Source organism: Eikenella corrodens, assembly GCF_900187105.1.
Taxonomy (GTDB): Bacteria; Pseudomonadota; Gammaproteobacteria; order Burkholderiales; family Neisseriaceae; genus Eikenella; species Eikenella corrodens.
The window spans coordinates 1,012,208-1,124,316 of record NZ_LT906482.1 but is presented as its reverse complement, the minus strand read 5'-3'; the positions used below and the strand labels follow the sequence as shown (position 1 = coordinate 1,124,316).

Below are 112,109 nucleotides of genomic sequence, written 5' to 3'. Positions count from 1 at the left end.
TCTGCTTTTGGCTTGGCCGAGTCCCTGCCTCTAGCAACAAACCCGGCTACAGCTTTCAGGCACTTTACTTTATCGCATTGCGGATCACGCCCATGATGCTACGGGTGATGCTGCGGGTGATCTGCTTGTTCACCTGGCTGCCGAGCGAATCGGCCAAATCGTAGCCCAAGCCTTGGTTGGCACGTTTGCGGCTGCCGAATAGGCCGCCGAGGAAACCGTCCAGCACGCCGCCTTTGTTGCTTTCGGCTTTTTGGGCAGACGCGGTAGCGGCATTTTGTGCTTTGGCTTCGGCTTCTGCCTGAGCGGCGGCAGCCTGTTCCTGCTCCAGCTGCTGCAAGGCTTCGTAGGCGGAGAAGTTGTCCACCGCATCTTTGTAGTGGCGGTAAAGGATGTCGTTTTGGAAACGGCTGTCGCGTTCTGCGGCGGAAAGCGGGGCAAGCTGGGATTGCGGCGGCAAGATGAAGGCGCGCTCCACGATGCCGGGCATGCCTTTTTCATCAAGGAAAGACACCAGCGCCTCGCCCACGCCCAATTCGGTAATCGCCTGCGCCACATCCAAATTCGGATTGCTGCGGAAGGTTTCGGCGGCAGCACGCACGGCTTTTTGATCGCGCGGGGTAAAGGCGCGCAGGGCGTGCTGCACGCGGTTGCCGAGCTGGCCGAGCACGGAGTCGGGCAAATCGAGCGGGTTTTGGGTAACGAAATAAACGCCCACGCCTTTGGAACGGATCAGGCGCACCACTTGCTCGACTTGCTTGAGCAGGGTGTCGGCTGCGTTGTCGAACAGCAAATGAGCCTCGTCGAAGAACATAACGAATTTGGGTTTGTCCAAATCGCCGGCTTCGGGCAGGGTTTCAAACAGTTCGGCCAAAAACCACAGCAAGAACGCACTATAGAGGCGCGGCGAGCGCATCAGTTTTTCGGCATTCAGGATATTGATTACGCCCTGCCCGCCTTCGGTTTGCAGCCAGTCTTGCAGATTAAGCTCCGGCTCGCCAAAAAACACATCGCCGCCCTCGCTTTCCAACTGCAACAGCTGGCGCTGAATGGCGCCGACACTGGCGGCGGAAACATTGCCGTATTGAGTGCGGTATTCCTTGGCGTGCTCAGCCACGTATTGCAGCATGCCGCGCAGGTCTTTCAAATCGATCAGATGCCAGCCTTTGTCGTCGGCGGCTTTGAATACCAGGTTGAGCAGGCCTTCCTGCGTGTCGTTCAGCCCCATCAGGCGGGAGAGCAGCAGGGGACCCATTTCGGAAATGGTTACGCGCACGGGAATGCCGGTTTCGCCGTATACATCCCAAAAACGCACCGGGCAGCCTTTCAGGTAGCCTTCCGCATCCAGCCCGAATTGAGCCATGCGCTCGCCCACCTTGCCCTGCCCGTCGCCCGGGTTGGCGATGCCGGAGAGATCGCCCTTCACATCGCTCATAAACACGGGAATGCCTTGCGCGCTGAAGCCTTCGGCCATTTTACGCAGAGTAACGGTTTTGCCCGTGCCGGTGGCGCCGGCAATCAGGCCGTGGCGGTTGGCCATTTGGCCGAGCAAGCATAAATCGCGGCCTTCGGCCACGGTTTTGGCAATGTGGAATTCAGCCATTGCGCCTCTCCAACTGAAAATTGATAACGGGCGATATTGTAACGGAATTGCGGCGTTTGACGGCAAATTTGTTTGGCTGCGGAGAGAGCATGTTTTCAGGTAGCCTAATTGCCGATTTGAAAGAGGCCACCTGAAAATATAAGGCATCTCCAATACAGCCGCTGCCATCAACACCGTTTTCAGGTAGCCTCTTCCCGGCAAACAGCGCATAATACGCCCGTTTGCCAACCCGCCCGGAGCCACCCATGCCCAACCCACTCTACGGCCAGCACCTCATCTCCATTCCTGACCTGAGCAACGAACAGCTCGAATGCCTGCTGGATACCGCCCTGCGCCTCAAGCGCGAACCGCGCCGCAACTTACTTGAAGGCCGGCTCATCGGCTCCTGCTTCTTCGAGCCCTCCACCCGCACCCGCCTCTCCTTCGAAACCGCCGTACAGCGGCTCGGTGGTAAAGTTATCGGTTTTTCCGACGGCGCCAACACCAGCGCCAAAAAAGGTGAAACCTTGGCCGATACCGCCCGCATCATCTCCAGCTACACCGACGCCATCATCATCCGCCACCCCAAAGACGGCGCCGCCCGCGTGCTGGCCGAATTCTCCGCCGTGCCCGTCATCAACGCCGGCGACGGCACCAACCAGCACCCCAGCCAAACCCTGCTCGACCTCGTTACCATCCAAGAAACCCAAGGCCGGCTGGACAAGCTCGTTATCGCCATGGCCGGCGACCTCAAATACGGCCGCACCGTCCATTCCCTCGCCCAAGCCATGAAACGGCACCAAGCCGAATTCATCTTCGTCTCACCGCCCAGCCTCGCCATGCCCGACTACATCACCGAAGAGCTCGACGCAGCCGGCTGCCGCTACCAAATCCTGCCCAGCCTCGAAGAAGCCGCCCGCCACGCCGACATCCTCTACATGACCCGCGTGCAGCGCGAACGCTTCGACGAACAAGAATTCGCCAAAATCCAAGGTAAATTCAACCTCGAAGCCACCACCCTCGCCCAAGCCAAACCCAACCTGCGCGTACTGCACCCCCTGCCCCGCGTCGACGAAATCCATCCCAACGTGGATGGCACGGTTTATGCTTACTACTTTGAACAAGCAAAAAACGGTGTATTCGCACGCATGGCCATGCTGTCATTAGTGTTAAACGAAAGCGTATAACGTCAATATTTGTAACAGGCTACCTGAAAATGTCAGTTTTAATGTAGCCCAAGCAATTGTTCCCGCCTGCCGTGCATACACACTAATCTGCCCATTTGGGGAAGTTCCTACTTCCCCACTTCATCAGATTTTTCTAACAAAGGGATTGATCATGTATGCCAAAAAAGCTTTAGCCCTAGCATGTATAGCCGTGCTGGTGAGCGGTTGCAAAGAAGACGAAAAAAACCGCAATTATTCGATCGGTTTTGCCAACGGCGGCTACTCTCGGGATGCGAATATATCCGTTCCCAACGGACCACAGTCTGAAGCACAGCCTCAACCGCAGCCGCAACCTCAACCTCAGCCGCAACCCCAACCTCAGCCGCAACCCCAACCTCAGCCGCAACCCCAACCTCAGCCGCAACCCCAACCTCAGCCGCAACCCCAACCTCAGCCGCAACCCCAACCTCAGCCGCAACCGCCAATCACTGGCTGTCCGTCGGCCACGGATGCGTCAGGCAAATGGACCAGCGTCAAATGCTATGAGTTTAACAACGGTGAAACATCCGATATGGCGGCTAGACTCATACCCAATCACTTAGATAGCCACCTTTCCTACCTCCCAGGCAACATCGCGCTGGTGGAAAATAAATACATTCAAATCACCACCCGCCGACATTGCGTGGCTCGCCAAGGTGACCCGCTTACCGATCAAAACTTCACCACAGGCCCCTGCCCAGCCAACAAAGTTGCCCAATATTCAAGCGGCCGTTTGGAGTCTGGTCAAATTGTGGATGGTGGGAAACCGTTCCGTGCCGAAATCCGAGCCAAAATTAACTGGAACGGCTCAAGGGGCATGCGCACGGCACTATGGCTGCGCAATAGCGAAACCTTGCAAAATTGCGGCAGCAACCCTGCTGCCAACGACCCCTACGGTGAGCTCGATATTCTCGAGTGGTATTCCTCTGCACGGGCATATGCTTGGTCCTCAACACACGCCAGCTGTTTCTATAGTCACAAAAGAGGCACTTGGCGCACGCGCGTTTTCGCACACCGTTTGGAGCAACACATCAATCGGCAAGCTACCCCGCTAGATGGCGATTGGCATGTATGGGCAATCGAGTTTGACGGCCAGAAAGTGCGCTACTATCTAGACGGTAAGCTCATCCCCGTGTCCCACTACACAGTGGACGACAACACCACGGTGGACGTGATCGACCGCAACCGTACCGACGAATCAGGCGGCTACCCTTCCACCATGCCGGATGAAGACTTTGCAAAACTCAACGTTAACCGCCAAATGCTGGATCAGGTATTCAGAGCTAAAGGCCCTTGGTATTTCATTCTAAATGACTACGCGGAATGGGAAGACAAGCTAGATCCACCCCGCCCCACCGACCCATTCCCAGTTCAAACCACCTTGATCGACTACGTACGGCTGTATCAGAAAAACTAATCCAGCTCTTGCAGGCTACCTGAAATTTCAGGTAGCCTGTATTTCATCCCACCCTATCCGGAAACCCAAATGGACAACAAAAGACTCAGCGTTGAAGCCATCGAAAACGGCACCGTTATCGACCACATCCCAGCCGGCCTCGCCCTCACCATCCTGCGCCAATTCAAGCTACTGCACGAAGGCTGTGCTGTAACCGTCGGCTTCAACCTGCCCAGCAAACGGCACGGCCGCAAAGATATTATCAAAATCAACGGCATCAAACTCAATGAAGCCGCCGCCAACCGTCTCGCCCTGTTCGCCCCCGAAGCCACGGTAAATCTCATTGCCAACTTCAAAGTCGAACAAAAAATGCTGCTCAGGCTGCCCGAAACCATCAGCGAAGTCTTCCGATGCCCCAACCCCAACTGCGCCAGCCACAGCGAACCCGTTGCCAGCCGCTTCTACGTACGCCGCCTAGGCAACCAAACCCGACTCAAATGCCACTACTGCGAAAAAACCTACGACCGCCGCCTCGTAACCGAAGCCTGAAATGACAAACACAACAAAAGCTACCTGAATTTTTCAGGTAGCCCCCTATAGTAAACACCCTCATTCCCAGATATAATTTAACTAATTTATATACTTAACCTAACAAGGAGAACTGCCATGAGTTCTGACGAACGCTACCTCCCCCCGCAAAGTGAAGACCTTGGCTCACGTACCAGCCAAGCAGCCCCTGCCTTGTGGAACCCGAACGCAGCTGCCTGCTGGTCACTGCTGTTTTCCCCTATTTTCGGCGCTGCGCTGCATATGTTCAACGCCCGCGCCATGGGCGATGCCGAACTGGAAAAGCTGAATAAGGGCTTTATGTGGGGCACGCTGGCCGTACTGGTGATCGCGATCCTCCTCGCTATTTTCTCCGGAATAAAGGCCAACTTTGTCGGCATTGCTGCACTCGGTGCCTGGTATGGCGCAGTAGGGCGCAAGCAAGTGGCCTTAGTGAAAGAACGATATGGCTCAAACTATCCACGTCGTTCATGGGGCAAGCCCATATTATTCGGTGTCCTCGGCATCGTCGCATTGTATGTTTGTATCTTTATCTTGCTTTTTATTGTCTCTTAACGAGACCTAAATCAAACCATCCCCCCTTTCAGGTAGCCTTAGGCTACCTGAAATTTTGCACTTAACCACCGGAAAATCTTTTATGCCCCCATCCCTCACTTGGCACACCTTCCCCACTCCCGCTGCCCAAGCTGCCGCACTGGCCGAAGCCGTAGCCAACTGCCTGCGTGATTGCCTGCACACACAAGGCCATGCCGTGCTGGCCGTATCCGGCGGCCGCTCGCCCATAGCGTTTTTTGAAGCCCTGGAGCAACAAAAACTGGATTGGCCGCACATCACCATCACCCTGGTGGACGAGCGGCTCGTGCCGCCACAGCACGCCGACAGCAACGCCGCGCTGGTGCGTCGCCATCTGCTGCAACACACCGCCGCAGCCGCCCGATTCCTGCCGCTGGTGAGCGAACAAACCGATGTGTCCGACCCTGCCGCCGCCCTGGCCGAAGCCGAGGCTGCCTTTCCCACGCCCGACATCGCCGTGCTCGGCATGGGTGCCGACGGCCACACCGCCTCGCTGTTCCCGCAAGCCCCGCAGCTGGCCGCGACCGTGTCGCCCGAATGCTGCAGCAAACTGGTGCACACCAGCCCGATTACCGCCGCACACGAACGCATCGGCATGAGCCTGAACGCACTCGCCGCCGTGCCGCAGCTATTTTTATCGATTCAGGGCGCAGACAAACGCTCCGTGCTGGAACAGGCCGCTGTCACGCCCTCGAGCGAACGCCCCATCAGCCTGCTGCTGCATCGGGCGAATGTGCATTGCCAAGTGTATTACGCCGACTGAAACAGTAGACCTGGTAACAAGCCTTCCTACTCGGCTGTAGCATATTAAAAGGCTACCTGAAAGTTTTGCAGGTAGCCTTTTGATTGGCGATCCTATGGTTGCAAGCCATACAAAGCAGAAAGCCGGTAGCCGATCTCAACCCAACCCTTTGCCATACCAAGCATCACCCAAATACAGTACCAAAATAGTTAAAACACCATAACTATCAAACATTACAGTCACTCTGCCGTTTTTCAGATAGCCTCTGCTCTTTGTAAAAAACAATCAATAGCCTTTGACAATTTTTAACTGCTATCCTAATATTTGCTCGAGGCCTGTTGGCGGACAACAGGCCTGCATTTAATTGTTTCTTTATTTTCCATAGGGATAAAGCCATGATAGAAGTGAACAGCTACTACACCCTGATTGCAGCCACCATGGTGCTGCTATTGGGTAAACTGATGGTTAGCAAAATCAAGTTTTTGCGGGATTTCAACATTCCCGAGCCGGTGGCGGGCGGCCTAGTGGCGGCTATCTGCCTATTTAGCCTGCATGCGGCCACGGGCATCGGCTTCCAGTTTCAGAAACCGCTGCAAGACGCATTTATGCTGATTTTCTTTACCTCCATCGGCCTGAGCGCGGATTTCTCCCGTCTGAAAGCCGGCGGTATTCCGCTGGTGGTGTTCACCGCCATCGTGGGCGCATTTATCTTTGTGCAAAACATTATCGGCGTGGGCTTGGCCAGCGTGTTCGGTCTGCACCCGATGACCGGCCTGATTACCGGCTCCATCACCCTCACCGGCGGCCACGGTACGGCAGCCGGCTGGGCGCCCGACTTAATCAAATACGGCGTGCCTGCTGCAGCTGAATTGGGCATGGCCTCAGCCACCTTCGGCCTGGTGGCCGGCGGCATCATCGGCGGCCCGGTGGCTCGCCGCCTCATCAACAAAATGGGGCGCAAACCCTTGGATTCCGCAACCGTTGAAGCCGACCACCTGCGCTCTGCCGACGACGATCCGGATTACAGCACCGACGATATGTTTGAGCGTGCTGAGCAAACCCGCCTGATTACCGCCACTTCGGCCATCGAAACCCTGGCCATGTTTGCCGCCTGCCTATCATTTGCCGAAATTATGGACGGTATCGACAAACAATACCTGTTCGACCTGCCCAAATTCGTATGGGCGCTGTTTGGCGGCGTGGTGTTGCGCAACGTATTGGTGAGTGCGTTTAAATTCAATATGTTCGACCGCGCTATCGACGTGTTCGGCAACGCCTCGCTCTCACTCTTCCTGGCCATGGCTCTGCTGAACCTTCAACTGTGGCAGCTGACCGGTTTGGCAGGCCAAGTGACCGTCATCCTGCTGGTTCAAACCGTGGTGATGATTCTGTATGCCACCTACGTTACCTATGTGTTTATGAACCGCGACTACGACGCTGCCGTGCTGGCCGCCGGTCACTGCGGTTTCGGCCTCGGTGCCACCCCCACCGCCGTAGCCAATATGCAGTCCATCACCGAGCGCTTCGGCCCTTCGCACAAGGCCTTCCTGATTGTGCCGCTGGTGGGCGCGTTCTTCGTGGACATCATCAACGCGCTGATTTTGTCCGGCTTCGTGAACTTCCTGAAATAGCCCGCCCCGGCATGAGCAAACGGCATCCGATTGGCGATGCCGTTTTTGTTCGCCAATTATCAGAGAACGCCAAAAAGGCTACCTGAAAATGTAGAGCCCAAACCAATTTTCAGGTAGCCTTACAGCCAACCCATTCCCTAACCACAAGGATACCTGCCATGACCACACTCCCCACCATTCCCGCCAGCCAAACCGTATTCGCCATGTCGCCCGACAACGCCCCCGTGCTGCGCGCCGCATCCGGCAGCCGCGTGCGTTTTGAAACCTGCGACTGCTTCACCGACCAAATCCAAACCCCCGCCGACACCTTCGACAATCTCGACTGGAACCGCATCAATCCCGCCACCGGCCCCCTGTTTGTGGAAGGCGCCGAGCCGGGCGACACCCTGTGCGTACACATCCGCCGCATCGAATTGGGCAAACAGGCCGTGCTCGCCACCCTACCCGGCGCAGGCGTAGCCGGCAACCGGCTGGAACGCAGGCGCATTGACATCGTGCCGGTGGAAGACAACCATGTTGTCTTGTTCGGCAAAGTGCGCCTGCCGCTCAACCCAATGATCGGCGTGATCGGCACCGCACCCGCCGAAGGCGCCATCAGCTGCGGCACGCCCGATGCACACGGCGGCAATATGGACACCAAAATCATCGCCGAAGGCACCACGCTGCTCCTGCCGGTAAACGTGCCCGGCGCGCTGCTGGCCATGGGCGATTTGCACGCCGGCATGGGCGACGGCGAGGTAGGCATTTCCGGCCTGGAAATCAAAGGCGCGGTGGAAGTGGACGTGAGCGTCATCAAAGGCCGCCCCTATCCCCTGCCGCTGGCCGTAACTGCCGACTGCTGCTACACCATCGCCTCCAGTCCCGATCTAGACCAAGCCGCGGAAACCGCCACCCTGATGGCCACAGACCTGCTCACCGCCCACGTGTGGGGAGGTGGTTATTTTTGCACTGGGATGACCGGAGGCAAAAAACGGCGGAGAACTTTATCAGGTGCGGATTTGAGCGAAGCTGGTGCGAGAAAAAACTTGCACCAGCTTTTGCTTTAGTTTGATAAAAAATGCGTTATCTTTTGCACCAGAATGAGCGGGGATTAAGCACCTTTTAAAAGGGTTTTAAAAGGTTTTAAACCTGACGGCCGAACCACTCCACGCGGCCAACAATCTCGACATCGGCATCCGGCTCGGCTACATCCAGCTCGAAAGGCTCATATATCTCATTGGCAGATTTGAGCAGGAGCTTGCTGCCGGGCATGATTTGCGTATATTTAACGACCAGCTCGCCGCCGATGCGGACAACAAACAAACCATTGCCGGGCTTACGCTTGGCGTGATTAACCAAGATATTGTCGTTGTTGCACAGCACTGGCTCCATCGAATCGCCACGCACTTTGATTACCGATAAGTCTTTGGGGTCGGCATTTAAATAGTGTTCAATCCAAAAACGGCGGAAGGCCATCGGGAACAAAGGCTCCTCATTGCCCACCGGGAAGCCGTTGCCGGCAGAAGCCCGGACGTTGTAGCGGGGAATAAAGACGAATTCGCTCAAATCCACGGGATTACCGAGCGTATCCCGCACCCCCGGGGCAGTCTGGATACTTTGGGCGATCCATTTTGCATTATAGCCCGCGACAGGCTCGTGCAACTCTTGGTTACCGCCTGCCGCCGCTTCTTTGGGGAATGGTACACCTTCCCCTGTCATCAACCAATTCCAATCGCACCCTTTCAATTTTTGAATTGAAACAAGGGTTTCAGCTTTTGGAATGGTGTCTTTTTCAAAAATCCTTAATACGCCGCTAATAGACCAATTTAAATCTCTTGCGATTTGTGCTGGCTTGGCATCGCCCCATAGGAATTGGAGGCGCTCTTTAAAGCTACTCATAGCAAATCCAACTCTTTTGTTTAGCTATCCACCGACTAAACAAAAGACTAAACAAATAAAGTAGTTTTTTGTTTAGTAAATTTTCAAATATTTATCAAACGATTAGTAAAATAACTGAACAAACGTAGAAAAAATACAAAACAAACGATTGCAAACGCCGCATTTGTTTAGTAATATGCCAGCACGTTAAACGAAAGCGCATAACATTTAAGCTAAACGAATGGAGTGAATAGCAATGCAAAAAAATACAGCAGACTGGCATCGCGCGGATGTGGTTGCTGCGCTCAAAAAGGCAGGATGGTCAGTGCGAGCCTTATCAGTAGCCAGTGGGTTGGGGCCTGACACTTTACGAAACGCTCTTTACTGCCCGTTTTACCCGAAGGGCGAAAAAATCATCGCAGACGCTTTGGGTATGAAACCGGAAGATATTTGGCCACAACGGCATGCGGCTCGAAACTTCCGACCAACGCTACGAAAAGTAGCGAATGCCTGAATTGTAGGTTAATTAAGCAAAAAAATCACGCATTTAAATTCCCACGCAGCAAATTTTTACCATGAGAACCATCAGACGACAGGCGAAAGCCACTTCACTAGACCATGCGATTGAGCTGGCCAAGCGCCATGCCAAGGAGCGGCGGCTGCCCTCCAAAGTAATGGCTGACTTGATGGGGGTGGAGCTTAAAACCTATTACCGCTGGTTGTTGGATGACGGGTGCGGCCTACAAATCGCTGCTGCCCTATATCCGGCGCGACTGGCAGGCGCTGCGGCCGAATGATGTGTGGATCGGCGACGGCCACAGCTTTAAAGCCAAGGTGCAGCACCCGATTCACGGCCAGCCGTTTAAACCCGAAGTAACCGTGATTATCGACGGCTGCACACGCATGGTGGTGGGGTTTAGCTTTTCCCTCGCCGAGAGCTGTGTGGCGGTGGCAGATGCGCTGCGTATCGGCATCAAGCACAACGGCGTGCCGTTGATGTACTACTCCGACAACGGCGGCGGCCAAACCGGCAAAACCATCGATCATGAAATCACCGGCTTAACCGCGCGGCTGGGTATCCACCACGAAACCGGCCTGCCGGGCAACCCGCAGGGGCGCGGCATCATCGAAAGATGGTGGCAAGACAACCTGATCCGGCTGGCCGCGCAATACGAAACCTTTACCGGCTCCAGCATGGATCGGAGCACGCAAAACCTGCTCTACCGCAAGATGGACAGCGCGTTTAACGCATGGCGGCAGGGCAAGGAATTGACACCCGAACAGCAGCGCTACAAGGCCAAGCTACCGAGCTGGCAGCAGTTTATGGCGGATGTGATGCAGTGTATTGCCGATTACAACAACCGGCCGCACAGCGAGCTGCCGAAAAACGCCGAAGGTGTGCATTACACCCCGCTGCAATACCGCGACTTGCGGATGCAGCAGGAAAACCTCGCCCCCGACCTGCTGGCCGAAGCGGAGCTGGACGTGCTGTTTAGGCCGCAGGAAGTGCGCAAGGCGGCACGCGGGCAGATTGAGCTGTTTGGCAATGTGTATTTTTCGACCGAATTGGCCGAGCTGCACGGCGAAGACGTGCGGGTGGCTTTCCGCTCCGAAAAATGCCGATGAGGCCAGGCGGCAGCTGGCGGAAGAGGTGGCGGGCTGGCTCTACGGCCTGCCAGACTTTGAGGCGCTGCTGTTTGACCTGTTGGATGCGCTCGGCCACGGCTTCGCCGCGGTGGAAATCAGCTGGCAGCAGGTGGACGGCTTATGGCTGCCGGCCAAGTTTACCCACCGCCCGCAGGGTTGGTTTGGTGCTGGTTTTGCCGTCTGCCTGCGTGGTCAGCGTGCCGCCCAAGATGATTTTGGATTGGGTGCGCTCGCACCAGTCCACCATGCTCATAAAGGTGTCGCCGCTGCCGCTGGCCGCGTCCAACAGTTCCAGCATCATGGTTTCCGGGATGATGCCGGCCGCATTGTGGCCGATGCCCACCAGCGCGTTAAGCAGGGTGGTTTTTTCTTTGTCCGATGCGCCGGCCGGGTATTTCCCGATCCGCACCGGCAGGCCGTAAATTTCCAAAAACTCGGCCAAGTCGCGCACCGAATAATTTTTAAACAGATACGGCCACGCCAGCGAGCGCATCAGCCCGCCGCGCGCCAAGAAGCCGCTGCGCGCCTGATGGCGGTGCACAATCCAGCCCAGCGGCCACAAGTCCTGCGGCTCCTGCCCGTTCACGCCCAGCAGTTTGAGCTGGTTGTGTTTCAGGGTAACGCGCTGGGGCAAATCCACAATGAAGTGCGGCACGACTTGCTGGCGTCTGACGCCAAGCAGCTGGCGGCCACGCTGACCCGGCAGCTGATTGCGCCGCTGCTGTATCTCAATAAGGGCATCACCGACCCGGCCAACATCCCTTATTTTGAGTTTGACACCCGCCAACCGGAAGACATGAAGCTGTATGCCGAGGCGCTGCCCGAATTGGTGCAGCTCGGCATGAAAATCCCGCTGGAATGGGCGCATGAAAAGCTGGCCATCCCGCAGGCGGCCGACGACCAAGACATATTGGCCGTGCGTGGTGCCCAGCCGGAACTACGGCAGGCGCAGGCCAGCCGCTACCGGCAGGTAGCCTTGTCGCGGCAGGGCGAAATCATCTATCCCGACCAGCTGGCGTTGGACGACGGTATTGCAGGCTACCTGAAAAATACCGAGCTGCCTGCATTGCTCGAGCCGCTGATTAAGCAACTCGGCCAAGCCATCGCCGAAGGCGGCAGCTATGAAGAGGCGGCCGAGCGCCTGCTGGCCGCCTACCCGCAATTGGACACGGCACAGCTGCAAGAGGCGCTGGGGCGTGTGCTGTTTGTGGCGGACTTGTGGGGGCAGATCGGTGGGCGCTAATCAAGTGGATTTGGCCTATGCCTTCGGCCTGCCGCCGGAGCGTGCCATCCGTTATTTTGAGACTTTGGGCTACACGGTGCCGACCGATTGGCCGCAGCGGATGCAACAAGCAGCGGCCAAGGCGCAGACCATCGCCGGTATCTACCGGCAGGATGTGGTGGCCGACATCCACCGTGCGCTGGGCGAATCGGCGGCCAAGGGCACGCCGTTTGCCAAATTTAAGGATGCGGTGGAGCGGCAGCTGACGGCCAAGGGGCTGCATCTGGATCAGGCAGGCGATATGGTGGACGCCACCACCGGCGAGTTGCTGGGCAAGGGCATCACGCCGCAGCGCTTGGAGGTGATTTACCGCACCAATATGCAAAATGCGTATATGGCCGGGCGCTGGCAGGAGCTGCAAGACAACCGTGCCGCCATGCCTTATCTGCAATACACCGCCGTTATGGACAACCGCACCCGCCCGCTGCACCGTGAGCTGCACGGGCAGGTGTATCACATCGACGACCCGTTTTGGGATACCTATTATCCGCCCAACGGCTTTAATTGCCGCTGCACGGTAACCGCCTACAGCGCGGCCGATTTGACCCGGCGCGGGCTGGAGGTTTCTGACAGCGAGGGGCGGCTGGAGGAGGTGTACCGCGTGGTGAATAAAGCGGGCGACACCGAACCGACCCGCGCCATCCGTTTGGCCGACGGCCGCTCCTTTATGGCCGACCGCGGCTTTGACGGCAACGTGGGCAAGCGGCACTTGGCGCAGCTGGGGCAGTTGCAGATGCAACGGGCGGTGGATTTACCGCCTCGGTTGGCGAGTATGGCGGTGGGGGAGGCGCTGAAACAGCCGGCCTTTTTTAAGGCGCTGTCGGATGAGTTTATCCGGCGCTTTGATTTTTTGGCCGCCGGCGGCCACGGCAGCAACCGCATAATGCACGTGGGCGTATTGCACACCGAGCTGCTGGATGCGCTGGCCGCCCACAACATCATGCCTCAGTCGGCCGTTATCAGTATGGGGGATGCGGACATTACCCATGCCTTGCGCGACAGCAAGGCGGCAAGCGGTCAGGCTTTGGATGCAGCCATTATCCGGCGTGTGCCGGAGCTGCTGCTGAAGCCGGACTCGGTGTATGTGCAAACCAATGCCAAAAATCCGACATTATGGTTTATTTATGAGACCGAGCAGGGCAAATTGGTATTGTTGGTGGATAAGCCGGAGAAGAAGAGCAAAGAGATGATGAATATCGTGCGAACCGGCGGCAGAATCACGAATTGGAAAGAAGCATTGAACCAGCATACACTGGTTTGGGGAAAAGCCCCGGCAGGAATGAAGTAAAACAGGCAGGGGCGTCGGGATTCGAACCCGCATAATATGGGGAAACCATAACCTTTACCAGTTGGAAACTACCCCTGCCTATTTGTGAATTACAGTATAGCTATGATCGAAATCGAAATCAAGACGTTAGAGTTGCAGCAAAACATCAGCCGCGCAGCGCAGGGCTTGGAGCAGCGCGGCAGCCTGATGCGCCTGATTGCCGGCAGGCTGCATCAGGCGGTGGATGAAAACTTTAACAGCCAAGGCCGCCCGGCTTGGGCGGGGCTGAAGCTAGGCAGCCAGCTCTCCCGTGCCGGGGCGCTGACGAAACGCGGGCAGGTATCGCAGGCGCGGTTTGACAAGCATGTGCGCAACCACAAAATCCTGCAAAACACCGGCCGCCTGCGCAACAGCATCACCGAGGCCAGCGACAACGATAGTGCGCGGGTAGGCACCAATGTGGCCTATGCCGCCATCCACAACTTCGGCGGGCAAACCGCCGCGCACATGATTTACCCGCGCCACAAAAAGGCGCTGGCATGGGCCACCGGGGCGTATCCGGTAAAAAGTGTGAAGCAGCCATTACATGGGGTTAATTAACGGGCAGCCCGTGGCACATGTTGCCTTCAGCCCGCGCCCCGGTTTAGTGGAAGCGCGCGCCTGCCGGCTGGTGGTGCTGCCGGAATGGCAGGGTGCCGGAGTCGGTACGCGCTTTCTAAACGGCTGTGCCGAAATGTGGCTGCGTGGAGAAAACCGCTATCGCCGCCCGCTGCGCACTCTAATCAACACCTCTCATCCCGGCTTGGCCGCCGCCCTGCGCCGCAATCCACAATGGACGCAGGTATCGGCTGCCCTATACGGTGCCGACAAACTGCGCTGCCGCGACAGTCTGCGCCGCTCCGCCTTAAAACACGGGAAGGATACCGGTAAAGCCCGCAGTGCCACCGGCTACGGCGGTCATTTCCGCGCCGTGCAAGGCTTCCGCTATTTAGGCAACGGGCAGGAGGAATAGCGTAGCCCGGCCGCCATTGGACATAGCATGAAAATCCCCGTTTAACAGACCATTAAACGGGGATAAATTTGTGCAAAAGCTGATACAATTTGCTACGCTGCGGCGGTGCAAAAGCTAATGCCAATTCAGGCAAAAGCTGCCGCCGCCTTACACACGGCGGGCTCGACACCAACCAAGCCATCGCCCTACAAAGCATCGCCGGCGATTTGCAGGTGTGCCAAGTGGTCGATCCCAACAAAACCTGCCGCTTCGCCCTACCGCGCAGGGTAACGAAACAATTAGGGATTGAGTTGCCGTAATGCGTTTGGCCTAGAATAGAAACGGCAAAAGGCTACCTGAAAGCCCAGCTTCACCAAAATGAAAACGCCATAGAGCGAAATTTCTGTGAAACCAAACTTTCAGGTAGCCTTATTGATGCACAACGCAATTGGAGCAGCTTAATCTTACTCCTCTTCATCCCCGTAATACTTCACCCCGATTTTAATCGGCGGCCGCCCTTGTGATTTACGGTGGGCGTTAGAATCGCGCAGGGAATAGGCACAGCCGCAGTATTCCTGCTGGTAGAAGTGCTCACGCTTGCTGATTTCGATCATGCGTGCGCTGCCGCCGCCTTTGCGCCAGTTGAAATCCCAATACACCAAGCCGGGATACTGTTCAGCGGCACGGCGGCCGCAATCGTTAATCTGATTCATGTTTTTCCAGCGGGAAATACCGAGGCTGCTGGTGAACACGGGAAAGCCGTTTTCGTGGGCGTATTGGGCGGCTTTTTCAAAACGCATGTCGAAGCACATGGTGCAGCGAATGCCGCGCTCAGGCTCAAACTCCATGCCTTTGGCTTTCTCAAACCATTCTTTGCGGTCGTTTTCGTAATCATCATCTTTATCGATGAAAGGAATGCCGAATTTGCCGGCAAAGCGCATATTTTCTTCTTTGCGCAGCAGATATTCTTTGAGCGGGTGGATGTTGGGATTGTAGAAATAGATGGTGTAGTCGATGCCGGAAGCAAGCAGGGCTTCCATCACTTCGCCGCTGCACGGAGCGCAGCAGGAGTGGAGTAAGACTTTGTTTTGCCCGCCCGGCGGAACAAGCACGGGGCGGCTGATGGGGCTGACTTCAAGAGTGTGGTTCATGGTTTTTCCGTGATTTAGTTTGGGCGGAATTTTAACACCAAACGCAGCAGGGCTGCGGGGCTAGGGGTTAAAAACGTTTTCAGGTAGCCTCTTCATGTTTTGCAAGAGCTACCTGAAAATATTGCAACCAATAGTAGCAAGGCATGGTCTCTGTGCTCAGCATGTCAATCGCTGCATATAGAAAACCGCTTGAAAGGGCATGCCTTTTCAAGCGGTTTGGTTTGGCTAAAGCCGGAATCAGCAGCAGCGGCCGCCGTTGGCTCCGCAGCGGCGTTTGCGGCAGTAGTCTGCAAACTGCTGCTCGGTCATTACCGGTGCGTTGGGGTTATAGCGCCGTTGGCGTGCCACGTAGTTGGCGTAATCCGGCACGCCCACCATCAGGTTGGCAGTCAGCTTGGCTGTTTTCCAAGCCTGATGGAGACGCTGTTTCAGCTTATGCTTCATTCACGGCCTCGGAGCTTGCACCAGCGGTTTCGTTGCGGAATACCGGCGGGATTTCCTGAGCGGTCGGCCAGCCAACCTTACGAGCCTTCATGGCTACCTGGAAGCCGTAAACAGCCACAACTACCACCACAGCCAAGAACAGCACGGTCAGGCCGGAGTTTACATAGTCGTTGAAGGCGATGCGGCTCATCTCTTCGGCGGTTTTAGCCGGAGCCAAGATTTCACCGCGAGCCAAGGCTTCTTTGTATTTGGCAGCGTGGGCCATAAAGCTTACGCGCGGGTTGGAATCGAACACTTTTTGCCAGCCGGCATAGCAAGTTACCAACAATACGCCGAGCGCCGGAACCAAAGTAACCCAGATGTAGCGGTCGCGTTTCATCTTAATCAGAACCACGGTACACAGGATCAGAGCCACACCTGCAAGCATCTGGTTGGCGATACCAAACAGCGGCCACAGGGAGTTGATGCCGCCCAGCGGGTCGGTTACACCGGTGTAGAGGAAGTAACCCCACAGTGCAACGGCCATAAAGGTGGCAATCAAGTTAGCCGGTAGGCTGTCGGTGTTGCCGAAGGGTTTGTAGAAGATACTGCCCAAGTCCTGGATCATGAAGCGGGCCACACGGGTACCGGCGTCCACAGCAGTGAGGATGAACAGGGCTTCAAACAGCAACGCGAAGTGATACCAGAATGCCATCATGCTTTCGCCCGGGATCAGCTGGCTCATGATGTGAGCCATACCCACGGCCAGAGTCGGCGCACCGCCTGCACGAGACAGAATGGTGTGTTCGCCCACTTCTTTGGCCACGTGCAGCAGGGTAGCTTCGCTTACCGGGAAGCCCAGCTGGGTGGTGATCACGTGTGCGGCATTGGCAGCGTCGGTGCCGATCAGGGCAGCCGGGCTGTTCATGGCGAAGTACACACCAGGATCAAGCGAAGAAGCGGCAGCCAGCGCCATAATGGCCACAAAGCTTTCCATAATCATGCCGCCGTAGCCGATCATGCGTACGTGCTCTTCGTTTTCCACCATTTTCGGCGTGGTACCTGAAGAAATCAGGGCATGGAAGCCGGATACCGCACCGCAAGCGATGGTAATGAACAGGAAGGGGAAGAGATGGCCTGAGAATACCGGGCCGGTACCGTCGATAAAGCGGGTAACGGCGTGCATTTGCAGCGGCGGGCTAACAATGACAATGCCCAAAGCCAATGCAATGATGGTACCGATTTTCAGGAAGGTGGAGAGGTAGTCACGCGGGGTGAGCAGCAGCCACACTGGCAGCACGGAAGCGATGAAACCGTAGATCATCACCGCCCAAGCGATAGACAGACCTTCCAGGTCGAAGATATGCCCAAAGGAGCTTTCGGCCACGTTTTTACCGTACACAATCGCCAACACCAGCAGGATAAAGCCGACGATGGAAATCTCGCCGATTTTGCCCGGACGGATATAGCGGGTGTAGATACCCATAAACAGAGCGATCGGGATGGTAGTGGCGATGGTGAAGGTACCCCACGGGCTGTGGATCAATGCTTTCACCACAATCAGCGCCAACACGGCCATGATGATCACCATAATCATCAGAATACCGATGGAGGCAATCACGCCGGCTACAGTGCCCAGCTCTTGTTTCACGATGTCGCCCAAGGATTTACCGTCACGGCGCATGGACACGAACAACACCATCGCGTCCTGAACCGCACCGGCAAACACCACGCCGAAGATAATCCACAGCGTGCCGGGCAGGTAACCCATCTGCGCGGCCAATACCGGACCTACTAACGGGCCGGCGCCAGCGATGGCGGCAAAATGGTGGCCGAACAGCACGCCTTTGTGCGTCGGCACATAGTCCAAGCCATCGTTATGGCGCTCGGCCGGCGTGAGCCGGTTGGGATCGAGCTGCATTACGTTTTTGGCAATGTAGAGACTATAAAAGCGGTAGGCAATGGCATATACGGAGACGGCAGCAATCACCATCCACACCGCACTTACCTGCTCACCGCGATGGATAGCCAAAGTGGTAAAGGCGGCCAAGCCAGCCAACACCACAACGCCCCATATCAGGAAGCTTTTGAGTTTGTTCATGATAACAACACTCCGATTCAACAAACATAAAACGGCTGCTTGGCCAGGCCATACTGCCCACCTTCGGCAGCCCCCTATCCAGCAATCAAACGCTATGCTAAAGACACAAACGTCTTAACTACCAAACGGCATAAGCTTAACATATTCGTGGGAATAATTACGTTAAATTTTCAAGCGAACGAGGCTGTTTTTGCCACGTTTTAGACGGAAAAGCCTAGATTCAGTACAAAAATATACTGGATCAAGAATAATTTGATTTAGGTCAACAAATCACCGATCGGATAACACCATTGTTGGTTTTTACAAAAAACTTGGCAGGCGAAGGTAAAGTTTGTTTGTCGGGCTTGAGCTGTATTGACGCTTTTCAGGTAGCCTCTTGAGCCTTGGCAATCGCCAAGATAGCAGCAAAAGGCTACCTGAAAATGTGGGGAGCAGACAGAGCAAAATGTCAGAGCGGCAATACCAACCTAACCATCAAGATTCAGGTAGCCTCCCGCTAGGTAATGGCTGCATTGGCTGTTTGCTGCTGGTATGACCAAAGGCTACCTGAAAACAACCAAACCGGACGGCTGTATGCCCGCCCGGCTTGGTTGTTCCATAGATAAATCAGGCGCCAAACTACTGCGCTGGCTGCGCCGTTGGGGCAGAAGCTTTCCGGTAACGGCCGGCCATGGCTTTATACACCATGCTTTCGTAGCGCAGGGTCTGGTAGCGGGCTTCGAGCAGGCTTTGCGCGCCGGAATATTCGGTATTCAGCGCGGAGAGCCAGTCTTTGAGCTCGTTGCGGCCGTGTTGGTAGCGCACGCGGTAGTAGCGGCTGTTTTCAACGTCGAGCCGGTGGCGGCGGCGCTGGTTCTCCAGGGTTTGGCGGCTGGCGCGGTATTGGCGGTAGTTGGTGTCGACTTCGTTGAGCGCGGTGGTGAGGGCTTTTTCGAAGGCGAGTTTGGCATTTTCAAAGTCGGCTTCGGCGCTGCGGTCTTTCCAGTTCATGGTGCGCCAGTTGAGGAAGGGCAGGTTGAGGCTGACGCTGCCGCCCAATATCGGCACGTTGAACAGGTTTTTGCTGTGTTCGGACGAGGTACTCAGCGCGGCGTTCAGCGTGATGCTGGGATACCAGCTGCGGTATTGCGCCTGCTGGCTTTTGAGGGCGGACTGCAATCGGTAGTCGGCGGCGATGAGATCGGGGCGGGCGGCGAGGGTGGAGATGGGCACATTCAAATCGAGCTTGCCGCCTTCGGGCAGTCGGAAGGATTCGGGCTGCACGGCCATTGCCTGGCCGGGGCGCAGGTTGAGCAGGTTGCGCAGGGTGGCTTCGGTGTTGCTGCGGCTCTGTTGCAGGGAAAGCAGGCTGTTTTCGGCGGCGAGCAAGGATTGCTCGGCCTGGGTAACCTCAATCGAGGCCACGCGGCCGTGGCGGTATTTGCTGCGGGCGATTTGTAGGATTTGTTTGTATTGCTCGATGGTTTTTTCGGTGAGCTTGATGGCTTCGTTGAGATAGGCTACCTGAAAATAGGCATCGACCACATTGTTGATTACGGTGAGGCGGGTGGCGGCCAAATCTTGCTCGGTGGCTCGCTGCTCCCACGCTTGGGCAGAGGCGGTGGCGTTGAGTTTGCGCCATAAATCGAGCTCGTAGCTTAAGCCGAGCTGGCTGCTGTAGCTGTGGCTGTTTTGGCGGGTATCGAGGTTACGGTTGGCATTGGCGCCGAGCGAAGCGTTGAATTCAGGCACGAGATTGGCACCGAGAATGTTGGCCTGATACAGGGCTTTGTTCACGCTAACGGCGGCCTGTTTCAAATCCACATTGTTGGCCAAGGCCTGCTCCACCAGGGCGTTGAGCCCGCTGTCGCCGAAGCTTTGCCACCAGTTGCCTTCGGTTTGGTAGGCGCAGCCGGCGGGATCGGGGCAGTGGCCGCTTTCGCCGGTGGCGGTTTGCACGCTGCCTTCGCGCTGAGCTTGGGCGAGGCCGATTTGGGTGTTGGGGGTTTGGTCGATGGTGCAGCCGGCGAGCAGAAGCAGCGCCAGCGCGGCAGCACGGATGGGCGGGTGGGTTGTTTGGTTCATAAACCCTCGTTTCTTGGTTGGGTGTCGGGTGGGTTTCAGGTAGCCTGGATTACCGGTTGGAGGCTACCTGAAAAATCGTTCACTTTAGCTTGCAATCCTGTTTACCCTGTTTTCAGGTAGCCTCTACCTACTCCTTGCAGGCTACCTGAAAATATCGGGCGGTTTTGGCTTGATGGCTGCTCACGCTTGCAGCCCGCCGCTAATCGCGCGACAGGGCGGCAATCGGGTTGAGCTTGGAGGCGTTTTTGGCGGGCATGAAGCCGAACAGTACGCCGATGAAGGTGGAGCAGCACACCGCGCTCACAATCGACCAGGTGGAGAACGACATAGCAAACTCGCTGGTCAGCGCATTGAAGCCCAAGCCGATTAAGTAGGAAAGCAGGATGCCGGCCGCGCCGCCGATGAGGCAGATGAGCACGGCTTCAATCAGAAACTGCTGCAAAATATTGCCCTGCCGCGCACCGATGGCCATGCGCACGCCGATTTCCTTGGTGCGCTCGGTTACCGACACCAGCATGATATTCATTACGCCAATGCCGCCCACCACCAGTGAAATCAGGGCAATACAGGAAATCAGCAGGGTCATCGCGCCGGTGGTTTTTTCGATGGTTTGCTTGATGCTGTCGCTGTTGCTGGTGAAGAAATCTTCCTGGCCGTGCCGCGCCAGTAGCAGCTCTTTAATGCCCTGCTCGGCTACGGAGGTGCTCACGTCGTCGCGGATTTTCACAGTTACCGCGCTGATGTAGCGCTCGCCTGAAATACGGTTCATCACCGTGGTGTAGGGCGCCCACATTTGCAGGCTGTCGCCGCCGCCCCAGCCGTTTTGGTCTTCCGCACTGATGCCGATCACGCGCAGCGGGCGTTTGCCAAACAGAATGGTTTGGCCGATGGGGTTGGTACCTTCTGGGAACAACTGTTTGCGGGTGTTCGGATCGATAACCACCACTTGCGCGGCAGTGTCTACGTCGTCTTGGTTAAACAGCCGGCCTTGGTCAAGCTTGATGCCGCGCACATTGAAATACTGCTCGCCCGCGCCGTAGAGCTGGGCGGTAACGTTGGTGTTGCGGTAGGTAACGGTGGCGCTGGAAGTGGTCATCGGGGTCACGCTATCCACATAGCTTTGTTTGCCGATGGCTTCGGCATCGGCAATGGTGAGCGTGCGGATGCGGCCCCGGTGGCGGTCGCCGAAGCTTTTGCCGGGATACACGCCGATGGTGTTGGTGCCGATGGAGCTAATGTCGGAGAGGATTTTCTCCTGCGTGCCGCGCCCCAGCGCCACCACGGATACCACCGACGCAATGCCGATAATAATGCCGAGCATGGTGAGCAGGGAGCGCATTTTGTGCGACATGATGGCCTGCACCGACATTTTGAAGGCTTCCACAAACTGGTCTTTATAAAACAGCCAAGATGCCTTTTCGGCGCGGCTTTCCACGCTGCTGGGCGGGATTTCGGCGTTTTTGCTGGTATCGGCGATGATTTCGCCGTCTTTGATTTCAATCACACGGTTGGCAAAGGCGGCGATTTTCTGGTCGTGGGTTACCAAAATAATGGTGTGGCCTTTGGCGTGCAGCCCGCGGATGATTTCCATCACCATCTCGCCGCTGCCGGAGTCGAGTGCGCCGGTGGGCTCGTCGGCCAAGATGATTTCGCCGCCGTTCATCAGGGCGCGGGCAATAGACACGCGCTGCTGCTGGCCGCCGGAGAGCTGGTTGGGGCGGTTGTCTTCCTTGCCTTCCAAGCCCAAGTCGGCCAGAAGCTGAGTTGCGCGTTCATTCCGCTCTTTTTGATCCATGCCGGCATACACGGCGGGCAGCGCAACATTTTCGCGCGCGCTTAATGCGCCCAATAGGTTGTAGCGCTGAAAAATAAAACCGAATTTGCGCCGGCGCAACGCGGCCAGCTCGTCGCCGCTCATCTGCGAAGTTTCCACGCCGTCGATTTGATACGAGCCGGAAGTGGCGCTATCGAGGCAGCCAATGATATTCATCAACGTGGATTTTCCGGAGCCGGATTGGCCGATGATGGCAATGAAATCGCCTTTTTGGATGGTGAGGCTGATGTCTTTCAAAACGTGGACGCGGTTGGCGTCTTCGCCGAAATAGCGGTTGATGTTGCGGCATTCGATTAGGTTCATATGCATACGGCTTTCGTTGCGGCGGGGAGGCTACCTGAAACAATAGAAGCAGGCTTTAAAGCAGAGGTTTCAGGTAGCCTTTGGGTTTTCAGGTAGCCTGATATCGCAAAGTGGGAGCCAGCTTATACTGGCGGGCCGCCCTGCCACTCTTTCACCGTGCCGTCGCTCTCCGACACAATCACTTTCTCGCCCTCTTTCACGCCCGATTTCACTTCGGTGCGCGTGCCGTCGCTGATGCCCACGGTAATCGTACGCTCTTCCACTTGGTTGTCGGCTTTCAGCACGCGCACATAGCGTTCGCGGCCGCGCTGCTTCACCGCAGTGGCGGGAACGGTGAGCACGTTTTTGGCCTCACCGATCACGATATTGTTTTGCGTGGTCATGCCGATGGCGAGCTTGCCGTCTTCGTTCGGCACGAGCGAGCGGGCGTAGTAATAGATGGCGGTGCTGGTGGTGTCGGTGCTGGTGGTGTAGCTGCCTTGTGACAGGGTGGTTAAGCCCGGGTCGACACTATCCAGCTTGGCTTCCCGTTCGCTGTCGGGGTCGGCCAAGGTGGTGAACAGCAGGGTTTGGCCGGCTTTCACGCGGGTTACGTCGCCCTCGGCAATCTGCATCTTGTTCAGCATATGGCTCAAATCGGCCACTTGGCCGATGGCGGGCGTGGTTTGCACCGCGTTCACGGTTTGCCCTTCTTCCACTTTCACCGAAACCATCGTGCCGGAAATCGGCGCAGTGATGCGGGTGTAGCCCAAGTCGGCTTCAGCCGTATTGATGGCGATACGGGTTTGGCGAATAGAAGATTGCAGCTCGCCCACCTGCGCCTTGGCGGCGGCATACGAGCCCTGTGCGCTTTCCAGCTCTTCTTTGGAGGTGGCGTTTTCCGCCCACAAGGCCTGCTCGCGGCGGTATTTTCGTTCGGCGTTTTGCAGCGCCACGCGGGCAGACACGAGCTGCGCCTGATAAGTTTCCAGCTTGGCCTTATTCGTGTTCAGTGCGTTGAGCTGGGTGGTGGAATCGATTTCGGCGATGAGGTCGCCTTTTTCCACGTGCTGCCCGAGCTTCACATACAGGTGTTTGATTTGGCCGGAAGCCTGGGCGCCCACGTCCACCAGTTGCGCGGCGGAAATCTCGCCGGTGGCGGATACGGTTTGGCGCACATCGGCACGCTTCACTTCTTCGGTGAGATAGGTGGTTTGCGGCTTGCTCGGCTTCAAAAAGGCATAACCCGCCGCGCCCACGGCCAGCGCCGCCACTGCCCACAATGTCCATTTCAACGGTTTTTTCATCTTGTTCCGCCTGCCCTTTCCGGCAGCTATTAAGAAATATGGCTATTCTAGAAAACTGCTGCCGCCTGCGCTATCTGATTAACCTATCCTTACCCCGCCGAGGCTTTGTTGGCAGGGCTTTACGGAAATTAGGGGTTGCAGAAAAGGCTACCTGAAAGTTTCAGGTAGCCTTTTGTTTGATCACGCTTGGTTCAAGCAAGCGGATTGTGCCTAACGCCTTCTGCCGTTGCTGCGGCGGACGGCGGGTTTGCCGGATTGAGGCATGCCGACCACGGTGGTGTGCAGGCCGGTTACGCGGCGCTGCCAGGCGGCTTTCACTTCTTCGGCGCTTAAACGGGAAACGGCTGCCGGGTAGCGGCTGAGGTAGTCGTCGGGCAGGTTGTAGAGGCCGATGAGTTTCAGGTAGCCCAACAGTTCGGCGTTGGTGTCGAAGCGCAGGGGGAAGCTGCCCACGAGGCTGGCCTTGGCCTGCGCCAGTTCGGCTTCGGTGGGGCCGTTGGCGGCGAACTCCTGCAACACTTTCTGCGTGTCGGCCAGGGCAGCGGCGGCACGGGATTTCTCGGTGGCGAAGGAGATGGTGAGCGGGCCTTGGGCGCGCAGGGGGGTGAGGCGAGAAGAGGCGCCGTAGGTGTAGCCGTGTTGGTCGCGCAATACTTTCATCAGCCGGCTGTCGAAACTGCCGCCGCCGAGAATGTAGTTGCCCACGGCCAAGGCATAGTAGTCGGGGTCATTTGGCGTGATGATGGGCATGCCCAATACGATGTGCGCCTGGGTGCCGCTATGAGGCAGGGTTTGGGTTTGCACCGTGCCATGGGTGGCTTCGGGCAGGGGCGGCAAGACTTGGCCGGTGGGCAAGTCGCCAGTGAGTTTGCTCACGATTGCTTCGGCCTGGCTGCGGCTGACATCGCCCACAATCGCCACCACGGCATTGCGGCGGGTGAAATATTGCTGGTGGAAGCGGTGCAGGTCGGCTGGGGTGATGCGGCGGATGGTTTGCTCGCTGGTGCGGGCCGGATAGCCGTAGGGATGGGCGGGATACACCTGCCGGGTGTTGGCTACAGAGGCGAGGAAATCGGGCTGGGTGCGGTTTTGCTTGAGGGTTTCCACCGCACGGTCTTGCTCGCGTTTGAGCACGGCCGGATCGAAGCGGGGCTCAACCAACACATCGCGCATCAGGCCGAGGGCAGGGTTGAGGATATCCGGCTTGGAGAGGCTGCGCAGACGCACGCCGGAAGTGTCGGTGGTGTTGTAGCTGGAAAGGCTCACGGCCAAATCGCCCACGCGCTGGAGCAGGGCTTCTTCGCCCAGGCTTTTGGTGCCGGTATCGGCCAGGCCGGCGGCGAAATCGGCCACGCCGATTTTGTTGGCGCTGTCGCGGCTGCTGCCGGCATCGAAGGCTACGTCGATATCGACAATTGGGTTTTCATGCCGCTCCACCAGCAGCACTTTGGTGCCCTCGGCGGTTTGCCAGCGCTGAATCGGAATATTCTCGGCCAGCGCGGCGGCGGGCAGCAGGCAGGCCAGCAGCAAGGTGCGGAACAGGGGTTTCATGGGGATTCACTCCTAAATTGGGATACGGTTTGGGCTGCGCTGAAGCGGGTGCTTTCAGGTAGCCTTAAATGGGAACCGGAAGGCTATCTGAAACATATTCCTCCATGTTTCAGGTAGCCTTTGCCGCTTATTTGGACTCGGGATACAGCACCACAGTGGTGTGTTTCTGCGCCAGGAGCCAGCGGGCGGCCTCGCGCACTTCTTCGGCGCTCACGGCCAAGCGGCGGCGGAGAATTTCGTCTTCATCCGTGTAAGAGAAGCCGGCCGACTCCAGCGAGCCGATGTTGGTGGCTTGGGTTTCCATCGAATCTTTGCCAAACTCGCGCGCGGCCAGGCTGCGGTTGCGCACACGCGCCAATTCCTCTTCGCTCACGCCGTGCTCGGCAATCTGGCGTACTTCGTTCAAAAACGCTGCCGTGAGCTGCTCGGGCTTCACATTCGGCGCGGGCGTGCCGCTAAACAGCAGCACATCTGGCGAGCGGGTGAGCATATCGTAGCCCATCGAGGCTTCCACGGCGACCTTGCGGCCGCGCACCAGATTGCGCTCGATGCGGGCAGACATGCTGCCGTCGAGCACGTCGGCCAGCATATTCAGCGCATAGGGCAGCTTGTCGTCCACTTTGCGCAGGGCGGGCACCTGAATAGCCAAACCCACCACCGGCGAGCTTACCGGCGCGGTAGAGCGGGCGGAGCGGTTGGCCGTTTGCGGCGGCTCGGTTAAATCGTTGCGCGCGGGCAGCGGGTGGTCGGGCAGGCTGCCGAACAGTTTTTCCGCGTTATCCAGCACTTCGCCCGCCTTCACGTCGCCCACAACCACCAGCGTGGCGTTGTGCGGCGCATACCAGGCGCGGTACCACTGGCGCAAATCTTCCGGCTTGAGCGTGTGCAAATCCGTCTCATAGCCGATAACCGGCGCACGGTTTTCCGGCTTGGCATAGGCATTCAGATTAATCTGCTCCCACATTTTGCCGTCGGGGTCGTTATCGGTGGTGAGGCGGCGCTCTTCGCGGATTACCTTCATTTCGTTTCCAAAATCGGCATCGCTGAAATTCAGGTTCACCATGCGGTCGGCCTCCAGCTCCAGCACCTGCGGCAGGCTGCCCACGGCAAATTCTTGGTGATACACGGTTTCGTTGCGCGAAGTGAAGGCGTTGTCGCTGCCGCCCAGCGCGGAAATGCGTCGGCTGAATTCGCCTGCAGGCACGGTGGGCGTACCTTTAAACATCATGTGCTCCAAGGCGTGGCTCAGGCCGGTTTTGCCTGCGTGCTCGTCGGCACTGCCCACCTTAAACCACAACTGCGTAACCGCCACCGGCGCACGGTGGTCTTCGCGCACAATTACTTTCATACCATTGGCCAGCACGCGCGACTGGGTTTCTGCCGCCGCCGGCACCACAGAAGCCGCCAATACGGCGGCCACAAGCAATGAACGGAACATAAGTTTTCCTAAAAACGGGAAGAGGCTGCATGATACCGAAATTTTCGGCAAAGGGCACTTGGGGCGGTCTGAATAAAGATAAAGGCTACCTGAAACTTTCAGGTAGCCTCTGCCGTGATTGCGCCAGATTACCGCGCGGCCGGGGCAGCAGGAGCAGCGTGTGCAGTGCTCTGCAGCTGGCCGATAAAGTTGATGAAGCGCAGCGGCCGGCGACCGGTGTTTTTCAGCGAGTGCGACTGGCCGGGGCGGGCGATGGTCACGTCTCCGGCAGACACCGGTACTTCCTTGCCGTCTGAGCCCACAAATATGCCGCGGCCTTCCACAATCAGGTATACGTCTTCATTGATGGTGTGCCCGTGCAGGCCGATAGACGCACCCGGCGGCAGCGTGAGCCAGCCGATTTCGCGGATCGCATCCTGCTCGCCGGTTTGGTGGCGGGTGTAGGCGAAACGCCCCAGCAGCTTGCCCTCGCCGCCGGCGGCTTTTTCACGGTCCCACTGCTGGAAGTCGGCTGCTTTATACACCTGAATGCTGCGGTCTACCGGCGTTTTACTCGGCTCATTCGCCGCCGGCGTACCATGCGCCCAAGCGCCGGCGCTCGCCAGCAAAGCAGCAGTGGCAACGGATAGAATCACTTTTTTCATCGGGTATCTCCTGTGGTTGAAATCAAGGGGAAACAAAAGAATCGGGCGCAGAATAACAGCAACGGGGCAACAGTCAAACCTGCAGGCAGGCTTATCTGCCGCTTATTTGATGTATGCCAAATATGATGTTTAAGGCTACCTGAAAACTTTCAGGTAGCCTTTGCCATTCATCCCAACGTATTCATACCCGATGCAGCAACACCTGCAACACAAACTTGCTACCCACATAGGCCAGCATCAGGCACACAAAGCCTGCCACACACCACAGCGCCGCCGTGCGGCCGCGCCAGCGGCGGGTGCGGTGCAGCAGCAGGATGCCGGCATACACCAGCCACGAAAGCACGCCGAACACGCTTTTGTGCGTGAGCGCGAGCGGCTTGCCGAAAATCTCCAGCGGAAACAGCAAGGCACCACCCACGGAAATGCTCAGCAGCACAAAACCCGCCAACATGCTTTGAAACATCAGCTTTTCCAAACTCAACAGCGGCGGCAGAAACGATATCAGCGGCGAAATGCGGTGATTGCGCAGGCAGCGGTTTAGCAGCAACACCAATAACGCCAACAGCGCGGCAATGCCAAACAAGCTATACGACAACACCGATGCGCCCACGTGTAGCGCGAAAGGCATATTGTCCACTGCATAATCAGCGCCCGGTGCCGGCCACTGCGCGGCAGCCAGCATGGAAAGCGCGGCAAAGGGATAAAGCAGCAGCTGCAAGCCCTTCAGCGGATAAAAGAAACTGCCGCACCAATACAACAGCAGCATCAGCCAGGTAATCAGGCACAGGGCATAGCCGATGCCGTTGGGGAAACGGCTGAGCAGCAGCGGCTGCCACACCGCCGCCGCGTGCGCGGGCAGCAGCGCCGCCAGCAACAGCAGCTCGCCCTTGAGCGGATATGGCCGCCGGGCATTTTGCCGCCCGAACCACCAGGCAAACACGCCCAGGCCGCCATAGAGCAGCCCGAGCAAAACAAACAATACAGCCATGCTTTTTCCGTGTGTTGCGCGCCCGCTTTTCCATCAGGAAAGCCGCAAAGGCTGCGCGTAATAGTGTAAAATGCCGCGATTTTAGCAAACTTTGCCGCCTGCTAGGGACTACCTGAAAGCAAAGCTTCAGCGCAATTAAAACGCCGCGCAGCGAAGTTTCTGCCAAACTAAGCCCTGCTTCGGCAAAGTTAACCAATCTGCTATCTGATCCCGAATCAAACCCATTTATCGGCTGGGCGAAACCGCCGGCAATAAAATGAGCCAATACAGCATATTGGCGGTTTCCCAGCATTTTAAGGAAAGCTATGTTAGACAACCTATCCGGCCGCCTCAGCCAGTGGGCCAAAAAAATGCGCGGCCAGGCGCGACTCTCCGAAGACAACATCAAAGAAGCCCTGCGCGAAGTGCGCATGGCGCTGTTGGAAGCTGACGTGGCGCTGCCGGTGGTGAAAGACTTTATGGCCAGCGTGAAAGAGCGTGCCGTTGGCCACGAAGTAATCGGCAGCCTCACGCCCGGCCAGGCCTTTATCGGCGTGGTCAACCAAGCGCTCACCGAGCTGATGGGCACGCAAAACAGCAGCCTCAATCTGGCCGCCGTGCCGCCTGCCGTGGTGCTGATGACCGGCCTGCAGGGCGCGGGTAAAACCACCACCGCCGGCAAGCTCGCCCGACTGCTCAAAGAAGAGCAGCGCAAGAAAGTGCTGCTGGTGTCAGCCGACGTATACCGCCCCGCCGCCATCGAGCAGCTGCGCCTATTGGCCGAGCAAGTGGGCGCAGATTTCTTCCCCTCCGATGTTTCCCAGCAGCCCGTGGCCATCGCCCAGGCCGCGCTTGATTACGCCAAAAAGCATTTCTACGACGTGCTGATGGTCGATACCGCCGGCCGATTGGCGGTGGACGAAGTCATGATGGCCGAAATCAAGGCACTGCATGAAGCCGTGAATCCGGTGGAAACCCTGTTTGTGGTGGATGCCATGCTCGGCCAAGATGCTGTAAACACCGCCCAGGCCTTCAACGAGGCCCTACCGCTCACCGGCGTTATCCTCACCAAAATGGACGGCGACGCGCGCGGCGGCGCGGCACTTTCCGTGCGCCACGTTACCGGCAAACCGATTAAATTCATCGGCACCGGCGAAAAAATCGGCGGCCTCGAGCCCTTCCACCCCGACCGCATCGCCGGCCGCATTCTCGGCATGGGCGACGTGCTTTCCCTGATTGAAGACGTGCAAAAAGGCATCGATCAGGAAGTGGCCGAACGCATGGCCAAAAAGCTGCACAAAGGCAAAGGCTTCGACCTGAACGATTTTAAAGCCCAAATCCAGCAGATGCGCAATATGGGCGGCATCGAATCTCTCATGTCCAAACTGCCCGGCGAAATGGGGCAGCTTTCCGCACAAATCCCCGAAGGCACGGCGGAAAAAGCCATGAGCAAAGTGGAAGCCATCATCAATTCCATGACCCCGAAAGAGCGTGCCAATCCGGCCCTGCTCAAAGCCAGCCGCAAACGCCGCATCGCCGCCGGCGCCGGTACCACCGTGCAGGAAGTGAACAAAATGCTCAAGCAGTTCGAACAGTCGCAAAAAATGATGAAAATGTTCGGCGGCAAAGGCATGGGCAAACTCATGCGCATGGCGCAAGGCATGAAAGGCATGTTCCCCGGGCGTTAAACCCTCTGAATGAAATATCAGAAGGCTACCTGAAAATGGTTTTTCAGGTAGCCTTTTCCGTATCCGAACAGCTTTGTCGATTAAATAAAAATATAGCCGTAACCCCGCCTGCGATACTTTCAGGTAGCCTCTTTCCCGCCAGAGGCTACCTAAAAATTCCCGTCAAACCATGTAACCGCACGCCCCCAATATAAAACTTAAGGCTATAATGCCGCCCCAAAGCCGCTGATTCGCAGCGCACCTTCCCTTTTTCAGCAAAGGAACCACAAATGACCAGTCTCACCCTCCGCCTCAGCACTGCCGCCGCCCTGTGCGCCGCCGCACTGGCCGCGCCCACTGCCGCTGCCGAAACCGCCTTTCCCAAAAACGCCGAGCTGCACTACATCGGTCCCTATGGCGTGCCCGCTGTGATGACCTTCAACCAAAACGGCGGCCGCTACAACGTAAACGCCGACATCAACGTGCCTCTCTACAAAATGCGCTTTTCCTCCAGCGGCAGCATCAGCGGCAACCGACTGCAGCCCGCCCGCTACAGCGACACCCGCAAAGGCCGCGCCTATGCCGGCGCCACTTTCGACTACGGTGCCAAAACCATCACCTACGGCAAAGCCGGCCACACCGAAAGCCAGCCGCTTGCCGGCCCCACTTTCGACCTCTTCACCCTGGCCTGGCAGCTTGCGCTCAATAATGGCCAACTGCCTGCCAACCTGCACATTACCAACGGCAAACGCGTTTACCCCGTGCGCGGCATGACCCGCCTGCCTTCCGCCCGCTACAACATCAACGGCGCCAGCATTGCGGTAAACCGCTTCCGTGTACAGCGCGGCGACGACACCATCGAATATTCCTTCGCCCCCGATTTTGCCAACATCCCCGCCCTCATCAAATACACCGACGACGGCAAAACCTACGAGCTCAAACTGCGTAGCGGCAAAATCGACGGCACACCATTGCAGCCACCCAAGTAAGCAGCAACACAGGCTACCTGAAATCCAAACCAAACAGACAAGCCGCCCCGCAGCCTGTCTGTTTCTTATAGTGGATTAAATTTAAATCAGGACAAGGCGGCGAGCCGCAGACAGTACAAGTAGTACGGCAAGGCGAGCCAACGTTGTACTGGTTTAAATTTAATTCACTATATCTGCCCATTTTCAGGTAGCCTTCCCCCTTCCCAGGCTACCTGAAACCACTACGCCCAAATGACCCCTGCCCAACTCCTCCACACCTCCACCCTGCTCGGCCAAGTGCTCAGCTTCGAGCAGCCCGCCGATGCCCTCGTTTCCGCCTATTTCCGCAGCCACAAAAAACTCGGCCGCCAAGACCGGCACGAAATCGCCGAAACCGTGTTTGCCGCCCTGCGCCATTTGCAGAAAATCCAAAGCGTGCTGCCCGAGCCCGTGCGCCAATCCCGCCGCGCCGCGCTGGCTGCCCTAGTATTGGGTCGCGGCATCAGCATTTCCGCCCTAGCCGATTGCACCAATGCCGAAGAGACTGAGTTTCTAGGCTACCTGAAAGCCAAAAAAACCGAGTTTGCCGGGCAGTTGAACACCGCCGCCGAACTGCCAGAGTGGCTCATCGCCCAACTGCGCGCCCAAGGCTGGAACGACGAACACATCCTCGCCTTCGGCCGCAGCACCGCCACCCCCGCCCCGCTCGATTTGCGCGTGAACACCCTTCAAGCCAAGCGCGACAAAGTGCTTGCCCAGCTGCAAAGCGAAGGCATCCGCTGCGAAGCCACGCCGTATTCGCCGTGGGGCATCCGCCTGTACGACAAATCCGCCCTCATGTGCCACCCGCTGTTTTTAGAAGGCACCATCGAAGTGCAAGACGAGGGCAGCCAGCTGCTCGCCCGCCTCACCGGCGCGCGGCGCGGCGAAATCATCGTCGATTTCTGCGCCGGCGCGGGCGGCAAAACCCTCGCCCTGGGCGCCGCCATGAATAATAGCGGCCGCCTCTACGCCTTCGATGTGGCCGAAAAGCGCCTGGCCAAACTCAAACCTCGCATGGTGCGTGCCGGCCTCACCAACATCAGCCCCCAGCGCATCGGCAGCGAAACCGACCCGCGCCTCGAACGCCTCATCGGCAAAGCCGACCGCGTGCTGGTGGACGCACCCTGCTCCGGGTTGGGTACCCTGCGCCGCAACCCCGATTTGAAATACCGCCAATCGCCCGAACGCATCACCGAATTGGCAAAACAACAGGCTGCCATCCTCGAAGCCGCCGCCCGCCTGGTGCACCCCGGCGGCCGTTTGGTGTATGCCACCTGTAGCGTGCTCGCAACTGAAAACGAACAGCAGGCCGAACGCTTCAGCGCCGCCCACCCCGATTGGCAGCTGGCAAACGCCGCCGAACTGCTGCCCGACTGCCCGGAATTATTTTCAGGTAGCCCCTATCTGCAACTCTCCACCGCAGAACACCGCACAGACGGCTTCTTCGCCGCCGTGTGGACGCGCCCGGCATAGTCGGCAAATCGGCTATGGCACATTCATTTCGCTGCCGCTTCCGGTATCGAAAGCAAATGTAATCCGCTATAATGGCCGCCGTTTTGCACCCGAATTTTTATCCATATTTAATCCATAAAAGGAAACACCATGAGCATCCAAGAAGAAATCAAACAATTCGTAAACAGCAATCGCATTGTGCTGTTTATGAAAGGCACCAAACAATTCCCGCAATGCGGTTTCTCTTCCCGCGCCGTGCAAATCCTGCAGGCCGCCGGCTGCAATGATTTCGTTACGGTAAACGTATTGGAAAACCCTGAAATCCGCCAAGGCATCAAAGAATACGCCAACTGGCCCACCATCCCGCAACTGTATGTAAACGGCGAATTTGTGGGCGGATCAGATATTCTGATGGAAATGTATGAAGCCGGCGAATTGCAAGATTTACTGAAAGCTGAAGCCTGATTTTCAATAAAGAAACTGAGCCGGTTTGGCACATATTCGTGCCAAACCGGCAATTTATTTGTAGCGTAATAAATCGAAATGCCCTTATAATCAGGCCAGAAATAAATTTTAACAACCTCCACAAAGGAAACATCATGGCAGCACGTGAAACTTTAGACCAACTCTTGGAACAGAAGAAATCCTTAGAAGACCGTATCCAGCGCCGTTTGGCTTCCGAGCGTAAGAAGAAGGTCAATCAGATTCTGGCCATCATGCGAGACTTTGAAATCAGCGTTGCCGATATCGAAGCAGGTCTGAAAGAAAAACAAAGCCGCCCGCAATACCGCAATCCGAAAACCGGCGCAACTTGGGGCGGCGTGGGCAAACGGCCGAAATGGATTGTAGAAGCCCAAGAAAAAGGCATCGACATCAAAAAATTCTTGGTATAACTAGTTGCCCATACAATATAGAAGGCTACCTGAAAGTTTTCAGGTAGCCTTTTTCATGTTATGCCTTAATCCGCATTCATATTGATGGTGTCTTTAAATTGTGCATTGGGCACTTGCACGATCAATGGGTCAACCGGGCCGATGGCTTTAAGATCGCGGTCGGGGTAGTCGAGGGCATGCAGGAAGAAGCGGATACAGTTGAGGCGGGCGCGTTTTTTGTCATCGGACTTGATGATGGTCCACGGCGCATCCCCAGTGTGGGTGTGGAAGAACATGGTGTTCTTGGCTTCGGTATAGGCGTCCCAACGGTCGAGCGACTCGATGTCCACGGGCGAGAGTTTCCAGTGTTTTAAAGGGTCGTCGCGGCGGGAGATAAAGCGGCGCAGCTGTTCTTCGCGTGATACGGAAAACCAGAATTTAAACAGGTGCATACCGCTGTTTACCAACATGCGTTCTAATTCGGGCGCTTGGCGCATGAATTGCAGGTATTCATGCGGTTCGCAAAAGCCCATTACGCGTTCTACGCCGGCACGGTTGTACCAAGATCGGTCGAAAAACACCATTTCGCCGGCAGTGGGCAGATGATTGATATAGCGCTGGAAATACCATTGGCCGCGCTCACGGTCGCTGGGTTTCTCCAAGGCAACCACGCGGGCGCCGCGTGGATTGAGGTGTTCCATATAGCGTTTGATGGTACCGCCTTTACCGGCAGCATCACGGCCTTCAAATATGGCGGCGATGCGGCTGCCGCTCTCTTTCACCCAGCTTTGTACTTTGAGCAGCTCAATTTGCAGCTTTTTCTTTTCTTTTTCGTACACATTGCGGCTGATGCGGGTGCGGTAAGGATAGCTTTCGGGCAGCGGTGCAACGGATGAATCTTCACTACTGCGGTTACCACTGTATTGCAGCACTTGTTCCTCAAATACTTGCAGGCGGTCTTTGCGCTCCGCCAGATCAATTTCTTCAAATGGTTTGAGTTGATGATCAGTCATGGTGTGCCCCTTATGGCGTGTTAGAAAATCAAATTTATCCTTTTAACTATTAAGGCTATTTTACATTAGGGCAGGCTACCTGAAAAGTGAATTTTCCCTTTATCATTCATGCTAATCTAATTATTTCAAACAGGCATAAAGTGTGGTGGGAAACTATATGGTTAGGGGAGTAAACATTGTATTATTTCTATTGGAACGACTATATGGTTGAAGCGTTTATTTTCTCACGCAAGGAGAGTTAGCACGATATAAGAAAATAAGTATTTAGCTACCCCCTCCAAGAACAAAACAGCCCGAATCTTGCAGATTCGGGCTGTTGTCATTTTTGCTATATCTTAGGATTTGACGGCACCATTGATTTTCCGATTAATCAGCCACTGCTGTCCCATACTCAAGAGGTTGTTCACCACATAGTAAAGTACTAGGCCGGCAGGGAAGAAGAAGAACATCACAGAGAAGGCCAGCGGCATGATTTTCATCATTTTAGCCTGCATCGGGTCACTCGGCGGCGGGCTGAGTTTGGTTTGGATATACATTGTCAGCGCCATCAAAATCGGCAGGATGTAGAGCGGGTCGGGCCGGGCCAAGTCAGCCACCCAGCCCCACGAAGCCTGGCGCAGCTCAACCGAGGCGAGCAGCACCCAATACAAGCCGATAAATACGGGGAACTGCAACAGCATGGGCAGACAGCCGCCCAGTGGGTTGATTTTCTCGTCTTTATACATCTTCATCATGGCCTGTTGTAGCGCCATACGATCATCGCCGTGCTGTTTTTTCAGCATTTCCAGCTTAGGCGCAACGGCACGCATTTTGGCCATGGAGCGGTAAGAGGCGTTAGTAAGCGGCAGCAGCAGGGTTTTGACGATGATGGTCAGCAAAACGATGGACCAGCCCCAGTTGCCGATGAGACTGTGCAACCAATTGAGCAGGCCGAACAGCGGCGCGGCCACCACATGGGTACGGCCATAGTCTTTCACCAGCTCCAAGCGGTCAGCCACTTTGCTGATCACGGCGTATTCCTGCGGGCCGGCATACAATTCGGCAGGCACGCTCAGTTTCTGGCCAGCAGCAATCGCGGGCAGCGGTACGCGCACGCCGGCGGAGTAAAGGTTGTCGCTGCGGCGTTTGATATCGAGCAGGCAGTTGCCGTTTTGGCAGATGCTGTTGCCATCTTTGGGCTGTAACACCCACACGGTGGTGAAGTAGTGTTGAGTGAAGCCAACCCAGCCGCTGGTAGCAGTGCGCTGGTAGTCGGCGCGATCACGTTTGCTCTCGAAATCGTCGTCCAAGTCTTTAAACGGCACTTTTTGGAAGTTGCCATCGGGCGTATAGGCCACTGGACCAACGTAGGTTTGGTTGAAATAGCCGCTGCCCTCGGGCGTGCTGCTGTCGCGCAATACTCGGTACACGCCATCCAGCTTCAACGGAGCATCAGTATGGTTGGCGATGTCGAAGCGTACATCGATGAGGTAGCTACCTTTGCGGAAGGTGTACACTTTGTCCACCTGAACGCCATTGGTTTCCGGCGCGCTCAGTCGTACTTCCAGTGTATCGCCGTTGAGGGTGTAGCTGTTTTGCGGGGCTTTGAAGCTGCTGTCTTGTAGCAGGTAGTTGCCTTTTTGGTCGATCAACAGCGATTGCACCAAATATTTGTGCTCGTTGTTGTCGGAGAGCAAAGTGAAGGTTTTGCTGGCATCGCCGGCAGAGTTATGTTTGAGCAAATCCAACCCGCGCAAATCGCCACTGTTTTCGTCGATCACGGCTTTGAGCGTATCGGTGCTTACGGTAATCGGTTTGGTGGGCGGCAAATCGCTCCCAGCAACGGGGGCGGCAGCTTGCTGTTCCGTCTGCACAGCGGCCTGCTCAGGCTGCTGCGGCTGGGGGTTGAAATAATTCCAAACCATCAGGGTCAGGATGGCGATAATGGCGAAAACCGCCGTCCGCTTCAATTCGTTGTTGGATTCCATAATCGGGTTCCGTTTGAAAACAGGAGAAAACGGCAGTCTGCATTCCAATGCAGGCTACCTGAAAATTCTGCCGCCATGCTGCATAGATGCAGCAGGCAGACTTAAGGCACAGGGTCGTAGCCGCTGCCGCCCCACGGATGGCAACGGCCGATGCGCTTGGCTGCAAGCCAGCCGCCTTTAAGCGCCCCGTACTTGCGCACCGCCTCGATGGCGTATTGCGAACAGGTGGGCTGATAACGGCAGCGCGGCGGCAGCATCGGGCTGATTGCGTATTGGTAAAACCGGATCAGCCCCAGCAGGATTTTGGCTAGCATAGTTTTTTCGGCACAATCTGTTCCAACTGCGCCAACACCTGCTGCCGTCCAGCCTTACCAAACGGGCGGCGCACGCGAACCACCAAATCGCTGCTGTCCAAACGGTGCCGATTAAGGCGGAACCATTCGCGCAGCGTGCGTTTCATATAGTTGCGGCGGTTGGCACGGCGGGCGGTTTTCTTGGCCACCACCAAACCTAGCCGGGGATGCCCCAGCCCGTTTGGCTTGTGCCACAGTTGGATATCCGGCCGCGATTTCAGCCGGCGTAAAGCAAAAACGGATGAGAAATCATCCGTTTTCAGTAAGCGGTATGGTTTGCCGAAACAGTGATCCACTGTTATACGGCCAAACGTTTACGGCCTTTGGCGCGACGAGCAGCCAACACGGCACGGCCGCCGCGTGTTTTGGAGCGAACCAAGAAACCATGGGTGCGTTTGCGGCGGATAACGGAGGGTTGATAAGTGCGTTTCATGATGTTTCCCGTGGAAATAATCTAAAATCAGAAAGCGGCGTATTACACCTGATTTTGCTGAAATTGTCAAACTATTCGTGCTGCATGCCGCTTTTCCTCCCGCCTTGGTTCGCCTCCTGAATTTTGGGTATAATCCACCGTTCGCACCTGCTCGGATACGGCGGTGCACCACGCACCCTTCGCCGACTCCCCCCTGTATTTCTTTCAGAACCGCCACCATGACGCTCGACCAATTCTGGCCACAATGCCTGCATCATTTGCGCCACACTCTACCTGCCAAACAGTATCAAAGCTGGATTGAGCCTTTGAGCGTGGGCGAAGGTGCGAGCGGAGAATGGGTGGTGTATGCGCCTAGCCGCTTTGTGTTGAACATGTTGCGCACCCGCTATGCTACCGAAATCAGCAAATTGCTGGCAGAAAGGCTACCTGAAAACACTCCGACACTGCGGTTCGAACAAGGCAAAGGCAAACACTATGCACCAGCTGACAAGCCGGCACCGGTGCGTACCGCCAAAGCTGCTGCACCAGTTGAACAAACCGGCAAACCAGCTGCCACGCAACATGTCGACAAACGCAGTGCCTTAGAAATCGTGCAATCCCGTTTGGAAAGTTTGGGCATCAATCCACAAGCCGAACCAAGCGGGCAATCCACTCCGGCCAAACCGGCAGCCAAACCTGCCCAAGCCAAATCTACCGCTAAACGCGAAGAACGCCAGCAGCAGCGCTATGCGCAAACCAATTTGTCGCCGGAATACACTTTCGACACCTTGGTAGAAGGCAAAGGCAACCGCTTGGCTGTGGCCGCTGCCCGTTCTATTGCCGAAAACCCGGGCAAAAACTACAACCCCTTCTTTTTATACGGCAGCACCGGCCTGGGCAAAACCCATCTAGCGCAGGCCGTGGGCAATGAGTTGTTGCGCCTCAAACCCGAAGCCAAGGTTTACTATATGCATGCCGAAGACTTTGTGCGCGGTATGATTCAGGCCTTCCGCAACCACGCCCACGACGCCTTCCGCCAGCAATACAAGCCCTACGATTTCCTCATTATCGACGACATCCAGTTCATCAAAGGCAAAGACCGCAGCATGGAAGAGTTTTTCCACCTGTATAACCATTGCCACCACCATAAAAAACAGATTATCCTTACCTGCGACGTGCTGCCCACCAAAATCGATGACATGGACGACCGCCTGAAATCCCGTTTTTCATGGGGTTTGACGCTGGAGTTGGAGCCGCCGGAATTGGAAATGCGGGTGGAGATTTTGCAGAAAAAAGCCGATTCCGTGGGTGTGGAATTAAAAGAAGAAGCCGCCTTTTTCATCGCCACCCACATCCGTTCCAACGTGCGCGAGCTGGAAGGCGCGTTTAAACGGGTGGAAGCGCGCAGCCGCTTCGAACACAAACCGATTGATGTGGAGCTGGCCACCGAAGCCCTGCAAGATATTGTGGCCGGCAACTTCAAGCCGATTAACCTGCCGTTGATTATGGATGCGGTGGCCAAATATTACGGCATCCGCACTGCCGACCTTATTGGCAAAAAACGCGCGCAAAGCATCGTCCGCCCACGTCATCTGGCCATCAAACTTGCCCGTGAGCTGACCACCCACAGCTACGAAGACATCGGCAAAGCCTTCGGTGGGCGCGACCACAGCACGGTGCTCAATTCCGTGAAAAAGGCCGATGAATTGCGGCAGGAAGATGCCGAGATTGCCCAAGATTACGAAAAGCTATTGATTATAATCAAAAATTAAACCTAAGGAATCTGTATGTTGATTTTAGAAGCCGAGCGCGATACCCTGCTCAAACCGCTGCAAGCCGTTACCGGTATTGTGGAGCGCAAGCACACCTTGCCGATTCTCTCCAACGTGCTGATTGAGCGCACCGGCGGGCAAACCAATATCTTGGCCACCGACTTGGAAATCCAAATCCACACCCATGGCCCGCACACCGATGCCGAAGACTTCCGCATCACCACCAATGCCAAAAAACTGCAAGACATCCTGCGCGCCCTGCCTGAAGGCGCAATTGTGGCGCTGGATTGGGCGCAAAACCGCCTCACCCTCAAGACCGGCAAATCCCGCTTCGCCCTGCAAACCCTGCCGGCCGAAGATTTCCCGCTGATGAGCATCGGCGAAGAAGTGGTTTCTGCCTTCACCCTGCCGCAAGAAACCTTCCGCAATATGCTCTCGCAGGTGCAATACGCCATGGCCGTGCAAGATATTCGCTACTATCTCAACGGCTTGCTGATGCAGGTGGAAGGCAGCAATCTGCGCTTGGTGGCCACGGACGGTCACCGCCTGGCCTACTCCGCCGCCGTGATTGATGCCGACTTGCCCAAAGCCGAAGTGATCCTGCCGCGTAAAACCGTGCTCGAGCTGTTCAAACTGCTCAACCGCCCGGAAGAACCCGTTACCGTGGAGCTCTTGAACAATCAAGTGCGCTTCCGCTGCAACGACACCGTGGTGGTGAGCAAAGTAGTGGACGGCAAATTCCCCGATTTCAACCGCGTGATTCCACAGGATAACGACAAAATCTTCCTGCTCGGCCGCCAGCCGTTCTTGGGTGCACTGGAACGCGCTGCCATTTTGGCCAACGAAAAATTCCGCGGCGTGCGCCTCCAGCTGCGCCCCGGCCTGCTGAGCGTGTTGTGTAGCAACAGCGAGCAGGAAGAAGCGCGTGAAGAGCTGGAAATCGCCTATCAGGGCGCCGAGCTGGAAGTTGGCTTCAACATCAATTATCTGATGGACGTATTGCGCAACGTACACGCCGAAGACATCCAACTGGCCTTCGGCGATGCCAACCGCTCCACCCTGTTTACCATTCCCGACAACGCCGATTTCAAATACATCGTGATGCCGATGCGCATCTAAGGCTGTATCGCCATACGCCAACAGGCTACCTGAAAATGACAAAGTAAAAGTTTTCAGGTAGCCTGAAAAATATGTGGCAGACAAGCATACTTGCGCTATAAACTTTGTCCTTTACAGTTTCAGGTAGCCTTTTGCCGCCGCACGTCTAATTCTAAGGAACCACCATGTCTTCACGGCATTCCCGTATCCGCGCCCTCGCTCTCGCCACCCTACTGCTGCCGTTGGCGGCCCAAGCCGCGCCTGCACCGCGCAAACCCGGTTCGCAAACCCCGCTTACCCACCGCCAAATCATCGATCGCGCCAACAATCTGATGACGGCCTTCTCCTCCGAGATTGCCCTCCAGCAAGGCAAAGGCAGTGACGCCCTCGCTGCCTATATGCGCCTGTTCCGTCGCACCAACGACCCGGCCGTGGCCGAGCGCGCCGTAGACATCGCCCTGGCCACCGATGTCCGCCTGGCCGAGCAAGTGCTTGAACACTGGCAGGCAGTTGAGCCCAAACCTTCCATCGAGCAAAAACGTATGCGCTGGGTTGTGGCTACGGCCAAAGGCGATATCGCCACGGTGCGTGCCGGCCTGCCCGAAATCCTCGCCCAAACCGACCGCCAGCGTATGCGCACCGTCTTCCTGCGCATGTCCCAGCTCGCCCTCTACCACCCTGAAGCTGCCGATGTGCAAACCGCCCGCCTCGTGCACCAAGCCGCCGGCCGCTTCCCCGGCCTGGCCGAAGCCGCCATTACTGATGCCATTTATTCCGCCCACGCCAACCGCACGGCTGATGCCAACGCCGCCCTGCGCCGCCTCTCCCGCCTCGACAGCGACATCCGCCCCATCACCAGCATCACCCTGCGCCTGATTGCCCAGCGCCAACCCGAAGTGCTCGAATACTTCTTCCGCCATGCCGATAGCCGCCACCTTTCCCCCATGTGGCAAAACCTGCAAGTAGAAACCCTCATCGCCGCCAAACGCGAAGAAGAAGCCTACCGCCTACTGCAAAATATGCTGGCCAAAACCCCAGATGCCGACCTCTACATCCAAGCCGGCATCCTCTCCGTGCGCCGCAAAGAGCCCGTGGCCACCACCGTAAACTACTTCGATAAAGCCTACCTGCACGGCACCCAACAGCAGAAAAGTCGCGCCTCCCTGCTCGCCGCCATGCGCCTGATTGAAGACAACAACATAGCCGAAAGCCGCAACTGGCTCAACCGCGCCAGCGCCCCCGAAGCCCAGTTCGACAAACACATCCTAGAAGCGCGCATTGCCGAGACCGAGAAAAACTGGCCGGCGGCCGAAGATGCCCTGCTGCGTGCCGAATCCATCGTATCGGCCGGCCGCAGCAATGCCATCTTCAATGCCGACGACCTCCTCGTTGCCCACCTGCGCATCGCCCGCGAGCAGCCGCCTGCCGAAGCCCTCAACAGCATCCGTAGCCTCTATCGCCGCTACAGCGACAATTCAGCCCCGCCCGCCATGATCGCCATCATCCTCGAGCAGCGCGCCATCCTGTATGCCGACCGCCTGCAACAGCCCGAGAAAGCCGTAGCCGACCTCAAACAGGCACAAGAACTCGTGCCCAAAAACCCCGACATCCTCAATTCCCTCGGCTACACCATGCTTTCCCTGCCCAACCCCGACCTGGCCCAGGCACGCCGCTATATTGAACAAGCCCTGCAACGCCGCCCCAATTCGCCTGAAATTCAAGACAGCATGGGCTGGGTGTTGTTCAAACAAGGCCAACCTCAAGCCGCCCTACCGTATTTGCAGCGCGCCCACGCCAAACTGCCCGAAGCCGATATAGCCGCCCACCTCGGCGAAGTGCTGTGGACACTCGGCCGCAAAAACGAAGCCATCGTTATCTGGCAAGCCGCCCAGCGCAAAGGCGGCGACAAACCCATATTGCAGGAAACCCTGCAACGCCTCAACGTAACCCTCCCGTCCTCCGGTGGAAAAGCCAGTAGCGAAAGCAACAGCAGCCAATAAACCAAAGGCTACCTGAAAACAGGTTCTCCCGTTTTCAGGTAGCCTTTGGCGTGTATTGAAATAGATATTCCATGTTGTGCTGCCGCCAATCCTGCCCACCACTACCCACTCACTCCGTGAAAGCCCATGATCCGACACTGCCTCCTCCCAATCTCCGCCGCCCTCCTGCTCGCCGCCTGCACCAGCCTTGGCACGCAAATGTCTGCCGAAAGCTGGCGCGACGATGCTGCCACTCCCGAGTTTGAAGCCTCCGGCCGCATGGGCGTGAAGGAAAACGAACGCGGCAGCTATGCCAATTTCGATTGGCTGCGCACTGCCGCCGTGCAGCTGTTTGAAGTGAAAACCCCGCTGGGCAACAGTGTGGGCCGATTGTGCCAAGACAGCGGCGGAGTGCAGGCGGTGGCGTCCGACGGCCAGGTTTACCGCGCCGCCACCACCACCGAACTCAGCCGCCAGCTGCTCGGTTACGACCTGCCCGTGGTCTATATCGACCGCTGGGCCAACGGCCTGCGCGTGCCCGGCGAGCCCTACAGCGTGCTGCCCGACGGCCGTTTGCAGCAAATGGGCTGGAAAATCCAACGCAATTTGGGCGAAGGCGGCCAAGTGCGCATGCTGCTGCTGGAACGCACCGGCCTGAGCCTGCGCCTAGTGTTCGACCGCTTCGGCCAGCCAGAACAGCACCCCGGCAGCTGCGCGGATCATGCCGGACAGGCCGTATGATGCAGCCGCACCCCGCCGCCCGAGCCTTCCCCGCCCCGGCCAAGCTCAATCTCGACCTGCGCATCATCGGCCGTCGTGCCGACGGCTACCACCTGCTCGAAAGCATTTTCTGCCTGATTGATTTGTGCGATACGGTGTGGCTGCTGCCACGCGAAGACGGGCAAATCATCCTGCACAATCCCGCCGGCGGTATTCCGCCCGAACAAGATTTGAGCCACCGCGCCGCCCGCCTGCTGCAACAGTTTTCAGGTAGCCCCAACGGCGTGGAAATCTGGCTGGACAAACATATCCCCAGCGGCGGTGGGCTGGGCGGCGGCAGCTCGGATGCCGCTACCGTGCTGTTTGCCCTCAACCATTTGTGGCACACCGCCGTGCCGCCCGAAACGCTGCGGGCACTCGGCCTGAAGCTGGGTGCGGATGTGCCGTTTTTCCTGTTCGGCCAAAGCGCTTTTGTGCAAGGCATCGGCGAAATCCTGAGCCCGCTGGCCGTGCCGGAACAGTGGTATGTGGTGGTGCGCCCCGATGCGCATGTGGCCACGCCGAAAATCTTCACCCACCCTAATCTCACCCGCAACAGCCCGCCCTGCGCGCAACCCAGTTTCACGCAACTGCAACCTTTCCGCAACGATATGCAGGCCGTGGTGCTGGCTGAATATCCGCCCGTAGCCGCCGCCTTCCGCCTGTTGCAAGATTACGGCACGCCACAGCTGACCGGCTCCGGCGCCTGCCTGTTTATCGCTTGCACCACACAAGGTGAAGCCGAGTATATCTATAGCAGACTACCTGAAAATCTGGCTGCCTGGTGCGTACCCGGTTTGGATCGGCATCCCTTGCAAGCCATCTTGGGAAATAACAAAAATATCAGGCACGCTTGACAACGTGCCGAAAAAAACGCATAATTCTCTCCTTTCCTGAATCGCCTGCCGCAACAGCAGGTTTGTACTGGGGATTCGCCAAGTTGGTTAAGGCATCGGATTCTGAATCCGACATACGTAGGTTCGAATCCTACATCCCCAGCCAGATTCGTAAACAATATAATTGGGGATTCGCCAAGCTGGTTAAGGCACCGGATTTTGATTCCGGCATGCGTAGGTTCGAATCCTACATCCCCAGCCACCTTACAAAAGCATGTACCTGTACATGCTTTTATTTTTGTTGCCGCATTCATTGTGCAGCAACAGGCTACCTGAAAACGAGCATAGCGAGTTTCGCCAAAACAAAATCAGCATGGAAACTAGAGCGACGGGAATTTTCTTGCTATAGAAACGCGTTTATTCAATTTTGATTGCTCGATTAGGAGCTGGGGCAAACCAAACACAGGTATTTGTTGCCTAACCCTAATATCAAGCCGACAAAATTGGTGGATATTCCACACAAACAGCACTTTGGTTTTGCCCGCGCTCGGCGTATAATCTGCCATTTGCAAGCCAGTCAAACCCAAATGCAAGGGAGCGGCAATGTTTCCCACAGTCGGCGGCGAGACCGCAAACAACACAGGTAATGAAGAAATGGCATATGAAAGTTTAATGGTATTCGCCGGCAACGCCAGTGTCGGCTTGGCTGAGAACGTGGTCAAACACCTTGGCATTTCCTTGGGGCGCGCCTCCGTAGGCAAATTTTCCGACGGCGAAATCGCCGTGGAGCTCTTGGAAAACGTGCGCGGCCGCGACGTGTTTATTTTGCAGTCCACCTGCGCCCCCACCAATGATAACCTGATGGAATTGCTTACTGTGGCCGACGCGCTTAAACGCGCTTCCGCCGGCCGCATTACCGCAGCTATCCCCTATTTCGGCTATGCCCGCCAAGACCGCCGCCCGCGTTCCGTGCGCGTGCCGATTTCCGCCAAGCTGGTGGCCAATATGCTCGCCACCGCCGGCATTGACCGCGTGCTGACCGTGGATTTGCATGCCGACCAAATCCAAGGCTTTTTCGATATTCCGGTGGACAACATCTATGCCACCCCGATTTTGGTGCACGATATCCTTCAACAGCGCATCGAAAACCTCACTGTAGTCAGCCCCGACATCGGCGGTGTGGTGCGTGCTCGTGCCGTGGCCAAGGTGCTGAACACCGACTTGGCGATTATCGACAAACGCCGCCCCAAAGCCAACGTGGCCGAAGTGATGAACATCATCGGCGATGTCCAAGGCCGTACTTGTCTGATTGTGGACGACATGATTGACACCGCCAACACCCTGTGCAAAGCCGCTTCTGCTCTGAAAGAGCGCGGTGCGGAACGCGTATTGGCCTATGCCACCCACCCCGTGTTCTCCGGCGAAGCCGTGAACCGCATTGCATCGTCTGATATCGACCAAGTGGTGATCACCGACACCATCGCCCTGTCTGATGCCGCCCGCAACTGCGACCGTATCCGCCAAGTTACGATTGCCGGTTTACTGGCTGAAACCATGCGCCGCATCAGCAACGAAGAATCTGTCTCATACCTCTTCAACGAGGATGTGGCATCCCCGGGAGCATTGTTCCTCCCGTAATCCCGCCGTCAGGGTTGGTCGCAGCCCGGCAGACGGTTTTTTTAACTTAAATGGAGTTTTACCATGTCTTTCAAAATTGAAGCCCAAGTGCGCGAAGAGCAAGGTACTGGTGCGAGCCGCCGCCTGCGCCGCGAAGGCCGTGTGCCTGCCGTAGTTTACGGCGCCGGCTCTGACGCCACTGCTGTTTCCGTTGACCACAAAACCGTATTCTTCGCCCTGCAGAAAGAAGAGTTCCACACCGCCATCATCAAACTGGCGCTGAACGGCAAAGAGCACGACGTGATTGTGCGCGACTTCCAGATGCACCCTGTTCGCCGCGAAGTGCGCCATATCGACTTCCAAATCGTAGAAGCCGGCAAACCGATCAAAATCCGCCTGCCGCTGCACGTGGTTAATGCCGAGAAATCTCAGGCTGTTAAGCTGCAAAACAGCCGCGTGGCTCTGCTGAGCACCAGCGTGGAAGTGCTGCTGGATCCGAAACACATCCCGTCTGAACTGGTTTTGGATTGCGAAAAAGTTGTGGCCGGCGACGTATTGCACCTGTCCGACATCCAATATCCGGAAGGCGTGGAAAGCACCTCCCTGCGCCGTGGCGCCAACTTGGCCGTAGCCACTGTAACCGCCGCAGGCAAATAAGCCGAACGGCTTTGATGACAAACCCCGCTGCAAAGCGGGGTTTTGTTTGGCCAGTATTTATGGCTGCGTAAAGGCTACCTGAAACTCCAGCTTCACAGAAACTCTGCGGTGCTTTGCTTTCAGGTAGCCTTTACTTCAACCGGATTGCCGAACCGTTTTATTTGGTCAGGATTTCCGCTTCTTTGTCGCCATATACCGGGCGCAGGGTTTTTTCGTAGGCGGCGTGCAGGCGGCCGTCTTGTTTGATGGCGGCGATTTCTTGGTTCACCCAGTTGAGCAGAGATTGGTCGCCTTTGCGCACGGCGGGGGCGATGTGCTCGGCCGGGCCGATGTTGCCGATGACCACTTCAAAGTTGGGGTTTTCTTTGGCCCATGCCCACAGCAGCGCGTTGTCGTGCGCCAATGCCACGCCGCGGCCGTCTTTCAGCGCATCGAAGGTTTCGGTGTTTTGGTCGAATTTCAACAGGTTGATGTTGGGATGGTTTTTGGTGAAGTAGGCATCGGCGGTGGTGCCTTTGTTCACCAGCAGGGTTTTGCCTTCCAGCTGGGAAAGGTCGGTAATCGGCGCGCCTTTGGGGGAAACCACACCCAAAGCCACGTTCATATAGGGGCTGGCGAAATCCACCACTTCGGCGCGTTCGGGCGTTTGGGTGAAGTTGGCGAGGATTAAATCCACTTTGCCTGAACGCACGTATTCCACGCGGTTGGCGGCTTCGGTAAGCACGAATTCCACTTTGTCGGGGCTGCCGAGTAGGTCGTTGGCCAGATATTTGGCGATTTCCACGTCAAAGCCTTGGCTTTTGCCGTTGGCGTCCACATAGCCGAAGGGGGGCTTGTCACCGAACACGCCGATGCGGATTACGCCGCGCTCTTTGATTTTGGCCAGTGCGTCATCGCTGGCGGCGCCGGAAGCGGCGGAGGCGTTGGCTGCGCTGCTGCCGGAAGCAGGTTGGTCGCTGCTGCCCTGCGAGCCGCCGCCACCGCAGGCGGCCAGGCCGAAGCCGAGCACAACGGTGGCCAATAAGGTTTTGAAAGATTGGTGTAATTGCATGATGTTTCCTTTTCTGTTAGAGGTAGGGTGAAACCGCCGTACAGGCTACCTGAAAATACGGCAGTGGTTTTAAAACGGGTTAAATCGAATAGTCCATGCCGCTGAGAAACTGCTGGGCGCGGCCGCTTTCGGGTTTGGTGAAGAATTTATCGGGCGTGCTCTCTTCGATGATGTGCCCTTGATCCATAAAGATAATCCGGTCGGCCACCTTAGCGGCAAATTCCATTTCGTGGGTAACGATGAGCATGCTCATGCCCTCGCGCGCCAGCTCCAGCACCACATCCAGCACCTCGCGCACCATTTCCGGGTCGAGCGCGGCGGTGATTTCATCCAGCAGGATCACTTCCGGGTTCATGCACAGCGCGCGCACGATGGCGATGCGCTGCTTCTGCCCGCCGGAAAGCTCGCGCGGGAAGGCAGTTTTGCGGTTGAGCAAGCCCACGCGGGCCAGCAGCTTATCGGCCTGTGCCTCCACTTCTTCGCGGCGGCGGCCCTGTGCCTTCAGCGGGCCGAGCAGGATGTTGTCGATCACATTCATGTGGGCAAACAATTCATAGCTCTGAAACACCATGCCCACTTTCTGGCGGGCAGTTTCCCACGGCACGTCTTTGCCAAATTCGCCCACGCCTTCCATTTCAATGCTGCCGCCCTGGTGCGGCTCCAAACCGTTGATGCAGCGCAGCAGGGAGCTTTTGCCGCTGCCAGACGGGCCCAAAATCACCACCACTTCGCCCTTCTCCAGGCTCAAATCCAAATCCTGCAGCACCACGGTATCGCCGTAGCCCTTGCGCAGGTGGCGCACGTTTAGCAAAGCCATATCAGCTCTCCCATTTCTTTTCCAAATAGCCCGCCAGCAGCGACAGCGGCCAGCAGCACAAGAAATAAAGTATGAAAATCAGGCCGTACACCCAAAACGAAGCGTTCGGCATGGTGAGCAGCGAATTCTCGATAATCTGCTGCCCCACCTTCACCACTTCCACCACGCCGATCAAGGCGGCCAGCGAGCTGGTTTTCACCATACGCGTGAATAAGTTAATCGCCCCCGGCAGCGCCCGCTGTACACTCTGCGGCAGCTCGATATACCAAAACACCTGCCGCCGGTTCAGCCCCAGCGCCTTGGCCGATTCCACCTGATGCTTTTCAATCGATTCCAGCGCACCGCGCACCAAATCGCCCATCTCACCGGTGCCCCAAACCACAAACACCCAAATGCACACCCACACGCCGCTCAAATGGATGTCGGTCCAAGCCGAAAGCCCGAAATACAGCACAAACAGCCACACCAGAATCGGCACAATCCGCACCATTTCCAAATATAGCGCGCACACAAAGCGCACCAGCGGATGGCGCACCCGCATCAGCAGCCCGAACAGCGTGCCCAACACGCAGGAAAGCGCCACCGAAATCAACGAAATCTTCGCCGTGAGCCACAAGCCCTGTGCCAAACGCGCCGCATTCTGGCCGGCAAACAGCCATTCAAGCACCATATTTCGCCTCCCGCAGCCTTCTTTCCGCCCAACGCGCCAGCAGCGACACCGGCAGCAGAATAATCAGGTAGCTGATAAACAACAGCAGCAGCGCCTCATTGGTTTTATAGTCCATACCGATGATGTCTTTGGTAACAAACATCAATTCCGCAACCGCCACCGCGCTCACCACCGAAGTTTCCTTAATCAAAAACAGCACATTCGCCCCAACCGCCGGCACCGATACCGCCCAAGCCTGCGGCAGCACCACAAAGCGGAACACCTGCCAGCGCGACAAACCAATCGCCTTAGCCGCCTCCACCTGCCCCTTGGGCACCGAAAGCAAACCCGCCCTCAGCGCCTCCGACATATAGCTCGCGCCCAAAAACACCAGCGCCAGGATGCCGCAGGTAAAGCCGTCCCACTTAATGCCCACCTTCGGCAGGCCGTAATACAGGAAAAACAGCTGAATCAGCAAAGGCGTATTGCGCGAAAGCTCGATATACGCCCGCGCCGGCCAATACAGCGGCCGCACGCGGTAGGCCGTTATCACTGCCACCGCCAACCCCAGCAGGAGCGACAGCGCAATGCTGTAGGCCGACAGCTTCAACGTAATCAGCGCGGCATCGGCAAACTTCGGCGCCACACGCCAAAAATAAGACCAGTTCATAATCAGGCAAAATTGAAAACAGGCGGCCATTATAGAAACCGCCGCGCAGCTTGAGAAAGAAGCATTGGCAATATGCTTAGAGGGAAAAGGCATAAGAGGCTACCTGAAAGCGCAACCACCTTGCTTTTCTTAGCTCTCGAAGAGAAGAAGATAAGGCTTCCGAAGGAAGCCGATTTCCCACACTGTCAAAAGGCAGTGCCAGCTTGTATGTGACAAGACAAAATGAAGAATCAATGATGAAAGGCTACCTGAAAACCCGCTAAACACTGTTGCTAAAAGTGGGCGCAAACAAATACAAAATATCAGTGAGGCAATGCCAACCCACGGCGCATACGCACCGTTAGTTGGCATTGCCTCACTAACTTCCTGTTCACGTTTTCAGGTAGCCTTTAAATGCTTAAGGCTATCTGAAAACTAATCATCCGAACTACTATCCCGCCATTTTTTTACTTTCTATTTCTGCTCAAACCCCTCGTCATGAAATTTTTCCGGCAGCCCAATATTTCTGACTTGGTGTATTGCTTGCAGCCGGTGCAGGGCAGATATGTCGTTCAGGCTGCGGGCATAGCTGATGTCGATTGTTTCCAAGGCGGTGAGGTTTTCGATGCCGTTTAATGTGCACACGGAGGGGCGCACCAGCAATAAATCTTTCAGCCGCGTCAGGTTTTGGAATTCAGTTAAGTCTTTGCCTTTGTAAGACCATAGGTATAAACGCTCCAAGCGGGTGCATTGCCCGATATTTCGGATTTTTTTGTTGTAGTCCATCCTTAAATCTTTGAGGGCGAGCAGTTGGGAGAGGTCGATGTCGATTGGCTGTTCGATGACCAGGGTTTCCAATTGCTCGAAGCGGTATAGGGCATCCGTATTGATGAATTCGGGCGATTCAAGATCGTGTTCGATTTGGAGATGCGGCAGTTCGGGATAGGCGGCCAAATCGGCAAAATCCACCACAGCGTGTTTCGGTGCGGGTGTCGGGTTGATGGCAACCGTCGGCCGGCTCAAAATCCGAATGCCGCAACGGTAACGCTTGGCCTGCCGCATGGCGGTGCGGATAAATGCGGGCTGGACTTCGATGAGGTTGATGTTTTTATTGTAGAAATACGTTTCCATGGATGTGTTCTGATGCGGGGGAGTAGGCATGTTGGCAAGCGTGGGTTTCAGGTAGCCTTGGAGAGTTTTGAGGCCGTCTGAAAGAGTGGATACGGCAGTGCCAACGGCGGGCTTTAAGCCCGCTTTGCTTCATTCATGTTGCAGCTTCGTGGCAAACCATGTTTTCAGGTAGCCTTTCAGACGGCCTCAAGGCTACCTGAAACTTATCTGCCTAAAATCGCGTCCAAAGCCTCGCGGCTGGTGGGGCTGAATACGTTGAGCGCGCCGGAGAGGAGCGGCGTGCCGGGAGCGGGGTCGTCGCTGCCGGGGGGCGGGGTGCGGCAGGTGAGGGTGCAGTCGAACACGCCCATATTGGTGGCGTTGTCTTGCCAGGACAGGTTGATTTGCACATCGAGCACGATGCCGACGGGGATTTCAGGTAGCCCAAAGGTGAGCTTGCGGGTACCGAGCAGGAAGCCGAGCTGCACGGGGCGGCCGGCGTCCAGCGCATGCGCGCCCGCCCATGCGCCCACGCCTTGCGCCATGATTTCCATGCCGAGCCAGCCGGGCAGGGCATTTGCGCCGTCGGGGAGCAGGATGCAGTCGGGCCAGATGGTGCAGACGGCGTGCAGGCTGTTGTTGTCATAGGATAAAACTTCGTCCAGCAGCACCATGCGGCCGCTGTGCGGCAGGAGGGCGGCGGGTTGTTTAATCGGACATTGGGGCATGTTCTTCTCCGATGATGAGGACGCTGTTGTTGCCGCCGAAGGCAAACGACGAACTTGCGCCGATGCGCCGCCCCTGTGGCCACTGGCTACCTGAAACGGTGAGCGCGATTGAGGGCAGTTCGGGGTCGGTTTGGCCGTCCCACAGTTGGGGCGGCAGGTTGCCTTCCGGGTTGTCGCGGCGGCTTGCGATGCCCCATACGAAGGCGGCTTCGAGCGCGCCGGCCGCGCCGAGGGTGTGGCCGGTGAGCGGTTTGGTGGAAGTGGCGGCGGTTTGGCTGCCGAATACTTCGGCCACGGCACGGCTTTCCATGCCGTCGTTGAGCAGCGTGCCGGTGCCGTGCAGATTAATCCAACCGATGCTTTCGGGCGGCAATTCGGCGTGGTTTAAGGCTACCTGAAAAGCCTGTGCCGCACCGAGGCCGTCGGGGCGGGGGGAAGACATATGGTGCGCGTCGCTGCTGGCGCCGTAGCCCAAGAGCGGCAGGGCGTCGCCGTTATCTTCGCGGGTCATCACGAACACGGCGGCGGCTTCGCCGATGTTGATGCCGTTGCGGTTGCGCGAAAACGGGTTGGCAATGCCGTCGGACAGCACTTCGAGCGAGGCGAAACCGTTGATGGTGAGCGGCGAGAGCGTGTCCACACCGCCGCACAACACCGCGTCGCACACACCCAGCCGCAGCAGCCGCGCCGCGCTGATGAGCGCCCGCGCGCCGGAGGTGCAGGCGGTGGACACGCCGTAGCACGCGCCCCGCAAGCCGTACGCTGCCGCGGCAAAATCGGCGGGCGAGGAAAGCAGTTGCGCCTGCTGTTTGAACGGAATGTCCGCCCAGCCGCCGCCGTTGGCAACGTGTTGGAACAGCGGGATATTTTCGTCCGCCCCACCCACCGACGTGCCGATGACCACGCCGATTCTGTCCGCGCCGTAGCGGCTGAGGGCTGCCTGAATCTGCAGCTCGATTTGCGCCAAAGCGTCCCACAGCAATTGATTGTTGCGGCTGCGGTGTTCGGCGGGCAGATTGTCGGGAAACGGGCGCAACGGCCGGTTTACCGCGCCGAAAGCACGGTTTTTGCCCTTCACCCATTCGGTGGAAAACGTGAGCGGGCTGTTTTCAGACGGCCTCAACAGGCCATCCAAATGCTCCGCCAAACTGCTGCCCAAAGCCGACACCAAACCCGGCCGGCCGAGGTATGCCCGTGCCTTATTCATCGTTTTCTCCCAAAGGCGTCAGCCGCCATTTCGCCCCGCCGCCTTCCAACTCGCGCGGCCGGCCGTCTGAAAAACCGTTTTCCAACAGCGGGAACATCGCCGTGAACACCGCCTGCGCGGCATGGTTCGGCGGCACAAAACCGTCGCGCCGCCAGCCGCTCTGTGTGGCCAGCAAGCGCGCCAGCGGCGCACCGAACGCATCGGTCTGAATCCAGCGCGACTGCCCGCCCGCCTCGCCCTGCACCACCAACAGCGACACCTGCTCCGCCGTGCCGGTTTCATCCAGCCGCTCCAGCTTGAAACGGCGGCTCTCGCCCGCTGCCAAATGCGGCAAATCCTGCGGCGCGAAAGTGGCACCGCAGGCGGCAAGCAGCAGCGCGGCAACGATGGGGACGAGAAGCTTGGGGAAGGTCATTTCAGGTAGCCTTTGCGGAATGGGGATGGGGTGGGATTATAGACGAAGCGGGGCGGGAGTGGCGGCTGCTGTCTGCCTACGGCTTAACACCTTCAAGCGAAATTCAATTAAATTCGCTATCAATACCGGATTTACGCTATTTCAGGTAGCCTGCAAATGGGGGAATGTTGCGCAAAGGCTACCTGAAAATCTTAAAACACGCAGATAGCCTATCAACATGGCAACGCCCATCGATCACACAAAAAAAGCTGCCGGGCATACCGGCAGCTTGTGCATTGCAATCAGGCAAAGTAATTAAATTAATACATGCCTTCGCGCTCTTCGCGGGTGCTGATGTAGATGTTTTTCACCTGGGTATAGGCTTCGAGCATCATTTTGTGGGTTTCGCGGCCGATGCCGGAAGTTTTGTAGCCGCCGAAGGGGGCACCGGCAGGCAGGCGGTTGTAGCAGTTCACCCATACGCGGCCGGTTTCCAGAGCGCGGGATACGCGCAGGGCGCGGTTGATGTCGCGCGTCCACACGCCGCCGCCGAGGCCGTATTCGCTGTCGTTGGCCAGCTGGATAACTTCTTCTTCGGTTTTGAATTTAATCACGGTAGCCACCGGGCCGAAGATTTCTTCTTGGGCGATGCGGCTGTTGTTGCTGTCGGCAGCAATCAGGGTGGGCTCAACAAATTCGCCTTTGCCCAATGCGCCTTCCACTTTTTTACCGCCGGTGATGATGCGGCAGCCTTCTTGTTCGCCAATTTGCACATACTTCAGAATGGTGTTGAGCTGACCGGCGTTCACTTGTGCGCCCATCTGGGTATCGTCTTCCCAAGGCAAGCCGACTTTCACTTTCTTAAACTCTTCAGACAGTGCGGCTACGAATTTGTCGTAAATGCCTTCCTGCACGAAAATGCGCGAACCGGCACAGCACACTTGGCCTTGGTTGAACAAAATACCTTTTTGCGCGCCTTCCAAGGCTTTGTCGAAAGGCATGTCGTCGAAGAAGATGTTGGCAGATTTGCCGCCCAATTCCAGAGTGGAAGGAATCAGCAGCTCGGCAGCAGCGATGCCCACGCGGCGGCCCACTTCGGTAGAGCCGGTGAAAGCAAGTTTGTTGAAGCCTTTGTGGTGCAGCATGTATTCGCCGGATTTGCTGCCTTTACCGGTAATCACGTTGAGCACGCCTTTGGGCAGCAGGTGGTTCACTTTTTGGGCAAAGGAGAGCAAGCTCAGAGAGGTGCTGGAAGAGGGGTGGATAACGATGGTGCAGCCAGCGGCCAGTGCAGGAGCAATTTTCCAAGCGGCCATGAGGAAGGGGAAGTTCCACGGAATGATTTGGCCAACCACGCCGATGGGCTCGCGCAATACGATGGAGAGGTCTTCTTCGTCCAGTTGGTTGGCCGTGCCTTCCTCGCCGCGGATCACGCTGGCGAAATAGCGGAAGTGGTCGGAGGCCAACGGAATATCGGCAGCGCGGGTTTCGCGGATGGGTTTGCCGTTGTCGAGCGTTTCCTGCAGGGCGAAGAGTTCGGCATTCTCATCAATCACATCGGCAATTTTGTTCAGAAGGGCGGCGCGCTCGGCAGCGGTGGTTTTGCGCCAGGTTTTAAATGCAGCCTGTGCAGCGGCCACGGCGGCATCTACGTCGGCGTCGGTGGCATCGGTGAATTTAGCCAAGAGCTCGCCGTTGGCGGGGTTGTGCGATTCCAGCAGATTGCCGGGCTTTGTCCACTCGCCGTTGATGAGCAGACCGTATTCGCGGTCGAAAACGTTCAGATTTTTAGCCATTTCGTTGGTTCTCCTAAGAATTGTGCGGGGGCTGGCGGCCCACTTCCAATAACATAAACAGCATTCGATCGATGCTGTGGGCGCAGCATATTCTTTTTTGCCAACTCTTTCAAGGATGCATATTACCAAACCGGGCTTGTTTATAGATTAAAGGCTACCTGAAAACAAAGCTTCAACGCAGCTAATATGCCGCGCAGGCGGCTTCGCAGCGCCGCTATTTCCATAGGGCTTGCATGCTCTGCCGTTTAGGATGAAAATGACAATATAACAATGAATAATCAGCCTGCCTCCACTGCAGCGGGCAGGCAAAACACATCAGGCCGGATCCGGTTTTTTGTTGCCGCAGAAGCGGAGGAGGATAAGCAATGCAAACGATTAAAAAAATTGATGCCGCAGCCCTACGCGCGTTTACCGAAGCTGCCTTCAAGGCATACGGCTTCGTGCCGGACGAAGCGGCGCAGATTACCGACGTGTTGATGGCTGCCGACCTCTGCGGCGTCGACACGCACGGCTCGCAGCGGCTGGAAATGTACCGCCAGCACATCAACGGCGGCTTCGTGCGCATCGGCGCCCAACCGGAAACCGTGTTTGAAACGCCCGTATCAGCCGTGGTGGACGGCCACGCAGCCATGGGGCAGCTCGTTGCCCGCTACGCCATGCAGATTGCCATCGACAAGGCCAAACAAAGCGGCATCGGTATGGTGTCGGTGCGCAATTCCAACCACTACGGCATCGCCGCCTACTACAGCAGCATGGCCGCCAGCCAAGGCCTGGTGGGCATTTCCATGACCAACTCCTTCCCCATCGTGGTGCCCACCTACGGCCGCACCCCGATGATGGGCACCAACCCCATCGCCGTGGCCATTCCCGCCAGCCCGACCGATTTCAGCCTCGATGCCGCCACCTCTGTGGTTGCCTTCGGCAAGCCCGAGGTATATCTCAAAAAAGGCCTAACCGCCCCGCTGGGCTGGGCAATTAACAGCCAGGGCGTGGACGAAACCGACCCGCAGATTATTGTGGAATGCGTGCGTCAAGGCTTGGGCGGCGGCATGTATCCCTTGGGCGGCAGCAGCGAGCTGTTCGGCAGCCACAAAGGCTACGGCTACGCCGTGCTGGTGGAATTCTTCTCCGCCTGCCTCTCGCAAGGCACCACGTCCAACCACACCATGAAAAACGGCCATGCCGGCATCTGCCATCATTTCGCCGCCTTCAACCCGGAAATCTTCGGCGATGCCCAAGCCATTCGCAGCCATTTCAGCGCCTACCTGCAAGAGCTGCGCGAATCGGCGAAAGCCGCCGGCCAAGAGCGGATTTACATCCACGGCGAAAAAGAAGCCGAATGCTGTCGCGAACGCAAACAAAGCGGCATCCCCATCCTGCCCAAAACGCTGGACGAAATGCGCCGCTTGGCCGAGGAGCTCGGGCTGCCGTTTGAGTGGTAGGGCTTGAATACGGCAGTGAAAGGCTACCTGAAAATGTGGAAAACAATTTTCAGGTACCGGCCGCGAAATTTCCACCTCGCGCGGTGTATCGCCATTTATCACGAAATGCATCCGCTGCGGCGCGCCCTTGTCGGTGAAGGAAGTGGAAGCTGCCTACCGTCGGCTGGAAAAGCAGGAAAAGGCTACCTGAAAAACTTTCAGGTAGCCTTTTAGCATTTGCTGGGCTACGGCCGGCAGGCCAAATCTTTTTCAATCTTACCCAGCAGCGCAGAGCAGCAGGCGGTGAGGATACGGCGGGTTTCGTTGAAATTGCCGGTGTACCACGGGTCGGGAACGTGACTGTAGCCGCTATCGGGCAGAAGGTCGGTTATCTTGAAGATTTTGCCGGGGTGGCGGCCGAAGCGTTGTTCCAGTTCGACCAGGTTGTCGTCGTCCATGGCCAGCAGGTAGTCGAAATCGGCCAAATCCTGCGCGCGCACGCGGCGGCTCACAAAGCCGCTGCTGTCGATGCCTTCGTCGGAGAGGACTTCCAGGCTGCCGCAATGCATGCCTTCGCCGTCGTGCCAGCCGGATGTGCCCGCGCTGGCGGTGTGCACCGGCAGGCCGCGGGCGGCCGCCATGTTGCGGCAGAGGTATTCGGCCATCGGCGAGCGGCAGATATTGCCCAGGCAAACGAACAAAACCTTAACGGGGTGTCCCATGAGGCTACCTGAAAATCAAATGGCGGCAATAAACAAAGCCACGATGCACAGCAGGTTCACACCGAACATGGCCGAACGCAGCGTGGCTTTATCGCTGATGTAACAATAGATAAAGCCGATGCGGCTGGCCACGAAGAGCAGCGCCCAGAAATTGATGGTGAACTGGGCGGCATTGCCGGTGACGTGGGCGATGATCACGGCGGCAGCAAACGGCGGGAAGATTTCGTAGCTGTTTTGCTGTGCCGCATCGGCGCGCGCGGCCTTGCCTTGGGCGCGGGCCAGGAAGGCGCGCGGATTGTGGTTGTCGGCCGGTGAAAAGCCGGCGCGGTATTTGGCATAGGCGGCGCAGAAAATGGGCAGGAAAATGGCGAAGAAGATGCACCAGTAGGCTAAGGTCATGATGTGTTTGCTCCTATAGGGCTAAAGCGCTTATTTTCTCCCGCCGGCACTACTACCCGGCAGGAGGAACATTGCTTCAGCCGTAATGGGTTGGAAAGATTGGTTTTGTGCGAAGCGTGATTATACACGGGTGCAAAACAGATGGGCTGTTTCCGGCAGCAGGCGGAATGGGATAACGCAATGCTGGCAGGCTACCTGAAACTTGAGCGGCGCTGCGTTTCAGGTAGCCTCTTTTACATCGGGGAACACCAGCCGCGCTTCCACGCCGTTTTCTCGGTTGGCGAGCATCAGGCGGCCGTGGTGCAGGCGCATGATTTCGGTGGTGAAGCTCAATCCCAGCCCGCTGCTGCGGCTGCCGTCGGCGCGGGGGAGCGAATAGAAGCGTTGGGGGATTTTGGCCAGCGCGTAATCGGGAACAAGGCTGCCTTGGTTGTAAACCGCCAGTTCAGTGCGGTTTCGGCTGCGGGTGAGGCTGAGGCGGATTTCGCTGCCGGGTTCGGCAAAGTCGATGGCGTTGTAAAGCAGGTTGTCGATGGCTTGGCGCAGCAGCAGCGGGTCGCCTTGGACGGCACGGGGCGGGCAGTTGAGGGCGATGTGCAGCTGTTTGGCTTGCAGGGCGGCGCGGCTTTCTTGGGCGGCTTGGACGGCTAGATTGGCCAAATCAACGGTTTGCGTGCTTTGCAGGCTGTCGCGGTTTTCCAGACGGGCCAGTTCGAGCAGACGGGCGATGAGTTGCTTTTGTTTTTGGGTATTGCGGCGGATGCGGTCGAGCAGCTGCTGCTGGTCAGGGCTGAGGAGGCTGTCTTGCAGCAGTTCGAGGGCGGCCTGCTGGGCGGTGAGTGGGGTTTTGAGTTCGTGGGTGAGGCCTAAGACATAATTCTCAATGTGTTGGCGGTGGTCGAGTTCGTCGCGCAGGTGGGCGACGGCGTGGACGAGGCGGTAGAGGTAGCTATCGCCGAATTGGGGTTGTGCGGCAGGGCGGTTGGCGGCCATGGCTTCGGCATAACGGCGGATGCGGCTGATGCTGCGGGCGAGCCACCAGGCAAGCGCGCCGAGCACGAGCAGGCTGGCAGTGAGCAGGAGCAAGACGTGCTGCTTGGCATAGACCAGCGACCAGGCGGTGAGCAGGAGCAGGATGCCGAGCAAAACGAAGAAAAGGCGGATGCTGAGGTGTTTGAAATATTTAAGCATGGGTTGGCTGAATGGATATGGTTGCGCGGCCTGATATTAAGCCGGGTGGTGTTTCAATTTCGTTGCGTTTCGCTTTCAGGTAGCCTGACAAAGCGTATGTGATTAAGTCGGGCTGGTGTTCGTACTTGGAGGCCGTCTGAAAAGGCGGTTAGCGATAACTGATGACTATCCTCGTACCGCCGTCTTTATTGTGGTAATACGCGCCCACATTGCCCCAGGCAAATCGGCGGCATTTGCCTGCTGCCGATGTTTTAATGGCACAAGGGGCATCGCCCAGCTGTTTATCCAGCCATCGATCAAACTGTTTTCTGCGTTGCAATTCACGCGCTTCCGACCATGCTGCCCAGCTATTGTCCTCGCCTATCGGGCAGAAGAATATGGATAAGCTCACCAGCCGTTGCTGCTCGAACTGGGCGGTAAGGGTGTATTGCTCGGACTGCTCGGTAAATGATAAACCGAAAAATGTTATTCCCGTTTGCGGATGATCCGGGCTGGATTTAGGGAAGCATGCAATCCAGTCATCAAGCGTGGTGCGTGCGCTGATAACGTTGCCGTCCGGCAGGATGACGCTGCCGCTTTCAGGGTTTATCTTCATCGGTTTGAATTTCCAAATACTGCTTTCAGACGGCCTGAAAACAAGCGGTGGGCGGGCAACGGATACCCGTCCTTGAGCCTGCCTAGTTTTCAGGTAGCCTCAATGGGGTGAAAGCATGCAGGCGGGAGTGCCTGCCCTACTTTTGCCCAAATGCCTGCACCGCCGCCCAAACCATTTCAGGCTGTTCTTTAATGGCTTCGTGCGCGGCAAACGGCACATTCATCAGATGAACTTCGGGCAATTCGGTTTTCAATGCCGCCCAATCATTAAAGGCGAGCAGGAAATCGGCTTCGCCACGTATCGCCAGCACGGGGGCTTGGATTTGGCGGATGTTTTCGTTGGGATAACCACTTGCGCCCTCGTCCAGCCACATACCTTTCAATGCCGCTGCCCATTTTTCCGCATCAGGCTCGGGGTTGGCTGCCTGATAGGCGGCGAGCTGTTCGGGCAAGTTTTCTTTTACGAAATCGAGATTGATTGTTTCAAACATGGGTCGCACGCCGTCCAAGTGCTTTTTGTGCCATTCCGCGCCCACGGTGATGATTTTCTCGATATTTTTGTCTGCCGCGCCCAATCGGTAGGCGGTTGTGCCGCCATCGCTGAACCCGAACAGGCTGTATTTTTCCACGCCTTCATGCCGCAGGATTTGGCGCGCATCTTCGGCGGCTTGAGCGTAGGTCAGCGCGGCTGTGCCGAGCGTGGAGCGTCCGTGTCCGCGCGTGTCTATCGCAATCACGCGGTAGTGTTGCTGCAAACGCGGCAACAGCGGGGCAAAGTCGGCAATCGAACCAAAGCCGCCGTGCAGCAGCACGATAACGGGAGCGGTTTCCGTGCCGCCGATTTGGTAGTGCAGCGTTGCACCTTGATGTTTGATGAATTTGGATTGCATAGAAGTTTCCTTGTCCGGTTTGTTGAAAGAATGGCGGCTGCCGTTGCCCGGCCTATCGCAGGCGGAAACCGCCAATATTGCTGCGGCTAGTTTGAGTAGGTTTCTGCGTGAAAGATTCATGGCTTTCAGGTAGCCTTTTCAGATGTTGAGGCCGTCTGAAAAAGCAAATGCGGCGGCTGTTTCAAGCAGGTTTGCGGAAGGTAATGCAGTAAAAGCGGTTGTTCCACAGCAGCCGCGTTTTCTTTTCCTGTACGGTTTCGGGAATGCAGTTTTCGATTTGTGTCAGGTCGAAATCGGTGTCTTGGAAATAGCTCCGCGTGAATAGGCTTTTTTTGTATTGTTGTTGGATGAAGTCGGTGGTTTCGTCTGCAATCATGATTTTGGTGCCGGGCTTGGCGACGCGCAGCATTTCGTTGATGGCTTTTTGTTTGTCGCTGAAAAAATTGATGCCGCCCACATGGAATACGACGTCGAACATATTGTCGGCAAAGGGTAAATCTTCAGCGTTGCAGTGTACCAAGTCCAAGCCTGCCGCTTTTTTCTGCCACACGTCGCGGCAGCGTTCCAACATGCCGAGCGACAGGTCGGCGCCGGTCAAATCCAGCGCGGCGGGGTCGATGTCGGTGGGCAGGTGGTTTAAATCGGTACCTGTGCCGATAGAGACGTAGAGCGCGGTGCAGTCCTGCCGTCACTCCAGTTCGCCCATCAGGCTGCGCCGTGTCTCGTTGATGCTGTTGCCGTATCTGAGGCGCGCTATCCAGCGTTCGCCGAAATCGTACCAACGGGCGAGGCGGTTGTACATTTTCATGTATTTGGCGTTGTCGCCCGTTACGTTGTCGGAATCGAGGCACAGCAGGATGCCGTCTTGTTCCGGCGGAAGCGGGTTTTGCAGGGCGGGTTTGAGTTTTTGGATGAGCTTGGCGGAAGGCATGGCGTTACTCCTGTGGATGGTTGCGACAGCTTGAAAGACCGTCTGAAAACCGTGCTTCAGGTTTCGTTAAAACTGTACCCCAGCCCGTGATGGGTGCGGATGTGTTCGTCGGCAATGCCGGCTGCGCGCAGTTTGTGGCGCAGGGCGCGGATGTGGGTGTTGATGGTGTGCGGGTCGGAGGGGCGGTTGCCGCCGAACATGGCGGTGAGCAGTTCTTCGCGGCTGAACACGCGGCCGGGGCGGTGCAGCAGGGTGCGCAGCAGGCGGTATTCGCCCTGCGTGAGCGGCAGTTCGCGCCCTTGGTGGCGGATGCAGCAGGCGGGCACGTCGTCGTGCCATACCGGTACGGATTCGGTTTTGGCGGCGGGCCGGGTTTGTGTGCGCCGCAGCACGGCTTTGACGCGGGCGACGAGTTCGCGCGGGCTGAAGGGTTTGCCGATGTAGTCGTCTGCGCCGAGTTCGAGGCCGAGGATGCGGTCGGTTTCTTCGTCTTGGGCGGTGAGCATGATGACGGGCTGGGGATGTTGCGGACGCAGGGTTTTAAGCAGTTCGAAACCGTCGGTGTCGGGCAGGCCGACGTCGAGCAGGAGCAGGTCGAAGTGTTCGCGCGCGAGCAGTTGCCGCGCCTGCTCTGCGGTGGGGGCGATGCGTGCGGTGAAATGGGCGCGGGCGAGGGAGAGTTCGACCAGTTCGGCGATTTCGCGTTCGTCTTCGATGATGAGGATATGCGGGTTCATGGGATAGGGATTAACAAGCTTTGGATACTAGGCGGCGAGCCGAGGCCGCAGCGGAAGTGAAGCTACCGCTCATTCTACGCAAACACGCTGGGTTACACACGCTTAGGCGCGGCAATCTTCATAAAATCTTCATTATTGTTCCACAAAAAATTGATGCGGGCCGGGCATACTGTGTGCCGTTGGCAGGCTTGTGCCTTGGCCGCATTCAATTCTTTGATGGAGTAAAAAATGAACCAGAAAATATGGAGCGTGATTGGGTTGTGTATCGTGTTTGCCGTGGTACTGTTTTCGATTTACAGCCTGGCGGAGCAACGGGAGTATTACCAATCCAGCATGTTGCTGAGCAAGGAAGACTACCGCATGATTATCCGCAGCGTGAAATACGGCATGGTATTGGTGGTGCTAGTGTTTGCCTCGTTCTTTTTGAGCGAGGTGCTGCAAGAATGGCGTATCCACCCGATGCAGTATTTGCTGGTGGGCGCGGCTTTATCGATATTTTATCTGTTGCTGCTCTCGCTAGCGGAACACATCGGCTTTACTGCCGCTTATGCCGTCGGCGCATTTGCCTGTATCAGCTTGCTGTTTTGGTATCTGCATTTCGTGCTGGCCACCACGCGCGGGGTGTATATGATGACGGCGCTGCTCATGGCGGCCTACGGCACGATGTTTGTGCTGGTGAAAATGCAGCAATACAACCTCTTGGCCGGTTCCTGCCTGCTGTTTGCCGCGCTGTTTACGGTGATGTATTACACGCGGGAGATTGATTGGTATGCGCTGGGCAAACCAGCAGGGAAGGAGTAGTAGGGTTTAACTGCGTTGAAACCTCGCTTTCAGGTAGCCTTTGGATTTGAGCGGAGGCTACCTGAAAAACAGCAAATGGTCGGGCCTAATACCCGGCCGTTTGTGCTTAGGCGGCACAGAAAACTTAAAGGCTACCTGAAAACCGCATCAGCAGTTTTCAGGTAGCCTTTATGCCGCAACCGGCTTAGCGGGCGATGTCGCCGCGCATCACCACACGGGCATGGAAAGTGCCCACTTCGCAGTCGTACTGCCCGCCGCGCAGCACTTGGCGGTTGTAGTAGCTGTGGAAGTTGCTCACGCGGCTGCCGCCACGGGCTTGAGCGGTTTCCTGGAATTTATGGGCGGCGTTGATAAAGGCGCGTTCGCAGGCGGCTTCGTCGGATTGGTTGGAAGCATTGGCTGCCTGACGGGTGGACAAATTGTCCTGAATCACACGGCCGCCACCACCGAAGCTCACCGGCACGCCGGGGTTGAGCAGTCGCTTGGCTTCGTCGGAAGCCAGCACGGCACGACCGTTGCAGCGATACACTACTTTGCGGCCGCCGCGGTTGGGGTCGTCGTCGCGCAGCAGGCGGCATACGCGGCCGGTGGTTTGACTGGTGGCATGGGCGCTGTTGCGGCCGCTATCGCGGCGGGCTTCGGTGCGGCTGCCTTGATTGCCGGAGTTGTCCGGCGCACGGTTGTTTTGGCAGCCGGCGAGGCCGAAAGCGGCTACAATCGCAGCCGCCAGCATGATTTGGCGAGATTTCATATTTGCTCCCTTATTAAGCTGGGTTGGAAACCAAAAATTCACGGCCAGTCAGCCGCGATTTCACAGAGTTTAAAGTATATTAAAAAACCTTGCCTATGCCTACCCGCCTGCTGCCGCAACACACCATCTGCCTCTATCTGGCCGCGCCCGACTGCGCCACGCACTACCACGCCGGGCTGCTGGATGCGGCCGACCGCATCCACCTTGTGCGCCACCCTGCCCGTGCGGCGCAAACCGGCTGGCAGGTGAGCCGCTTTCTCAAGCAGCAGGCAGCGGCAGACGGGTTTTCAGGTAGTCCGAATTTTTCAGGTAGCCTCAGCCACAGCGGCGGCCATGCCGTGCTGTCGGTGCCGTCTGCCGATTTTCCCGTGGGCGTGGATTTGGAACGGCTGCGCCCACGCCGTTTCGATGCCTGGCCGGATTGGGTGCTGCATGCAGACGAAGCGCGCTGGCTACAACAGCATGCCGAATTGGCCGATTATTATGCGTTGTGGACGCTAAAAGAAGCCTTGCTCAAGACCACCGGGCAGGGGCTGGCGGAGATGCCGCAAACCGGATTGCGACCAAACGAGGACGGCTGGCGGCTCTACGCGGCCGGCCGGTTTTGGCAGGGCGCAGTGTTTCTGTTGGACGGGGCTTGGCTGTGCGGTGTGGTGTGGCCGCAGGAAGTGGCGGCGGAATGGGCTTGGCACGGCTTCGGTAAGTGGCAGGTGGTGGAAAAGCAGCTGCTTTATCGTTTTGTTTAGGCGCTTTAACTATACTTTCAGGTAGCCTCAAATTCTCGGCAAACAAGACAAAAACTTCAAGAATGAAGGCTACCTGAAACTTTTCTTTTCGCAGAAACGCCGCCCACATTTTGCCGCCCGCCGGCCAGATGCCCGAGTGCTGCATTCTTGTTATAATGCGCCACCTTAAGCGCTCTTAACAGGCCGCCTGTTTTTAAAAAGCTACCTGAAAGCGAAGCTTCAGCGCAGTTAAAACGCAGCCTCAACGAAGTTAAACCATGACCGCCGATTTCCGCCTCCGCTTTTCCATCCAAAGCTGGCACGCCGCCTCCACCCGCCTGCACACGGGCGAAGACTGGTCCGCGTGGGCATCCGGCCGCTTAAACGCCGCCGATTTGCCCGACACGCCGCCGAAGGTGGATTTTCTGCCCGCCATGCAGCGGCGGCGGCTCGGCCTCTCGGCGCGGCTGCTGTTTGCGGCAGCACATCCGCTCTTGGCGGAAAGCGAACCCTGCCCGCTGGTGCTCGCTTCGCACGACGGCGAAATCAACCGCAGCTTCGGCTTGTGGACCACGCTGTTGCGCGACAACGAAGTTTCCCCCACTTCCTTCGGCCTGTCGGTACACAACGCCCTGGCCGGGCAGTGGTCGATGCTGCGCGGCGACATGAGCGAATACACCGCGCTTTCGGTGCGGCAGAGCGGTTTGGAAAGCGCCGTGCTCGAGGCCGCCGGCCTGCTGGCCGATGGGGCAGAGCGCGTGTTGGCGGTGGTGGTGGACGAACCCTTACAGGCGCAATACCCCGCCGCACCGGCCGAACGCGCGCCCTTTGCCCATGCGCTGGCGCTGCTGCTCACGGCCGGCGAAGAATGGGAACTCTCCCCCGCCGCACCCGATACCGGCGGCACGGCAAACTGCGGCTATTGGGGCGCGATCGAATGGCTGCGGCAACAACATTCTGGCAGCCGCAGGTGGATAAACCATTATGCAGACAAGGTTTGGCAATGGCAGCGGCTTACCCCTTGAGCGCCCGCTTAAACCGCCTGTGGCGGTTGCTGGCCACCGGGCTGGGCTTCGTGTTTTTCGGCGTGTTCGGCGTGCTGCTGCAAATCGTGCTGCTGCCCTGGCTGCTGCACCGCTCGCCCGATTTGGCACAGCAAAAGCAGGCGCGCCGCGTGGTGACGCGCACTTGGCTGTGGTTTAGCTATTATTTGATGCGCTCGGGCATTTTGAGCGCGGAATTTGAAGGCTTCGAGCGACTCGGCCGCCCCGGCCAGCTGATTTTGGCCAACCATCCCTCACTGCTGGATGTGGTGTTCCTGCTCGGCCGCGTGCCCGAAGCCAACTGCATCGTGAAAGCAGATTTGCAGCGCAACCCGGCCATGGCCGGGCAAATCCGCGCCTGCGGCTACCTGCCCAATCAGGAAGATTTGGATTTTGTGGAAGCCGTGCACGAAGTTTTACAGCAGCAATGCCTGTTGGTATTCCCCGAAGGTACGCGCACCGGCTGGGACGGCGCGGTGAAATTTCATCGCGGCGCAGTGTCCATCGGCCTCAGAAGTGCGCAGGTCATCACCCCTGTGGTGATTAAAATGCAGCCGCCGAACTTCAAAAAAGGCCAGCCGTGGTACAAAATCCCGCTGCAAAAACCGGCCTACCGCTTTATCGTCGGCGATGACATCAACCCGCAGGATTGGTTAAACAAGCACCCCCTGCCCATTGCCGCCCGCCGCCTCAACGACCACCTACAACAATACTTCAACGAAAGAAGCCAAAAACATGACTGACTTGAAACAAGAAATCAAACAACTGATTATCGACAGCCTCGGCCTGGAAGACCTCACGCCCGCCGACATCGGCGACGAAGAAGCCCTGTTCGGCGACAGCGGCCTCGGCCTCGATTCCGTAGACGCACTCGAACTCGGCCTGGCCGTGCAAAAACACTTCGGCTTCCAGCTCGACGGCGAAAGCCAGGAATTGCGCGACAGCTTCGCCAATGTGTCCACACTGGCCGCTTTCGTGCAAAAACAACGCGGCTAGCCAAAGCAGTTTGATTAAGGCTACCTGAAAGCAAAGTCTTGGCGAAGCCAAGGCTAAGTTGCTGCGAAGTGAAAAGCAGCAGGCTACCTGAAACATAGGTTGGGCATTCCTGCCCGACCGCCCCCATGATTTAAGGAACATCCATGACCGAAACCGAAATCCGCGCCTTCCTGTTCGACATCCTGGAAAACATGTTTGAAATCGACACCAGCAACGTAACCGGCAGCACCAACCTCTACGAAGACCTCGAAATCGACAGCATCGACGCCATCGACCTGCTCGACCAAATCAAACGCCAAACCGGCTACAAACTCCAAGCCGACGATTTCCGCAACGTCCGCACCATCGACGACGTAGTCGCCGCCGTGTCCAAGCTCTACCAAGACGCCAAGCCCGAAGCGTGAAAACCGCCGCCAAAATCCTGCTCGGCATCTTGAGCGTACTCTACCCCCTGCTCTGGTATTACGGCCGCGAGCAGGGCTGGTTTTATCCGCTGGCCGGTTTCATGCTCCTGCTTTGGCTCGCCCGCGCCGCCATGCAGCGTGATCCCGGCCAGCGGCGCGTTTCCTTGCTGGTGGCTGCTTTCTTCGCCGCCATCCTTCTTTTGAAGCGGCCAGGCAGCATGTATTGGTATCCCGTATGGGTAAACGGCCTGCTGCTGCTGCTGTTCGGCCTCAGCCTCACGCAAAAACAAAGCATCATCGAACGCCTCGCCCGCCTGCAACACCCCGACCTCCCGCCAGAAGGCGTGGCCTACACCCGCCGCGTTACCCAAATCTGGTGTGGCTTTTTCGCCCTCAACGGCAGCCTCGCCGCCCTGCTCGTGCTGCTCGAACAATACCGCTGGTGGGCAGTCTACACCGGCATCATCGCCTACATCCTGATGGGCATCCTGATGGGCGGCGAATTTGCCTACCGCAAGTGGGTGTTGAAGTTGTAATGAACAAAGGCTACCTGAAAAATATTTCAGGCAGCCCTCTCTCAACCGTGAAAACCCTATCAGAAAATCTAATGAATCTTCGTATTACTATACTGCTAATAGTTACCTTTCTCCCCGGTTTAGCCAATACCGCCCCCGTACCACAGGCTACAAAACAACAATGTCTGAATTATATGAATGACATGTCGTTGCTTAATAGTGCCTATCAGTATGGAATAACGTGTGTCAGCAGAGGGGTGTGGCCGGAAGGGCGGGAACGTTATTCCCTAGCTGTAAGCAACATCGGTCAAGAAATGCGAACAGCTGGATGTAATCAGAGCAACATGGTCAGTGAAGAAGAAACCCTAGCTATTTTAAAAAGGCATCCGCTTGACCCAGACAGGCAATATTGCCTGTCCACCAAAAACGAAGTAGAGCGCAAATTGACTCGTTATGGTGCGGAAGCTCCCCCTCCCGCATCCCAGCAGCAATGCCATAGCTATATGCGTGATACTGCTGATTTGGCAGTTTATATATCTCGTTGTCTTAGCCCTCAACAACAACGGCAAGTTGAAGCGCAACTTGAAATGATTGCCTATCGAATCGATCAAACCTATATGGAGCGAAACTGTCCAAACGTGGTTGATGAAAAGGCCATGCTGTCGCTTGCTGAAGAAGCACGAAACCGGCCTGTCTCTCGGCAGTATTGCGCTGCCGCCAGAAGTAATATCGAACGTATCCTGCGATACTACGGCACACCAGCCAATAAATAATCACTGGGAGGCTACCTGAAAATCTATCCATGAAGCTTGGGCATGTGTTGCCCATGCAGAATCTCACACCAAAAAGGCTACCTGAAACCTTCAGGTAGCCTTTTTCTATTCCTTTACCACACTGCACATTAGCCCGCCGCACGTTTTTCCAGCACGGCCACGCCGGGCAGTTGTTTGCCTTCTAGGAACTCCAAGAACGCGCCGCCTCCGGTGGAGATGTAGCTGATTTTGTCGGCGATGCCGAATTTGGCGATAGCGGCCAGGGTGTCGCCGCCGCCGGCGATAGAGAAGGCGCGGCTTTCGGCGATGGCTTCGGCCATCACGCGCGTGCCTTCGGCGAAACGGTCAAACTCGAACACGCCTACCGGGCCGTTCCACACAATCGTGCCGGCTTCGCGCAGCAGAGCGGCAAGCGAGGCGGCGGATTGCGGGCCGATGTCGAGAATCATATCGTCTGCGGCCACCTCGGCCACGGCTTTGGTTTCGGCTACGGCATCGGCGGCAAAGGCTTTGGCGCACACCACGTCTTGCGGCAGCGGCACGGCGCCGCCTTTGGCTGCCATTTTTTCGGCCACGGCGCGGGCTTCGGCGGCCAAGTCGGCTTCGGCCAAGGAGTTGCCGATGGGCTGCCCGGCGGCGAGCAGGAAGGTGTTGGCGATGCCTCCGCCCACGATCAGCTGGTCTACTTTATCAGCCAGGCTGTTGAGAATGGTGAGTTTGGTGGACACTTTGCTGCCGGCCACAATCGCCACCAGCGGGCGGGCGGGGTTTTTCAGCGCCTTACCCAGCGCGTCCAATTCGGCGGCCAGCAAAATGCCGGCGCAGGCAACAGGTGCGGCTTCGGCCACGGCCACCAGCGAGGCTTCGGCGCGGTGCGCGGTGCCGAAGGCATCGTTCACATAAATATCGCACAGCGCGGCATAGGCCTGGCCGAGCTCGGCGTTGTTTTTCTTCTCGCCTTTGTTCACGCGCACGTTTTGCAACATAACCACTTCACCAGGCTGCGGGCGCGGCGGATTTTGCTGCCAATCGCTGCTCACGGGCACGCTAAGGCCGAGCAGGCTGCCCAAATGCGCGGCCACGGGCGCGAGGTCGTCTTCGGGCTTGAACTCGCCCTCGGAGGGGCGGCCGAGGTGGCTCATCAGGATAACGGCCGCGCCGTTTTCCAGGCAGTAGCGTACGGAGGCGAGCGAAGCGCGGATGCGGGTGTCGTCGCCGATTTTGCCGTCTTTAATCGGCACGTTCAGGTCGGCACGGATCAGCACGGTTTTGCCGCGCACGTTTTGTTCGGTGAGCTTGAGGAAGGACATGGTTATCTCTTTTGGTTTCAGTTATTTGGTTGGAAAAATCGGGCGGCTTTGCCAGCCGCGCAAAACGCCGCCATTATCTTATAAACGGTTGGGCGGTGCAAACGGAGGAAATGGGCTGTGCTGCAGTTTACGCTTTCAGCTAGCCTTCGAGGATAATCGCCTCCATGCAGTACAGGCATATAGTTTGGTTTCTTTTTGATACATCGCCAGCCAGCTGGAACTACTCAGAGGCTACCTGAAAGCGTGAGCTTCAACGCAGTTAAAATGAGCAAAGCGAATTTCTGCGCAGCTAAAGCATCAGTTTCAACCCAGCTACAAACAGCAAACTCTTTTTCAGGTAGCCTCTAGCTTCTGCCAGCTGGCAAATAAATTGAAATTCGCGCTGCTGCCCTAATCTGCCGCCTATTCCCAACTGTTTCAAAAAAGGAAGCACCATGCAGCAATTCGACGGCACCACCATCGTTTCCGTACGCCGGGGCGGCCAAGTCGCCATTGGCGGCGACGGCCAGGTCAGCCTAGGCAACACCATCATCAAAGCCACCGCGCGCAAGGTGCGCAAATTGTATAACAACACCGTTTTGGCCGGATTTGCCGGCGGCACAGCCGATGCGTTTACGCTGATTGAGCTTTTTGAAGCCAAATTGCAGAAACACCAAGGCCGGCTTACCGTATCCGCCATCGAGCTGGCCAAAGAGTGGCGCACCGACCGCGCCCTGCGCCGCCTCGAAGCCATGCTGATTGTGGCCGATAAAGACAACACCCTCATCATCACCGGCAACGGCGACGTGCTCGAACCGGAAGGCGGCATCGCCGCCATCGGCAGCGGCGGGGCTTTTGCCCAAGCTGCCGCCCGTGCGCTGATGGAAAATACTGAGCTGCCGCCCGAAACCGTGGTGAAAAAAGCGCTGGAAATCGCTGGCAGCATCTGCATCTACACCAACGACCAGCACACGGTGGAAACGCTGTAACCGATTGCGAAATAGAAAAAAGGCTACCTGAAAACTTCATGTTTTCAGGTAGCCTTTATCTTGCTTTAGCAGCTTGCCTTATTCGATTCCGGCCAGGTGGGCGGTATCTTGAGCAATCATCAATTCTTCGTTGGTGGGGATCACCATGGCCAGCGGAGTATGGCCGGCTTGGCTGATGATGCCGCCTTCGCCGAATCGAGCAGCAAGGTTGGCTTTTTCATCTACGGTGAGGCCAAGGAAGCCCAGATAACCGATGGTTTTGCTGCGGATGGTGTCGGAGTTTTCGCCAATGCCGCCGGTAAACACCAGCGCATCCAAGCCGCCTGCGGCCACGCTCATGGAGGCAACGTATTTGGCCAAGCGGTAGGCGAATACTTCCAGCGCAAGCTTGGCGCCTTCATGGCCTTTGCCGGCAGCTTCTTCGATTTCACGGCAGTCGTTGGAAAGCTCGGAAATGCCGAGCAGGCCGCTTTGTTTGTGCAGCAGGTCGGTGATTTGCTCGATATTCAGGCCGGCGTTGTTGTGCAGGAAGGGGAACACGTTGGCGTCAATGTCGCCGCTGCGGGTGCCCATTACCAAGCCTTCAAGCGGGGTGAGACCCATGCTGGTATCACGGCATTTGCCGCTATTGGAGGCGGCAATGGAAGCGCCGTTGCCGAGGTGGGCAATCACGAGGCGCAAACCTTCTTCGCTGCGGCCGAGCAAGCGGGCGGCTTCGGCAGCCACAAAGCGGTAGCTGGTACCGTGAGCGCCATAGCGGCGCAGGCCGTATTTGCGGTAGAGCTCGCGCGGCACGGCATAGGTGTAGGCGTGCTCGGGCATGGATTGGTGGAAAGCGGTGTCGAACACCACGGCGTGCGGCACGTGGCTGAAAATGCTCATGGCGGCGCGGATGCCGAGCAAATGAGCAGGGTTGTGCAGCGGAGCGAGCATGATGCACTCTTCGATGCCTTTAATCACTTCATCGTCGATCAGGCAAGATTCTTTGAAGCGTTCGCCACCATGTACCACGCGGTGGCCGACTGCGCCGATGCGTTTGTCGAGCTTGCGTGCTTCGAGTTCGGCCATCAGGGCTTCCACGGCGCCGGTGTGGTTTGGCTTCTCAGCCAGGCTCACGGTGTGTTTTTCGCCGTTTACTTTGAAGATGATACGTGCATCGGGCAAATTAAGTTTTTCAGCCAGGCAGCTCAGCAAAACGTCACCGTTGGTGCTGTCTAATACGGCGCCTTTAACGGAGGAGCTGCCGCAGTTTAATACCAGAATCAGTTTGTCTGACATGATGTCCCTTTATATATTTGTATTGTGGATTACATAAAACGGCGGCTGCCCGCCGGCTATTTATTTTTCTTGCGGATACAATGAACTTGCTAAGAAAATTGGCGGCTATTGTAACAAAACTGCTTTATCTTCTCTATGCCTACGGCTAATCTTAACGCAAGTAGGATAGGTAATAGGATGGAATACCAGATAAACGAATAACCGCAAACAGTATCAGCAAGCATCATGCTGTTATGAAGAACGAGATGCTTTAGCTATAAACAAAGGCTACCTGAAAATTTTCAGGTAGCCTTCATTACGCTAAACGGCTGATGCTTATTTGTCGTCTTTCACTTCTTCAAATTCGGCATCCACCACATCGTCGCCTTTTTTCGGCTGCTCGCTGTCGGTAGACTGGCCGGCTTGGGCTTCCTGAGCCTGTTTCTGGGCATCGGCGTACAGCATTTCGCCTAGTTTCTGGCTGGCTTTGCCCAGCTCTTCGGCTTTGGCATCGATAGCGGCTTTGTCGTCGCCTTTCACGACTTCTTCGGCTTCTTTCAGCGCGGCTTCGATTTTTTCTTTCTCGGCTGCGTCGAGTTTGTCGCCATAGTCGGCCAGTGATTTTTTCACAGAGTGAATCAAGGCTTCGGCCTGGTTGCGGCTCTGCACCAGTTCGTGCAATTTTTTATCTTCTTCGGCGTTGGCTTCGGCGTCTTTCACCATGCGTTCGATTTCTTCCTCGCTCAAGCCGGAAGAGCCTTGGATAGTGATGTTGGCGGCTTTGCCGGTGCCTTTGTCTTTGGCAGACACGTGCAGGATACCGTTGGCGTCGATGTCGAAGGTTACTTCAATCTGCGGCATGCCGCGCGGGGCGGGGGCAATGTCGCCGAGGTTGAATTGGCCGAGCGATTTGTTGGCGGAAGCGCGTTCGCGTTCGCCCTGCAACACGTGGATGGTTACGGCGCTCTGGTTGTCTTCGGCGGTGGAGAACACTTGCGAAGCCTTGGTGGGGATGGTGGTGTTTTTGTTGATGAGCTTGGTCATCACACCGCCCATGGTTTCGATGCCCAAAGACAACGGGGTAACATCGAGCAGCAATACATCGCTGCGGCCGCCGCCCAACACTTCGCCCTGAATGGCGGCACCCAAGGCTACGGCTTCGTCGGGGTTCACGTCTTTGCGCGGTTCTTTGCCGAAGAATTCTTTCACGGTTTCCTGAACTTTGGGCATACGACTCTGGCCACCCACCAAAATCACGTCGTCGATGTCGTTCACGCTCAGGCCGGCATCTTTGATGGCGGTGCGGCAGGGCACGATAGAACGTTCGATCAGGTCTTCCACCAGGCTTTCAAACTTGGCGCGGGTAATCTTCATGGCCAAGTGTTTGGGGCCGGTGGCGTCCATGGTGATGTAGGGCAGGTTCACTTCGGTCTGCTGGCCGCTGGAAAGCTCGATTTTGGCTTTTTCGGCGGCTTCTTTCAGGCGCTGCAAGGCCATCACGTCGGTTTTCAGGTCGATGCCTTGGTCTTTTTTGAACTCGGAAATGATGTAGTCGATCAAGCGTTGGTCGAAGTCTTCACCGCCGAGGAAGGTGTCGCCGTTGGTAGAGAGCACTTCAAACTGTTTTTCGCCGTCCAAATCGGCAATTTCGATGATGGAAATATCGAAGGTGCCGCCGCCCAAGTCGTATACGGCGATTTTGCGGTCGCCTTTGGCGCCTTTGTCCATACCGAAAGCCAGTGCAGCTGCGGTGGGCTCGTTGATGATGCGTTTCACATCCAAACCGGCGATGCGGCCTGCGTCTTTAGTGGCTTGGCGTTGGCTGTCGTTGAAATAGGCAGGCACGGTAATCACTGCTTCGGTTACTTTTTCGCCCAAATAGGCTTCGGCGGCTTCTTTCATTTTGCGCAGCACTTCGGCGGAAATTTGCGGCGGAGAAAGCTCTTTGCCTTGTGCTTCCACCCAAGCGTCGCCGTTTTTGGCTTTCACGATTTTGAAAGGCATCAGGTCGATGTCTTTCTGCACTTCTTTATCTTCAAATTTGTGGCCGATCAGGCGTTTTACCGCGTAGATGGTATTTTTCGCGTTGGTAACGGCCTGGCGTTTGGCCGGTGCGCCCACAAGGATTTCCCCGCCGTCCAGATAAGCGATAACGGAGGGAGTGGTGCGTGCGCCTTCGGCGTTTTCGATTACTTTAGTCTGGCCGTTTTCGGAAATGGCCAGGCAGGAATTGGTGGTACCCAAATCGATACCGATAACTTTTGCCATAATAGATTGCTCCTTAGAGATTAGTAGAATTCAGACAGCGCCTTGCTGGCGCTTTAACTTGCCCAGTAAATGGGTTTGGCCGTTTTTTTTTCAAGGGAAAAGGCTATTTTCATTTTAATATATTGATTTTTATTAGATAAAATAGTTTCAGGTAGCCTTGAGCAACAAATTTCTGCCTAGCCTATTGAATTTCTGCCGCCAGCCCTAATAAAAACAAATGTTGTTTCCCGTATATACGCACCGACAAGGTGCACGCGAGCTATTTATAGATCAAAGCAATTCATATTATTTGAACTATAAATTATACAAATCGCCTGGCGGCGGCTAGAATGCCGCCCTGTCGATACACCGTATCTCGCAAATTCATCCGCATTATTTCTGACACCCTGATATAAGGAGCTCTATATGTCTATCAACATCAAATCCCGCGACCAATTGGTTGGTCAGCAAGTTCCGAACGTAACCTTCCACACCCGCGTGGCTGATTCTTGGAAAGATGTCACCACCGACGAATTGTTCAAAGGCAAAAAAGTAGTGGTATTCGCCCTGCCCGGCGCGTTTACCCCTACCTGCTCTTCCAGCCACCTGCCGCGCTACAACGAGCTGGCTTCTGCATTTAAAGAAAACGGCATCGACGACATCCTGTGCGTATCCGTAAACGACACCTTCGTAATGAACGCCTGGGCTGCCGACGAAGAAGCCCACAACATCACCATGATCCCGGACGGCAACTGCGAATTCACCCGCGGTATGGGCATGGAAGTGAACGAAGAAGCCATTGGCTTCGGCCCCCGCTCTTGGCGCTACTCTATGCTGGTGGACGACGGCAAAATCGTAGAAGCTTTCATCGAGCCGATCAAAGAAGGCGACCCCTTTGAAGTTTCCGATGCCGACACCATGCTGAAATTCGTGGCCCCGAACTGGAAACCGCAAGAATCCATCGCCATCTTCACCAAACCCGGCTGCCCCTTCTGCGCCAAAGCTAAAGCCGCTTTGCAGGAAAAAGGCCTGGCCTACGAAGAAATCGTGTTGGGCAAAGACGCCAGCATCGTTTCTGTACGCGCCATCACCGGTAAAGTAACCGCCCCGCAAGTGTTCATCGGCGGCAAATACATCGGCGGCAGCGAAGACCTAGACGCATACCTGGCCAAACACGCCTAATTTTCCAGCTATCCAGTTGCCAATACAGTAGATAGCTTTGCGAGCCGCCCGAATAGGGCGGCTCTTTTCCCAAGACCTTTCAGGCAGCCTGTTACACCGCAGCAGCCGATATTTTCAGGTAGCCTTTTGCCAGCCATACAGGCTACCTGAAAGGTCTTCCCACATAAGGAAAGTAGACATGAAACACCTCACCGCAGACGTCGTCGTTATCGGCGGCGGCACCGCCGGCATGGGCGCCTTCCGCAACGCCCGCCTCCACACCGAAAACGTTTATCTCATCGAAAGCCACGTTTTCGGCACCACCTGCGCCCGCGTCGGCTGCATGCCCTCCAAGCTCTTGATTGCCGCCGCAGAAGCCCGCCACCACGCCCTGCACACCGATCCCTTCGGCGTGCATCTGGACAAATCCAGCATCAGCGTAAACGGCGAAGAAGTGATGAATCGCGTCAAATCCGAGCGCGACCGCTTCGTCGGCTTCGTGCTGGAAGACGTAGAAGCCTGGCCGGCCGAGCGCCGCATCATGGGGCAGGCCAAATTCATCGACGAGCACACCGTGCAAATCGACGACCACACCCAAATCCGCGCCGAACGCATTGTAATCGCCACCGGCTCCCGCCCCATCGTGCTGCCGCAATGGCAGGCGCTGGGCGATCGCCTCGTCATCAACGACGACGTATTCTCATGGGACACCCTGCCCGAAAGCGTGGCCGTATTCGGCACCGGCGTAATCGGCCTCGAACTCGGACAAGCCCTGAGCCGCCTCGGCGTGCGCGTGGAAATGTTCGGCCTGGGCGGCCTCATCGGCGGCATTTCCGATCCCGTGGTGCTGGAAGACGCCAGAGCCATCTTCGGCCAAGAAATCCCGTTGCACCTCAACGCCCAAACCGAAACCCGGCTCAACGATAAAGGCCAAGTGGAAGTGGCATGGACGCAAGACGGCGAAAGCGGCGTATTCACCGCCGAATACCTGCTCGCCGCCATCGGCCGCCGCCCCAATGTGGACAACATCGGGCTGGAAAACCTCAATATCGAGAAAGATGCACGCGGCGTGCCCGTAGCCAACCCGCGCACCATGCAAACCAACATCCCGCACATCTTCATTGCCGGCGACGCCTCCAACCAGCTGCCCCTGCTACACGAAGCTTCCGACCAAGGCAAAATCGCCGGTGAAAACGCCGGCCGCTACCCCGATGTACGGGACGGCCTACGCCGCAGCATGATCGGCGTGGTGTTCTCCAACCCGCAAATCATCAGCGTGGGCGCGCGCTTTGCCCAGCTGGAAAAAGAATATGGCAGTAAGCTCGTAGCCGGCCAAGTATCCTTCCGAAACCAAGGCCGCAGCCGCGTGATGCTGGTAAACCAAGGCAGCCTGCGTGTGTATGCCGACCGCGAAACCGGCCGCTTCCTCGGCGCCGAAGGCATCGGCCCCGCGCTGGAACATATCGCCCACCTCCTCGCCTGGGCGCACCAGCAGCACATGACCGTGCCGCAAATGCTCGACATGCCCTTCTATCATCCCGTAATCGAAGAAGGCCTGCGCACCGCCCTGCGCGACGTAGCCGCCAAACTGGCCTAAAGGCTACCTGAAAGCGCTGTCTTGGCGCAGCCAAGGCTGAGCCTCATCTAAGCTATGGCGTTAATAAAGCGCAGCGGCAACGAAGTGAGAAACAAAACGGCAAACGGATTGATTCCGTTTGCCGTTTTTGTATTTGCTTGTGGCGGGCATAAAAAAGTGTATGTTGCTTGAAGATAGTTTCAGGTAGCCTTTTTATACCAAGGCAGCAAACTAAATGCCTACCACGGCTGTTCCTGTACCACTTCTTGCAAGCCTTGGCGCACGCTGGCGCCTACGCCTTTGCTGAACAGGCGGCTGATGTCGTCGGCGGGGGTGTAGTCCACCAGCTCGGGGGCTTTGATGATGTCGCGCGATACGCTGTAGATATCGCCCAGGCCGTCAATGAGGCCGGTTTTGAGCGCTTCGTTGCCGGTGTACACGCGGCCGCTGAACAGGTCGGGATTATCCGCTTCGTTCAAGCGTTTGCCGCGCCCGTCGCGCACGGCTTTGATGAACTGCTGATGGATGTCGTCCAGCATGCCTTGCCAGATAGCGGTTTGCTCGGGGGTTTCCGGGCTGAAGGGGTCGCCCATGCCTTTGTTGCTGCCGGCGGTGCGCTGGCGGCGTTGGATGCCCATATTGTGCATCAGGCCGGTGAGGTCGAAGCTGCTGCCGACCACGCCGATGCTGCCGACGATGCTGGATTGGTCGGCATAGATTTTATCGGCAGCGGCGGCGATGTAGTAGCAGCCGGAGGCGCACATATCTTCGGCTACCACATACACAGGGATGCCGGGGTGCTCGGCGCGCAGGCGGCGGATTTCGCGGTAGGCCACGCCGGATACCACGGGCGAGCCGCCGGGGCTGTTGGCGCGGATAATGATGCCGCGCACCTGTTTGTTTTTATAGGCAGCTTCCAGGCCTTGGCGCAGTTTGCCGGCCTGGTTTTCGCCGGCGGTAATCGCGCCTTCTAAGCGGATTACGGCGGTATGCGGCCCGGCAGCGGCGGGATTAAGGCTGCCTATATTGCCGAAAATGGCAAACAGATAGAGGGCCAGAAAGGCGATGAGCAACAGGCGGAAAATGAGCTTCCAAATACGGGCTCGGCGCTGCTCGCGGTAGGCTTCGAGCAGGAGTTTTTCCAGCGTGTCGCGCTCCCAGTTGCCGCTGTTTGGCTCGCTATTGCGGTGGATGATGTGTTTCATGGCTGGTAACTTTCTTAGAGTGATGTAGATACCGGAGGGCTACCTGAAAGCATTCGCTTCAACAAAGCTAAAATGGTATGCACCTGATTCCGGCGGGGAAGAACAATTATTGTAACACGCGAGGGCAACAGCAGTTTCAGGTAGCCTTGGGCAAGCTGCAAGCGGAATGGAGGTATTCATTCATATTCGCTGCCCACTGTTGCCTACAGGCTACCCGAAAAGGCAGAAATGAAGCAAAACAAGCAGATATTGATTGTTTATATTACAATCCGCCCTCTTATAAATTTAAATGGACACACGCCATGCGCCACCGCAAACTAGGCCGGCAGCTCGCCACCTTCCGCCACACCCTCACTTGGACCTTCCTCGCCACCATTATCTTCCTGCTCCTGATGTTTATCTTGAATGCGGGCATAGGCAAAGACATCCGCGCCTCAGGCGACCCTGCCAATGCTGTGGGCTGGTTTAACATATTGTTCATCGCTTGGTACGGCATTTATGTAGTGGGGCAGTTCAGATCGCGCCTCACGCTGTACGAACATGGCTTTATCCTGCAAACCCTGTTTAAAGAACACGTTGTGGTGTATCGGGAAATTCGCGGCATTCAATCTAAATTCTCGCAAATCGAATCACCCGGCTCGTTTATGCACGCCCGCATCGATACGCCGCAAGGCCGCGTGCTGCTGAAAAACAACTGGAAGCCACGTAGAGATTTCTACAATTTCATCGCGCAATTCCTGTTTCAGGATGATGAAGACGACGTCATCTTCCACTAAGCGGATTAAGAAGAAAAAGGCTACCTGAAAATTTCAGGTAGCCTTTTATTCATCTGATCACAACAAACTATTTTCCAGCCTGCTTCTCAGCTTGCAGCTGGGCTTTGCGCTCTTCCAGCCAGTGCTCCAGATAATGGATGCTCACGCCGCCTTTGGCGAAGCCGGGGTCGCGGAACAGGTCGTCGTGCAGCGGGGCATTGGTTTTGATGCCGCTCACGGTGAGCTCGGAGAGGGCAACGCGCATTTTGGCGATGGCCTGCTCGCGATCGTTGCCATACACGCAGATTTTGCCGATGAGGCTGTCGTAGTTCGGCGGGATGCGGTAACCCTGGTAGATGTGGCTGTCCACGCGCACGCCGAAGCCGCCGGGCAGATGGCAGCTGGTGATGCAGCCCGGGCTGGGGATGAAGCTGTAGGGGTCTTCGGCGTTGATGCGGCATTCGAAGGCATGGCCTTGGATCACCACGTCTTTTTGCTTGTATTGCAGCGGCAGCCCGGCGGCGATGCGCAGCTGTTCCTGCACGATGTCGATGCCGGTAATCAGCTCGGTTACGGGGTGTTCCACCTGCACGCGGGTGTTCATTTCGATGAAGAAAAATTCACCGTCTTCATACAGAAATTCAAATGTGCCGGCGCCACGGTAGCCGATGCGTTTGCAGGCGGCCACGCAGGCTTTGCCGATTTTCTCGCGCTCTTTGGCGGTGATGCCGGGTGCGGGTGCTTCTTCGATTACTTTTTGGTGGCGGCGCTGCATGGAGCAGTCGCGCTCGCCCAGATAAATGGCGTTGCCGTGCTCGTCGGCCAGCACCTGCACTTCCACATGGCGCGGGCGTTGAAGGAAGCGTTCCATATACACCATCGGATTGCCGAAGGCGGCTTCGGCTTCGGCCTTGGTCATTTCCACGGCCTTAATCAGGTCTTCGCGTTTTTCCACCACGCGCATGCCGCGCCCGCCGCCGCCGCCGGAAGCTTTGATGATCACGGGGTAGCCCACGCGTTCGGCGGTTTTCAGGATTTCGTCGGGATCGTCGGGAAGTGCGCCGTCCGAGCCGGGCACGCAGGGCACGCCGGATTCGAGCATGGCTTTTTTGGCAGACACTTTATCGCCCATCAGGCGGATGGTGTCGGCACGCGGGCCGATGAAGATGAAGCCGGATTCCTCCACCTGCTCGGCAAAGCGGTCGTTTTCGGCCAGGAAACCGTAGCCGGGATGGATGGCATCGGCGCCGGTTACTTCGGCGGCGGCGATGATGGAGGGAATGTGCAGATAGCTCTGCGCAGAGGGGGCGGGGCCGATGCAGACGGATTCGTCGGCCAGCTTAACGTGCAGGCTGTCGTTGTCGGCAGTGGAATGCACGGCCACGGTGGCGATGCCCATTTCGCGGCAGGCGCGCAATACGCGCAGGGCGATTTCGCCACGGTTGGCGATGAGGACTTTTTTCAGCATAATCTTTGCCTTATGGTTTTCAGGTAGCCTCTATGCCGCAGCAGGAGGCTACCTGAAAAATTATTCGATGATAAACAGCGGCTCGCCAAACTCTACCGGCTGGCCGTTTTCCACCAGAATTTCTTTCACCACGCCGCTGCGTTCGGCTTCGATTTCGTTCATCAGCTTCATGGCTTCGATGATGCACAAGGTGTCGCCGGCGTTCACGCTCTGGCCCACTTCCACAAACACCGGCGCGTTCGGGCCGGGGGCACGGTAGAAAGTGCCTACCATAGGAGAGGTTTGCGCTTTGCTCAAATCACGGGCGGGGGCGGCAGGCGCGCCTGCGGCTGCAACGGGTGCGGCAGCGGCCGCGGCGGGAGCCGGAGCGGCAGCCACGGCAGGCGCAGCGGCATACACGGGCTGCGGCGCGGCCAGCGAGCGGGTGATGCGCACTTTTTCTTCACCTTCGGTTACTTCAATCTCAGCAATGCCGGATTCTTCCACCAAGTCGATGAGTTTTTTGAGTTTGCGTAAATCCATAATTAGAGGTCCTTTTAAGGGATTCGGAGCCGGGCTTTAGCCGGCCTGTTTTTGTTGCAAGTATTCAATGGCGAAATCCAGCGCGGCGGAGTAGCCGTGTGCACCCAGCCCGCAAATCACGCCCTGCGCCAAATCAGAAAAATAGGAATGGCGGCGGAAGAGCTCGCGGGCGTGCACGTTGGAGAGGTGGACTTCGATAAAGGGTTTGCCGGCGGCAGCAAGCGCATCGCGCAGGGCGACGCTGGTGTGGGTGTAGGCTGCCGGGTTGATGATGATAAAGGCGGTATGGTCGGCCATGGCCGCCTGGGCACGCTCAATCAGCACGGCTTCGGCATTGCTCTGCACGGCTTCAAAGGCAAAACCGGCAGCTTCGGCGCACGCCTGCAGGCCGGCATTGATGTCGGCAAGGGTGGTGCGGCCGTAGATTTCCGGTTCGCGCTGCCCCAAAAGATTGAGGTTGGGGCCGTGCATAACGAGGATGGCGGGTTTCATGCTGGAGGTCGGTTTAAATTCGGTTGAAATGAATATTTGCGCATTAAAACGCGGTTTGCCACTGGCGGGCAAGATGCTTATTTTCGGCGATAGTGGGGGAAATGTCCAGTTTTTGTATTTATCTGTATGGAAACGGCAGAGTTTGTTAAGCGGCAGCTTCGGCCGTATTTAAAGCAGTAAAGGCTACCTGAAACGCAGCGCAGCCAAGTTCTGCGAAGCCAAACTTTCAGGTAGCCTTCTTAGCCTGTTTTTAATCAGGCCTTATTTTTTGTCGTGCTGTTTCAGGATTTGATAGAGCTGGTCTTTCAAATGCAGCTTCTGTTTTTTCAGCACTTCCACTTCGTCCAAATTGCCGGTAACCGGATTTTTGACCATATTGGCGATTTTTTCGTCCAGCTCATTGTGTTCGTCAAACAGGCGGGCAAAGCGTTTGTCAGATTGTTTGAGCTGGCTGATGAGGTCGCGATATTCTGGGAACATTATTTTCTCGCTTTCGAGTGGGTAAGGGTTGAACAAACTTTTTATCTTGGTTCTACTTTATCATAGCCGGCGGGAAAAATCGAACGGCTCCCGCTTTTATTCGCTTTATAATGAACCCCTCCAAATTATTGCATTGCCGACATGCCCGAAATCGAAAGCCACCCCTTCCCCGCCCTGCTGCCGCCCGAAGCCACCGTGATGATGATGGGCACCTTCCCGCCCAAGGCGGAAAAGCACGCCATGCTGTTTCACTATCCCAATTTCATCAACGATATGTGGCGCGTGTACGGGCTCGTGTTCTTCAACGATACCGCGCACTTCCAAAAAATAGGCGAAAAAGCATTTGACGCGGAAAAAATCAAAGCCTTCCTGCACGAGCGCGGCATCGCCTCCTGCCCCACCGTGCTCAAAGCCGTGCGCGAGCAAGATAATGCTTCCGACAAATTCCTGCGCGTGGTGGAAACCGTAGATTTGCCCGCCGTACTCGCCCGGCTGCCGCGCTGCCGCCATATATGCACCACCGGCGGCAAGGCCACCGAAGTGCTGCTCTCCCTGCTGCCCGATGCGCCGAAAATGCCGAAAACCGGCGAAACGCTGCCCTTCACTTTGGCCAATCGGCATCTCACCCTCACCCGTCTGCCTTCCACCTCGCGGGCGTATCCGCTGAGTTTGCAGAAAAAGGCAGCGGCATATCGAGCGTTTTTCGAGATGGCAGGATTGGTATAGTTTTCAGGTAGCCTTTCAAGGCGGCTTGAGGCTACCTGAAAATTTGAAAGATTCGGCACTTCAAATAGCTGCGTACAACCCCGCCCCTCTAAAACGTGCCGCAGAAAACCATATCGTGAAATTCCTCATTCACTATATTGCTACAAGGCGGCCAGCCGCAGGCAGCATGAACAATACAGCTAGGCGCACCACGCCATAGCAGCGGATTGGGAATTCCACTATAATCCGCCCCCTTGAGTCGGGGTGCTGCCTTGTGCGGCTGAGAACATACCCGTTGCACCTGAACCGGTTAATGCCGACGGAGGGAACTCGCGGCCGGTTTGGGCGGGATACTGCCCGGTTTGATTGGCCGCAGGCGGTAGAGCAGATTCTGCCGCGGCAACGTGATGATGCGCTCCGATTGATCGGGGCGTTTTTTGTTGCCTGCCATCCTGAGCATGGCACGCAATCTTCACCCGTAAGCAACTGTGTTTTCGCAGTAAATATTTTTCAGGTAGCCTTCCGCTGGCGGCGGGCTGTTGCAAGAGGATTAAACCATGCGTTTCCGTATTTGGCAGGCAAACGGCCTGCCGCACCCTTATGTGATGCTGTTTTTGGCACCGGCGTTCTGGGCCACGAGCAATGTGGCGGGCAAGCTGGGCAAAGCTTGGCTTTCGCCTTATGAGTTTACGTTTTGGCGCTGGGTGCTGGCGGCTTTGCTGCTTTCGTGGCTGTTCCGCGCGCGGATTCGGGAGGATTTGCCTGTGCTCAAACCGCGTGCGTTGTGGCTATTGTTGGTGGGCGGTAGCGGGTTTGCGCTGTTTAATATCGTGCTCTACAGCGCGTTTGCACGCGGGGCGGCGGTGGTGAATGTGTCGATTATCACGGCGCTGATTCCGGTGATGGTGTTGCTCGCGGAGGTGCTGTTTTGGCGCACGCGGGCGCATTGGCTGCAATGGCTGGGGGTGGGGCTGTCGTTTGCGGGCGTGGTATGGGTGGTGGGCCGGGGCAATCCGGCCGCGCTGCTGGAAACAGGTTTGTCGCAAGGGGATGCGCTGGCGTTGGTGATTTCTTTGATTTATGCCGGCTATTCGCTGGCGCTGCGCGCTGCGCCGAAGGTGCATTGGGCAAGCCTGCTGTGGGCTATGTGTGTGGCGGCGGTGGGGGTGAGTGCACCGTTTTATGTGTGGGAAGGGGTGGAGAAAGGCTTTCGAATGCCGCCGTGGCAGGCTTGGCTGCTGCTGCTTTATGTTGCTGTGTTTATTGCGATTTTGTCCAAGCTGTTTTATATGGAAAGCGTGATTGCGATTGGCGCGGGGCGGGCGGCGCTCACAATGAACCTGCTGCCGGTGTTCGGCGCGCTGGTGGGCGCGGCGGCCTTTCCAGACGAGCGCTTGGGCGGCTATGTGCTCACGGCCTTAATCTTGGTGGCGGCGGGAATTGCGGCTTCGGAATGGGTCGCGGCGAGAAAACGGGCTTTGGAAAGCGCGGAATAAGCGGTTAGAATGGAGTCCTTGATATTCATGAAGGCTACCTGAAACGGGTTTGGCATTTTCAGGTAGCCTTTCTACCCCATTACTAAAGGACGAACCATGCAAAACTACCAAGCCCCAGACGAGAAGGGCTTTTTCGGCGAACACGGCGGCGTGTACGTTGCCGAAACCCTGATTCCCGCCCTGCAAGAATTGGCAGCGGCCTACCAAGCCGCGAAAAACGATCCCGTGTTTTGGGAAGCGTTCCGCCACGATTTGAAGCATTATGTCGGCCGCCCCAGCCCCGTTTACCATGCCGCGCGATTGTCCGAGCATCTGGGCGGCGCGCAAATCTGGTTGAAGCGTGAAGACTTGAACCACACCGGCGCGCACAAGGTCAACAACACCATCGGTCAGGCACTGCTCGCCCGCCGCATGGGCAAAAAACGCGTCATCGCCGAAACCGGCGCGGGGCAGCACGGCGTGGCTTCTGCCACCGTCGCCGCACGCTTCGGCATGGAATGCCATGTTTACATGGGCGCGGACGACATCATCCGCCAAGCGCCGAACGTGTTCCGCATGAAATTGTTGGGCGCGAACGTGATCAGCGTCGACAGCGGCAGCCGCACGCTGAAAGACGCGATGAACGAAGCCATGCGCGAATGGGTTGCCCGCGTGGACGACACGTTCTACATCATCGGCACCGCCGCCGGCCCCGCGCCGTATCCCGAAATGGTGCGCGATTTCCAATGCGTTATCGGCAACGAAGCCAAAGCGCAGATGCAGGAAGCCATCGGCAGACAGCCCGACGTCGCCGTTGCCTGCGTCGGCGGCGGCTCGAACGCCATCGGCCTGTTCCACCCGTATATCAGCGAAGAAAACGTGCGCCTCGTCGGCGTGGAAGCCGGCGGTTTGGGCGTGGACACCCCCGACCACGCCGCGCCGATTACCAGCAAAGCCCCCATCGGCGTATTGCACGGCTTCCGCAGCTACCTGATGCAGGACGAAAACGGCCAAGTCTTGGGTACGCACTCCGTGTCCGCAGGGCTGGACTACCCCGGCATCGGTCCGGAACACAGCCATTTGGCCGACATCGGCCGTGTGGAATACCATGCGGCGAATGACGATGCCGCGCTGGAAGCGTTTGATTTGCTGTGCCGTTTTGAAGGCATCATCCCCGCGCTGGAATCCAGCCACGCCGTGGCTTGGGCGGTGGAAAACGCACCGAAGATGGGCAAAGACCAAGTGATTCTGGTGAACCTGTCGGGGCGCGGCGACAAAGACATCAATACTGTGGCGAAGTTGAAAGGGATTGAGTTGTAAGGTTTCAGGTAGCCTTTGAGGCTACCTGAAATTTTACCTGTATCATCATGCCGGATATTCACCGCCTCCCCGCCTCTCTACTCAAAGCTTGGGACAAAGTGCAAGCCGAACGCGGGCGCGAAAAATTCCGCGACAGCGTAAAACGCCAATGGCTGGAACAATTATTTAAAGCCGAACTCAAAACGCGCGGCTTTCAGACGGCCTCCGGCGGTTTTATTTATTGGGTTAAAGACGGCTACATTTTCAGCGTTGTCCAGGTTTATTTGGTGGCCGTGTTTGACGGCAAACCCATCAGTGAGCGTGTATCCATCCGCATAGAAGCCAAACCGGATTGTCTGGATTCGTTGTTTTTCAAACTGTTCGGCGAAGAAGAGATGATAAAAAGCTTCAGCCGCCGGCTCAATGGCGAACCGTCACTGTGCTTAACGGGGATACAAGACGAGTGGTGCATACAAAAACCCGACTTCGCCCACTTTACGCTTAAGCAAATGCTGGATTGGGTGCGGCAGACTGCCGGGCAAATAGAAGCCGACATTGCCAGCTTTACACAGCAAGTGCCTGACTTAGAGGGTTTCTGCCTCTTCATGCAAAGTCGCCCGTTACAAGGCGGCATGGAAAATGAACTCTATGCGCTGGTATTGTGCCGCCTGCAGCGATACGGCGAACTGCGCCATTTCCTGGCCGGCCGCCCCGATTTCTATCAATTTGCCAACGGCACCAACCTGTTTGCCGCTTTGCAGCAAATGTTGGATGAGCAACCGTAGCCCAACACGGCCAATCCGGCATTTTCCTACTCAAATCGCTCGGTTCAACCCATTTGCTTCCGGCCATAAAAAAGGCTACCTGAAATTTCAGCTTCGCAGCAACGCGCAGAGCTCATTTTAACTGCGTTGAAGCTTATGCTTTCAGGTAGCCTTTTCGTATCTTCTGCCAAACGCTCTAGCGCGGATGACGCATGATGATGCGCAGGATGCTTTCGTCTAATTCTTCATCCGGCTTATCCAAGCCCACCGGCTTCACTTGGCCGTTGAAATGGCCATAGCTGCCCAAGAGCGGCTGATCGAAATAGCAGCCGTTTTTGGTGATGTCGCAAGGCAGGGCGCAAACGCTGTGTTTAAACAGATCGCATTGCGTGCCGCCGCTGCTGCGGCAGTTTTGGATAGCGGCATAGTCGGCATGCTGGGCATCTAGGCTAACAGCAGGAAAATGGGTGAGCCGGCCGTTTTTCTGCCCCACCGACATACCGAAACACATATTGCTAAACCGCTGCCACACGCCGCATTGATTGCCGGAAGCGCGTTGGCATTGGCGCAGCGCATCGGCTTTGGCGGCTTCTTCGGTGGGGTGGGCGGCGGATGGGTAGATGACTTCGGCGTTGTTTTCATTCATGGCAATGGCGCGCCACACGCGGGGCTTGGCCGGCGTGTTGGCTTGATTGGCTGCGCCACGGGTGGTTCTCGCCCTATCAGCGGCCTGCGGTCTGTTTTGCGGCTTGAGCTCTTCGCGGTATTCTTCACAGCCGTATTCTTTATCGGCATTGCCAAAAGCGGTATCGCGCACTGAAAGGATGGTGCCGTCTGGCTTAGTTACCACGATGCGGTATTCGTAGTCGTTGTAATGGCGGTAGTTTTGGTAATAATGCACATTGCCGGATTGGCCTACATAGGCCTGACGGATTTCGTAGAGATCAATACGCCAGGCATAGAGGTTGCGCACTTCATTATTTTTCACGCAGTTGCGGCGCACGATATCGGGCATGCGATGGGCGCGTTCGGCAACAAAATCGCTGATGTCTTTGCCGCGCCAGCGCAGGGTGTCGGTCGGGCGGATGGTGGTGGCGCAGCCGGCCAGCAATAAAACAGCCGCCCAAGGCAGCAACCGTTTCAGGGAAAAAGGTTGGGGGAACACAATACTCTCCGTTTAAGATTGAATGTTGGCACACTAAACCATGCGGCGCGCATGATACGGCAAGGCAGGCCGAAACCATAGCAAAAATTAAATAAATTTGCCGACAATTAAAACTTGCACCAAGCGGCATAAGGCTACCTGAAACGGATTTGCAGAAACCATCCCAACTTTCAGGTAGCCTCATTTGGCCGGGCAAGCAGGCATTCCGCCAGATCGAAACATATAGCGGATTCACTTTAAACCCATACGGCGTTGCCGCCTCGCTTTGTTTGAATTTCATCCACTATAATATTATCCGCTATATAATCCCGCCCGTTTAATCACATTTCAGGAGAATCCCATGTCTACTTCACGCTTGCTTGCTGCTGCCGTATCCGCCGCCCTGCTGCTGGGCGGCTGCGCCAACAGCTCCGCCCTGCAATACACCACTTCCCAAGCGCAAAATACCGCCCGGGTATATTACGGCGAAGTGCTGTCAGTAACGCCCACCACCATCCGCGGCGAAGACAACGCGCTGCTTACCACCGCCGGCTCGCTGCTCGGCGGCATCGGCGGCAGCAATTTCGGCAAAGGCCGGGGCGAGGCAGTGAGCGCGATTTTGGGCGCGGTGGTGGGCGGTTTGGGTACCCAGTCGCTCACCCGCGGGCTCGACAGCCAACGCGGCTATGAAATCGTAGTTCAGCTCGAAGGCTCGCGCGATGCGATTTCCGTGGTGCAGAAAGACGACATCCAATTCCAGCCCGGCCAGCGCGTACGCGTGCTGCAAGGTGCCAACGGCGTCACCCGCGTGCTGCCGGCGGGGCAATATTCAACTTACTGAGGCTGTTTGGCCGGTGTGGCTGCGCCGGCCGGCTGCATCATTGGCAATAAAAAGGCTACCTGAAACTTTCAGGTAGCCTTTCGTTTGGGCAGATGCCTTATTTCTGGTTGGCTTCCAGCGCTTGCTGCAAATCCTCTTTCGGCATATAGCCGGGCACTATTTTACCGTTGGGGAACACCATGGTGGGGGTGCCGTTGAAGCCGTAGCGGTTGCCCAGCGCCATGGTTTCTTTCACCGGGTTTTCACAGCCGGCAGATTCGGGCGGCACGGTGCCTTTGCGCATCCACTCGGTCCAGGCGGCAGTGCGGTTCGGGCTGCACCAAATGCGCACGGCTTTGGCTTCGGCGGATGGGTGCAGGCTGGGGATGGGCATCATGAAGTTGTAGATGGTGATGTCGGTCATCTGCTCGAATTCTTTTTCCAAACGGCGGCAGAAGGGACAATCGGGGTCGGAGAACACGGCCACTTTCAGTCTGCCGTTGCCGCGCACTTCTTTAATCGCGGAATCGAGCGGCAGGGTGGAGAAATCGATGCGGTTGAGCTCTTCGCGGCGGGTTTCGGAAAGGTTGCTGCGTTTGTTCACATCAATCAAATCGCCGGTAAACATATGGTTGCCGTCGGCAGTCATGTACACCAGCTGGTTGCCGGAAAGGAACACTTCATACAGGCCGCTGACGGGAGCGGGGGTAACGCTCAACACTTCCAGGCCTTGGTCGCCGTAGGTTTGGGTGAGCTTATTGCGGATAACGGCTTCAGGGCTGCCGGCAGGCGCGGAGGCGGCCGAAGCGGCAGCCCCGGAGGCGTTTTGCTGCGCGGCGGGCTGGGCGTTGCAGGCGGCCAGAGGCAGCAACGCGGCCAGCAAAATGGCGGAGAGGGTGTGGTGCTTCATTCGTTTGTTCTCATTAGGTGGTTGTTAAAACAGGGGCGCATTATACCGAAATCCGGGCGGGCGGGCTTTTGTGGCATGTAAATGTAATTTATTGCCCGGATTGGCTTTCAGGTAGCCTTTGAAAGGCTACCTGAAAGTTGTTTGGGCGGCAGCAATGTATTTTTCAGCCTAACAGCCCAGGCCAACGCGCCAGCACGCGCTCTACGGCATCGGGTTGTCGCAGCAACTCACCCTGCCATTGCTCGGCAGCCTGTCGCCATGGAGGCAGCTGTTGCAGCAGCTGCCTCCAGCTTTCGGCACGGGCGGCGGGCGTGAGCGTGGCGGCGTGGTTCAGGTCGTCGGAAAGGGCTTGGTGAGCGGCGGGCAGCGGGGCGGACGCGGCGGCTTTATGCCAGAAGGCGTGCAGCTTGGGCAGGTGTGCTTGCTCGGCTTGCGGATAGATGTGCCACAGCAGGGGTTTGCCGGCGAGCTGGGCGCGCACGAAGCTGTCTTCGCCGCGCACGATGGCCATATCGGCCAGCCACAGCACGGCGTCAAATTCGGCCTGCGGCACAAAGCCGATGCAGATCAGCCGCACCGCGCCGGCCTGCCACACGCTGCCGGGCTCGCGCAGGGCATGTTCGGGAAGCGCGCCGGCTTGGCGCAGGCTGTGGATAATTTGCCGGTCGGCCAACCATACGTCTAAGGCTTCGCCTGCCGCTTGCCAGGCGGCGAGCCAATCGGCCCATTGTGCGCCGGCATAGCCGAAGCAGAAACATTGCACGGCGCGGCGCGGGGTTTCAGGTAGCCCCAAGCGGCGGCGCAAGGCGGCTTGGGCGGCGGGGTTGGCGAGAAAGGCCTGCTGTTTTTTCAGGTAGCCTGTTTCGCGCAGGAGGCCGCCGCTGGTTTCGCTAAAACCCATCAGCCAGAAATATTTTTCCGTGCCGTCGGCTTGCAGTGAAGGCTTGCCGTGCATGGCTTCCGCCCAAGGCTCGGCGCTGAGGTATTCCCAATTGAGCCACAGCGGGCGGTGTGTACGGACGGCGGCCAGCGCGGCGGGGGGCAAATCGCAGCCGAAGGTTTCAATTACCAAGGCGGGCGCAACTGCGGCCAATTCGGCCGCGATGCTTTCGACCGCATCGCCCTGCCAATGGTGCGCCCGAATCGCAGCAGGCGGCGGGGCATCGCCGAGCAGTTTGGCCAGCGCGGCGGGATGGTCGTGCCAAAGGGCTACCTGAAAACCGGCTTCGTTCAACCGGCGTGCCAGCCGCAAGGAAACGCCGATGTCGCCGTAGTTGTCGATCACGCGGCAAAATAACCAGGCGGTGGGCGGAGTGTCGGTATGTTTGGGTGGAAAAAACGGGTTGGATGGCACGATAAATCTTTCGCTGGGCAAATCTTCAGACAGGACGGTAATTTACGTTAGCTACGCGCTCTGTCAAGCGTTTTGGCGGAAATTTTTTTGGTTTTCCCACAAGGGGTAAGGAAGCCGCTTTCGGATTGGCATAAAGGCTCAAATCTGCCGCTTGACAAGATTCGCTTTCATTTAAAATATTGATATTTATATACTTTTAAAAAATTGGCCATTTTTTACGCAACCTAAGCCAAGGCCTGATTTATCAGGAAATCTTACGCTTCCCACAGGGTTTTCCACAAAGTTTTCCACAGCTTTTGTGGGTAAGGGATAAAGCTGCAATAGCCGCGTTTTTTTGGCAGATTATTGCCTGCGGCAGATGGGCGGACAGCTCGGAGGCGATGCTGTTCCCGCATGAGCAGCCGACCAAGTTTCAGGTAGCCCTCCGCATTGCTGCACCACCCAATGACGACGGCAAAAATGGCCTGTTGGGCAGGGAAAAGCGTTTCCAAGCTTGCGGGAGCTGGAGGCTACCTGAAAATGCCGCCTCAATGGTAATCATCATTTTTAGCTTGGCTAGAAACTGCATCCAGGCCGACGCTTTCAGGTAGCCTTTTACCGCGCCGCCGTTTCGGCTACCATAGCCGCCGTTTTATTGGTTTAAAGAAGCAATCATGACTTTCCAACAATGGCTCGATACCTGCCGACTGCCCCGCCTGGAAGCGCGGCTGCTGGTGGAAGCCGTGTGCCGCATCACTCATGTGCGGCTCATCAGCCGCAGCGGCGACGAATTGCCGCAGCCGCAACGTGCCGTACTCGACATGCTGGCCGCGCGCCGCCGCCGTGGTGAGCCGATGGCTTATTTGCTCGGCAGCCGAGAGTTTTACGGCAGAAGCTTCCGCGTGTCGCCCGCGGTGCTGATTCCGCGCCCCGAAACCGAGCTTTTGGTGGAAGCTGCGCTTGCACGCCTGCCCCCGGGCGGGCGGCTATGGGATTTGGGTTGTGGCAGCGGCATTATCGGCCTTACCGTGGCGCTGGAGCGTCCCGATGCCGCCGTGCGCGCTTCCGACATCAGCCCCGATGCGCTGGCCGTGGCGCAAGCCAATGCCGCCGCGCTGGGCGCAAGCATCGAATGGGCGCAAGGCTCATGGTTTGCGGCTCTGCCCGCGGCAGAAGGCCTGTTTGACATCATCGCCAGCAATCCGCCCTACATCGAAGCCGGAGACGGGCATTTGCAGCAAGGCGACCTGCGCTTCGAGCCCGCCGCCGCGCTCACCGATTTTGCCGACGGCCTCAGCCATATCCGCACCCTCGCCGCCCAAGCCCAAGGCTACCTGAAACCCGGCGGCTGGCTATTGCTGGAACACGGCTGGAACCAAGGCGAGGCCGTGCGCGGCATGTTGGCCGAACACGGCTGGCAGCAGGAGGAAACCCTGCGCGACTTGGCCGGGCTGGATAGGGTGAGTATCGGGCGGAAGGCGGTATAGTCAACACCTTTACTGCCTTGGCTTGCCCGTGGCATGAGCAGTGTTCCGCCATACACGGCGATAAGCGGCTTTATTTTGTCGGCACACTCAAAAGGCTACCTGAAAACCGGTTTGCAGTTTTCAGGTAGCCTTTGTTTCGCCCGATGGATTAGTTCGGGATATATTGCAGCGGGTCTACCGGCTGGCCGTTTTTGCGCAGCTCGAAGTGCAGCTGCACGCGCTGGCTGTCGCTGTTGCCCATGGTGGCAATGCTTTGGCCGCGCCGCACGGTTTGGCCTTCGCGCACGAGCAGGCGCTGGTTGTGGCCGTAGGCGGTGAGGTAGGTTTGGTTGTGCTGCACGATGATGAGGTTGCCGTAGCCGCGCAGGCCGGAACCGCTGTACACCACTTTGCCGTCGGCAGCGGCCACGACGGGCTGGCCGGCAGTGCCGCCGATGTTGATGCCTTTTTCACTGCCGCCGAAGCGGGTGAGGATGTTGCCGGCGGTGGGGCGCTGCCAGGTGATGCCGGCGGCGCTGCGGGTGCTGCCGGATACGGAAGGCGTGGCGGCTGGAGTGGCAGCGGTGTTAGCCGACGGGGCGGGAGTGGGCGCCGGCGCAGGGGTGGTGCGCGGCGGGGTTTGCGCGGTGGCGGGCGGGGTGTAGCCGGCGGGCTTCACGCGCAATACTTGGCCGACGCTGATGTTGTTGTCGGACAGATTGTTCCAAGCGCGCAGATTGTCTTGGCTGATGCGGTAGCGCAGGGCGATGTTATACACGGTGTCGCCGCGCACCACGGTGTGCTGGGCGGCGTTCACGTCCACCGGGGCATAAGACGGGGTGTAGCCGCTGCCGCCGGCAGGAGCGGCGCTGGCTGCGGGCGGGGTATAGGGAGCGGGCGCAGCAGCCGGCGGGGTGTAGGGGGTGGTATTAGCGGCTTGGGTGGCGGCAGGCGGGCTGTAGGGCTGCGCGCCGTAGGGATTGTTGTCGGCCGCGGCGGTGTTGCCGCCGTAGCCGGCACCGTTGCCAGACACCACCGGGGCGGGGGGCTGGGTGAGGGCGCAAGCGCCGAGGAAAATGGTGAGGATGAGGGGAAGAGTGCGGAAGGTAAACAATTGATTCATGGGATGCGGGCTTTCTGTGCACGGGAACAGCGCAATCATAAGCAATCCGTGCGGTTTCATGCAAGGTTGGGCGGCGTTTATCGCGGTTAAGTTCCGTTAATCAGCGGTACAAAGCGGGCTTCGTGCACGCAGGTTTCGTGGAAACCGTGGGCGGTTTTTTCGATGAGCCACAGGTATTGCTGCCCGCCTTCGTCCAGCGGGATCACCATGCGGCCGCCCACGGCGAGCTGTTGCAGCAGGGGCAGCGGTACTTCGGCAGGCGCGGCGGTCACGATGATGCCCCGGAAGGGAGCGACTTCGGGCAGGCCGAGATAGCCGTCGCCGCACACCAGCCGCGTGCCGCCGAGCAAACGGGCGGTGCGCAGGTTGTGTTTGGCTTTTTCGTGCAGCGCCTGCAGCCGCTCCACCGAATAAATCTGCTCGAGCCCCACAGCTTGCAGCACGGCAGTTTGGTAGCCGCAGCCGGTACCGATTTCCAGCACCGGGCCGAAATTTTCTGTTGTTTCGTTGCCAAGCATGAGCTGGGTCATCACGGCCACGGTGTAGGGCTGGGAGATGGTTTGCCCCAGCCCCAAGGGCAGCGACATATCGTCATAGGCGCGCGAGCGCAGGGCTTCTTCCACAAACACATGGCGCGGCACGTTGCCCATGGCGGCGAGCACGTCGGCGCTGCTGATGCCCATTTTAGCCAGCCGCTGCACCATATTGCGCCGCCGCCAATCGAAGCTGTCGCTGGTGTGTGCTGCGTTCATAGTGCGGTATCCTGCCAAAATTGCGCCACGCTGCCTAAACCCGCGTGGTCGGTTAAATCCACGGAGAGCGGGGTAACCGTAATTATGCCGGCTTCGTTTTGTACGAAATCGGTGTCTTCTTCGCGGCCGAGCACTTCGCCGGCCGCACCGATCCAATACACATTCTCGCCGCGCGGGCTGCGGGCGGCCACCACGCTTTGCTGATGATGACGCCGCCCCAGGCGCACGGTGGTGATGCCTTGGATTTGGTTTTCCGGTACCGCCGGGATGTTGACATTCCACAGCACTGGCGCGGCGGGCTTAGGCGCGGCAAACAGATGGGTGAGCAACTGCCACACGGCCTGTTCGGCGGTATGCCAATAGCGGCCGCTTTTGTCGTTGAGCGAAAAAGCAATCGCAGGGATGCCGAGCAGATAGGCTTCGGTGGCGGCGGCTACGGTGCCGGAGTAGAGAGTGTCGTCGCCCATATTGGCGCCGTGGTTGATGCCGGAAAACACCCAGTCGGGCTGGAAATCGGGCAGGCTGTGCAGGGCGAGGTGGATGCAGTCGGTGGGCGTGCCATCGACAAAATAGAAGCCGTTGGCGGCTTCCTGAATGCGCAGCGGGCGGTCGAGCGTGAGCGAATTGCTGGCGCCGCTGCGGTTGCGCTCGGGGGCGACCACGCGCACGTTGGCAAATTCGGCGGCCACCCGGGCGAGGATGGCGAGGCCTTCGGCTTGGTAGCCGTCGTCGTTGCTGATGAGGATATTCATGGTTGGCTTGGGGCTGCCTGAAAACGGGTGGTTTGGGGTTTCAGGTAGCCTGCAAACGGGGCGGCAGGCTACCTGAAACTCGGGGGGATTCGGGCTTTGTTGAAACGGCCGCTTTGGCTACACAAAATCTAAGCTCGGCATTGCCAAGGCATTGCTTTCAGGTAGCCTTTGGTGTTTACAAAACGGTATTGGCCGGTTCGTAGTCGATAACGTCGCGGATTTTGTTTTGCGCGTCCACCAGCACCACTTTCGGCCGGTGTGCGGCGATTTCCGGCTCGGAGAGCAAAACATACGACATGATGATCACCACGTCGCCCGGCTGCACCAGCCGCGCCGCCGCGCCGTTGAGGCAGATTTCGCCGCTGCCGCGCTCGCCGGCAATAGTGTAGGTTTCCAGCCGCTCGCCGTTGTTGTTGTTCACAATCTGCACTTTCTCGTTTACGCAGATGCCAGCCGCATCAAGCAGATCCAAATCCACGGTGATGCTGCCTACATAGTTTAAATCGGCGCGGGTAACGGTGGCGCGGTGGATCTTGCCGCCCAGCAAAGTTCGGAACATTTCGGGAATCCTGGAAAAAAGCGGTATTTTATCGCAAGCGGTGCACGGGCTGAAGGCTGCCGGTTATTTTCAGGTAGCCTTTTCCACCCGTGCCGGTTTGCCGGGCATTTCTGCCCGGCCTGCAAGTTTCAGGTAGCCTTATTCTGCTCCGCAGCCGCAGGGCATGGAAGCAGAAGCTTGCAGGCTGAGCTGTTTGCGCTGCAACGCTTTTTCATGGCGGCAGCGCTGTCGTTCGCCGGTGATTTGCAGCGGCGGCACGGGCACGGGCTTGCCGTTTTCCATGGCCACCATGGTGAAATAGCAGCTGTTGGTGTGGCGCACCTGACCGGTGCGGATGTTTTGCGCTTCCACGCGGATGCCGATTTCCATGGAGGTGCGGCCGGTATAGTTGACGCTGGCGTAGAACGTAACCAGCTCGCCCACGTGAATCGGCTCTTTAAACAATACTTTGTCCACAGACAGGGTAACGCAGTAGTGCCCGCTGTAGCGGCTGGCGCAGGAATAGGCCACCTGGTCGAGCAGGCGCAAAAGCTCGCCGCCGTGCACATTGCCGCTGAAATTGGCGGCGTTGGGCATCATCAGTTCAGACATTACCAGTTCGTGCGCAGGCAGCTGGCGGGTGTGGGATTCGGTCATAGTATTCCTCGGTGCGTGAGATAAAAGAATTATTTTATGCTATTAATACAGCATGGCTTGATTAAACTTGTTTATGGTGTGATTTCTGCATGCCCCGCCAGCCGTTGGCCACCAAAAGCAGCAGCCCCGCCCAAATCAGGCCGTAGGTGATGTAGGCTGAAGGCTGTACCGGCGTTTTCAACACCAACACTGCCAGCAAAAACAGCAAAGCCGGCTCCACATAGCTGAGCATGCCGAACAAATTAACCGGCAGCAGCAGCCCCGATTTCATGTTCAGCGACATCGACACCGCGCTCAAGCCGCCCAATAGCGGCAACAGCAGCCAATAGCGCGGCTCGCCCAGCACCCAGGCAGTCATATCGGCATGCCACAGCAGGTAGGCCAGCGCAAAGGGCAGAATCAGGGTTAAATCCAGCGTCAACCCCTGCAAGGCCGGGATTTTCATTTGGCGCCGCGTGGTGTAATACACGGGGAAAACCAGGCACACCCACAGCGTGGTCCACGAAAAAGCCTGCTGTGTCCATATTTCGTGCGCCACCCCCAAGCCTGCCAACACCAGCGCCGCGGTTTGCAGGCCGTTGAGCCTCTCCTTGAGCCAAAACCGCCCCACCAACACCATCACTACCGGAAACAGGAAATAGCCCATCGCCACGTTCACGCCCTCGTTGTTGACCGGCGCCCACATAAACAGCCAAAACTGGCTGGCCGCATCCAGCGTACCCAGCAAAAACAGCAGCCAGCGGCGCGGGCTGGTGAGAAACTGTTGCACAAACCGCGGCATTGCTGCCAAGCCGAGCGTCCACGCCATCATCAGCCACAGCCCCGCCGCCGTCATCACCATACGCAGCGCAAACACATCCGTACCGCTAATCGGCTGCATCCAATGGCTAAACAGATACAGCACGCTAAACAGCAGCTGCGACAGCAGGCACAACACCACGCCTTTGCTCAAGTCCGGCACAAACACCCCGGGGAATGAATACACAGAAGGTTTTGATTATATAATGAATTAACACTATTCGATACTAATCGGGCAGCGGCTGGCTCACGGTGTGGCAAAAGTGAAATCGAACCGCCCTATCGGCTTACCACATACGATGCAGAGTTTCAGGTAGCCTCAGGCAAAGCAGGAAAGGCTACCTGAAAAAATGGCGGTATATTTTTCAGGTAGCCTTGATAAACCATCCCACCGCTCCATATAATCTTAAACGGCAGGCCGAATGCCGTTACTCTTAACCTAATCAGGAGATTAAACATGAGTAAAGATTTTGACCAGCAGAAAGAAGAACTCTTGCAAGAAGTGCGCGCCGTGCTCGACGACGTGGAAGAGCTGTACCACAGCGGCGTTGAAGAAGGCAGCAAAGAAGCCGAGCAGCTGCGTGGCAAGCTGCAGCGCAAATTGCAGGCTGCCCAGCGCAAATTGGGCGACTTTGAAGAAGTGGCTGCCGAGCGCGTGAAACACACCGCCCGCCAGGCCGACCAACTGGTGCAAGACAAACCCTACTACGCCATGGGCTTCGCCGCCCTCGCCGGCTTGGTCGTGGGCGTGCTGCTTAACCGCCGTTAATACTTGCCACCCAGCCGCCCGCCCCGCCCTGTGCAGGCGGGCGTTTTATAGTGAATTAACAAAAACCAGTACAGCGTTGGCTCGCCTTGCCGTACTATTTGTACTGTCTGCGGCTCGCCGCCTTGTCCTGATTTAAATTTAATCCACTATATCGTTTCGCCAAATAGGCAGGGCATAGCGTTGCCCGCCTATTTGGCACCTCTATCCCCATCCCACCGGGAGCGCCGCATGAGTCTCAAACACAACATCAACCACATCCGCTTCCTCATCAACCAAGGCGCGGACCTCTTGCTGCTGCGCCTGCAAATCCTCGGTATCGACCTTTCCGGGCAAGCCACAGGCTTCATCAAAATCACCGCCGCTCTGCTCGCCGGCAGCGTGTTGCTGCTCGCCGCTCTGGTCAGCCTTTTCTTCGGCCTCGATGCCGTCCTAGCCGTAAACATCAAAATTTGGGTGTTTTTCGGCCTGCCCGTGTTGCTCCTGCTCATTGCCTGGCTCCTGCTTGCACGCGCCCTGTCCGGCTGGCGGCAGGCCGGCGTGCAGGTAGCCTCCACCCTCGCCGACATGCGCCGCGACCTCGACACCCTGCGCGGCCATACTTCCGGCATAAACACCCAGCCTGCCGACACCGCGCCGGAGCAGCCAGAATGAATCCCCAGTCTCAGCAGCCGCTCAGCAAAGCGCAGCAGCGCGAACTTCTCGCCCTGCAGGCCGAACTCGCCCGCCTGAAAATCCGTAGCGAAAACCTGCGCCAACAAGGCCGAAACCGCGCCGGCAAACCCATCGATTGGCTCAAGCTGGCCGACAGCCTGCCCGTGGCCATGCTGCTGTGGCAGGCCGCCGTCCTGCCCGCCCCCAAACAACGCCAACTGCTGCCCAAATTCGGCCGCCTGCTGTGGCGCTGGTGGAGTAGTGAGCCGGAGAAAGGGAAAAAAGGAAAATAAATAGCTGGTCTGGTGGTAAAGGCTACCTGAAAGCATTTTGAAGCACTTTCAGGTAGCCTTTAACGTAAATCAAATCTGCCAACAGCAATGCTGCCCGCAGCCAGCTTCACGTCATCTGCCGGCGTGCCAGCAGCTTCGGCATTGCCACCGAAGCCGCCGTGGCGGCAATCACCAGCAAAATGCCCAGCCACGACAGCGCGGAAACACGCTCGCCCAATACCAGCACCGCCAGCAGCGTGCCAAACACCGGCTCGGAGGCGATGAGCATGCCGGAGAAGTTGGCCGACACGCTGGTCATGCCTTTGTTCCACAGTGTATAGGAAAGCCAGCTGCAACACACGCCCAAATAAAGCAGCCCCAGCGCGCCGGGCCAGTTCCATTCGATACGCAGTCTGTCGGCAAAGGCCAGACTCACCGGCAGGCACAACAACGGCGCCACGGCCATGGAAAGCGAGGTGAAGGCAGGCGCGCCAATTTCGGCAATCATCCGCTGCGTGGGGCGCATGGTGGTGCAAAACACCGCACCGCCACCGAACACCATCAGGCAGCCGAACAGGCTGATGTCGCCTTCCCCGCCGCTGCCGGCAATCAGGAGCGCCACCCCGGCAAAGGCCGCCAGCCCGCACAACCAGTGATACCAGCGGGCAAAGTCGCGGAAAAAGAAGTGGCCGATAAACACCATCAACAGCGGCTCAAGCCCGACAATGGTGGAAGCGCTGGTGGCAGAGGTGTATTTCAGCCCCACAAATTGCATGGCGAGCACCACCACATAGTTTAAAAACGTTAGCCACAGCAGCGGCCGCCAATGCCGTTTTTCCAAACTGCGCCCGAAGCGCAAAGCCGCAGGCAGCACCAGCAGCGAGGCCAGCAACAGGCGGCACAGCAACATCAGGAGCGGATCGGTCATGGTGTAGGTGTATTTGGCTGCAATGAAGGCGCTGCTCCACAAAATGAGCGCGATGATTTGGTAAAGCACGGTGTTTCCTTAGCCGAAGCGCGGCAGGCGAAAAAAGGCGGCAGTTTACTCCGCACCAAACGGCGGGGCAATGAATGGTAGAGCAGAGCAGAGCCAAGACAGCCATGCCCAAACGGCTACGATCCGCAGGCCGAAGGCGTAATGGCTAACAAACCTATACTGTCTGTATCCTTGTACTCAGACGATAAATCGTGGCAATCCAATCCGCGCACGGCTGGCAGAAAACAATACTTTAAATCAACCCCGCCTGCTTCAGCTCGTTCTTCAAATAAGCGTAATACACCGGCGAAGTGATGATGCCGCTGATGCCGAAGATTCGCTCGAACACCACCATCACCAGCAACAATTCCCACGCGCTCGATTCAATTTGCGAGCCGATGATTTTGGCGTTGAGGAAATATTCCAGCTTGTGCACCACCACTAAAAACACCAGCGAAGCCGCGGCCACATAGAGCGACGCGCCCAGGCTGAGGATGATGATGACCGTGTTCGACACCAGATTGCCGGCCACCGGCACCAGCCCTACCACAAATGCAATCACCAGCACGGTGAGCCGGAAAGGCAGCTCCACGCCGAAGGCGGGCAGGATCAGATACAGATAAACGGCGGTAACGGCGGTATCGATTAGAGAGATTTTCACCTGGGCGATAAACACGCGCTCAAAGCTGGTTTGGAAGTTGGTAATGCGCCGCACCAGCTGGACTTTGAACGGCGGCATCTGATGGCGGCTGCGGCGGGTGTTGAGACGGTGGAAGCTGAGCAGCGCGCCGATAATCACGCCGATGAGCACATACACAAAGGAAGTGAAGCTGTTTTTGCTGATGCGGGTGAGCGTGGCGCCGTATTCGGTAAGCAGTTCGGCAGCAGCGGCTTTAATCTCGGCCAGATTTTCGGGCAGCATATTCAAAATGGCCGGCGGCAGCTCGCCGTTATTTTTGGTGTTGGCCAGAATGGCGGCGAGCTTGGCCAGCATCACCGTGATGTGCCCGCTGTGAATCAGGCGGTACACGCCCAGCGCCATCAAGGTGATGGCCAAGAGCACCAGGCTGATGGTGAACGTGGCGGAAACGAGGTTGATGTTGCGCACATTGAGCGAGCGGTGCAGGAAGGTGTTGTGCGGCAGCAGGCGGTGGCGCATCCACAAAATCAGGCCGTTGGTGCGGTTGATGAAAATGTAGGTAAGGATGATGGAGAGCAGCAGCGGTAAGAAGCGGAAATACAGGATAACCAGCAGCGCGGCGGCCATCAGAATATAGGAAGCGGTGCGGAATTTGGTGGTTTCGGTGTGCATGATGTGGCGGTGTGTAAAAGGGTGGGGCTACCTGAAAAGCGGGGATTGGGTTTCAGGTAGCCTTTCTCGGGATGGGGTTAGTCGGTAGTGTTATCGCCATCGGTATCGGTATCGGTATCGGCATCAGCATGGCGGGCAGATGGGGGAAGTATATTGTAAAGCAACAGTTCGTGCGGCACGGTGGTTTGGTCGCTGCCGGAAAAAGCAAGCTGGTTGTCGCTGTAACCCTTTTCTATGCCAAAGGTGGCAACAAGTTTACGGCCGGAGAGCTGCGGAATAATGTCGTTAAATGTAAATTCCACCGTGTTGCCTTGTTGGGCGGCAGATTTCAGGAATGGGAAGTGTTCCGTGGCCGGCAAAGATAATTTGATTTGGCCAGGCTTGGCGGCATCGGCGCCATCTAGGTTTGTATGCTCATGAATATGTTTGAACAGCCCGGCCAGACGGCCTCTAATAATATAGTTGATGCAGGCTTGGTCGGCAGTGCTGAGAAGCTCGGCATAGGCTGGGTCGTTTGTGTCTGCTCCGGCAGCCTGCAAATTGGCGCGAATGCCGAAACGGCAGCGTTCAGCGATATATTGGTCGCCGGGGTGGGCTTTATCGAATTCCTCTTGTCGTTGGGAGGATAATTCCATTCGGCGGGAAAACTCCTCAAAACTGTATCCCAAACCAGATTGAGGGCTGGCATGGGCGGGGCGGTTGGCGCGAGGCCGATGATGCGGTGCGGCTTGAACGGTTAAGGGCGTAGCAGCCAGCAAAGAAGCCAGTAAAACAATATATCGGTATTGCATGATTTGTTCCTGAATTAAGTTAGGAAGAGGCTACCTGAAAATATGGCTATTGTTGTTTTCAGGTAGCCTTTGGGCGGGCGGGTCGGATTCGGGAATCCGTCCCACAGTTGCTGCCTGCAAGCGTGAGTTTCAACGAGGTTAAAACCACGTGCGTGTGTTTTGTATCCACCCTACCCATGCAGGCTACGCTTGCTCACAATTCATCAGCGTAATTATTCTTAATAAATTCAATACACTCTTTCAATTTCTTTATAACAATTTCGGTTGGCATTACCACTACGATTTCATCAGTTAATAGGCTGTCTATTTTTGTCATCTCTTTGCCGACAATGACACCAAAGTGCTCTCGATACTGCTCAACTTCGCTGCCATTAGGCACTTCTTCCAATATTTCCTTCAATAGGGTTTCAGACATTTCTAACAAATGCTTAACCCCCATTCCACCATCATCCATTAAGAAATTTGCTAACCAGCCAAAGTTCTCATACCCATTACTCTCATGAAAAAGTACTCCAAACTGATTGCTACCGTTTTGAAAGAAATCTTTTGTAAAAATTAAATTCATACTTAAGTCCATTAAGCTATTTTATAAGAGGGCAAACAGCAGGCGTAACCCGCATAGCGGTAGTCGCAAGTCGGACTATTGAATCCAACATTTGGACATAACGCCTGCTTCGTTGAATCTACGCTTTCAGGTAGCCTGAAAGGGGCTACCTGAAAACTGAAAACCGCGTGCGCTCCGCATACACTCTGCCAAGCGGGCTGCGCTTGCTGAGTGTCAAACGGATTAAGGCGGTTGAAGAAGCCCTCAAACTCTGGACGAGAAGCGCATTGGATGATGTGATGCCGGGTGATTTGTTTTTAGCGGCGCTCGCCAAAGTGTTCAAGCATTGCGCTTGAAGTGCGAATGCAAGGGCATCACAAATCGTTCAATAGCCTGCCTGATTTAAAGAGTGGTATTTGTCGCAACCATTTTGATCTCCACTATCACATACTTTGCCAAACCATTCCTTGCTAAGATGAAAATTTTGGCGTACGCCTTGTCCGTTGTCATACATCACACCCAAATTATATTGGGCTTCAGCAACTCCTTGTTCCGCCAACTGCAAGGTCTCCCGAAAATCCGATGCGTCATCCGCACAAACTGTCTGATTCAAACCCAAAGCCAGCAATGCGGCTACCAGTAATTTTGTCAAATGCTTCATCTTAATTCTCTTATGGTTTTTAAAACGCTAATGGATGGGCACGTTGTATGCGCTCAGAATCTTCATGCCGTGCCGTCTGAAAAACGGATTTCATTCCTATTGTTTCATGACGGCTATTTGTGTGCAGCCTGCACTTTCAGGCAGCCTACTTCGCCCCCTTAAACCCGCGCTTCAAATGCACCATCAGCAAAGCCACTGCCGCAGGGGTTACGCCGGAAATTCGGCTGGCTTGTCCGACGGTTTCGGGTTTGTGCTGGTTGAGTTTTTGCTGCACTTCTGCCGATAAACCTTTGACTTTGCTGTAATCGATGTTTTCAGGTAGCCTCAAGGTTTCCAAATCGCGGCGGCTGTCGATTTCTTCGTTTTGGCGGTCGATATAGCCTTGGTATTTGACTTGGATTTCCACTTGTTCAATCACGTTTTCAGGCAGCCTGCACTCGGGTTCTGCGCCTTCGAGCGTCATCAGTGCGGCGTAGTCAAGGTTCGGGCGGCGCAGGAGGTCGTGCAGGTTGGCTTCGCGGCTGAGTTTTTGTCCGAACACGCGGATTTGTTCGTCTTCGGCGAGTTTTTGCGGCGTGTACCACATTGTTTTCAAACGTTGGATTTCGCGTTCGATGGCTTCGCGTTTTTCGTTGAACATGCGCCATTGCGCTTCACCCACCAAGCCGATTTTGTGGCCGTCTTCGGTCAGGCGCATGTCGGCGTTGTCTTCCCTGAGTTGCAGGCGGTATTCGGCGCGGCTGGTGAACATGCGGTAGGGTTCGTTCACGCCTTTGGTGATGAGGTCGTCCACCAATACGCCGAGATAGGCTTGTTCGCGGCGCAGCAGGAGCGGGTCTTGTTCGCGGATGTATTGCACGGCGTTTGCGCCTGCTAGCAGACCTTGTGCGGCGGCTTCTTCGTAGCCGGTCGTGCCGTTGATTTGTCCGGCGAAGAAGAGGCCTTGGATGGTTTTGGTTTCGAGGCTGGCTTTGAGGTTGCGCGGGTCGAAGTAGTCATATTCGATGGCGTAGCCGGGGCGCAGGATATGGGCGTTTTCAAGACCTTTCATGCTGCGCACGAGCGCGATTTGGATGTCGAACGGCAGGCTGGTGGAAATGCCGTTGGGGTAGTATTCGTTGGTGGTCAGGCCTTCGGGTTCGAGGAAAATCTGGTGGCTGTCTTTGTCGGCGAAGCGGTTGATTTTGTCTTCGATAGACGGGCAGTAGCGTGGGCCGACGCCTTCGATTTTGCCGGTGAACATGGGGCTGCGGTCGAAGCCTGAACGGATAATGTCGTGTGTTTTCAAATTGGTATGCGTAATCCAGCAGGACACTTGGCGCGGGTGCATATCGGCGTTGCCGCGCACGGAAAAGACGGGCACGGGCGTGTCGCCGGGCTGTTCGGTGAGCTGGGAGAAATCAATCGTGCGCCCGTCGATGCGCGGCGGCGTGCCGGTTTTCAGACGACCTTGCGGCAGGTTCAACTCGCGCAAACGGCCGCCGAGCGATTTGGCGGCGGGGTCGCCGGCACGACCGCCTTCGTAGTTTTCCAAACCAATGTGGATTTTGCCGGACAAAAACGTGCCGGCGGTCAGCACGACGGCGCGGGCTTTAAATTCCACGCCCATCGCGGTAATCACGCCGCTGATGCGGTCGCCGTCGAGCGTTACATCATCAACCGACTGCTGGAAGAGGTCGAGGTTTTCTTGGTTTTCCAGCATTTCGCGGATGGCGGCTTTGTACAAAATGCGGTCCGCCTGCGCGCGCGTGGCACGAACTGCCGCGCCTTTGCTGGCGTTCAGACGGCGGAACTGGATGCCGGATTTGTCGGTTGCCAACGCCATCGCGCCGCCGAGCGCATCGAGTTCGCGTACTAAATGGCCTTTGCCGATGCCGCCGATGGAGGGGTTGCACGACATTTGTCCGAGCGTTTCGATGTTGTGTGTGAGCAAAAGCGTCTGCGCGCCCATGCGCGCGGCGGCGAGCGCGGCTTCCGTGCCTGCGTGGCCGCCGCCGACGACGATGACGTCGTAGGTTTTGGGGTAGAGGATGGTGGGCATGATTGTGTGGGTAGTAAAAAATCAAGCGATTATACGCGGTTTTGCCGCCGGATGAGGCTACCTGAAAAACGGAAAAGGGTTTTGAACTTAGCAGAAACCCTGCCTTGGCTTCTCCCAAATATTGTTTTAGCTTTGTAGAAACTCGGCTTCCTCCGGAAATCTCGTTTTGGCGAAATTCGCTTTGCTCATTTTCAGGTAGCCTGTGCCGGGATAGAGGCTGCCTGAAAAAGTTGTGCGCTTGAAAAACGGCTTTCAGGTAGCCTTTCCGGTTTGCGGCGTAGGGCAAGAGGCGGGTTGAAAGTGTTACAATACGCGGTTTCTTTTTATTGAGTTTTCCGGCTTCATCATGTGCAAACACAACCACCCACACCCCACCCGCGACAACGACACCATCCGCATCCGCGGCGCGCGCACGCATAATTTGAAAAACGTCGATTTGGACATTCCGCGCCACAAGTTGGTGGTGGTCACGGGGCTGTCAGGCAGCGGCAAGTCGTCGCTGGCGTTTGACACGCTGTATGCCGAAGGGCAGCGGCGTTATGTTGAGAGCCTGTCCGCCTATGCGCGGCAGTTTTTGCAGATGATGGACAAACCCGACGTTGATTTGATTGAAGGCTTATCGCCCGCGATTTCTATCGAGCAGAAATCCACCAGCCACAACCCGCGTTCCACCGTCGGCACGGTAACGGAAATCCACGACTACCTGCGCCTTTTGTACGCCCGCGTCGGTACGCCGTATTGCCCCGAACACAATCTGCCGCTTTCGAGCCAGACCGTGTCGCAGATGGTCGATGCCGTCTTGACGCTGCCGGAAGACACGCGCGTGATGATTCTGGCGCCGGCGGTGCGCGAGCGTAAGGGCGAGTTTGTCGATTTCTTTGCCGACTTGCAGGCGCAGGGTTTTGCGCGGGTGCGCGTGGACGGCGAGGTCTATCAGTTGGACGAAGTGCCGAAGCTGGAAAAAAACATCAAGCACAATATCGACGTGGTCATCGACCGCGTGAAAGTGAAGGCGGACATCAAGCAGCGGCTGGCGGAAAGTTTTGAAACCGCGCTGCGCCACGGCAACGAGCGCGCATTGGCGATGGAAATGGACAGCGGCGAAGAGCATTGGTTTTCCGCGCGGTTTGCCTGCCCTGTGTGTTCGTACAGCCTGCCAGAATTGGAGCCGCGCCTGTTTTCGTTCAACAACCCGATGGGTTCCTGCCCGACTTGCGACGGCTTGGGTAACACCAATTTCTTCGACCCTGAAAAAGTAGTCGCCCACCCCGAATTGTCGCTGGCAACGGGCGCAATTGACGGCTGGGACAAGCGCAACCAGTTCTATTTCCAAATGATTCAGTCGCTGGCGCGGCATTACGGTTTCGACGTGCAGGCTGCTTGGGAAACGCTACCTGAAAAAGTTAAAAAAGTCGTGCTGCACGGCTCAGGCAAAGAAGTCATTGATTTCACTTACCTGTCCGAACGCGGCACTACCTTCAACCGCAGCCACGCCTTCGAAGGCATCATCCCCAATCTCGAACGCCGCTACCGTGAAACCGACAGCGAAACCGTGCGCGAAAAACTGCGCGAATACCAAAATCACCGCGCCTGCCCGAGCTGCGGCGGCGCACGTTTGCGCAAAGAAGCGCGCTACGTTTACGTCAGCGGCGAACCTTTGCACGAAGTCTCCGCCTGGCCGCTCACCAAAACCCACCAATTCTTTGAAACGCTGGATTTGGACGGCAACAAAAAACAAATCGCCGAAAAAATCCTCAAAGAAATTACCGAACGGCTCGGCTTCCTGATTAACGTCGGGCTGGATTACCTCAATCTCTCCCGCTCCGCCGAAACCCTCTCCGGCGGCGAAGCCCAGCGCATCCGCCTCGCCAGCCAAATTGGCAGCGGCCTGACTGGCGTGATGTACGTTTTGGACGAACCCTCCATCGGCCTGCACCAGCGCGACAATGACCGCCTGCTCGCCACCCTCAAACGCCTGCGCGATTTGGGCAACAGCGTGATTGTGGTAGAACACGACGAAGACGCCATCCGCGAAGCCGATTTCGTCGTCGATATGGGCCCCGGCGCAGGCGAACACGGCGGCAACGTACTGATTGCCGACACGCCCGAAAACGTCGCCAAATGCGAAAACTCCGTTACCGGACAATACCTCAGCGGCAAAAAATCCATTGCCGTGCCGTCTGAACGCACGCCCGTCAATCCCGAGCGGATGCTCGTCCTCAAAGGCGCGCGCGGCAACAACCTCAAAAACGTAACCCTCGAACTGCCGCTCGGTTTGATTACCTGCATCACCGGCGTATCCGGCAGCGGCAAGTCTACCCTGATTAACGACACCCTTGCCAAAATCACCGCCCGCGAACTCAACCGCGCCCAAGAAGAACCCGCCCCATACGACGACATCCGCGGCCTCGAACACCTCGACAAAGTCATCAACGTAGACCAATCCCCCATCGGCCGCACCCCGCGCTCCAACCCCGCCACCTACACCGGCCTGTTCACCCCCATCCGCGAACTCTTCGCCGGTGTACCCCTCTCCCGCGAACGCGGCTACAACGTCGGCAGATTCTCCTTCAACGTCAAAGGCGGCCGCTGCGAAGCCTGCCAAGGCGACGGCGTGATTAAAGTCGAAATGCACTTCCTGCCCGACGTGTACGTTCCCTGCGAAGTCTGCCACGGCAAACGCTACAACCGCGAAACGCTCGAAATCCAATACAAAGGCAAAAACATCAGCCAAGTCCTCGACATGACCGTCGAAGAAGCCCGCGAATTTTTCGACGCCGTCCCCACCGTATCGCGCAAACTGCAAACCCTGATGGACGTGGGCCTCGGCTACATCCGCCTCGGCCAGTCCGCCACCACCCTCTCCGGCGGCGAAGCCCAGCGCGTCAAACTCGCCTTGGAACTCTCCAAACGCGACACCGGCAGAACGCTCTACATCCTAGACGAACCCACCACCGGCCTGCACTTCGCCGACATCGCCCTGCTGCTGGAAGTCATAGGTCGTCTGAAAGGCAAAGGCAACTCGATTGTGATTATCGAGCATAACCTTGACGTGATTAAAACTGCGGACTGGATTGTGGATTTGGGGCCGGAGGGGGGCGATGGCGGGGGAAGGATTATTGCTGAAGGTAGCCCTGAGCAGGTGGCGAAGGTGAAGGGGAGTTATACTGGGAAGTATTTAAGAATAAATTTGTAAAAAAATATCAAAATGTACCCTACTATTGTAAAAGTGTACATAATAACGTCCTCTTTACAGAATAACTTTATAAATTAATTTCTTTCCAAGGGGAGTTTATGGAGATTAAGTTGACACTTTCTGATTGGCTTAGCATTGTAGGAACAGCAATTTCTTTATTAGGTTTTACTATTACTATTCTTCAACTGAAGAAAACTAAAAATGCAGCAGATGCTGCCCAAGTTGCTTCAAATGAAGCTAAGAATACTATGCAGCAGTTGGATACTATCGTTTCAATGCAAAAAATTAACGGTCAATTTGATGAACTAAAAACCGTTTTAAGGCACAATAATTTAGCTGTAGCCATTATTTACATAACTGACTTAAGGAAAAGTATTGCCTCATTAAAAGGAGCGCATTCAAATGATGCATCTTATTTTCAAAAACATTTAAATACTCTTACAACAATTCACTCGAAAATAGAAGATATAGATATCAAAACTGATCCTACAATTATACGAGAGATAATTTTACAAATTTCTGATATACAAGATTCTATATGTGAGCGTTCATCAAATAATATTTCCACCTTCCAGCAAGAAAAGGAGAATAAAAATGTCAATGCCTGAAGTTTATCAAAATTTAATTAATGCATTAGAAGATAAAACACTAAAAGCTCAGTTGAAATGGAATAACGGTGATGGAGAGGATTTTGATTCAATATATTCAAGTTTTATTGGGGAAGGAAATATTGTAAAAATTTGGTCTGGCGTAGATGAAACAGGAAGAGAATACGTATCTTTTTCCTTACATAATATTTTTGGTCATAGATTGGATTCTTGGTATGTTGATGAAGGAGAAAGAGGTTTCAATCAAATGAAAAATTTATATGATACCGCCAGAAGAAATGCTAACGGGGTACTTGAGACGTTACATAATTTAGAAAAAATACTTAGCAAACAGTAGTCTAACCCAACCGACCGCGTGCGTGGCTACGCCACACACCCTACCTGCGAATCACGCGAAATTTTAAAACCAACGCGTAGGGTGTGTGCGGTACGCACGCAGTTGCTTGATTGACGTTTTGCCGTTTTCAAATTTACTTTCGTTGAAGCTGCCACTTTTCAGACGGCCTCAAATACCAATACGGCCTATCCGTCAATCCCTAAACCATCCACCTAAAACAAACCAATGTGCAGGCTGCTTTTCAACTTCGTTGAAGCTTCGTTTTAGCTTCGCAGAAACTCCGTTTTCAGCAAGCTGCCATTCAAATATTCCATCAATAAAGGCTACCTGAAAACGAACGAAGTGAGTTTCTGCGAAGCTAAAAATATCCGACTCAATAAAGCCGAATATTTTTCAGGTAGCCTTTTCTTAACTTCGCGGCAGCCGCAGTTTCAAAAATCAGAAACCGCCGTTATCCGCCAAACAACGCCGCCTTGCCTTCCGCGCCGGAAACATCCAGCACTTCAATTCCTTCCCCGGCCAACACAGCCTGCGTCAGCATGGCCACGCCGCCGGAGGGGCCGATTTCCAAAATCCGCCGCACGCCCAGCGCGGCCATGCTGCGGCATTCGGCCACCCAGTCCACCGGATCCATCAGGATATTGTGCGCGATGCCGCGTGCCTGCTCTACGTCCAAACCGCAGGCGGCCGCCCATTCGGCTGTTTGCGCTACGGCGGGCAGCATGGCGGGGTGGTGGAAGCCGACTTCCACGTCCAGCCGCCACAGCAGGTTTTCGGGCGTTTGGCCGTTTTCGTCTTTCACCGTGTCCGACAACGTGCCGCACACGCGCGCCACCGATTCGGGCTTGCCGCTGACGACAAAACCGTCCGCGCTGTTCTGCAAACCGATACACGGGCGGTCGGCCGAATCCGCGGGGAATAGTTCGTCAATCACGGCGGCAAGCTGCCCGCGACTCACGCCCTGCACCATCACCATCGGATGCAAGCCGTTGTGCAGATACATGCCCGTTGTGTGCCCTTGCAGCGTGGCCGCCGCGCCAATCAATTCGGCCAAGGCCAGCAGTTCGGCGGCATGCTGCGGCTCGCGCATCAAATAACGCCCGAGTATGCCCTGCGAATGCCCGATAACGCCCGCCGCCTTGCCGCTGTCCAGCCCGCGCGCTTCCAGCGTGTGCAGATTGGCGATTTGCGACAGGAAAATGCCGGGCACGCTCACGGCGGCTCGCACCAAATCAATGCCGTCCGCGCCGTTTTCCGCCCATTTGATCGGCTCGAAACCCTGCGGGCGGGCGGCGGCAATCTGTCCGGCCACAGGCGCCAAGATTCGGGCGGCTTCGGCGGCCACTTCGTTTGCCCTGTCCCGCGCCCCGTCGGCCAAAGCCTCGCGCAAAGTGCTAATCCAATCAAAGCCCTGCCCGGAAAAGCAGAGGGCAAATGGTTCGTTATGCAGTTGTTCAAGCAGGCGGTTTTGTGTAGCCATGATGTTGCTCCCGTAAGTGATGGATTTCAGACGACCTGTGCCGTCCGCAAGATGCCAATCAATGCTGGCGGATGAACTGCTTACGATAACTATACGGGCTGCTGTGATAATGGGTGCTGTGTTAGGTCAAACATCGGGCTGTTTGTAGAGCAGGGAAAAGGAGATGGCTGGGAAATAAAGATGGGGAAAAGGCTACCTGAAAAATATTCGCCTTCATTGAAGCAACCATTTTTCAGGTAGCCTTTGATTGATTTAGCGTACAAGCTATTGCAAATTAAGCCTGCACGACCCTTTACCCCTGCAACGGCAGCTTGCGCCCCACCAGCCACACCAGGCCGAGCACCGGCAGGCCTAAGAGCGCGGTGAAGAGGAAAAAGCCGTCGTAGCCGATTTGGTTCACGATGCTGCCGGAGTAGCCGCCCAGCGTTTTGGGCAGGAGCGTCATCAGCGAGCTGAACAGGGCGTATTGCACGGCGGTAAACCGGATGCTGGTGAGCGAGGAGAGGAAGGCCACGAACACGGCGCTGGCCAGGCCGCCCGCCAGATTGTCGAAGGCCACGGCCAAATAGAGGAAGGGCAGGTTGTGCCCCTGCCAAAACAGCAGGATGAACAGCAAATTGGTGACTGAAGCCAGCACGGCGCCGAGCATCATCATGCGCATCACGGCAAACCGCTGCGCCAAGAGGCCGCCGAAAAAGCCGCCGGCAATCGACATCAGCACGCCGAAGGTTTTCACTGCGCCGGCAATCTCGTCTTTGCTGAAGCCCATATCGGCATAAAACACATTGGCGATCACCCCGGCCACGATATCCGAAATGCGGTATAGCCCGATTAAGGCCAACAGCAGCGCGGCATGGCGGCCGTAGCGCTGGAAAAAGTCGGCCAGCGGCAACACCCAGGTTTGCCGCACCACTTCGCCGCGCACCAGCCCCAGCAACACCAGCAGCCGACCCGTCAGCACCGCCGCCATCAGTGCTGCCGAAAGCCGCGCACCTTCCCACAACAGGGAAAGCAGCGGCCCTTGGCTTTCAGGTAGCCACCCGCCAACCCAGCGGAACACCAGCACAAAGGCCGCCACCGCGCACACAAACAAGCCCACCAGCCGCGCATTGTCGCCCAGCGCCAAGCCGGCCGGCCGCTCGCGTTTTACCGCAGGCTCGGCCACCCACAGCGTGGTGAGCACGCCGGCGCCCATGGTGGCTGCCATCAGCCAATAAGTGTTGCGCCAGGCGGCATACAGATAATGCCCCTTTTCCGAGCCGAAGCCGCTGGCCAGCCACAACGCGCCCGCCCCGGCCACAATCATGCCCACGCGGTAGCCCGCCGTATAAGTGGCCGACATCACCGACTGCATCGCCGCATCGCCCGGCGCGCTTTCGATGCGGTAGGCATCGATCACCACATCTTGCGTGGCTGAAGAAAAGCCGAGCAACACCGCCGCTGCCGCCATCCACGGCAACACCGCCGCATTGGCCGGATTGAGCGCGGCCATCGCCAAAATCGCGGCGATAATCAGCCCCTGCGCCAGCAGCAGCCAGCCGCGTCGCTGCCCGAAACGGCGCGTGAGCCACGGCAGCGGCAGCGCATCGATTAAGGGCGCCCAGATGAATTTGAAGGAATAGCCCAATGCCGCCCAGCTGAACATAGTCACCGTGGCGCGGTCGACGCCGGCTTCGGTGAGCCACAGCGAGAGGCTGGAGAAAATCAGCAAAATCGGAATCCCCGCCGCAAAACCAAGCAACAGCATGGCGATGGCACGGCGGTCAGTATAGCCCGCCCACGCGCGCCGCTGCGGCGTTTGTCCGTCGGCATGGGAAGAATCGGCTGGGCGTTGGCTGGATGAAGTCATGGTGCTGCTCCGCTGCGGGGTAAAACTGGAAAACGCGGCATTATAGCGCGTTTGCCGAAACGGCAAGGTTAAGCCACATTCGGGATGGATGCCCTCCCCCTGTTCAGCATATCCCAAACAGCGAAATCAAAAGGATGGAACTGCGATGTTCAACCAAGCCCGGCTGGCCGCAGCATAGCGGATTCAATACGGCATTGGCTCGCCCTGCCCCATTTTGATTTTCATCCGCTATCACCTCGCCCCGACACCACCGGCAAACAAAATAAAGGCTACCTGAAAACTGGAAAACCGTTTTTCAGGTAGCCTTTTCTTGCTTTCTTGCTAGCTCGGGCCAAACCGCTTATTCCTGCTCCCCGCCCTGCCCGTCTTCCGCCTCCGGCGCGTCTGCGGCGGGATTATCCGCCTCCATCGCTTCTTTCAGGTAGCGGTAGAGCGCGCGAAAGTGTTTGGGCGGCTTGGCCTGCTCGCGTTCCTTGCGCGTGTTGCGGATCAGGGTGCGCAACTGGCCGGCTTCGGCAGCGGGGTAATCGCGCAGGAAGTCGGTGAGCGCATCGTCGTTTTCCAACAGGGTTTCGCGCATCTGTTCCACACGCTGCAAGAACGCGTTGTAGGCAGCGTGGCTGCCCTGCAGTTTGTCGAGAAACTCGCGGATCGGTTCCGGATCGAGATCGCGCATCAGGCGGCCGATGTATTGCGTTTGCCGTTTGAGCGCGCCGTTGCTGTTGATTTTTTTATACATGGCAATGGCTTCGCGCAATTCCTCGGGCAATTCGATTTTCTTCAAGGTATCGCCGGAAAGGCGGGCAAGCTGCATGCCCAAATCCTGCAAATCGTGCATTTCTTTTTTGCGGCGGGTTTTGCTCACCCATTCCTGCTGGTCGTCTGGCTGCTGTTGCATAGCGGTTTCCATAGAAAAAGTTGGCGGCATTTTAGCAAAGTTTGCGCACGGCGGCTTTCAGGTAGCCTGAGTTTAAGTAGGAAGGCTACCTGAAAATAGTTATAGCAAATCAACTTAACTCCAAATACGGCGTTGGCTTGCCTTGTATCGAAAGTGCATTGATTTGCTATATTACGATATATGGCATAATCCGTCTTTTGCCTTTTCAGGTAGCCTCCGGCCTCAACCATGGATTATCTAAAACATATATCCGCCCTCTATCAGCTCAATTTCCCCTGCTGCTTGCCCGAAGCCAAAATCACCGCTGCCGAACAACGCCTAGGCATCCGCTTTCCTGCCGTCTTGCGCAAATATCTGCTTACATTAGGCGGCAGCGAAGCGGTTAATCAATCGTTTAATCGATTGTTGCTATTAGAAAAGATAGATTTTGACGGCGATTATCTGGTGCTGATGGAAGAAAACCAAGGCGTGTTTCTGTGCGGCATTGCCA

116 protein-coding genes, 2 tRNA genes, 4 pseudogenes and 1 riboswitch (1 of these 123 cut by a window edge) are annotated in these 112,109 nt (G+C 56.8%); of the genes and pseudogenes, 60 read left to right on the top strand and 62 right to left on the bottom strand.

What is annotated here, in order from left to right; genetic code table 11:
* Positions 1-64: 64 nt before the first annotated feature.
* Both CKV94_RS05655 and CKV94_RS05650 read right to left on the bottom strand, forming a co-directional pair.
* Entirely contained in the window at positions 65-1,600 is a 1,536-nt protein-coding gene (locus tag CKV94_RS05655) for a helicase HerA-like domain-containing protein (protein ID WP_003824682.1), read from the bottom strand.
* Complete coding sequence (locus CKV94_RS05650) at positions 1,593-1,847, bottom strand: hypothetical protein (protein WP_003824681.1); 255 nt, start codon at positions 1,845-1,847, stop codon at positions 1,593-1,595. Before CKV94_RS05650 ends, CKV94_RS05655 begins: the two co-directional genes overlap by 8 nt.
* Here CKV94_RS05650 and pyrB point away from each other — a divergent pair.
* From pyrB to CKV94_RS05615, 8 genes are all read left to right on the top strand, one after another.
* Positions 1,846-2,766, top strand: a complete 921-nt coding sequence (gene pyrB, locus CKV94_RS05645) for an aspartate carbamoyltransferase (protein ID WP_003824679.1) — start codon at positions 1,846-1,848, stop codon at positions 2,764-2,766. The genes CKV94_RS05650 and pyrB overlap by 2 nt on opposite strands.
* A gap of 269 nt (positions 2,767-3,035) precedes the next feature.
* The gene (locus tag CKV94_RS11360; RefSeq protein WP_197696252.1) at positions 3,036-3,347 is read left to right on the top strand and encodes a hypothetical protein; all 312 of its coding nucleotides are present in this window, start codon (positions 3,036-3,038) and stop codon (positions 3,345-3,347) included.
* Positions 3,317-4,201 carry a glycoside hydrolase family 16 protein gene (locus CKV94_RS05640; RefSeq protein ID WP_003824677.1) on the top strand — a complete coding sequence of 295 codons (885 nt, stop codon included), beginning with the start codon at positions 3,317-3,319 and terminating at the stop codon, positions 4,199-4,201. Before CKV94_RS11360 ends, CKV94_RS05640 begins: the two co-directional genes overlap by 31 nt.
* Positions 4,202-4,270: 69 nt before the next feature.
* Positions 4,271-4,729, top strand: a complete 459-nt coding sequence (gene pyrI, locus CKV94_RS05635; protein ID WP_003824676.1) for an aspartate carbamoyltransferase regulatory subunit — start codon at positions 4,271-4,273, stop codon at positions 4,727-4,729.
* 117 nt (positions 4,730-4,846) lie between these two features.
* The gene (locus tag CKV94_RS05630) at positions 4,847-5,302 is read left to right on the top strand and encodes a hypothetical protein (protein ID WP_003824675.1); all 456 of its coding nucleotides are present in this window, start codon (positions 4,847-4,849) and stop codon (positions 5,300-5,302) included.
* A gap of 82 nt (positions 5,303-5,384) precedes the next feature.
* On the top strand, positions 5,385-6,083 hold the full coding sequence (pgl, locus tag CKV94_RS05625) for a 6-phosphogluconolactonase (protein WP_003824674.1): 699 nt from the start codon (positions 5,385-5,387) through the stop codon (positions 6,081-6,083).
* A 374-nt stretch (positions 6,084-6,457) separates the two neighbouring features.
* A complete protein-coding gene (gene gltS, locus CKV94_RS05620) occupies positions 6,458-7,693 on the top strand; it encodes a sodium/glutamate symporter (RefSeq protein ID WP_003824671.1) in 1,236 nt (411 codons plus the stop codon).
* A gap of 158 nt (positions 7,694-7,851) precedes the next feature.
* A complete protein-coding gene (locus tag CKV94_RS05615; RefSeq protein WP_003824670.1) occupies positions 7,852-8,739 on the top strand; it encodes an acetamidase/formamidase family protein in 888 nt (295 codons plus the stop codon).
* Between the two features lie 76 nt (positions 8,740-8,815).
* On the opposite strand, the gene CKV94_RS05610 is transcribed toward CKV94_RS05615, so the two are convergent.
* A complete protein-coding gene (locus CKV94_RS05610; RefSeq protein ID WP_003824669.1) occupies positions 8,816-9,571 on the bottom strand; it encodes a S24 family peptidase in 756 nt (251 codons plus the stop codon).
* Positions 9,572-9,806: 235 nt separating this feature from the next.
* On the opposite strand from CKV94_RS05610, the gene CKV94_RS05605 reads away from it, so the two are divergent.
* From CKV94_RS05605 to CKV94_RS05590, 4 genes and pseudogenes are all read left to right on the top strand, one after another.
* On the top strand, positions 9,807-10,064 hold the full coding sequence (locus tag CKV94_RS05605) for a helix-turn-helix domain-containing protein (RefSeq protein WP_080543258.1): 258 nt from the start codon (positions 9,807-9,809) through the stop codon (positions 10,062-10,064).
* Positions 10,065-10,125: 61 nt separating this feature from the next.
* On the top strand, positions 10,126-10,347 hold the full coding sequence (locus CKV94_RS11300; protein ID WP_003824668.1) for a hypothetical protein: 222 nt from the start codon (positions 10,126-10,128) through the stop codon (positions 10,345-10,347).
* A pseudogene (locus CKV94_RS05595) lies at positions 10,280-11,155 on the top strand (DDE-type integrase/transposase/recombinase); the annotation flags it as partial. The gene CKV94_RS11300 and the pseudogene CKV94_RS05595, both read left to right, overlap by 68 nt.
* A pseudogene (locus CKV94_RS05590) lies at positions 11,097-11,312 on the top strand (phage portal protein family protein); the annotation flags it as partial. The pseudogenes CKV94_RS05595 and CKV94_RS05590, both read left to right, overlap by 59 nt.
* Before the next feature lie 3 nt (positions 11,313-11,315).
* Here CKV94_RS05590 and CKV94_RS05585 read toward each other — a convergent pair.
* Complete coding sequence (locus CKV94_RS05585; protein WP_003824664.1) at positions 11,316-11,852, bottom strand: phage portal protein family protein; 537 nt, start codon at positions 11,850-11,852, stop codon at positions 11,316-11,318.
* Positions 11,853-11,855: 3 nt separating this feature from the next.
* On the opposite strand from CKV94_RS05585, the gene CKV94_RS11490 reads away from it, so the two are divergent.
* The 5 genes from CKV94_RS11490 (at position 11,856) to CKV94_RS11355 (ending at position 15,057) form a co-directional block, all read left to right on the top strand.
* On the top strand, positions 11,856-12,440 hold the full coding sequence (locus CKV94_RS11490) for a phage portal protein family protein (protein ID WP_050754453.1): 585 nt from the start codon (positions 11,856-11,858) through the stop codon (positions 12,438-12,440).
* Positions 12,430-13,767: a phage head morphogenesis protein gene (locus tag CKV94_RS05575; protein ID WP_003824662.1), complete on the top strand. Its 1,338-nt coding sequence runs from the start codon at positions 12,430-12,432 to the stop codon at positions 13,765-13,767. The genes CKV94_RS11490 and CKV94_RS05575 overlap by 11 nt, the downstream gene beginning before the upstream one ends.
* A gap of 102 nt (positions 13,768-13,869) precedes the next feature.
* On the top strand, positions 13,870-14,346 hold the full coding sequence (locus CKV94_RS05570) for a phage virion morphogenesis protein (RefSeq protein WP_003824661.1): 477 nt from the start codon (positions 13,870-13,872) through the stop codon (positions 14,344-14,346).
* Positions 14,333-14,758 (top strand): GNAT family N-acetyltransferase, encoded by a 426-nt coding sequence (locus tag CKV94_RS05565; RefSeq protein WP_003824660.1) that lies wholly within the window; start codon positions 14,333-14,335, stop codon positions 14,756-14,758. The genes CKV94_RS05570 and CKV94_RS05565 overlap by 14 nt, the downstream gene beginning before the upstream one ends.
* Before the next feature lie 89 nt (positions 14,759-14,847).
* Positions 14,848-15,057: a hypothetical protein gene (locus CKV94_RS11355; protein WP_003824659.1), complete on the top strand. Its 210-nt coding sequence runs from the start codon at positions 14,848-14,850 to the stop codon at positions 15,055-15,057.
* 144 nt (positions 15,058-15,201) lie between these two features.
* Here the strand turns inward: CKV94_RS11355 and CKV94_RS05555 are convergent, their stop codons facing one another.
* The 10 genes from CKV94_RS05555 to CKV94_RS05510 all read right to left on the bottom strand — a co-directional run bounded on the left by CKV94_RS05555 (position 15,202) and on the right by CKV94_RS05510 (position 28,520).
* Positions 15,202-15,888 carry an epoxyqueuosine reductase QueH gene (locus CKV94_RS05555; RefSeq protein WP_035580892.1) on the bottom strand — a complete coding sequence of 229 codons (687 nt, stop codon included), beginning with the start codon at positions 15,886-15,888 and terminating at the stop codon, positions 15,202-15,204.
* Between the two features lie 237 nt (positions 15,889-16,125).
* On the bottom strand, positions 16,126-16,332 hold the full coding sequence (locus CKV94_RS05550; protein ID WP_003824655.1) for a YbdD/YjiX family protein: 207 nt from the start codon (positions 16,330-16,332) through the stop codon (positions 16,126-16,128).
* On the bottom strand, positions 16,322-18,412 hold the full coding sequence (locus CKV94_RS05545) for a carbon starvation CstA family protein (protein ID WP_003824654.1): 2,091 nt from the start codon (positions 18,410-18,412) through the stop codon (positions 16,322-16,324). Before CKV94_RS05545 ends, CKV94_RS05550 begins: the two co-directional genes overlap by 11 nt.
* A gap of 618 nt (positions 18,413-19,030) precedes the next feature.
* Positions 19,031-20,476 (bottom strand): TolC family protein, encoded by a 1,446-nt coding sequence (locus CKV94_RS05540; protein WP_003824653.1) that lies wholly within the window; start codon positions 20,474-20,476, stop codon positions 19,031-19,033.
* Between the two features lie 199 nt (positions 20,477-20,675).
* A complete protein-coding gene (locus CKV94_RS05535; protein WP_035580889.1) occupies positions 20,676-22,613 on the bottom strand; it encodes a MacB family efflux pump subunit in 1,938 nt (645 codons plus the stop codon).
* 122 nt (positions 22,614-22,735) lie between these two features.
* Positions 22,736-23,899: an efflux RND transporter periplasmic adaptor subunit gene (locus tag CKV94_RS05530; protein WP_003824650.1), complete on the bottom strand. Its 1,164-nt coding sequence runs from the start codon at positions 23,897-23,899 to the stop codon at positions 22,736-22,738.
* Positions 23,900-24,109: 210 nt separating this feature from the next.
* On the bottom strand, positions 24,110-25,450 hold the full coding sequence (locus CKV94_RS05525; protein ID WP_035580886.1) for a M16 family metallopeptidase: 1,341 nt from the start codon (positions 25,448-25,450) through the stop codon (positions 24,110-24,112).
* 127 nt (positions 25,451-25,577) lie between these two features.
* A complete protein-coding gene (locus CKV94_RS05520) occupies positions 25,578-26,888 on the bottom strand; it encodes a M16 family metallopeptidase (RefSeq protein WP_003824646.1) in 1,311 nt (436 codons plus the stop codon).
* Positions 26,889-27,016: 128 nt separating this feature from the next.
* Positions 27,017-27,532, bottom strand: a complete 516-nt coding sequence (locus tag CKV94_RS05515) for a cupin domain-containing protein (protein ID WP_003824645.1) — start codon at positions 27,530-27,532, stop codon at positions 27,017-27,019.
* A 181-nt stretch (positions 27,533-27,713) separates the two neighbouring features.
* Complete coding sequence (locus CKV94_RS05510; protein WP_003824644.1) at positions 27,714-28,520, bottom strand: cytochrome C assembly family protein; 807 nt, start codon at positions 28,518-28,520, stop codon at positions 27,714-27,716.
* A gap of 305 nt (positions 28,521-28,825) precedes the next feature.
* On the opposite strand from CKV94_RS05510, the gene ffh reads away from it, so the two are divergent.
* From ffh to CKV94_RS05485, 6 genes and pseudogenes are all read left to right on the top strand, one after another.
* Positions 28,826-30,187: a signal recognition particle protein gene (ffh, locus tag CKV94_RS05505; RefSeq protein ID WP_003824643.1), complete on the top strand. Its 1,362-nt coding sequence runs from the start codon at positions 28,826-28,828 to the stop codon at positions 30,185-30,187.
* Between the two features lie 269 nt (positions 30,188-30,456).
* Entirely contained in the window at positions 30,457-31,155 is a 699-nt protein-coding gene (locus CKV94_RS05500; protein ID WP_003824640.1) for a DUF3108 domain-containing protein, read from the top strand.
* A gap of 66 nt (positions 31,156-31,221) precedes the next feature.
* Positions 31,222-31,331, top strand: a pseudogene (locus CKV94_RS11350) (IS5/IS1182 family transposase); the annotation flags it as partial.
* Between the two features lie 55 nt (positions 31,332-31,386).
* On the top strand, positions 31,387-32,649 hold the full coding sequence (locus CKV94_RS05495) for an RsmB/NOP family class I SAM-dependent RNA methyltransferase (protein ID WP_003824638.1): 1,263 nt from the start codon (positions 31,387-31,389) through the stop codon (positions 32,647-32,649).
* A 129-nt stretch (positions 32,650-32,778) separates the two neighbouring features.
* Positions 32,779-33,093 carry a Grx4 family monothiol glutaredoxin gene (grxD, locus tag CKV94_RS05490; RefSeq protein WP_003824637.1) on the top strand — a complete coding sequence of 105 codons (315 nt, stop codon included), beginning with the start codon at positions 32,779-32,781 and terminating at the stop codon, positions 33,091-33,093.
* Between the two features lie 134 nt (positions 33,094-33,227).
* Positions 33,228-33,521 carry an H-NS histone family protein gene (locus tag CKV94_RS05485; RefSeq protein ID WP_003824636.1) on the top strand — a complete coding sequence of 98 codons (294 nt, stop codon included), beginning with the start codon at positions 33,228-33,230 and terminating at the stop codon, positions 33,519-33,521.
* Between the two features lie 65 nt (positions 33,522-33,586).
* Here the strand turns inward: CKV94_RS05485 and ppk2 are convergent, their stop codons facing one another.
* The 5 genes from ppk2 to rpmH form a co-directional block, all read right to left on the bottom strand.
* On the bottom strand, positions 33,587-34,513 hold the full coding sequence (ppk2, locus tag CKV94_RS05480; RefSeq protein WP_003824635.1) for a polyphosphate kinase 2: 927 nt from the start codon (positions 34,511-34,513) through the stop codon (positions 33,587-33,589).
* Positions 34,514-34,848: 335 nt separating this feature from the next.
* Entirely contained in the window at positions 34,849-36,480 is a 1,632-nt protein-coding gene (yidC, locus tag CKV94_RS05475; protein WP_003824634.1) for a membrane protein insertase YidC, read from the bottom strand.
* 101 nt (positions 36,481-36,581) lie between these two features.
* On the bottom strand, positions 36,582-36,794 hold the full coding sequence (gene yidD, locus CKV94_RS05470; RefSeq protein WP_003824632.1) for a membrane protein insertion efficiency factor YidD: 213 nt from the start codon (positions 36,792-36,794) through the stop codon (positions 36,582-36,584).
* Entirely contained in the window at positions 36,788-37,129 is a 342-nt protein-coding gene (gene rnpA, locus CKV94_RS05465; protein ID WP_003824631.1) for a ribonuclease P protein component, read from the bottom strand. Before rnpA ends, yidD begins: the two co-directional genes overlap by 7 nt.
* A 2-nt stretch (positions 37,130-37,131) precedes the next feature.
* On the bottom strand, positions 37,132-37,266 hold the full coding sequence (gene rpmH / locus CKV94_RS05460; RefSeq protein ID WP_003824630.1) for a 50S ribosomal protein L34: 135 nt from the start codon (positions 37,264-37,266) through the stop codon (positions 37,132-37,134).
* 218 nt (positions 37,267-37,484) lie between these two features.
* Here rpmH and dnaA point away from each other — a divergent pair, with 218 nt between their 5' ends.
* The 9 genes from dnaA to CKV94_RS05415 all read left to right on the top strand — a co-directional run bounded on the left by dnaA (position 37,485) and on the right by CKV94_RS05415 (position 45,963).
* Complete coding sequence (dnaA, locus tag CKV94_RS05455) at positions 37,485-39,017, top strand: chromosomal replication initiator protein DnaA (RefSeq protein ID WP_003824629.1); 1,533 nt, start codon at positions 37,485-37,487, stop codon at positions 39,015-39,017.
* Between the two features lie 15 nt (positions 39,018-39,032).
* On the top strand, positions 39,033-40,136 hold the full coding sequence (dnaN, locus tag CKV94_RS05450; protein ID WP_003824628.1) for a DNA polymerase III subunit beta: 1,104 nt from the start codon (positions 39,033-39,035) through the stop codon (positions 40,134-40,136).
* Positions 40,137-40,300: 164 nt separating this feature from the next.
* On the top strand, positions 40,301-42,115 hold the full coding sequence (locus tag CKV94_RS05445) for a tetratricopeptide repeat protein (RefSeq protein WP_035581121.1): 1,815 nt from the start codon (positions 40,301-40,303) through the stop codon (positions 42,113-42,115).
* Between the two features lie 126 nt (positions 42,116-42,241).
* A complete protein-coding gene (locus tag CKV94_RS05440) occupies positions 42,242-42,835 on the top strand; it encodes an outer membrane lipoprotein LolB (RefSeq protein ID WP_003824623.1) in 594 nt (197 codons plus the stop codon).
* Positions 42,832-43,710, top strand: a complete 879-nt coding sequence (gene ispE / locus CKV94_RS05435) for a 4-(cytidine 5'-diphospho)-2-C-methyl-D-erythritol kinase (protein WP_003824622.1) — start codon at positions 42,832-42,834, stop codon at positions 43,708-43,710. Before CKV94_RS05440 ends, ispE begins: the two co-directional genes overlap by 4 nt.
* A gap of 68 nt (positions 43,711-43,778) precedes the next feature.
* A tRNA-Gln gene (locus tag CKV94_RS05430) sits at positions 43,779-43,855 on the top strand.
* 19 nt (positions 43,856-43,874) lie between these two features.
* Positions 43,875-43,951, top strand: a tRNA-Gln gene (locus CKV94_RS05425).
* Positions 43,952-44,343: 392 nt separating this feature from the next.
* Positions 44,344-45,327 carry a ribose-phosphate pyrophosphokinase gene (locus CKV94_RS05420; RefSeq protein WP_088383512.1) on the top strand — a complete coding sequence of 328 codons (984 nt, stop codon included), beginning with the start codon at positions 44,344-44,346 and terminating at the stop codon, positions 45,325-45,327.
* 63 nt (positions 45,328-45,390) lie between these two features.
* Entirely contained in the window at positions 45,391-45,963 is a 573-nt protein-coding gene (locus tag CKV94_RS05415) for a 50S ribosomal protein L25/general stress protein Ctc (protein WP_003824618.1), read from the top strand.
* 157 nt (positions 45,964-46,120) lie between these two features.
* Here the strand turns inward: CKV94_RS05415 and CKV94_RS05410 are convergent, their stop codons facing one another.
* The 9 genes from CKV94_RS05410 to CKV94_RS05370 form a co-directional block, all read right to left on the bottom strand.
* Complete coding sequence (locus CKV94_RS05410) at positions 46,121-47,014, bottom strand: cysteine ABC transporter substrate-binding protein (RefSeq protein ID WP_003824617.1); 894 nt, start codon at positions 47,012-47,014, stop codon at positions 46,121-46,123.
* 79 nt (positions 47,015-47,093) lie between these two features.
* On the bottom strand, positions 47,094-47,831 hold the full coding sequence (locus tag CKV94_RS05405; RefSeq protein WP_003824615.1) for an amino acid ABC transporter ATP-binding protein: 738 nt from the start codon (positions 47,829-47,831) through the stop codon (positions 47,094-47,096).
* A gap of 1 nt (position 47,832) precedes the next feature.
* The gene (locus CKV94_RS05400) at positions 47,833-48,501 is read right to left on the bottom strand and encodes an amino acid ABC transporter permease (protein ID WP_003824614.1); all 669 of its coding nucleotides are present in this window, start codon (positions 48,499-48,501) and stop codon (positions 47,833-47,835) included.
* A complete protein-coding gene (locus CKV94_RS05395; RefSeq protein ID WP_035581114.1) occupies positions 48,491-49,150 on the bottom strand; it encodes an amino acid ABC transporter permease in 660 nt (219 codons plus the stop codon). Before CKV94_RS05395 ends, CKV94_RS05400 begins: the two co-directional genes overlap by 11 nt.
* A 453-nt stretch (positions 49,151-49,603) precedes the next feature.
* Positions 49,604-50,260 carry a leucine-rich repeat domain-containing protein gene (locus CKV94_RS05390; protein WP_003824611.1) on the bottom strand — a complete coding sequence of 219 codons (657 nt, stop codon included), beginning with the start codon at positions 50,258-50,260 and terminating at the stop codon, positions 49,604-49,606.
* A 203-nt stretch (positions 50,261-50,463) separates the two neighbouring features.
* Positions 50,464-50,967: an ApeP family dehydratase gene (locus CKV94_RS05385; RefSeq protein WP_035580878.1), complete on the bottom strand. Its 504-nt coding sequence runs from the start codon at positions 50,965-50,967 to the stop codon at positions 50,464-50,466.
* Positions 50,948-52,174 (bottom strand): beta-ketoacyl-ACP synthase, encoded by a 1,227-nt coding sequence (locus CKV94_RS05380; protein ID WP_003824608.1) that lies wholly within the window; start codon positions 52,172-52,174, stop codon positions 50,948-50,950. Before CKV94_RS05380 ends, CKV94_RS05385 begins: the two co-directional genes overlap by 20 nt.
* Positions 52,167-52,589, bottom strand: a complete 423-nt coding sequence (locus CKV94_RS05375; protein ID WP_003824606.1) for a hypothetical protein — start codon at positions 52,587-52,589, stop codon at positions 52,167-52,169. The genes CKV94_RS05380 and CKV94_RS05375 overlap by 8 nt, the downstream gene beginning before the upstream one ends.
* 299 nt (positions 52,590-52,888) lie before the next feature.
* Entirely contained in the window at positions 52,889-54,364 is a 1,476-nt protein-coding gene (locus tag CKV94_RS05370) for an aldehyde dehydrogenase family protein (protein WP_003824603.1), read from the bottom strand.
* A gap of 365 nt (positions 54,365-54,729) precedes the next feature.
* On the opposite strand from CKV94_RS05370, the gene CKV94_RS05365 reads away from it, so the two are divergent.
* A complete protein-coding gene (locus tag CKV94_RS05365; RefSeq protein WP_003824601.1) occupies positions 54,730-55,806 on the top strand; it encodes an Ldh family oxidoreductase in 1,077 nt (358 codons plus the stop codon).
* Positions 55,807-56,030: 224 nt separating this feature from the next.
* On the opposite strand, the gene CKV94_RS05360 is transcribed toward CKV94_RS05365, so the two are convergent.
* The 7 genes and pseudogenes from CKV94_RS05360 to CKV94_RS05330 form a co-directional block, all read right to left on the bottom strand.
* The gene (locus tag CKV94_RS05360; RefSeq protein WP_003824599.1) at positions 56,031-56,507 is read right to left on the bottom strand and encodes a low molecular weight protein-tyrosine-phosphatase; all 477 of its coding nucleotides are present in this window, start codon (positions 56,505-56,507) and stop codon (positions 56,031-56,033) included.
* 15 nt (positions 56,508-56,522) lie between these two features.
* Positions 56,523-56,906, bottom strand: coding sequence for an MAPEG family protein (locus CKV94_RS05355; protein WP_003824598.1), 384 nt, complete (start codon positions 56,904-56,906; stop codon positions 56,523-56,525).
* Positions 56,907-57,125: 219 nt separating this feature from the next.
* Complete coding sequence (locus CKV94_RS05350; RefSeq protein WP_003824597.1) at positions 57,126-58,097, bottom strand: histidine kinase dimerization/phospho-acceptor domain-containing protein; 972 nt, start codon at positions 58,095-58,097, stop codon at positions 57,126-57,128.
* Positions 58,098-58,245: 148 nt separating this feature from the next.
* A complete protein-coding gene (locus CKV94_RS05345) occupies positions 58,246-58,692 on the bottom strand; it encodes a hypothetical protein (protein ID WP_003824596.1) in 447 nt (148 codons plus the stop codon).
* Between the two features lie 136 nt (positions 58,693-58,828).
* Positions 58,829-59,581: an alpha/beta fold hydrolase gene (locus tag CKV94_RS05340; RefSeq protein WP_050754452.1), complete on the bottom strand. Its 753-nt coding sequence runs from the start codon at positions 59,579-59,581 to the stop codon at positions 58,829-58,831.
* A gap of 181 nt (positions 59,582-59,762) precedes the next feature.
* Positions 59,763-60,512: pseudogene (locus CKV94_RS11555) on the bottom strand (class I SAM-dependent methyltransferase).
* A gap of 56 nt (positions 60,513-60,568) precedes the next feature.
* Complete coding sequence (locus tag CKV94_RS05330) at positions 60,569-61,249, bottom strand: response regulator (protein ID WP_003824591.1); 681 nt, start codon at positions 61,247-61,249, stop codon at positions 60,569-60,571.
* Between the two features lie 228 nt (positions 61,250-61,477).
* Between CKV94_RS05330 and CKV94_RS05325 the strand changes: the two genes are divergently transcribed.
* Positions 61,478-62,050 carry an inner membrane CreD family protein gene (locus CKV94_RS05325; protein ID WP_003824590.1) on the top strand — a complete coding sequence of 191 codons (573 nt, stop codon included), beginning with the start codon at positions 61,478-61,480 and terminating at the stop codon, positions 62,048-62,050.
* Positions 62,051-62,234: 184 nt separating this feature from the next.
* Here the strand turns inward: CKV94_RS05325 and CKV94_RS05320 are convergent, their stop codons facing one another.
* Positions 62,235-62,801, bottom strand: a complete 567-nt coding sequence (locus tag CKV94_RS05320) for a hypothetical protein (protein ID WP_003824587.1) — start codon at positions 62,799-62,801, stop codon at positions 62,235-62,237.
* Between the two features lie 95 nt (positions 62,802-62,896).
* Here CKV94_RS05320 and CKV94_RS05315 point away from each other — a divergent pair, with 95 nt between their 5' ends.
* The 7 genes from CKV94_RS05315 (at position 62,897) to CKV94_RS11145 (ending at position 67,257) form a co-directional block, all read left to right on the top strand.
* Positions 62,897-63,547: a 4'-phosphopantetheinyl transferase family protein gene (locus CKV94_RS05315; RefSeq protein WP_003824586.1), complete on the top strand. Its 651-nt coding sequence runs from the start codon at positions 62,897-62,899 to the stop codon at positions 63,545-63,547.
* Positions 63,548-63,804: 257 nt separating this feature from the next.
* Positions 63,805-64,551, top strand: coding sequence for a beta-ketoacyl synthase chain length factor (locus CKV94_RS05310; protein WP_003824584.1), 747 nt, complete (start codon positions 63,805-63,807; stop codon positions 64,549-64,551).
* Complete coding sequence (locus CKV94_RS05305) at positions 64,530-65,312, top strand: lysophospholipid acyltransferase family protein (protein ID WP_003824583.1); 783 nt, start codon at positions 64,530-64,532, stop codon at positions 65,310-65,312. Before CKV94_RS05310 ends, CKV94_RS05305 begins: the two co-directional genes overlap by 22 nt.
* Positions 65,305-65,565: a phosphopantetheine-binding protein gene (locus CKV94_RS05300; RefSeq protein ID WP_003771002.1), complete on the top strand. Its 261-nt coding sequence runs from the start codon at positions 65,305-65,307 to the stop codon at positions 65,563-65,565. Before CKV94_RS05305 ends, CKV94_RS05300 begins: the two co-directional genes overlap by 8 nt.
* A 143-nt stretch (positions 65,566-65,708) precedes the next feature.
* Positions 65,709-65,969: an acyl carrier protein gene (locus CKV94_RS05295; RefSeq protein WP_003824582.1), complete on the top strand. Its 261-nt coding sequence runs from the start codon at positions 65,709-65,711 to the stop codon at positions 65,967-65,969.
* Positions 65,966-66,505, top strand: a complete 540-nt coding sequence (locus tag CKV94_RS05290) for a COG4648 family protein (RefSeq protein WP_003824580.1) — start codon at positions 65,966-65,968, stop codon at positions 66,503-66,505. Before CKV94_RS05295 ends, CKV94_RS05290 begins: the two co-directional genes overlap by 4 nt.
* A complete protein-coding gene (locus CKV94_RS11145) occupies positions 66,505-67,257 on the top strand; it encodes a hypothetical protein (protein ID WP_141744197.1) in 753 nt (250 codons plus the stop codon). Before CKV94_RS05290 ends, CKV94_RS11145 begins: the two co-directional genes overlap by 1 nt.
* Positions 67,258-67,385: 128 nt before the next feature.
* Here the strand turns inward: CKV94_RS11145 and CKV94_RS05285 are convergent, their stop codons facing one another.
* Complete coding sequence (locus CKV94_RS05285; RefSeq protein WP_003824577.1) at positions 67,386-68,567, bottom strand: phosphoglycerate kinase; 1,182 nt, start codon at positions 68,565-68,567, stop codon at positions 67,386-67,388.
* A gap of 434 nt (positions 68,568-69,001) precedes the next feature.
* Here CKV94_RS05285 and hslV point away from each other — a divergent pair, with 434 nt between their 5' ends.
* Positions 69,002-69,535 carry an ATP-dependent protease subunit HslV gene (gene hslV, locus CKV94_RS05280; protein ID WP_003824573.1) on the top strand — a complete coding sequence of 178 codons (534 nt, stop codon included), beginning with the start codon at positions 69,002-69,004 and terminating at the stop codon, positions 69,533-69,535.
* 78 nt (positions 69,536-69,613) lie between these two features.
* Here the strand turns inward: hslV and CKV94_RS05275 are convergent, their stop codons facing one another.
* A complete protein-coding gene (locus CKV94_RS05275) occupies positions 69,614-70,813 on the bottom strand; it encodes an acetate kinase (protein ID WP_003824572.1) in 1,200 nt (399 codons plus the stop codon).
* Positions 70,814-71,128: 315 nt separating this feature from the next.
* A complete protein-coding gene (gene dnaK / locus CKV94_RS05270) occupies positions 71,129-73,060 on the bottom strand; it encodes a molecular chaperone DnaK (protein ID WP_003824570.1) in 1,932 nt (643 codons plus the stop codon).
* A 405-nt stretch (positions 73,061-73,465) separates the two neighbouring features.
* Here dnaK and CKV94_RS05265 point away from each other — a divergent pair, with 405 nt between their 5' ends.
* Complete coding sequence (locus tag CKV94_RS05265) at positions 73,466-74,221, top strand: glutathione peroxidase (protein ID WP_003824569.1); 756 nt, start codon at positions 73,466-73,468, stop codon at positions 74,219-74,221.
* A gap of 178 nt (positions 74,222-74,399) precedes the next feature.
* Positions 74,400-75,797 (top strand): dihydrolipoyl dehydrogenase, encoded by a 1,398-nt coding sequence (locus CKV94_RS05260; RefSeq protein WP_003824567.1) that lies wholly within the window; start codon positions 74,400-74,402, stop codon positions 75,795-75,797.
* Between the two features lie 218 nt (positions 75,798-76,015).
* Here the strand turns inward: CKV94_RS05260 and CKV94_RS05255 are convergent, their stop codons facing one another.
* Positions 76,016-76,981, bottom strand: coding sequence for a S49 family peptidase (locus CKV94_RS05255; RefSeq protein ID WP_003824566.1), 966 nt, complete (start codon positions 76,979-76,981; stop codon positions 76,016-76,018).
* Between the two features lie 302 nt (positions 76,982-77,283).
* Here CKV94_RS05255 and CKV94_RS05250 point away from each other — a divergent pair, with 302 nt between their 5' ends.
* Positions 77,284-77,757: a DUF6585 family protein gene (locus tag CKV94_RS05250; RefSeq protein ID WP_035580873.1), complete on the top strand. Its 474-nt coding sequence runs from the start codon at positions 77,284-77,286 to the stop codon at positions 77,755-77,757.
* 67 nt (positions 77,758-77,824) lie between these two features.
* Here the strand turns inward: CKV94_RS05250 and accC are convergent, their stop codons facing one another.
* From accC to CKV94_RS05230, 4 genes are all read right to left on the bottom strand, one after another.
* Positions 77,825-79,204, bottom strand: coding sequence for an acetyl-CoA carboxylase biotin carboxylase subunit (accC, locus tag CKV94_RS05245; RefSeq protein WP_003824564.1), 1,380 nt, complete (start codon positions 79,202-79,204; stop codon positions 77,825-77,827).
* A gap of 60 nt (positions 79,205-79,264) precedes the next feature.
* Positions 79,265-79,726 carry an acetyl-CoA carboxylase biotin carboxyl carrier protein gene (gene accB / locus CKV94_RS05240; RefSeq protein ID WP_049258028.1) on the bottom strand — a complete coding sequence of 154 codons (462 nt, stop codon included), beginning with the start codon at positions 79,724-79,726 and terminating at the stop codon, positions 79,265-79,267.
* A gap of 36 nt (positions 79,727-79,762) precedes the next feature.
* Entirely contained in the window at positions 79,763-80,218 is a 456-nt protein-coding gene (aroQ, locus tag CKV94_RS05235; protein ID WP_003824560.1) for a type II 3-dehydroquinate dehydratase, read from the bottom strand.
* A gap of 261 nt (positions 80,219-80,479) precedes the next feature.
* Positions 80,480-80,698, bottom strand: a complete 219-nt coding sequence (locus tag CKV94_RS05230; RefSeq protein WP_003824558.1) for a YdcH family protein — start codon at positions 80,696-80,698, stop codon at positions 80,480-80,482.
* A 141-nt stretch (positions 80,699-80,839) separates the two neighbouring features.
* On the opposite strand from CKV94_RS05230, the gene CKV94_RS05225 reads away from it, so the two are divergent.
* The 4 genes from CKV94_RS05225 (at position 80,840) to CKV94_RS05210 (ending at position 84,962) form a co-directional block, all read left to right on the top strand.
* Positions 80,840-81,424, top strand: a complete 585-nt coding sequence (locus tag CKV94_RS05225; protein ID WP_003824557.1) for a hypothetical protein — start codon at positions 80,840-80,842, stop codon at positions 81,422-81,424.
* Positions 81,425-81,653: 229 nt separating this feature from the next.
* Positions 81,654-81,748: riboswitch (TPP riboswitch) on the top strand.
* A 212-nt stretch (positions 81,749-81,960) separates the two neighbouring features.
* Positions 81,961-82,899: a DMT family transporter gene (locus tag CKV94_RS05220; RefSeq protein WP_003824555.1), complete on the top strand. Its 939-nt coding sequence runs from the start codon at positions 81,961-81,963 to the stop codon at positions 82,897-82,899.
* A gap of 96 nt (positions 82,900-82,995) precedes the next feature.
* On the top strand, positions 82,996-84,198 hold the full coding sequence (trpB, locus tag CKV94_RS05215) for a tryptophan synthase subunit beta (protein WP_003824554.1): 1,203 nt from the start codon (positions 82,996-82,998) through the stop codon (positions 84,196-84,198).
* A 47-nt stretch (positions 84,199-84,245) separates the two neighbouring features.
* Positions 84,246-84,962 (top strand): hypothetical protein, encoded by a 717-nt coding sequence (locus tag CKV94_RS05210; RefSeq protein WP_003824552.1) that lies wholly within the window; start codon positions 84,246-84,248, stop codon positions 84,960-84,962.
* Positions 84,963-85,137: 175 nt separating this feature from the next.
* On the opposite strand, the gene CKV94_RS05205 is transcribed toward CKV94_RS05210, so the two are convergent.
* Positions 85,138-86,106 carry a DUF4189 domain-containing protein gene (locus CKV94_RS05205; RefSeq protein WP_035580868.1) on the bottom strand — a complete coding sequence of 323 codons (969 nt, stop codon included), beginning with the start codon at positions 86,104-86,106 and terminating at the stop codon, positions 85,138-85,140.
* 340 nt (positions 86,107-86,446) lie between these two features.
* Here CKV94_RS05205 and CKV94_RS05200 point away from each other — a divergent pair, with 340 nt between their 5' ends.
* Complete coding sequence (locus CKV94_RS05200; RefSeq protein ID WP_003824545.1) at positions 86,447-86,926, top strand: outer membrane lipoprotein; 480 nt, start codon at positions 86,447-86,449, stop codon at positions 86,924-86,926.
* 97 nt (positions 86,927-87,023) lie between these two features.
* Here the strand turns inward: CKV94_RS05200 and CKV94_RS05195 are convergent, their stop codons facing one another.
* Entirely contained in the window at positions 87,024-87,815 is a 792-nt protein-coding gene (locus tag CKV94_RS05195; protein ID WP_003824544.1) for a DsbC family protein, read from the bottom strand.
* Between the two features lie 163 nt (positions 87,816-87,978).
* A complete protein-coding gene (gene earP / locus CKV94_RS05190; RefSeq protein ID WP_050754463.1) occupies positions 87,979-89,169 on the bottom strand; it encodes an elongation factor P maturation arginine rhamnosyltransferase EarP in 1,191 nt (396 codons plus the stop codon).
* Between the two features lie 653 nt (positions 89,170-89,822).
* Here earP and prmC point away from each other — a divergent pair.
* A complete protein-coding gene (prmC, locus tag CKV94_RS05180; protein ID WP_003824541.1) occupies positions 89,823-90,635 on the top strand; it encodes a peptide chain release factor N(5)-glutamine methyltransferase in 813 nt (270 codons plus the stop codon).
* Between the two features lie 148 nt (positions 90,636-90,783).
* Here prmC and CKV94_RS05175 read toward each other — a convergent pair whose 3' ends face one another.
* From CKV94_RS05175 to rarD, 6 genes are all read right to left on the bottom strand, one after another.
* Positions 90,784-91,737: a peptidoglycan DD-metalloendopeptidase family protein gene (locus CKV94_RS05175; RefSeq protein ID WP_050754462.1), complete on the bottom strand. Its 954-nt coding sequence runs from the start codon at positions 91,735-91,737 to the stop codon at positions 90,784-90,786.
* 86 nt (positions 91,738-91,823) lie between these two features.
* Positions 91,824-92,489 carry a protein-L-isoaspartate(D-aspartate) O-methyltransferase gene (locus CKV94_RS05170; protein ID WP_003824538.1) on the bottom strand — a complete coding sequence of 222 codons (666 nt, stop codon included), beginning with the start codon at positions 92,487-92,489 and terminating at the stop codon, positions 91,824-91,826.
* Positions 92,486-93,241 carry a 5'/3'-nucleotidase SurE gene (gene surE / locus CKV94_RS05165; protein WP_003824537.1) on the bottom strand — a complete coding sequence of 252 codons (756 nt, stop codon included), beginning with the start codon at positions 93,239-93,241 and terminating at the stop codon, positions 92,486-92,488. The genes CKV94_RS05170 and surE overlap by 4 nt, the downstream gene beginning before the upstream one ends.
* Before the next feature lie 175 nt (positions 93,242-93,416).
* Entirely contained in the window at positions 93,417-93,800 is a 384-nt protein-coding gene (panD, locus tag CKV94_RS05160) for an aspartate 1-decarboxylase (RefSeq protein WP_003824535.1), read from the bottom strand.
* 138 nt (positions 93,801-93,938) lie between these two features.
* On the bottom strand, positions 93,939-94,436 hold the full coding sequence (locus CKV94_RS05155; protein WP_003824533.1) for an acyl-CoA thioesterase: 498 nt from the start codon (positions 94,434-94,436) through the stop codon (positions 93,939-93,941).
* 61 nt (positions 94,437-94,497) lie between these two features.
* The gene (rarD, locus tag CKV94_RS05150) at positions 94,498-95,397 is read right to left on the bottom strand and encodes an EamA family transporter RarD (protein WP_141744200.1); all 900 of its coding nucleotides are present in this window, start codon (positions 95,395-95,397) and stop codon (positions 94,498-94,500) included.
* Between the two features lie 294 nt (positions 95,398-95,691).
* On the opposite strand from rarD, the gene CKV94_RS05145 reads away from it, so the two are divergent.
* The 3 genes from CKV94_RS05145 to CKV94_RS05130 all read left to right on the top strand — a co-directional run bounded on the left by CKV94_RS05145 (position 95,692) and on the right by CKV94_RS05130 (position 96,947).
* On the top strand, positions 95,692-96,003 hold the full coding sequence (locus tag CKV94_RS05145) for a DUF883 family protein (protein ID WP_003824529.1): 312 nt from the start codon (positions 95,692-95,694) through the stop codon (positions 96,001-96,003).
* 228 nt (positions 96,004-96,231) lie between these two features.
* Entirely contained in the window at positions 96,232-96,654 is a 423-nt protein-coding gene (locus CKV94_RS05135) for a phage holin family protein (protein WP_003824528.1), read from the top strand.
* Positions 96,651-96,947 carry a hypothetical protein gene (locus CKV94_RS05130; RefSeq protein WP_003824527.1) on the top strand — a complete coding sequence of 99 codons (297 nt, stop codon included), beginning with the start codon at positions 96,651-96,653 and terminating at the stop codon, positions 96,945-96,947. Before CKV94_RS05135 ends, CKV94_RS05130 begins: the two co-directional genes overlap by 4 nt.
* 106 nt (positions 96,948-97,053) lie before the next feature.
* Here CKV94_RS05130 and CKV94_RS05125 read toward each other — a convergent pair whose 3' ends face one another.
* The 4 genes from CKV94_RS05125 to CKV94_RS05110 all read right to left on the bottom strand — a co-directional run bounded on the left by CKV94_RS05125 (position 97,054) and on the right by CKV94_RS05110 (position 100,570).
* Complete coding sequence (locus CKV94_RS05125; protein ID WP_003824526.1) at positions 97,054-97,923, bottom strand: DMT family transporter; 870 nt, start codon at positions 97,921-97,923, stop codon at positions 97,054-97,056.
* Between the two features lie 232 nt (positions 97,924-98,155).
* Positions 98,156-99,214 (bottom strand): AI-2E family transporter, encoded by a 1,059-nt coding sequence (locus CKV94_RS05120; RefSeq protein WP_003824525.1) that lies wholly within the window; start codon positions 99,212-99,214, stop codon positions 98,156-98,158.
* Between the two features lie 77 nt (positions 99,215-99,291).
* Positions 99,292-99,849, bottom strand: a complete 558-nt coding sequence (locus CKV94_RS05115; protein ID WP_003824523.1) for a hypothetical protein — start codon at positions 99,847-99,849, stop codon at positions 99,292-99,294.
* 349 nt (positions 99,850-100,198) lie between these two features.
* Positions 100,199-100,570, bottom strand: a complete 372-nt coding sequence (locus CKV94_RS05110) for a hypothetical protein (protein ID WP_155114523.1) — start codon at positions 100,568-100,570, stop codon at positions 100,199-100,201.
* A 167-nt stretch (positions 100,571-100,737) separates the two neighbouring features.
* Here CKV94_RS05110 and CKV94_RS11140 point away from each other — a divergent pair, with 167 nt between their 5' ends.
* Positions 100,738-100,905, top strand: a complete 168-nt coding sequence (locus CKV94_RS11140; RefSeq protein ID WP_153716800.1) for a hypothetical protein — start codon at positions 100,738-100,740, stop codon at positions 100,903-100,905.
* A 29-nt stretch (positions 100,906-100,934) separates the two neighbouring features.
* On the opposite strand, the gene CKV94_RS05105 is transcribed toward CKV94_RS11140, so the two are convergent.
* Together CKV94_RS05105 and mnmG are read right to left on the bottom strand one after the other, a co-directional pair.
* The gene (locus tag CKV94_RS05105) at positions 100,935-101,210 is read right to left on the bottom strand and encodes a tetratricopeptide repeat protein (RefSeq protein ID WP_003824520.1); all 276 of its coding nucleotides are present in this window, start codon (positions 101,208-101,210) and stop codon (positions 100,935-100,937) included.
* Between the two features lie 145 nt (positions 101,211-101,355).
* On the bottom strand, positions 101,356-103,251 hold the full coding sequence (gene mnmG / locus CKV94_RS05100) for a tRNA uridine-5-carboxymethylaminomethyl(34) synthesis enzyme MnmG (RefSeq protein WP_003824517.1): 1,896 nt from the start codon (positions 103,249-103,251) through the stop codon (positions 101,356-101,358).
* Between the two features lie 346 nt (positions 103,252-103,597).
* Here mnmG and uvrA point away from each other — a divergent pair, with 346 nt between their 5' ends.
* From uvrA to CKV94_RS11135, 3 genes are all read left to right on the top strand, one after another.
* Entirely contained in the window at positions 103,598-106,447 is a 2,850-nt protein-coding gene (uvrA, locus tag CKV94_RS05095) for an excinuclease ABC subunit UvrA (RefSeq protein ID WP_003824515.1), read from the top strand.
* 98 nt (positions 106,448-106,545) lie between these two features.
* Entirely contained in the window at positions 106,546-107,055 is a 510-nt protein-coding gene (locus CKV94_RS05090; protein ID WP_003824514.1) for a hypothetical protein, read from the top strand.
* Positions 107,042-107,392, top strand: a complete 351-nt coding sequence (locus tag CKV94_RS11135) for a hypothetical protein (protein ID WP_155114522.1) — start codon at positions 107,042-107,044, stop codon at positions 107,390-107,392. Before CKV94_RS05090 ends, CKV94_RS11135 begins: the two co-directional genes overlap by 14 nt.
* A 451-nt stretch (positions 107,393-107,843) precedes the next feature.
* Here CKV94_RS11135 and CKV94_RS05085 read toward each other — a convergent pair whose 3' ends face one another.
* Both CKV94_RS05085 and CKV94_RS05080 read right to left on the bottom strand, forming a co-directional pair.
* Entirely contained in the window at positions 107,844-108,872 is a 1,029-nt protein-coding gene (locus tag CKV94_RS05085; protein ID WP_003824511.1) for an ACP S-malonyltransferase, read from the bottom strand.
* A gap of 292 nt (positions 108,873-109,164) precedes the next feature.
* The gene (locus CKV94_RS05080; protein ID WP_155114521.1) at positions 109,165-110,721 is read right to left on the bottom strand and encodes an AmpG family muropeptide MFS transporter; all 1,557 of its coding nucleotides are present in this window, start codon (positions 110,719-110,721) and stop codon (positions 109,165-109,167) included.
* 84 nt (positions 110,722-110,805) lie between these two features.
* Here CKV94_RS05080 and CKV94_RS11130 point away from each other — a divergent pair, with 84 nt between their 5' ends.
* The gene (locus CKV94_RS11130; RefSeq protein ID WP_003824507.1) at positions 110,806-111,024 is read left to right on the top strand and encodes a hypothetical protein; all 219 of its coding nucleotides are present in this window, start codon (positions 110,806-110,808) and stop codon (positions 111,022-111,024) included.
* A gap of 37 nt (positions 111,025-111,061) precedes the next feature.
* Here CKV94_RS11130 and yjgA read toward each other — a convergent pair whose 3' ends face one another.
* The gene (gene yjgA, locus CKV94_RS05075; protein ID WP_023887506.1) at positions 111,062-111,619 is read right to left on the bottom strand and encodes a ribosome biogenesis factor YjgA; all 558 of its coding nucleotides are present in this window, start codon (positions 111,617-111,619) and stop codon (positions 111,062-111,064) included.
* A 228-nt stretch (positions 111,620-111,847) separates the two neighbouring features.
* On the opposite strand from yjgA, the gene CKV94_RS05070 reads away from it, so the two are divergent.
* Positions 111,848-112,109, top strand: partial view of an SMI1/KNR4 family protein gene (locus tag CKV94_RS05070; RefSeq protein WP_003824504.1) — the 5' end (the start) only. 473 nt of this gene lie beyond the right edge of the window; only the first 262 of its 735 coding nucleotides appear in the window; the start codon lies at positions 111,848-111,850; its stop codon lies beyond the right edge, outside the window.

Coding starts and splice junctions, on each gene's coding strand:
- CKV94_RS05655 (WP_003824682.1), bottom strand. CDS start 1,600: ATGGCTGAATTCCACATTGCCAAAACCGTGGCCGAAGGCCGCGATTTA.
- pyrB (WP_003824679.1), top strand. CDS start 1,846: ATGCCCAACCCACTCTACGGCCAGCACCTCATCTCCATTCCTGACCTG.
- CKV94_RS05650 (WP_003824681.1), bottom strand. CDS start 1,847: ATGGGTGGCTCCGGGCGGGTTGGCAAACGGGCGTATTATGCGCTGTTT.
- CKV94_RS11360 (WP_197696252.1), top strand. CDS start 3,036: ATGCGAATATATCCGTTCCCAACGGACCACAGTCTGAAGCACAGCCTC.
- CKV94_RS05640 (WP_003824677.1), top strand. CDS start 3,317: ATGGCGGCTAGACTCATACCCAATCACTTAGATAGCCACCTTTCCTAC.
- pyrI (WP_003824676.1), top strand. CDS start 4,271: ATGGACAACAAAAGACTCAGCGTTGAAGCCATCGAAAACGGCACCGTT.
- CKV94_RS05630 (WP_003824675.1), top strand. CDS start 4,847: ATGAGTTCTGACGAACGCTACCTCCCCCCGCAAAGTGAAGACCTTGGC.
- pgl (WP_003824674.1), top strand. CDS start 5,385: ATGCCCCCATCCCTCACTTGGCACACCTTCCCCACTCCCGCTGCCCAA.
- gltS (WP_003824671.1), top strand. CDS start 6,458: ATGATAGAAGTGAACAGCTACTACACCCTGATTGCAGCCACCATGGTG.
- CKV94_RS05615 (WP_003824670.1), top strand. CDS start 7,852: ATGACCACACTCCCCACCATTCCCGCCAGCCAAACCGTATTCGCCATG.
- CKV94_RS05610 (WP_003824669.1), bottom strand. CDS start 9,571: ATGAGTAGCTTTAAAGAGCGCCTCCAATTCCTATGGGGCGATGCCAAG.
- CKV94_RS05605 (WP_080543258.1), top strand. CDS start 9,807: ATGCAAAAAAATACAGCAGACTGGCATCGCGCGGATGTGGTTGCTGCG.
- CKV94_RS11300 (WP_003824668.1), top strand. CDS start 10,126: ATGAGAACCATCAGACGACAGGCGAAAGCCACTTCACTAGACCATGCG.
- CKV94_RS05570 (WP_003824661.1), top strand. CDS start 13,870: ATGATCGAAATCGAAATCAAGACGTTAGAGTTGCAGCAAAACATCAGC.
- CKV94_RS05565 (WP_003824660.1), top strand. CDS start 14,333: ATGGGGTTAATTAACGGGCAGCCCGTGGCACATGTTGCCTTCAGCCCG.
- CKV94_RS05555 (WP_035580892.1), bottom strand. CDS start 15,888: ATGAACCACACTCTTGAAGTCAGCCCCATCAGCCGCCCCGTGCTTGTT.
- CKV94_RS05550 (WP_003824655.1), bottom strand. CDS start 16,332: ATGAAGCATAAGCTGAAACAGCGTCTCCATCAGGCTTGGAAAACAGCC.
- CKV94_RS05545 (WP_003824654.1), bottom strand. CDS start 18,412: ATGAACAAACTCAAAAGCTTCCTGATATGGGGCGTTGTGGTGTTGGCT.
- CKV94_RS05540 (WP_003824653.1), bottom strand. CDS start 20,476: ATGAACCAAACAACCCACCCGCCCATCCGTGCTGCCGCGCTGGCGCTG.
- CKV94_RS05535 (WP_035580889.1), bottom strand. CDS start 22,613: ATGAACCTAATCGAATGCCGCAACATCAACCGCTATTTCGGCGAAGAC.
- CKV94_RS05530 (WP_003824650.1), bottom strand. CDS start 23,899: ATGAAAAAACCGTTGAAATGGACATTGTGGGCAGTGGCGGCGCTGGCC.
- CKV94_RS05525 (WP_035580886.1), bottom strand. CDS start 25,450: ATGAAACCCCTGTTCCGCACCTTGCTGCTGGCCTGCCTGCTGCCCGCC.
- CKV94_RS05520 (WP_003824646.1), bottom strand. CDS start 26,888: ATGTTCCGTTCATTGCTTGTGGCCGCCGTATTGGCGGCTTCTGTGGTG.
- CKV94_RS05515 (WP_003824645.1), bottom strand. CDS start 27,532: ATGAAAAAAGTGATTCTATCCGTTGCCACTGCTGCTTTGCTGGCGAGC.
- CKV94_RS05510 (WP_003824644.1), bottom strand. CDS start 28,520: ATGGCTGTATTGTTTGTTTTGCTCGGGCTGCTCTATGGCGGCCTGGGC.
- ffh (WP_003824643.1), top strand. CDS start 28,826: ATGTTAGACAACCTATCCGGCCGCCTCAGCCAGTGGGCCAAAAAAATG.
- CKV94_RS05500 (WP_003824640.1), top strand. CDS start 30,457: ATGACCAGTCTCACCCTCCGCCTCAGCACTGCCGCCGCCCTGTGCGCC.
- CKV94_RS05495 (WP_003824638.1), top strand. CDS start 31,387: ATGACCCCTGCCCAACTCCTCCACACCTCCACCCTGCTCGGCCAAGTG.
- grxD (WP_003824637.1), top strand. CDS start 32,779: ATGAGCATCCAAGAAGAAATCAAACAATTCGTAAACAGCAATCGCATT.
- CKV94_RS05485 (WP_003824636.1), top strand. CDS start 33,228: ATGGCAGCACGTGAAACTTTAGACCAACTCTTGGAACAGAAGAAATCC.
- ppk2 (WP_003824635.1), bottom strand. CDS start 34,513: ATGACTGATCATCAACTCAAACCATTTGAAGAAATTGATCTGGCGGAG.
- yidC (WP_003824634.1), bottom strand. CDS start 36,480: ATGGAATCCAACAACGAATTGAAGCGGACGGCGGTTTTCGCCATTATC.
- yidD (WP_003824632.1), bottom strand. CDS start 36,794: ATGCTAGCCAAAATCCTGCTGGGGCTGATCCGGTTTTACCAATACGCA.
- rpmH (WP_003824630.1), bottom strand. CDS start 37,266: ATGAAACGCACTTATCAACCCTCCGTTATCCGCCGCAAACGCACCCAT.
- dnaA (WP_003824629.1), top strand. CDS start 37,485: ATGACGCTCGACCAATTCTGGCCACAATGCCTGCATCATTTGCGCCAC.
- dnaN (WP_003824628.1), top strand. CDS start 39,033: ATGTTGATTTTAGAAGCCGAGCGCGATACCCTGCTCAAACCGCTGCAA.
- CKV94_RS05445 (WP_035581121.1), top strand. CDS start 40,301: ATGTCTTCACGGCATTCCCGTATCCGCGCCCTCGCTCTCGCCACCCTA.
- CKV94_RS05440 (WP_003824623.1), top strand. CDS start 42,242: ATGATCCGACACTGCCTCCTCCCAATCTCCGCCGCCCTCCTGCTCGCC.
- ispE (WP_003824622.1), top strand. CDS start 42,832: ATGATGCAGCCGCACCCCGCCGCCCGAGCCTTCCCCGCCCCGGCCAAG.
- CKV94_RS05420 (WP_088383512.1), top strand. CDS start 44,344: ATGGCATATGAAAGTTTAATGGTATTCGCCGGCAACGCCAGTGTCGGC.
- CKV94_RS05415 (WP_003824618.1), top strand. CDS start 45,391: ATGTCTTTCAAAATTGAAGCCCAAGTGCGCGAAGAGCAAGGTACTGGT.
- CKV94_RS05410 (WP_003824617.1), bottom strand. CDS start 47,014: ATGCAATTACACCAATCTTTCAAAACCTTATTGGCCACCGTTGTGCTC.
- CKV94_RS05405 (WP_003824615.1), bottom strand. CDS start 47,831: ATGGCTTTGCTAAACGTGCGCCACCTGCGCAAGGGCTACGGCGATACC.
- CKV94_RS05400 (WP_003824614.1), bottom strand. CDS start 48,501: ATGGTGCTTGAATGGCTGTTTGCCGGCCAGAATGCGGCGCGTTTGGCA.
- CKV94_RS05395 (WP_035581114.1), bottom strand. CDS start 49,150: ATGAACTGGTCTTATTTTTGGCGTGTGGCGCCGAAGTTTGCCGATGCC.
- CKV94_RS05390 (WP_003824611.1), bottom strand. CDS start 50,260: ATGGAAACGTATTTCTACAATAAAAACATCAACCTCATCGAAGTCCAG.
- CKV94_RS05385 (WP_035580878.1), bottom strand. CDS start 50,967: ATGCCCCAATGTCCGATTAAACAACCCGCCGCCCTCCTGCCGCACAGC.
- CKV94_RS05380 (WP_003824608.1), bottom strand. CDS start 52,174: ATGAATAAGGCACGGGCATACCTCGGCCGGCCGGGTTTGGTGTCGGCT.
- CKV94_RS05375 (WP_003824606.1), bottom strand. CDS start 52,589: ATGACCTTCCCCAAGCTTCTCGTCCCCATCGTTGCCGCGCTGCTGCTT.
- CKV94_RS05370 (WP_003824603.1), bottom strand. CDS start 54,364: ATGGCTAAAAATCTGAACGTTTTCGACCGCGAATACGGTCTGCTCATC.
- CKV94_RS05365 (WP_003824601.1), top strand. CDS start 54,730: ATGCAAACGATTAAAAAAATTGATGCCGCAGCCCTACGCGCGTTTACC.
- CKV94_RS05360 (WP_003824599.1), bottom strand. CDS start 56,507: ATGGGACACCCCGTTAAGGTTTTGTTCGTTTGCCTGGGCAATATCTGC.
- CKV94_RS05355 (WP_003824598.1), bottom strand. CDS start 56,906: ATGACCTTAGCCTACTGGTGCATCTTCTTCGCCATTTTCCTGCCCATT.
- CKV94_RS05350 (WP_003824597.1), bottom strand. CDS start 58,097: ATGCTTAAATATTTCAAACACCTCAGCATCCGCCTTTTCTTCGTTTTG.
- CKV94_RS05345 (WP_003824596.1), bottom strand. CDS start 58,692: ATGAAGATAAACCCTGAAAGCGGCAGCGTCATCCTGCCGGACGGCAAC.
- CKV94_RS05340 (WP_050754452.1), bottom strand. CDS start 59,581: ATGCAATCCAAATTCATCAAACATCAAGGTGCAACGCTGCACTACCAA.
- CKV94_RS05330 (WP_003824591.1), bottom strand. CDS start 61,249: ATGAACCCGCATATCCTCATCATCGAAGACGAACGCGAAATCGCCGAA.
- CKV94_RS05325 (WP_003824590.1), top strand. CDS start 61,478: ATGAACCAGAAAATATGGAGCGTGATTGGGTTGTGTATCGTGTTTGCC.
- CKV94_RS05320 (WP_003824587.1), bottom strand. CDS start 62,801: ATGAAATCTCGCCAAATCATGCTGGCGGCTGCGATTGTAGCCGCTTTC.
- CKV94_RS05315 (WP_003824586.1), top strand. CDS start 62,897: ATGCCTACCCGCCTGCTGCCGCAACACACCATCTGCCTCTATCTGGCC.
- CKV94_RS05310 (WP_003824584.1), top strand. CDS start 63,805: ATGACCGCCGATTTCCGCCTCCGCTTTTCCATCCAAAGCTGGCACGCC.
- CKV94_RS05305 (WP_003824583.1), top strand. CDS start 64,530: ATGGCAGCGGCTTACCCCTTGAGCGCCCGCTTAAACCGCCTGTGGCGG.
- CKV94_RS05300 (WP_003771002.1), top strand. CDS start 65,305: ATGACTGACTTGAAACAAGAAATCAAACAACTGATTATCGACAGCCTC.
- CKV94_RS05295 (WP_003824582.1), top strand. CDS start 65,709: ATGACCGAAACCGAAATCCGCGCCTTCCTGTTCGACATCCTGGAAAAC.
- CKV94_RS11145 (WP_141744197.1), top strand. CDS start 66,505: ATGAACAAAGGCTACCTGAAAAATATTTCAGGCAGCCCTCTCTCAACC.
- CKV94_RS05285 (WP_003824577.1), bottom strand. CDS start 68,567: ATGTCCTTCCTCAAGCTCACCGAACAAAACGTGCGCGGCAAAACCGTG.
- hslV (WP_003824573.1), top strand. CDS start 69,002: ATGCAGCAATTCGACGGCACCACCATCGTTTCCGTACGCCGGGGCGGC.
- CKV94_RS05275 (WP_003824572.1), bottom strand. CDS start 70,813: ATGTCAGACAAACTGATTCTGGTATTAAACTGCGGCAGCTCCTCCGTT.
- dnaK (WP_003824570.1), bottom strand. CDS start 73,060: ATGGCAAAAGTTATCGGTATCGATTTGGGTACCACCAATTCCTGCCTG.
- CKV94_RS05265 (WP_003824569.1), top strand. CDS start 73,466: ATGTCTATCAACATCAAATCCCGCGACCAATTGGTTGGTCAGCAAGTT.
- CKV94_RS05260 (WP_003824567.1), top strand. CDS start 74,400: ATGAAACACCTCACCGCAGACGTCGTCGTTATCGGCGGCGGCACCGCC.
- CKV94_RS05255 (WP_003824566.1), bottom strand. CDS start 76,981: ATGAAACACATCATCCACCGCAATAGCGAGCCAAACAGCGGCAACTGG.
- CKV94_RS05250 (WP_035580873.1), top strand. CDS start 77,284: ATGCGCCACCGCAAACTAGGCCGGCAGCTCGCCACCTTCCGCCACACC.
- accC (WP_003824564.1), bottom strand. CDS start 79,204: ATGCTGAAAAAAGTCCTCATCGCCAACCGTGGCGAAATCGCCCTGCGC.
- accB (WP_049258028.1), bottom strand. CDS start 79,726: ATGGATTTACGCAAACTCAAAAAACTCATCGACTTGGTGGAAGAATCC.
- aroQ (WP_003824560.1), bottom strand. CDS start 80,218: ATGAAACCCGCCATCCTCGTTATGCACGGCCCCAACCTCAATCTTTTG.
- CKV94_RS05230 (WP_003824558.1), bottom strand. CDS start 80,698: ATGTTCCCAGAATATCGCGACCTCATCAGCCAGCTCAAACAATCTGAC.
- CKV94_RS05225 (WP_003824557.1), top strand. CDS start 80,840: ATGCCCGAAATCGAAAGCCACCCCTTCCCCGCCCTGCTGCCGCCCGAA.
- CKV94_RS05220 (WP_003824555.1), top strand. CDS start 81,961: ATGCGTTTCCGTATTTGGCAGGCAAACGGCCTGCCGCACCCTTATGTG.
- trpB (WP_003824554.1), top strand. CDS start 82,996: ATGCAAAACTACCAAGCCCCAGACGAGAAGGGCTTTTTCGGCGAACAC.
- CKV94_RS05210 (WP_003824552.1), top strand. CDS start 84,246: ATGCCGGATATTCACCGCCTCCCCGCCTCTCTACTCAAAGCTTGGGAC.
- CKV94_RS05200 (WP_003824545.1), top strand. CDS start 86,447: ATGTCTACTTCACGCTTGCTTGCTGCTGCCGTATCCGCCGCCCTGCTG.
- CKV94_RS05195 (WP_003824544.1), bottom strand. CDS start 87,815: ATGAAGCACCACACCCTCTCCGCCATTTTGCTGGCCGCGTTGCTGCCT.
- prmC (WP_003824541.1), top strand. CDS start 89,823: ATGACTTTCCAACAATGGCTCGATACCTGCCGACTGCCCCGCCTGGAA.
- CKV94_RS05175 (WP_050754462.1), bottom strand. CDS start 91,737: ATGAATCAATTGTTTACCTTCCGCACTCTTCCCCTCATCCTCACCATT.
- CKV94_RS05170 (WP_003824538.1), bottom strand. CDS start 92,489: ATGAACGCAGCACACACCAGCGACAGCTTCGATTGGCGGCGGCGCAAT.
- surE (WP_003824537.1), bottom strand. CDS start 93,241: ATGAATATCCTCATCAGCAACGACGACGGCTACCAAGCCGAAGGCCTC.
- panD (WP_003824535.1), bottom strand. CDS start 93,800: ATGTTCCGAACTTTGCTGGGCGGCAAGATCCACCGCGCCACCGTTACC.
- CKV94_RS05155 (WP_003824533.1), bottom strand. CDS start 94,436: ATGACCGAATCCCACACCCGCCAGCTGCCTGCGCACGAACTGGTAATG.
- CKV94_RS05145 (WP_003824529.1), top strand. CDS start 95,692: ATGAGTAAAGATTTTGACCAGCAGAAAGAAGAACTCTTGCAAGAAGTG.
- CKV94_RS05135 (WP_003824528.1), top strand. CDS start 96,232: ATGAGTCTCAAACACAACATCAACCACATCCGCTTCCTCATCAACCAA.
- CKV94_RS05130 (WP_003824527.1), top strand. CDS start 96,651: ATGAATCCCCAGTCTCAGCAGCCGCTCAGCAAAGCGCAGCAGCGCGAA.
- CKV94_RS05120 (WP_003824525.1), bottom strand. CDS start 99,214: ATGCACACCGAAACCACCAAATTCCGCACCGCTTCCTATATTCTGATG.
- CKV94_RS05115 (WP_003824523.1), bottom strand. CDS start 99,849: ATGGAATTATCCTCCCAACGACAAGAGGAATTCGATAAAGCCCACCCC.
- CKV94_RS05110 (WP_155114523.1), bottom strand. CDS start 100,570: ATGAATTTAATTTTTACAAAAGATTTCTTTCAAAACGGTAGCAATCAG.
- CKV94_RS05105 (WP_003824520.1), bottom strand. CDS start 101,210: ATGAAGCATTTGACAAAATTACTGGTAGCCGCATTGCTGGCTTTGGGT.
- mnmG (WP_003824517.1), bottom strand. CDS start 103,251: ATGCCCACCATCCTCTACCCCAAAACCTACGACGTCATCGTCGTCGGC.
- uvrA (WP_003824515.1), top strand. CDS start 103,598: ATGTGCAAACACAACCACCCACACCCCACCCGCGACAACGACACCATC.
- CKV94_RS05090 (WP_003824514.1), top strand. CDS start 106,546: ATGGAGATTAAGTTGACACTTTCTGATTGGCTTAGCATTGTAGGAACA.
- CKV94_RS11135 (WP_155114522.1), top strand. CDS start 107,042: ATGTCAATGCCTGAAGTTTATCAAAATTTAATTAATGCATTAGAAGAT.
- CKV94_RS05085 (WP_003824511.1), bottom strand. CDS start 108,872: ATGGCTACACAAAACCGCCTGCTTGAACAACTGCATAACGAACCATTT.
- CKV94_RS05080 (WP_155114521.1), bottom strand. CDS start 110,721: ATGACTTCATCCAGCCAACGCCCAGCCGATTCTTCCCATGCCGACGGA.
- CKV94_RS11130 (WP_003824507.1), top strand. CDS start 110,806: ATGGATGCCCTCCCCCTGTTCAGCATATCCCAAACAGCGAAATCAAAA.
- yjgA (WP_023887506.1), bottom strand. CDS start 111,619: ATGCAACAGCAGCCAGACGACCAGCAGGAATGGGTGAGCAAAACCCGC.